Genomic DNA, 115,343 nt, shown 5'->3' on the forward strand with positions numbered 1-115,343 from the left:
AAGATGCTCGGTAAATCTGCTTTAGCACAACTAACTCCTCATGATTTTGGTGCTATTATCTTTTTATCTTATTTAGCTTTTCAAGCCATACCAGTCTCTGGTGCTTTGCAAGCTTTTCTCGGTATGGTCGTTATTACATGTTTGCATTTAATCCTTACAAAATTAAGCCTATTCAACAAACTAAATCGTTTTATTCTTGGACACCCTATCATTTTAATTAAACATGGTGACATTATTTTTGAGAACCTACAAAAAAGTAGATATCCCATTGCTGAACTACTTTCTAACCTTCGCGTTGCAGGATACCCGAGTGTTCACGAAATTGAATATGCTATTTTAGAAGCAAATGGAGCCATTAGTATTTTGCCAAAGCGTGAACTTGTACCATTAACTCCAAAAGATTTGAACATAGATGTTAAATATGCTGGATTACCAATTGCCCTTATCGTTGATTCACAAATTCAATACGATAACTTAAAGTTAATTCATAAGGACAAACAGTGGTTATATAAAGAGTTAAAAGAAAAAGGAATTACAAATATTAAAAACGTTGCCTTTGCTTCTGTTCAAGAAATAGATGGATCTTTTGCAATTAGTTTAAAAGAATAGGAAATCCCCTTAATTGCTTAAGGGGATTTTCTTCATTATATTACTTCCTTCTCTCCCGCCATGTTTAATGGAACAGGATGTTTCATACGATTCATCGTAAATAGAATAATCGCTGTTATTACTTCCGCTACTGGCATAACGAGCCAAATTCCGTTTATCCCAAATACCTTTGGCATAATCCATAACAATGGAATAACAAATAGTAACCCTCGGCTCATTATAATAAGCGCGGATTTTTTCGTTTGTCGCACTGATTGGAAGTACTCTCCATACACAATGTTATAGCCTAAAAATACGTATTGGATAAAGAACAAACTAATACCTGTTAATGTTAACTCCAATAATTCTGGAGATTGGACATCAAATAGACCAATGATATATTTCCCGAAGAATAATCCGACAATTATCGCAACGCCCCCAAGTACAACTGCAATTTTCACAGCAAACTGTAATCCTTCACGCAATCTTTCTGATAAATTTGCACCGTAATGGAAACTAGCAATTGGTTGCAATGCAGCACCTACACCGAAGAATAATAGTAATGTCATCGCATGAATGCTATTGACCATCGCATAGGAAGCTACTCCTACTTCTCCTGCATATTGGACGAATGCTATATTAAAACCAATCGTTACGATTGCCACCGTACTTTCTGTTATAAAGCTTGGAAAACCTATTATCATAATTTGTTTAATCGTATCCCATTCAAAATGGAATTTCGTCCACTTTAAAATACTACTTTTTCTAAAGAAATGAGTTAATAATACAAGGAAACCGATCGCTGCCGAAAGAATGGTTGCTGAAGCAGCACCTGTTACGCCCCATCCAAAAATAAAAATAAAGATATAGTCAAACATTATGTTTAATACAGCCGTTACAACAAGACCTGCCATTGCTAAATTAGGATTTCCATCATTTCGTATAAATGTACTTAAAATATTTTCTAAAACGTATATCATCCCAAATGTTAATAACACGTGTAAATAGTCTAACGCATACGGTAAAATCACTTCATTCGCACCGAATAAGTATGCTAAATCTTCTATTCTCCATAAACAAATCGCTGCTAAAATACCTACGATAATGACTGCTACCGTCATAGATTGAGTAAAAATAGACCTTGCTCTTTCTATTTTATTTTCACCTAGTGCAATAGAATATAACGTTGCCCCGCCCATTCCAATCCATAATGAAATAGAGAAGAAAATTGAAAACGCTGGAATAGCCACGTTTACTCCTGCTAAACCGTTTGCTCCAACTCCCCTACTAATCATAACCGCGTCAATTACAATATTAACTGACATTAATACCATCCCGAGAACAGCTGGTATTAAATAAGAAATAAATAAACTTTTAATTGGTTTTTCTCTTAATTTTTCTGTTACTTCCATACTGTTATGCTCCTTTTTTCAACGCTCTGTTCACAGTTTAAACCTTCAAGTAACTTGAAGGTCAAGAGAGAATTAAAAAATAGGTAACTTAATTATCGTGTTCAATGCCAATTTGTAATTAGTTCAAAGGTTTTCACCTTATTTTTTCATTATAGGAATTTGAATTTCTGTTACTTGCTCATCTGGATTTTCTGTTACAGACCAATCAATTAATGCAATCTCAATCGCATCTCCACTTACTTCGTATCCTTCTTGATCAATGTATGCAAGTAATTCCTTGTACGTTGCATCTGTTTCTTCATAAGGTCCATGATGATAAGAACAAGCATATAAACCTTCCTTAATCTCATCTGAATTATGCACTTCATACGGCATGTAATCCAAAAGAATAAAAACGCTACTATATGCCTGAAACTCATTTTGCATTAATCCTTTTTTTGCAACGGTTACACCGATATCTCCAGAAAATAAGCTATCATCCATTTGCCTCATATTTTTTTGCAACGAATGAATATAGTACTCAAACATATCATCCGTCGTATTTGGGGCAACTGCGATTGCTGTGATTTTTCGCTGCGGTATCTCTTTAATTACCATTTGTTCAGCTTTTGCTTTTGTTGCTTCCTTAATTAAATAAATTCTATGCTCCATTTTCGCCAAAGCATACTCAATCTCTCTTTGTTTTTTTAACATCATTTCTTGTTGTTTTTCCAGTAAATTGAGTGCGTATGCTGGGTTTCTTTCATCAATATATTTCTTAATTTCCTTTAACGGAATATTTAATTGACGTAAAAATTTAATCGTATCTAATAGTGAGAACTGATCGATTGTGTAATAGCGATAATTCGTTTGCGGGTCCACAATGGACGGATGAAAAATTCCTTTTTCATCATAATAACGTAAAGTAGATTCCGCTATATTATGCATTTTTGCCATTTCTCCAATTGTAAAACGTTTATTTAATAACATCTTTTATTCCCTTCCAATTTCTATTTCTTTCATTATATGTCCATTTTGTCTTCAAAACAAAAAAGAATTCCCATACGAGAATTCTTTTTATTCATTATTAAACCTCTATTATTATAGGAAGAATCATCGGCTTTCTTTTCGTATTCGTATATATATACTTCCCTAAAGCTTCTCTTACTTCTCTTTTTAAAATACCCCAGCTATTCACTTTCTCTTTCTTTAAATTATTAATCGTACTAACAGCTAATTTATTTAATTCCTTCAAAAATTCTTCTGAATCACGAACATATACAAATCCACGAGAAATAATATCAGGACCTGAAATTATTTCTCCATCCACTTTATTAAAAGTAATAACTATTACGAGCATTCCATCTTCTGAAAGTTGTTTACGATCACGTAATAAGGCATTTCCAACATCACCAATTCCTAATCCATCTACATATATATTTCCTGCCTGTATTTTTCTAGATTGAATTGCCACTTCATTACTTATATCTACAACATCCCCATTACGAACGATAAATATATTTTCTTTTTCAACACCAATTGATTCTGCTAATAAACTATGGTGATGTAGCATTCTGAACTCTCCATGAATGGGAATAAAATATTTCGGCTTCATTAATGTGAGCATTAATTTCAGTTCTTCTTGATACGCATGACCAGATACATGGACTCCAGTAGAACTACCGGATCCATAAATCACTTTGGCTCCTAAAGCAAATAGATTATCAATAATTCTCGAAACGTTACGTTCATTTCCTGGAATAGGAGTCGCGGCTATAATAACCGTATCTTCTGGTAATACATCAACTTGTCTATAATTTCCACTTGCTAAACGCGCTAAAGCTGCCATTGGTTCTCCTTGGCTTCCTGTACAAAGTATTGCGACCTGCATTGGATCTAAACGATTTACCTCACTCGCTTCAATTAACATACCGTCTGGAATATGTAAATACCCTTTCTCTAGAGCAACTTCTACTACATTTACCATACTTCTACCGAGCAAAGCCAGTTTTCGATTTGTTCTTATACAAGCTTCAACTATTTGCTGAACGCGATTCACATTAGAAGCAAATGTAGAAATAATTACTTTTCGATTTGCTTTCATAAATATTTCCTCTATCCGTTCCCCTACCGATCTCTCTGATGGAGTAAAGCCTGGTCGTTCTGCATTTGTACTTTCAGATAGTAAAGCTAGTACACCTTCACTACCTATTTTAGCCATTTTATGAATATCAGGATGTTGATTATTTACTGGTGTTAAATCAAATTTAAAATCACCTGTATGTACTACAGTACCTTCTGGTGTATGGAAAGCAATACCGAGACAATCTGGAATACTATGATTCGTTTTAAAAAAAGTCGTCTTAATAGAACCAAAATCAATTTCTGATTCTGAATGAATAACGATTAATGCTGTATCATCTTGAAGATTATGTTCCTTTAATTTAATTCCAATTAAACCTAGCGTTAACTTCGTTGCATAGATTGGTACGTTTAGTTGTTTTAAAAAATATGGTATTCCGCCAATATGGTCCTCATGCCCATGTGTCACTACTAACCCGCGAATTTTTTCTTTATTCTCTTGCAAGTATGTGACGTCTGGAATTATTAAATCGATTCCTAATAAACTTTCATCTGGAAATTTAGATCCGCAATCAATAACGACAATATCATTTTCATATTGAATAGCATACATATTTTTCCCTATTTCATTTACTCCACCTAAAGCAACAATAGACAAGTTATTTTTTAATGACTTCAAATTATAAGTCCTCCCTTTCACAGTTATAATTCGTGAAATCGTATTTAGGCTTTATTATTTGTAATGGAAAAGAACTTCATACTATTTCATAAATATAAAATTCACACGCTACTCTTATACCTATATCCCCAATAGCACAGCTTCTTCCTCAAAAAGCTCCCATTTTTTCATTGATTTTTTGTAAAATCTATTATATATTAATTACAGGTTCAAATTACGAGTTCAAAAGAACTTGTAACAAGACCCTTTGTTTAATGGGTTTTACATATTTTCATTAGGCAAATTCCGAGAAATCGTATGATAAAAATAAAAATGATGAGGAGAGGATCCGATGGAATTCGAATTTTTCTTTCAAATTGCACTTATTTTATTAAGTACAAAGCTTGCTGGTGATCTTAGTGTTAGATTAGGTCAACCTTCTGTACTAGGTAAATTAATTGTCGGTATCGTTATCGGTCCAGCTGTATTAGGGTGGATTGAAAATTCAGAGCTTCTAACACAATTAAGTAATGTCGGTGTTATTCTTTTAATGTTTATGGCAGGACTTGAAACAGACTTAGAAGAATTAAACGCAAATCGTAATTCTTCTTTAGCTGTTGCACTTGGAGGTATTATTCTTCCATTCGTAGGTGGTTACGTTTCTGGTCTTGTTATGGGAATGGAACAAGGAAATGCTGTATTTTTAGGATTACTTCTATGTGCGACAAGTGTTAGTATTTCAGTTCAAACACTTCGCGATTTAGGCAAGATGAAAACACGTGAAAGTACAACGATGCTTGGCGCGGCTGTATTTGATGACATTCTTGTCGTTATTTTATTAGCATTTGCAATGAGCTTCTTAGGTACAGACGATGTTAACTTAACAATGGTTATCTTGAAGAAAGTTGTATTCTTCGCTTCTATTATTTTAATCGGATGGAAAGGTGTTCCTGCGATCATGCGCTGGTTATCACCACTACGCGTATCTGAGTCTATCGTGAGTGCGGCTCTTATCATCTGTTTCTCATTCGCATATTTCGGCGAACTATTAGGAATTGCTGGTATTATCGGTGCTTTCGCAGCTGGTATCGCTATTTCTCAAACGAACTACAAACATGAAGTAGAAAAGAAAGTAGAACCAATCGCTTACGCTATGTTCGTTCCCGTGTTCTTCGTAAGTATCGGTATGAATATTACATTTGACGGTATTGGCAATCAAATTTGGTTCATCTTAGCATTAACAATAATCGCTGTATTAACGAAACTAATTGGTTGTGGATTTGGTGCACGAATGACTGGATTTGACGCTAAGTCTTCTGCAATTATCGGTGCTGGAATGGTTTCTCGTGGTGAAGTTGCACTTATCATCGCAGGAACAGGACTTTCTTCAGGTCTACTAGCACAAGATTACTTTACAGCTATCGTTATTGTCGTTATTTTAACTACAATGATTACACCACCAATGTTAAAATACACTTTTGGTGCAAAAGATAAAGCAATGAAAGCAAGTAAATAAGTTTCATAAAATAAAAAGGAGATTGCTATCTTATAAGATAGCAATCTCCTTTTTATTTTATCTTTAAACAATCCCGTTCTTTTTTAACCAGTTTTCAAAAATAGTTCGTGCTTCTTCATCATCAATATCATTACGAAATGAATACACCATAATTCCATAATCATCTATATATTCACCTAGCTTCATTTCCTCCACTTTCTTATAAAAATAGTCTACCTCATAATACGGAATATAAGCATCCCAAACTGGTTCATGTATTCTTTTGTACGCTGTCAGTTCCAAATCATATCCATCTTCATAATATCCGATGTGATAATGTTGATTAGGATCATATTTTGTCATAAAATTCCCCTCCCTAAAAAGAATTATCATATTTCACATAATAAATAAAAGCGAGCTGTATATTACAGCTCGCTCGATTCATTAAATACGTTCCATCGCTGTCTTCAACGTTCCAACTACGAAAGCAATTTCTTCACTTGAAATAACAAGCGGTGGTGCTAATGTTAAAACGTTATTATATCCTGCTGTTGTCATACCGTTTCGTCCTATAATTAACCCTTTTTCTTTACAAGCATTTACAACACTTGCGATTTTGTCGTTATCAATTGGCTCTTTCGTCTCTTTATCGTTTACTAGTTCAATTCCAACTAGTAGACCTTTTCCTCTAATATCGCCAACAAGTCGATGCTCTCCAATTTCTTCTTTTAATTGCTCTAGTAAAAGCGAGCCCATTTGTGCAGATCGCCCAATTAAATTTTCATTTTCCATAATCTCTAAGTTTTTAAGTGCTAATGTACAAGCTGCTGGGTTCCCACCAAAAGTATTAATATGACGGAAAAATTCATATTCTCCCTTGCCTTTAAATGCTTCATATATTTCTTTTTTCACAGCTGTCGCTGATAACGGTAAATATGCGCTTGTAATCCCTTTTGCCATTGTAATAATATCTGGCTTCACATCATAATTCATAAATCCAAATGCTTTTCCTGTACGTCCAAAACCGCAAATCACTTCATCACTAATAAGTAGTGCGCCGTGTTTTTGACACGTTTCATGAACAGCTTTCATATAGTCTTGTGGGGGCATTAAAATGCCCCCGCCCGTAATAATTGGTTCCATAATAAAGGCTGCAATCGTTTCACTTAATTCCCATGTCATGACACGGTCTACTTCTTTTACACATTCTACATCATAAATGTTCTCTCTTTCTATTCCAGGCATACGATAACAATCTGGCGGCGTTACATGTAAAAATCCTGAAGCAAATGGCTCATATTGATATCTACGCTGTGCTTGTCCCGTCGCTGCCATCGTTGCCATTGTATTTCCATGATATCCGCGGTAACGTGACATAAATTTATAACGATGCGGTTCACCTTTTTGCGCATAGTATTGCCTTGCTATTTTAAAAGCTGTTTCGTTCGCTTCTGAACCACTATTAGAGAAGAAAATAACATACTCTCCTCCAAGCCACTCATTTAATTTTTCTGCAAGCTTTATAGCCGGTTCATGCGATTGTGACATCGGAAAGTATGATAATGTTTGTAATTGCTTATATGCCGCCTCTGCAAGTTCTTTTCTTCCATATCCACTATTCACACACCAAAGACCACTCATTCCATCTAAATATCTTTTCCCCTGTATATCTTCAACCCAGCACCCTTCTGCTTTTGCCCCTACCATTGTACTATTTGGACTAAAGGGACGCATTCCGTGCCAAACATATTGCTCGTCTTTTGCTAATAACTCATCAGTCTGTTTCGTTTTCATCATTTCTTCCACCTTCCATAACAACTTATTTTTCACAAAAGCTGCACTGGTGCCATGATGATTTAAATTTCTCCCTGCTTATTTTCATTCCACAAAATTAAGAAAAAATCCTACTAACAATACAGTAATATTTACAAGAAAAAGGAGCTTTTCTTATCTATCGAAAAGCTCCTCTTTTTTAATGCGAGGATGCATCGCTAATACCATGACCAGTATTAGATTTCACAAGAATTTCATCAAATTTCGCTGCATCTTCTTTCTTACTAGATAAAACGGTTCCTAAATATGCTGCCAGGAATCCGAGCGGGATCGAAATAATTCCAGGTGTCGTATATGGGAATATCGCTTCCCCAACAAATATAGCTTTTCCAGCTACAGGGTTCCAAACATTTGGACTTAACGCTACAAGAACAATAGCTGATACAAGACCAACAATCATACCAGAGATGGCACCTGTTGTATTGAAGCGTTTCCAATATATTGTGAATAATATAACTGGTAGATTTGCACTCGCTGCAACTGCAAATGCTAACGAAACTAAAAATGCTACATTTAATGTTTGGGCAAATAACGCTAGTATAATAGACAATACCGCTACTCCAATAGACGCATAACGAGCCATGGATACTTGCTCTTTTTCCGTTGATTTTCCTTTACGAAGAATTTCATTATAAAAATCATGTGCGAATGCTGATGCTGCTGTTAATACAAGTCCTGCCACTACAGCTAAAATTGTTGCAAAGGCAATGGCTGATACGAAAGCAAATAAGAAATCTCCACCTAACGCTTTAGCTAATAAAGGTGCTGCCATATTACCAGCAGGGTTTGCTTTAATAATCGCCTCATTTCCTACAAACGCCGCTGCTCCAAACCCTAAGAAAATTGTCATAATATAAAATGCACCAATTAACCACGTAGCGTATACAACAGATTGACGTGCTGTTTTTGCATCACGTACTGTAAAAAAGCGAACAAGAATATGTGGTAATCCTGCAGTACCAAGGACTAGTCCTAAATTTAAAGAAAGCGTATCAAGACCATCTTTATACTTTACTCCTGGATTTAAAAACGAATCTTTTAACGGCGTAGCTGTTTTCATTTGAGCGAACATTTCAGTCACACTGAAATTAAATTTGGAAAAAACAATAACAGAAATAATAAATGTACCAGCCATAAGTAGTACAGCCTTTACAATTTGAACCCAGCTCGTAGCTGTCATTCCTCCAAAAATAACATACACAGTCATAAGTGTGCCGACGATTAATACAGATGTTGTATATTCAATACCTAATAATAGTTTAATAAGTGCACCCGCACCAACTAATTGTGCAATCATATAAAAAATTGAAATCGTCATCGTATTAAGCGCTGCAACTCCACGAACTTTTTTCGCATCAAAACGTGCCGCAATCATATCCGCTAACGTGTACTTCCCTAAATTTCTAAGCGGTTCTGCGACAAGGTATAGAACAACTAAATAAGCAACTAAAAAGCCGATACTATAAAAGAATCCATCAAACCCAGTTAACGCTATCGCTCCAGCTATACCAAGAAATGACGCAGCAGACATATAATCTCCTGCAATGGCCAGCCCATTTTGCCAACCAGTTAACCCCCCTCCAGCTGTATAAAATTCGCTCGCATTTTTCGTTTTTTTCGATGCAAAATAGGTTATGACTAGCGTACCAAGGACAATAATTAAAAATAGTGCAAACGCAGTCGTATTCAAGTTCAGCCCCTCCCTTTTTGCATATCTTGTAGAATTTTTTGCGAGATTTCATCAAAGGATTCCGCCTTTTTGCTATAAATCATACATAAAGCCCACGTCATAATAAATTGCGCAAACGCAAATACCCACGCCCACGTAACATCACCAAATGCCGGTGTATTGAGCACCTTTGAATACGATGTTAAAATAGGTAACGCAATAAAAAAACTTAAGAAGAAAATACTCATCGGAACGATAAACTTCTTTTTCGTATTTAATAGGAATTGAAATTCTTCTGACTGAACAACTTCGGTATAATTCACCTCATTTTGTAACTTACGTGCTGAAGTATCATCTCGTTTCATTCTCCGATCCCCTCTCTTACTAGAAATACATTTCCCTCTTGTATACCTAAAGACTAAATTTTATAAATATTCAGAAACTTATTTTCATTTTAGACAATCCATACATTCCTGCAAAGATTTTTCGATAGACATTTTTCGGCAAATTCCCCTAAGTTTTTAATATACTATCTCAACATAAACTTTTTGGCTTTTCAATCCACACTAATCAAGCTTTTATTCTCGTTAAAACAAAAACAGAAGTAGAGCTTATTGCACCACTTCTGTTTTTTTCTCTTTTTCTAAATTACGAGCTGTTTCGCTTAATTCAACGTCTTTCCCATCTTTAAGCGTTCCAAATATGAAATCGAATACTGGATTCGAGACACCGAACCAAAACTTTTCATTTTTATAATGGTGTAATATGTGCTGTTTTTTGAGCCATCTTCCAAACTTAGTAACGGGACGAATCGGCTTATGTGCAATATAATGTTTCCATTCATAAACAAGAAGCATGATAATCATTCCGATTCCGAATGAAAGTGTAACAGTAACACTTTTTGTTATAGCGTATGATATAAGTAAATATACAGTAAAGCTAGGTATACTAAACCATACAGGCAAAAATAAAAGTTTTAAATCATCTGGATACACGTGATGATCATAATGTAATCTTCTTAACATTTTTAATAAAAATACGTTTTTAGGTGGCTTTAAGTGAAATAAAAACCGATGTGTCATATATTCGTTAAGCGTATAAAAAACAATCCCAAACAAACACGCTAACATACCGATCCATGTGAAAAATTGCATTTTTAAAATAATGATAAAAACAAATAGGATACTATACATAATAACGATATCATGTTGTAAAAAGAACTCTTTCCCCACTCTCTTCATCTTCCTTCCCCCTTTTCCAAAAAAACAGTCGCAACATATCGTTACGACTATTTCTTCTATTTTCTATTCTTATTCTATTCACTTTACAAATTTGCCTGTTGCTCTATTGTCGAGAAAAAATTATTCGATCCAAATATATTTTGCTTTGGAATAATATGTTCCACCGCAAACACTGTTACTTCTCCTCTTTGTACCTCTCCAATAATGAGCCCAAATACTTCATGATTTACCGCAAACGTTGGTTGCTTTGTTTGTAGTAATCTTGCCGCATTATAAAATACCGCTTCATATAGTGGATTCCTATTAGTAATTTCTTTTCGAATTTTTGGTGCTAACGTAATAATAATTTCTTTTCCGTTAATAGTGGTTCGATACATAAAAATCTCCCCTTCAATCTTATGTGAACAACTGTAAAGCTTTGTATGCAAAATGGATAGAATATCCTACTAAAATAATACCTGCTCCGGCTGTTATATAGCCGAGTGCTTTTTGCTTTAATAAAGTTCTGCCAAAATGGACAGAAAAAGCAATATTTAAATTCCACAAAATAATACCAACGATAATACAAAGACTGTACAAAAAGGCTTCTTGTTTCGTTACCTTCGTAAGCAATGAGCTAAGTGTACTTCCGTATATACCAAACCAAAAAACAAGATTCAATGGATTGGATATCGCAATTAAAAAACCTGCCATAAACGATTGTTTAAGACCACCTACCTCTTCCTTTTTATATTCCATATTCGAGTGGGAAATTCCTTGTTTTACACTTTGAAATCCTAAATGAAATAATAAGAAAAAACCTGTGCAATACATAAAAGCTTGTACATATGTATACATAAACACAGAAGATAAACCGAAGTAGATGAGAAGCATAAACAAAATGTCTGCAGTCATGCCACCAATTCCAACAATCCAGGCATGCCAAAAACCTCGTTCAATTCCTCGTTTTAACATTTCAATATTAATCGGACCGACTGGCGCCGCTAATGAAATACCTAATACAATTTGTTGTATAATCGCTCCAAACATCGTTCTATCCTTTCTACTTCCTTTACTATTAAGTAATGATGTAATGATTAAAAATAGACTAGCTTTCATCAAAATATTCACTACTAAAATACCCTTTTTTATCCAAAATATGCAAAAGAGCCATTCAGATGATGGCTCTTACTTTTCTATCTTATGAAGAAAAGGACATTTTCCTTTTATCGGCTCTACATCGTCTCCTATAAAGTATTGTTTCCATTCCCGATGTTCGTGATCACCATAATGACTAATGTTAGGATGTTTCGGCAGCTGATCCCACTTTTCAACTCGATCTCGGACCGTTTGTCTTGAATATGCTCCTTTAGGACGGTCGCCTTCTAATCCATCAAAAATGGTACGTGGCTGAAACCCAATAACAAGAGAATTTCCTAAATGCCTAGTTTTTCGTTGTTTATAAGCTGGCGCATTTCCAAATGCGAATATCGGTTCCCCGCCAAATGAAAATTCCCATAAGTAATGATCTGGGTCTTCAGGAATTTGCTTCGGCCATGTTTGATTATCGTTTTCATATAAATATTGTAGTACTTTCCAAAAGTAATCACGATAATATTCGATTGATTGTTCCTCACATTCCGGTTCCACAAAAAGAAAAAAGCCTCTTCTTACAATTGGGCGTTCTTTCATTAACTCTAAAAAAGATAACATTGTATGCGGCAAATGACTCCAATCATTATGAGAGAGAAAGGAATAACGAAGTTCATTCTTTTTCAAAGCAGTTAAACCAAAAAAACATGGAAAAGTTGGTTCTAATACGATGTTTGAAAAATTTTCAAATTCTTTCGCAACCCAATTCGGTATATCCGTTCTCATTCTCATTCCGTCATTATCTAATAAATAAGACTCATTCATTCTTTCACCCCATTATGTATAGCATTCAATTAAGGCTATTACATACTCGGCCTGTCCTATACCTATTTAAAATTCGGCTGAAAATTATTTAAAAATACAAAAAAATAAAATCGCTTACTTGACTAAATTCTCCCAATTCGTGTATATTTAAATTAATCATTTAGCAGAATATTCAAGATTATAGCATTTTTAGTTTATCTTATCTTTTCAAATGGATTTCACTAAATGAAAAAAGCAAATGTTTTTAGGAGGAATTGTAACATGCAAGGAAAAGTAAAATGGTTTAACAACGAAAAAGGTTTTGGATTTATCGAAATTGAAGGCGCTGACGATGTATTCGTACATTTCTCTGCTATTCAAGGAGACGGCTACAAAGCTTTAGAAGAAGGTCAAGAAGTATCTTTCGATATCACTGAAGGAAACCGTGGACCTCAAGCTGCTAACGTAGTAAAACTTTAATCCAACATTTGACAGGAGGTTACCTTACTTGGTAACCTCCTTTGTTATTCCTTTGTATATTTCCGTTTTACAGAGCAAAAACTATGTGAAATGCGCAATATACAAAGGAGGCAGTAAAAATGGGATCAGAAGTAAATGATTTTGAAGAAGTGAAATTCCGTGTAGAAACGGCACAAAAAATGGTGGGTTCAGCAACAATTTCAATGGATCCAGACACTTTAGAGCATGCCACAACTGCTGTAGAAGCAGCTCGCTCTCAGCTTGAAATTATGAAATCTGTTGCAGTAGATTTAGATGAGCCGTTTCTAATGAATGAGGAAAAAAAATTAAGCAAATGCGAGCAGCAATTAAACGAAGCAAAGCACTAAAAAAACATCCAGAGAATGTTCTCTGGATGTTTTTTCATGACAACTGTTCCCCATACTTTTTCAATGTTTCTCCAACTGTACATTGCCTAATACAAAATGAATGAGCATAATATTTACTATTTGTCTTTCGATTATGTTCTCGCAAAAAACACCCTTCACAATACGTTTCTAATAAGTCATTTACCTCTGTAATGAGTTGCTTTTTATCCACCGTTGCACCTCTCTATTCGGTTATTCCTTTATGACTATCAATGACTGTTCCTTCTAATGCTTGCGTTGCTAATTGATGTGCTTCTTTATTTTGTTTTCTAGATATTGGCTCGCATACAAGTTTTAATTTCATTTGCTTCGCTTTTTGTTCAATTTGGTCTAAATAATGATTTAAATGCTCATCATAGCAAGGCCATTCTCCAGCCAATTGTTGCAATACCACTTGAGAATCCCCGCGAAGTGTAACTGCTTCATACTTGATCCCTAATTCCTCGAGTATATTCATACCGTATAATAATGACGCATATTCGGCTTCATTATTATCATATATACCTTCTATATATGCATTGCGGCGAATTCGGTAGTTTTTATTTCCTTTTTTATAGTACACACATATACCTACTCCAGCTTCTTTCGTCTGCACATCATAACCACCATCAAAATAAACGAGTATTTCTTGGGGCTCATCCTCCACTTGCTTACTCAGTTTTTTCATCTCTTTTAATGACCATTCTGCATCCATTTCATCGTAAAATAATAATTCTTTTACTCTTCCTGTTTTCTCAAAATCCTCTGCAAATTGCAGTACATCTTCTATGTTCATATAATCTGTCGTTAATTCCGTCTGCAAACCGCGCTTTGTTTTATACAACCAATGAATTTTATATTTCATACTACATTCCCCTTATGTAAGACTTCTTATATGTATCCAGCTAATGAAAGCCTCACTTTATTTTATTATATTTTATCAAGAGTCTCTGAATTATATTCAATATTATCACATGCAAAAAGAGCTATCCCTTTTGGAATAGCTCTTTCATCTATTACATAAATCTTTCAAATTGTACTCGCTTATTAATCCAGTACATTACAGGCATACCAATGGCCATTACAACAAATTCACCGGCGGCACATGTTAACCAAGTCAACATAAATGGTAAATCAAATGCAAGATGAAGTTCAATTGCAATCATAAACATTGTAATTGTAAAGATAACTGTATTAAAAATCATACGAGCCCAAACACCTTTAATGAATCGCATAGAAATAATGGTTGCAACTAGTGCAAGAATAGATTGCCCTACTCCAAATACTAAATCGTAAGCGATCATAGGTGAGAAAAAGAGATTCGTTAAAAATACACCTAATACAATTCCGTAAATTGCTTTCTTATTAAATACAACGAGATGATTAAACATCTCTGAAATACGAAACTGTACACTCGTAAAGCCAAATGGCTGAATAAGCATAGAAACAGCAATATATAATGCCGCTAAAATACCATTACCGACTAATGTTCTAATATTCATGACAAAATCTCCTTAGTTTTTTTACGTGGGATGGTTTCGAACCACGTTATTCGTTTTTTAAGCAACAAGATTATATTTTACGCGGTAGCCCCCCTTTCGTCAATAGATTCCTATCATGAACTACCTTTTTTCTTTTAGACAACGTATAATGAAATATATGAAAGATTTAGGAGGTTTTACTTCATGACTGCAACAATTCAAAATGAAAACGTGATCGTTACCATCTCTGACAAAGGTGCAGAATTACAAAGCGTTCGCTTAAAAGCAGACAATACAGAATACTTATGGCAAGGTGATTCTACTTATTGGGGACGCCGTGCACCAATTTTATTCCCAATTGTCGGCCGATTAGTAGATAATACATACTACGTAGATGGTAAACCTTATTCTTTAACACAACACGGCTTCGCTCGTGATCTTACATTCTCTGTAAAAGAACAAAGTGAAACGAAAATCACTTATATCGTTACTAGTAATGAAGAAACATTAAAAAAATACCCATACGAATTTGAATTACTCGTGTCTTATGAACTAGAGGGACAAATCGTTCATGTAACATATGAAGTGAATAACCCCACTTCAAAAGAAATATTCTTCTCAATCGGAGCACATCCTGGTTTCAACTTCCCGTTATTAGAGGGCGAATCATTTACAGATTATTATTTATCATTTAATAGTTCTGAACGCTTAGAAACAAGTGTATTAGAAGGACCTTACCTTTCAAGTAAAAAGCAATTAATCGCTGAAAATACGAATGAATTACCACTTACATACGATTTATTTAAAAATGATGCGCTTATTTTTGAAAATATGAATACGGATGAAATCTCTATTCGTTCTCATAAACATAATAAATTTGTAAAAGTAGAATTTGACGGATTCCCATTTGTCGGCGTATGGACACCAGGCGAGAATGCACCTTTCCTATGTATCGAACCTTGGTACGGTATTGCTGATGAAGTAAATCCAGCAAAAGATTTCAAGGAAAAAAAAGGAATTCAATCTTTGCAAGCGAATGAAACATTTACATGTCGTTATAGCATTACAATTGGCTAATTACTCTATCCCCTACTTCAAAGAAATATATAAGTAGGGGATCATCTTATAATTTGGAGGTTTCTCATTTTGATTGAAGTATATATTGATGGTGCATCAAAAGGAAATCCTGGTCCTTCTGGTGCAGGAGTATTTATTAAAGGGGTTCAACCAGCTGTACAATTATCATTACCCCTCGGGACAATGTCCAATCATGAAGCAGAATACCACGCTTTACTTGCGGCATTAAAATATTGCACGGAGCATAATTATAACATTGTCTCTTTTCGTACAGATTCGCAACTTGTCGAGCGAGCTGTTGAAAAAGAATACGCAAAAAATAAAATGTTTGCACCACTATTAGAGGAAGCACTGCAGTACATAAAAAGTTTCGATCTCTTTTTTATTAAGTGGATTCCAAGTAGTCAAAATAAAGTCGCTGATGAGTTAGCTAGAAAAGCTATCTTACAAAATTAACGGGGGTATGAGTGTGAAAAAAGATTGGATTGCTCCTCTTGCTTTATTATTTGTCTCTTTTATTTGGGGAGCTACATTTGTCGTCGTTCAAAATGCTATGTCTTTCGTTGGTCCATTTACTTTTAATGGTATTCGCTTTTTATTCGCCGGAATTATTTTATTATTCGTTCAAATGATTTTCTCAAAAAAAGCTTCAAAACACGATATAAAACAGAGTAGTCTCGCGGGATTAATCGTTGGATTCTTTTTATGCGTTGGCTATGTATTACAAACATTCGGCTTACTTTATACAACTTCTTCAAAAGCAGGTTTCTTAACAGGGCTTAGTATCGTTATGGTACCAATTTTGTCTTTTATCTTTTTAAAACAAAAAGCTACCATTTTTATCGTAATGGGCATTGCTGTAGCAACAGCAGGTTTATACTTATTAACGGCTGGTGATTCTTTTCAATTAAATATTGGAGATATACTCGTTCTCGGTTGTGCAGTTGCTTTCGCTGCTCATATTCTTGTTAACGGCTTCTTTTCTAAAAAAATATCACCTTTATTGTTAAGTACGTCGCAAGTATTAGCTGTCGGTATGTTTTCTTCTATTTGCGCCTTTCTGTTTGAAGATTGGGAAAAATTATTTTCAGTAGCACTATGGACGAATTCTTCCTTTTTATTTGCTCTATTCCTAACTTCCCTATTCGCGACATCCATTGCTTTTTTCATCCAAACATCAGCACAAAAACATACATCTCCAACGAGAGTAGCCATTATTTTCGCAATGGAGCCCGTTTTTGCTGCCTTAACAGGCGTTCTCGTTGCAAACGAACAACTGTCTATTTCTGCTATTATCGGATGCCTATGTATTTTCCTAGGCATGGTTTTTGTTGAATTACCTTCCAAAACAAAAAAAGAAGCGCAGGCTGCGTGAAGTTACGCTTGTAACTTCCGCATAAAAGCCTTAGCGCTTTTTTTATCTGTAATTTCTTCCTCTTTCAATCGTTCTAATAACGCAACAAAATAACTGCCATCAAACTGAAATTGATGTTTAATTGTCGCTTCTATCGCTGCGTTAACAATTCCATCAGATGCACCAGTATATCCTTGTCCGAACATAATAAACCCTTGTGCTTCCTCTGATAATTTAAATCCTTTCGTATGTAAGAATGAAAGATAATCTTCTACTGTTTGCATGATATTCCCACCTACTCAAAAATTCTCCACTTCTTATCATACATGTTTTTACACGCTATGAGAATGAAATTTATTTGACAACTTTGTAAATCAGTCTTTACTTCATTAATAATGGAGGATTTCCTTATAATATGGAGGAATATGTACAGTGGAACTTATTTCATATTAAAGGGGAGACACGATGAAACAAGCACTATTAATCATTGATGCTCAGCAAGAATTAATGGATGGAAATGAAAAAGAAAATGAAGTTTTTCGTAAAAAAGATCTATTATCTACAATAAATACAGCCGTACAGAAAGCACTAGATGCAAATGCCCTTGTTGTTTTCGTAAGAGATATCGATGTTGCTTCTGGTAGCGGAGAAGGATTTGAAGTACATAATCAAATTCAAGTGCCTCAGTCTGCAATCCTTATTAATAAAGCAGCAACAAATTCATTCTATGGTACTTCTTTACTTGAAACTTTAAAAGAAGAAAAAATTAACCATATCGTTATCGGTGGATGTAAAACAGAACATTGCATCGACACCGCTGTTAGGACCGCAACTGTACAAGGCTTTGACGTTACATTAATTAAAAACGGTCATTCCACAACTGATTCTAATGTGTTGACTGCAGAGCAAATTATTGGTCATCACAATAAAATTCTACACGGCCATTATAATGTTGACCATTTTTCTATGGTGAGAGATGTCGAGGAAGATCTCTTTCAGCCAACTCACAATCAGTATCGTGATTAACGAAAAAGAATCCTTCGTTCAGAAGGATTCTTTTTCATCCAAAAATTTGCGCTGCAATGCTATATAACTCATTATTCCTTTTTAATAATTGATTGCTATTTTTCATCATTATTGGTGGTGTATTTACCTTTTGAAAACCAGCAATCTCTAACTCTTTCAGAAAACCGTCCTTTCCTTTTGGTACATCCATTCTTAATCTCCCATCATGCCCTCTTGCTAAAGCATGTACTATTCTCATTGCCATTGCATCATTTTTAGCAACGATCGGTCCTATTATTTTATTTTCTGGCGTTTGTATACTTATACCGTATCCTACTACATTTTCTTTTGTATCCTTTACAACGACACACTGTTCACTTTGCATAATTCTTTGTTTTAAAAACTCGTTTCGACTTATTCCAAATGCGCCTTCATCTATTTTTATTATCCTTTCTAAATCCTCCTCTTTATAACCCATCATATATTCTTCATCTTCTGCACATTTATAATTTGTATTGTACGAGTTACATATGTATTTAGAAACATAACTTACTACCCTAAATCCTAATTTTTTATATAAAGGCTTTCCCTCATCTGTAGCAATCAGCATAATTGAAGTTTGAGCTGATACGCTATTCATGCAAGAACTCGTTATCGCCTTTCCAATCCCTCTTCCCTTATAATCCGGATGTACAATTACCATTCCTATTGACGCTAACGCCTCTCCGTATAATATAATTGCAGCGCTTGCAATAAGTTTTTTTCTCTCATTCCATACGCCATATACAATACCTGAGTTAAAAATCGTTTCAACTTCTTCTCTGTTATAATCCCAACCAATATAAGAAGATAACGCAACAATATCATTTATATCTTCTTTTCTAAGACGCTCCACTCTTATTTTCAATCCAATCATTCTCCAACCCCTTATCTAGACATTTAAATCATTATTACTAAATCAACTCGTACATGTTTCCCTTTATTTATCACATACATATCCTATTTTGACCAAGACTATATTGTAAATGAGGTGACAACATGCCCATTACGAATCGATTTTCTACCACCACAAACGGCGCACTCGCTATTACAGGAAATACTTTAGGCTTAAGTAAAATTAGTAATCAAAATCGTGCTGGTACAATCGGGGCAATTGGTGCATTCGCAACTACGAATACCGCTTTACAAGTACCTACTTTTCCTGCTGGGACAACGTTAAACTATACACAAAATAGTTCTACCGCTATTTTAAATATCCCTGCTGGTAGTACGATTCTTTACGCAGAACTCATTTGGGGTGGCAACTACTTATCTCGTGATCAAAACATTACGAATGTTTTAGGAAACCCTGTTTCTTTTACAACACCTGTTTCAACATACTCAATTACTCCTTCTGCTGTTACTGCTTCCAATCAAACATTCGTTTCCGGATCCGTCACATTTGGATTCTATACACGTTCTGCAGATGTAACATCTCTCGTTCAAGCTGGAGGATCTGGCTCTTATACAACCGGCTCTGTCCCTGGACTTGTAGACCCTATAGATGCTTCTAACGGAACAATTAATTCGGCTGGATGGACACTTATCGTCGCTTACCAAAATGGAACATTACCTGCAAGAAACTTAACGATTTATGTAGCAGGTAACCGTGTTTCTGCAGAAACTGGTAGTGCCGATGTATCTGTCTCAGGTTTTTTAACACCTTCAGGGGGACCTGTAAGCGGGAGATTATTTTTAAGTTCTACTGAAGGGGATGCTGATTTAACTGGAGATCAAGCTTTATTTGGACCAAATTTCAGTTCATTAAACGCTTTATCTGGGCCAAATAATGCTATAAATAATTTCTTCGGTTCTCAAGTTAATAATGCTGCTGGAAATTTAGATACAACTGGAACATTTGGAACGCGAAACCAAAGCGCTTCTACAAGTACAAATATATCCGCAGGAAGACAAGGCTGGGACATTACTTCCATTGATATTTCTCCTTATTTAACAAACTCCCAAGTGTCCGCCGCAATCCGTTTAACAACTAACGGAGATGCGTATATGTTAAATACAGTCGGTTTACAAATCAACATAAATTCACCTAATATACAAGCAACGAAAAGCGTAAATAAAAGTGTTGCGGCAATTGGAGACGTTCTCACTTATACAGTTACTATCCCTAACACCGGACTGCTTCCTGCCAATAACGTTATTTTTACAGACATTCTCCCTAACGGTACTTCCTTTATACCTGGCACTGTAACAGTAGATAATGTCCCGCAAACAAACGCAAATCCGGCCGCTGGTATATCTCTCGGAACCATTAATAATGGTGCTTCTCGTACAGTAACTTTCCAAGCAACTGTCGTTTCTCTTCCAAGTCAAAATCCTATCTCTAACACTGCTAATATTACATTTCAATATACACCAATCGCCGGAGGAACAACTTTTAATGGTCTTGCAACAAGCAACTCTGCTGGAACACAAGTTAACCTCGCAGATATTAATGGCACAAAATCAGTTAACAAACTTTTTACCGATATTGGTGAAACGTTAACTTATAGTATCGCCTTAGCTAATATAGGAAATATCGCTGCAACTAACGTTATATATACGGATCCGATTCCTAGCGGGACTACTTTCATTCCGGGGAGTGTAACTGTTAACGGAGTTACTCAGGCTGGAGCAAATCCCGCTACTGGTATATCAATTGGAGCTATTGCTGCTAATTCTACGACTACTGTTTCATTTCAAGTACTCGTTCCTTCTATTCCCCAAACAAATCCAATATTAAATAGTGGAACAACAACATATCAATACATTCCTGTACCAAATCAACCGGCAGTAAGTGGGACTGATACGACCAATATCGTATCTACTCAAGTGAATAACGCTACTGTAACTATGGCAAAAGCAGTAGATAAAAATTTCGCAGATATTGGTGATACACTAACCTACACCGTTTCCTTTACAAGTACAGGTAATACGAATGCGAACAACGTTATTTTTACAGATGCTATTCCTACCGGAACAACTTTTGTCCTTAACAGTTTAACAATAGATGGCACGACACAAGTGGGCGCAAATCCCGCTAACGGCGTGAACATTGGATCCATCCCAACTGGCACAACAAAAAATGTTTCATTTCAAGTAGTTGTAAATACATTACCCGCGCTAAATGTCGTATCTAATGGATCAAGCGCTTCTTATCAGTACACTGTCAATCCAAGCCAATCACCCGTTACAAAAAACATTTCTTCTAATCTCGTTTCCACTCAAATTAACAATGCGAATGTAGCATTAACAAAATCAACAAACAAACAATTTGCCACAATTGGTGAAACGATAAGTTATACAATTCTTATTACAAACAGCGGAAATACAGCTGCAACTAACGTGCAACTAACAGATCCACTGCCAAATGGAACGATTCTAACACCAGGTTCTGTAACACTCAATGGCGTTTTACAAAATGTAGACTCTCTCGTCGCTTTACCTATTGGCACAATTTCTGGTGGAGCTACTTTTACCCTTTCTTTCCAAGTAACAGTCATCAATATTACCGCCCAAAATCCTATCATTAATAATGCTTTCGCCTCTTATCTATATACTGTAAATCCAAGTCTGCCACCAACTTCAAAAACAGCAAATTCTAATTCTGTTACATCAACAATTAGACTAGCAAATCTTCATGCCAATAAATCTGTAAGTCAAACGTTTGCGGAAGTTGGGGATGTATTAACTTATACCTTTTCTCTTACAAACGATGGAAATGTTGCGGCGAACAATGTAGTACTATCTGATTCAATTGCGAATGGTACTGCCTTTGTACCAAACAGTGTTATGATTAACAATGTTACTCAACCAGACGTTACACCAGCTAGCATCAATATCGGTAGTATCACTGCGGGTACTACAATTACAGCTTCATTCGAAGTATTAATAACTAGTATTCCAAACCCAAATCCTATTTCAAATAGTGCTTCTATTTCCTATAACTTTATCGTTGATCCAAACGCTTCACCTGTAAGTAAGAACACAACTTCAACCACTACATTTACTCAAGTAAATGACGCAAATGTTATTTCAGCAAAAACAGTGGATCGAGCATTTGCTACTGTTGGGGATGTATTAACTTATACCATTCTTTTAACGAATGCAGGAAGTGTTACTGCTGATAACCCAACTTTCGTAGATACAAATCCAGATGGAACTACCTTTATTCCAAACACTTTCCTTATTAACGGTGTACTCCAAAATAATGCAGATCCGAACATTGGCGTTCCATTACCTTCCATTCCTGCTAACGGTGAAATTACTGTTTCTTATCAAGTAACTGTCACCTCTTTACCAGACCAAAACCCAACAATAAATTCATCTAGTACACAATATAGCTTTATTCTAAATCCAGGCGATCCACCAACTATAGAAACATCTTTAAGTAACACTGTAAGTACACAAATTAATGTAGCAAATGTAATTATTTTCAAAGATGTAGATTTAACTATCGCCGATGTTAGGCAACCAATCACATATACAATTGCCTTAGCTAACCCTGGAAATACTCCAGCAAATAATATTGTTGTTACTGATATACTCCCTCCCGGTACGACTCTCGTACCAAATAGTATTTTTATAGGTGGTGCTTTACAGCTAGGTGCGGATCCAAGTGTTGGTCTTCAAGTTGGTACGATTCCAGCAGGCGGAATTACAACAATTGTTTTCCAAATTAGTGCAAACAGTTTCCCTTCACCAAATCCAGTTCAAAACAGTGCTGCACTTCAATATAGCTTTATCGCTGATCCAAATTTACCTGCTGTTGTTAGGAACGCTATTAGCAATATCGTAGCTACACAAATTAATACTGCTAATATTGTCGCTACGAAACTAACAAGCACAAATTTTGCTGATGTTGGCGATGTCATAACTTATGCAACGATTTTAACGAATAATGGCAATATCCCTGCCTCTAATGTAACGTTTACAGATATCATTCCAGCTGGTACCATTTTCCTTCCTAATACTGTAACGATTAACGGTGTCCCTATAGCTAATGCAAATCCTGCTAACGGCATTTTAATTGGTACAATTGGAGTGAATTCATCACGTACTGTTGCATTCCAGGTTTTTGTACCAACTATTCCTAGTGCAAATCCGCTTACGAATCAATCGAACACTACATTCCAATACACGTACGATCCATCCAAACCAGTTGTAACGCAGATGGTGGCCTCTAACACTGTACAGACAACTATTAATAATGCAACGATTATCGCTGCAAAATCTGCAGATAAACAGTTTGCTAACGTAAATGATATTATTTCGTACACGACTACTTTAACGAATAATGGGAACACCCTTGCATCAAATATAGTATTTACAGATGCCATTCCAAGCGGGACGTCTTTTATTCCAAATAGTGTAACAGTAAATGGTACTACACTCTCTAATGCAAATCCAGCAAATGGCATAGCAATTGATCCGATAAATCCTAATACAAATACAACAATCTCATTTCAAGTAATCGTAAATTCCATTCCTAGTCCAAATCCAATCCCGAACCAAAGCAATACAACGTACCAATATGTCGTAAATCCTAACTTACCTCCAGCATCCGCCAATACGCTAAGTAACGTAATAACAACTCAAATTAATAACGCTACTATTATCGCTACGAAGTCAGTGAATACACCGACAGCTGCAATTGGAGATATCGTTACTTATACGATTGCCATTACGAACACAGGAAATATCCCTGCTAGTGCTACAGTTTTAACAGATGGACTTGGACCAGGTGCATCCTTCATACCGAATTCCGTTACGATAAATAACGTTTCCCAACCTGGATTAGATCCCTCATTAGGTATTCATTTAGACGATTTTTCACCAGGAGGCACTACTTTCATTACATTCCAAGTGAAAATCCTAGCTATTCCACCTAGTGGAACTTTAACGAATAATGCTCTTGTAAACTACGAATATGCAGTGAATCCAAACCAAACACCAGCTGTTGGTAGTACAATTACGAATACGACGGTTACTCCAATTATTGATGCTACTTTAGTTTTAAATAAAAATGCGAGTACAACTTTCGCTACGATTGGTGATACGATTACATTCACTTCATCTGTTACAAACACAGGAAATACTACTGCAAACAACATTGTTTTTACAGATACAATTCCAAACGGTACTGCCTTTGTCCCAAATAGCTTTAAGATAAATGGTGTAACCATCCCGAATGCAAATCCACAAAACGGTATCAATATTGGTAACTTGAATGCAAACGCATCAGTTACACTCAGCTTTCAAGTAAACATTACAACGCTTCCAAACCCTAATCCAATTCTTAACCAATCATCGCTTCAATATAGCTTTATTGTTGATATAAATGAACCGCCTGTTTCACAAACAGTTCAATCCAATAGAACTTTTACACAAGTAAATACCGCTTCCGTTATCGCAGCAAAAACTGCAAGCAGTGCATTTGCCGCCGTTGGCGATACAATTACGTATACAACTACTCTCACTAATGGCGGAAATACTACCGCAAACACACCTGTTTTTATCGATATATTACCACCTGAACTTTCATTCGTTCCTGATAGTGTACAAATTAATACCATCCCACAACTTGGATTTAGGCCCGATAACGGTGTTCCTTTAGACTCAATTCCAGTTGGAGGAACGACAACAATTAGCTTTCAAGCTATCGTTGGCTCAATACCAGCTACAAATCCAACATTGAACCAATCTAGCACAACATACTCTATCATTGTTGATCCTACCCAGCCGCCGGTGACAGAAACAGCTACAAGTAATCCAACTTTAGTTCAAATTAACGAAGCAATCATTCAAGCAACGAAAAGTGTGGACCGTATCTTTTCTGACGTCGCACCTGGAAATTCATTTTTAACGTATACTGTTTTATTAGAAAATATAGGGAACACGATTGCTACTAATATCATTTTTACAGATCCGATTCCAAATAATACAGTATTTATAGAGGATAGCGTTCGAGTAGGCGGAGTTTTATTACCTGGAGTAAATCCAGCGACCGGGATACCAATTGGGGATATTATTGCAGGAGATTTTATAAACGTTACCTTTCTTGTGCAAGTCGTTAGCATTCCAAATCCGATTTTTACAATCGGACCTGGAGGACCAAACTCACCAGTTGTAAACGACGCTTCTATTGATTATCAATTTATGACAGGACCTAATTTACCACTTGTTTCACGAAATACGACATCTAATTCTGTTTCGACACAAATAAATTCTGGGGAAATTGTGGCAATCAAATCTGTAGATAAAAATTTCGCAACGATTGGCGATACAATTTCTTATACAATTACATTAAGTAACCCGGGAAATGTCACTTCACAAAATATAATTTTCACAGATATTTTACCTGAAGGAACAACATTTATTTCCGGAACTTTGACAAATGATTCTGGTACACAGCAAATTGGAAATCCAGCTAACGGCATTCAGATTGAAAATATAAATCCAAGTGGAACGGCCGTTATTACTCTTAATGTACTTGTTACAAACATTCCAAGTATAAATCCGATTTCTAATTTTAGTTCTGTACAATTTGCACATGTGGTCGATCCTAGCCAACCTGTCGTAACACAAACGAATGTATCTAATACCGTTTCGACAACCATTAATAGCGCAATATTAAATACGACAAAAACTGTTGATAAATCTATCATTTCTGTTGGAGATACGATTACGTATACAACTACTATTACAAATACAGGAAATACAACGGCAACAAATATAACATTTACGAGCGCAATTCCAGCTAGCACTACCTTTATACCAAACTCAGTCACAATAAATGGAGTTCAACAATCTGGTGCACAACCAGCACTTGGAGTAAATATACCAAATATCGCTCCTGGTGAAACAGTAACCGTTACTTTCCAAGTAAATGCTCTTTCTGTTCCCCCTTCAAGCTCGATTATGGGTAACGATACGATTTTATATTCTTATACTGTCGATCCAAACGGAGCTCCTGCGACAACTTCTACTTCAACGAATATTGTTACCAACCCTGTATTAGATGCTATGATTACGATGATTAAATCAGTCGATCAAACGCTTGTAACACTAGGTGATACCATTACCTATACGACAATTTTAACGAATAGTGGTAATACAAACGCTACAGATATTACTTTCACTGACCTTATACCAGATGGAACAACATTTATTACTGATAGCGTTACAATAGATGGCATCACGCAAATTGGTCTTAATCCTAATACAGGTATAACGATTGGATTAATTGCTCCTAACAGCTCAATATCTATAGCATTTCAAGTTACCGCTACTTCGACTCCTGTTCAAAATCCTATCACAAACACTGCTACTGCTTCCTACACATTCATTGCCGATCCAAATGCACCTATTGTTTCAAGAACTGTTACTTCAAACACAGTGTTTACTACAATTAATACCGCTACCATTCTTTCATTAAAACAAGTCGATAAATCCTTTAGTCGTATTGGAGACACACTCACCTATACTGTCGCTTTAACAAACAATGGAAATTCATCCGCACAAAATGTTATATTCACCGATACTGTGCCGAGCGGAACTACATTTATTGCAAACACGTTTTCTATTAATGGAATTCTTCAAAGTGGTGCAAATCCTGTGAACGGTGTAAATATCGGATCTATAACAGCTGGGACTACAGTAAATGTTTCATTCCAAGTTACTGTAACGTCATTACCAACCGAAAACCCAATTGTAAATTTCTCATCGACATCATATCAATTAGTCTCACCACCTGATGCAGAAACTTCAATTAGTAATCCTGTTTCAACACAAATTAAAGAAGCAATACTATCCATGACAAAAAATGAAAGTATCTCTTTTGCAGATATCGGGCAAACTGCTTTTTACACTACTTCTATTTCAAATATAGGGAATACAGATGCAGCCAACATTGTATTCATAGATGTATTACCAAGTGGAATCATTTTTGTTCCTAACACATTAACGGTCGATGGTATTTTACAACCTGACGCGAATCCGAATACAGGTGTATTACTTGCAACACTTCCACCAAATGAAATATATAGTATCGTCTTTCAAGTTACAGTGAACAGCATTCCCCCTATTAATCCAGCACCGAATACAGCATCAACGACATATGAGTTTACTGTTGATCCTGTTAACCCTCCCGTATCAAGTGCGGCTACTTCCAACACTACGCTTCTTCAAATAAACAACGCAAATATTATAAGTACAAAAACAGCAAATCTTACTTTTGCGGATGTTGGTAATACAATAACATTTACACTTAACCTCCCGAATACAGGGAATGTGGCTGCAACTGATGTTGCCGTTATCGATATACTTGATAGCAATTTAACTTTTGTTCCAAACAGTTTCACAGTTAATGGGCAAACCATTCCAAATGCTGATTTATCTACTGGTGTAAATATCGGTTCAATTAACGGTGGTACTGCGGCAATTGTCACATTCCAAGCTACCGTTACAACCCTCCCAATCAACAACCCTATTTCTAATTCAGCTCTTACCACTTATCGTTATATTGTTGATCCAGACCAGCCACCTATTACAACTTCCAATCAATCTAATACAACGACAACACAAATTAATAGTGCTATTCTTACTGCACAAAAAAGCACAAATGTATCTACGGTAGATATCGGGCAAGATATTGTCTACTCCGTTACAATTACAAATAGCGGAAATGTTAGTGCAACGAATGTTATTTTTACCGACGTTATTCCAGCCGGAACTTCCTTTGAAACAAATAGCTTTACACTTAATGGAACTATTATCGAAAATGCAAACATCATTACAGGCGTCCCAATTGGTGATATCGCGCCAAACGAATCTGCCATTGTAGAATTTCATATTACTTCAAATGAAATCCCGGCTATTAATCCAATTACCAATCAAGCTAGCGTTAGCTTTCAACATATCGTCAATCCAGCTAATCCTCCTGTTTCAAAAAACATTACTTCTAATAGCGTTATAACAAAAATTGAAAGTGCTATTTTAAACACGATTAAAATAGGAGATAAAGCATTTGCAACGATTGGTGATACAATTACGTATACAACGACTATTACAAATACAGGAAATATTCCAGCTAACAACGTTGTTTTCTCAGATCCTTTACCATCATGGACACAATTTGTTGCAGGATCAGTTGTTGTTGATGGCACTCCGTTACTATCAGCTTCTATCATTGACGGTGTTGGTATAAATACAATTAGCCCAAATCAAACTGTAACAATCATATTCCAAGTTCAAATCGTAAGCAATCCAACAACATTCACTCCTGAACTCCAAAACTTAGGTTTTGTTAACTTCCAATATAACGTAGGCAATACATTACAGGCTCAACCTGGCAATGTGGAAACGAACGTCTTCGTTACTTCTATTAATTCAGCAATACTTTCAGCTGTAAAAACTGCTAGTACAGCCTTTGCGAATATTGGAGACACGATCACTTATACAGTTTTAATTCAAAATAGCGGCAATACGAACGCTACGAATGTAAATTTCTCAGACCTAATTCCAGCAGGAACGACCTTTATTGAAAATAGTTTTGCTGTAAATGGAAGTACCATTCCAGGTGCAAGTCCAAATAACGGAGTTAATATCGGAACCGTTAGTACGAACAGTACCTTAACCGTTACTTTCCAAGTCATAGTTACATCTACTCCGCCTTCAAACCCAATTACAAACGTTGCATCTATTCAATTCGCATTCATCGTTGATCCGGCAGCTCCTCCTGTTACAGGCACAGTAACTTCTAATAGTGCTTCTACACAAATTAATAACGCTACTGTTACAACGCTTTTAGAAGCAAATCGAACAATCGTATCTATTGGAGATATAATTACGTACACTGCAACATTAACAAACACTGGAAACTTCCCTGCAAACTCGGTATTACTCATTAACGGCGTTCCTGAAGGGGCATTATTTTTTCCAAATAGTGTCACGCTTAACGGGATTTCACTTCCAGATGCAAGTCCAACTCTCGGTATTCCAGTTGGTATTATCGCACCAGGTGATTCTGCTACGATTACGTTCCAATTTCTTGCAAGCTCTATTCCAACGCAAGGAGCAATTATAAATCAAGCACTTACAAGTTACACATATATTGTCGATCCAAGTCAACCTCCAGTTACAGCAACATCTTCATCTAATACAGTTACTACAGCTGTCGTTGATGCATCACTATCTGTAATTAAAAACACAGATTCCCTCGTACAATCTACAGACGGTACAATCACTTACACTGTAGTCGTTCAAAACAACGGTAATACAGCTGCAAATACAGTTACTTTAACAGATTTGGTCCCAGAAGGAACTGCATTTATTCCGAATAGCGTGACTATTAATAGCGTCTCAATTCCAGGCGCCGATCCAAACGTAGGAATACCCTTAAACTCCATCGCGCCGTCAGAAATCGTCACCGTCACATTCCAAGTTATCGTTCAATCTATTCCAAGCGTGAATCCAATTTCTAATATAGCCCGTATTGACTATACTTTTATCGCCGATCCAACTGCTCCTATCGTCTCTCGAACAATTACTTCGAATCCAGCTTTCACACAAATTTCAGATGCGAATGTTCTTTCTTTAAAAGCCATCAATACACAACAAGCAACAACTGGCGACATTTTAACCTACACGATAACACTAGAAAATACCGGAAATATTCCAGCTACAACTCTCATATTTTCAGATACTATTCCAGAAGGGACTACATTCGTAGAAAATAGTTTTACACTTAACGGAACAGCTATACTGGGTGCAAATCCAAATGTAGGTGTTACTTTGCCTAACCTAGCAGAAAACACTACTCACCTTATTGCGTTCCAAATTCTTATTAACGATCCATTCTCGCAAGAATCGATTACAAATCAATCTAATACAACATATACAATTCAACCAGACCCAGGGCAACCGCCTATTACGGAAACATCTACAAGTAATATTGTCATTACAAATTTCGTGCAAGCACAATTGACAATTACAAAAACGTCCAATCCAATAACTGTAAATATTGGTGGAACTATACTTTATATTTCTGAAGTGAAAAATAGCGGCAATGTTGACGCAATAAATATTATTTTTACAGATTCGATTCCAGCTGGGACTACATTCGTTCCCGACAGTGTCACAATTAACGGTGTACTTCAGCCTGATGCAAATCCAGAAAACGGAATACCAATTGGAACGATTCCATCAAACAGTTCCAAAACAATACTATTTCAAGTACAAACAAATAATCCACCTACTGAAACCGAAATTGTAAATCAATCTTCAGCAACTTACCAATATGTAAGTATTCCTACCGCTCCACCAGTGAATCGCTCTGCAAATTCTAACATTGTTACAACATCACTTCAAAATGCAAATATTATTTCTGCTAAAAGCGCAGATGTAACTTTCGTATCCATCGGACAATTTATTACCTACACAAATACACTACAAAATGTAGGAACTGTTCCAGCTAACAATACGGTGTTCATTGACAACATTCCAGAAGGGACTATATTCATTGAAGATAGCTTATCAATAAATAATGTCATTCAGCCTGGCGCGAATCCCGAAAACGGAGTAACTCTCGGCACGATACAACCAAATGAAACAGTCACTATTTCATTCCAAGTACAACTTATAAGTATACCTCCAGGTAATACAGTCATTAACATTTCAGACACTTCGTATGAATACCAAATTGACCCTAGTTCCCCTATTATTCAGCGTAGATCATTATCAAATGCAGTAAATATTGAAGTACGGACGGCAAATGTTAGTGCAATTAAATCTGCTAACAGATCTATTACACGCATCGGTCAAATCATCACATATACAGTCGCAGTTACAAATGCTGGTACAGTACCTATTACAGATACTCTCCTAATTGACGCAATCGCTGCTGGCACCACATTCGTTCCAAATAGCATTCTTGTAGATGGCATACCAAGACCTAACGAAAATCCAATTACCGGAATCACCCTAGATATTATCCTTCCAAACAATACGATTATCGTTACGTTCCAAGTAAATGTAGTCTCTACACCTTCTCAAAATAACATTAATAATATCGCCGTCATTCACTATGAGTATCAACCAGACCCAAGCTTACCACCAATTTCAGAAACGACCTCTTCCAATACTACAAATATACAATTTATTGATGTTATTCTTATCGCTACAAAATCCGCTAATACAGTATTAGCTAATATTGATGAAACCATTGAATATACAGTACTCATTCAAAATAACGGATCCACTACAACTAACTCCATCTTTTTTACAGATACGATAGAAGATGGAACAGTCTTTATTCCAGGAAGTGTAATAGTTAACAACACTGTACTTCCTGCAGCAGATCCAAATATCGGTTTTTCTATTCCTAATATTGCGTCAAGTCAAGCGACTACAATAACATTTCAAGTTTCCGTTACGAATTTACCTGCTGTCAATCCAACACCTAATACTGCAAACATCGTCTACGACTTTATTTTCAATCCTGACTTTGCACCAATTCAAAAATCTACTACTTCCAATACTACTTTCGTTCAAATTAATGATGCTGATATCGTTTCACTGAAAACTGTTGATTTGACTTCTGTAACAATCGGTGACATTTTAACTTATACAACAACTTTAACGAATACAGGGAATACTGATGCTACTGCTGTTGTATTTACAGACAATATCCCTGATGGAACAACCTTTATAGACGGTAGCGTTTTAGTAAATAACATTCCGCAGCTTAATGCCAATCCAAGTAATGGTATACTTGTAGGAACGATTGCTCCTAACGTTACGATCCCAGTCACATTTTCCGTTACTGTGGTAGCTCTTCCAGCTAGCGGCCATGTTCAAAATCAAGCAACTTCTCGTTATACAATAAATGATGAAGAACAAATATCAACTAGTAATATTACCTTCACTGAAGTTATTTCTGCAAATGTAATTGCAACAAAAACAACGCCTATCCAATATGCTGACCTACAAACTATCATCCCTTATACAATTTCCATCACAAACAATGGGAATATACAAGTGGAAAACATTATCGTTACAGATATCATCCCAGCAAATACGGGCTTTATAGAGAATAGTGTTATTGTGAATGGAAACGCTCGTCCAAATGACGATCCACTTAGCGGTATACCAATTGATAACATTCCGCCTAATACGACAGCCACTATTCTATTCCAAGTACGGGTTACTTTGATTCCGCAAACAAATCCAATCTCTAACACGAGCACAATTGAATACCAATACACGGTACCAGATCAACCACCTATTACCGAAACTATTATTTCATCAGCTGCTTTAACAGAAATTAATCATGCGAATTTGAATAGTAATAAAGCTGTTGACCTTGCATTTGCAACGGTCGGTGATACGTTAACGTATACGATTACACTTAATCAAACTGGTAATGTTGCAGCAAATGATGTAATCATTCAAGATATTATTCCTCAAGGTACTACGTTTATAGAAAATAGCGTTATTGTAAACGGAGAAACTCTTCCTGGAGTGAATCCAGTAAGCGGCATACCAATTGGTACTATAATTGTAGGTGGAGACGCTATCGCTTCATTCCAAGTAACTGTGACTTCTATTCCAATACAAAACGAACTCAACAACCAAGCAATCACTACTTTTAAATATATAGTCAACCCAAATAATGTACCTGTTACAAATACGACTACAACAAATACAGTCACAACAACCGTCCAAAATGATAATGTCATTGCCATAAAAGCTGTTGATTTCACGAGTGCCTTACCTGGTCAAACTTTAACGTACACCATTACTATTACTAATAGTGGTAATATCACTATTGAAGATCTTCTTCTAGTAGACACGGCACCTGTAGATACGACATTCGTTATTGGTAGTGTTACGATTAACGGAATCAATCAGCCTAATGCGAATCCTGAAAATGGTATTACGTTAGGAACTCTTGCTCCAAATGAATCTGTTATTATTACATTCCAAGTGACAATATCTTCTTCTACTCTTCAATCTACAATCAATAACGATGCTACTATTTCCTATACGCCTATTATCGGTCCAATCGAACCACCTATTACGATTACAAGACAAATAAATACCGTTACAAAGCAAACAAATACTGTTACAACGACAGTAGTTGATCCGATGGTTAGTATTGAAAAAACAGCCGATAAATCTATCATAGCGACAGGAGATACCATAACTTTCACATTAGAAGTGATAAATCATTCACCAATTCCTACAATCAGTACTTCCGTCCTAGATATAATTCCAGCTGGTACAACATTTATAGAAAATAGCGTAACAATTAACGGGACTCCGGTTCCAAATATCCGGCCAGACACTGGTATTAATATTGGCGCTTTACCTGCAGATACAGTAGCAACGATAACATTTAAAGTTCTCGTCACTTCTATTCCTTCAAACAGTACAATTATAAATTCTGCAACAGTTACTGCTGCTTTCCAATTGACACCACAGGATCCAATTATTACTTTTATTGTTAATTCAAATATTGTTCGTATACCAGTTCAATTTGTTACTGCAACAGTCACGAAAAACGCTTCTGTCAGCTCGGCTTATTTAAACCAATATTTTGATTATACAGTGCGTATTACGAATACTTCTGCTATTTCACTTTCAAATGTTTCTTTACAAGATACTATTCCAGCAGGCTTACAATTTATGAACGGCACTGTCTCCATTAATGGGGAACGTTCTCCACTAGCAAATCCAAATATCGGTTTCCTAGTCGCTACTAATTTGGAACCAAACGAAACTATTATTGTGTTATTCACAGTACAAGTGATAAGTCCACCTGTTAATAGTGAGTTTAAAAATACGACCAATATTTCGTTACAACTTCAAGTTTCACCTATTGACCCACCAATTACAGTAACCGTCACAAGTAACGAAAATATTGTCACCTTTGTTCCAGAAAATCCAGATGAAACACTTCCAAATTTTAATTGCTTCTTTGACGGTGAACGCTTCATACGCATTACTCCTGGAAATGTACGAAATTACCTTTGGACTTGGATTTGGTGGAGTTAAATGAAACAAAAAAGAGATTGTAGTTTGGTTTCAACCAAACTACAATCTCTTTTTCATTACCTTTATCGCACTACGTTGTAACTCGTCCAATGATATACAATTAAGCATCATCTCAAGTTATTTTCGTCGTAACAAGTTGGCCAGCCTCATTTATAGTGACTTTCCATTTCGCTCCACTAGCAGTCTTCATAACGATACCTTTACTTGCTTCTATTTCAATATCTCCAAACATTCTTCCGCCAGTTGTTGCTAACCAAGCATTCCCATTTTCCATAGAAGACCTTGCAAACATACGATTAATCCGAAAACGCTTATGGTCTTGAGAATAACCACTCAATGTAATTCTAACTTTATATAACTGACTCGCTTTCATATTCGATATAATTGTATCACCTACATTTAAAGGAACATCCGATGCAACAACCCAATTTCCAGTTGCACTTAATGCATATTCAATTTTGATTTTCTTCGGACTCTCTCCCCATCCAAAATACATTCCAAAACAATTCAACATTTTGATTGGATTCTTCGTAAAATCTAGTTCAATGACAACTGGATTACTATCAGGAACATCAATATAGTTTACACTTTGTTCATCTATTAAATTAAAACAATTTGCGAGGTTTCCCCCGTATGGTACTTTCCCACTTACTTGCTTAATCGTATACTTCTGCTGAGCATTTACTAAAATATCATCTTGATTCCCTATTAAATGTGGTTTATTTAACGTAATCGGTAACTGAATTCGAAGAGATTCTTCATAGGTAGACTTGCAAACATTGTATTGCCCTTTATCTACAATAGTTGTAGAAAGTAAATTTGAAAAAAGATAGTTACGATGCGAATTAGAAGAAAATTCAATGACAATCTGTTCACTACTCATCCGGTACGTATCCCAAATCATACAATCAAATGTATTATAGGCACCCGTACAACGAATGACTTTTTTCGTTTGCTGTCTACATTGCACTTGAATATCATGAAACGTATTGCCTGAACTTTCATTTGGTAAATCACTGTTTCCATCAACTTCTATCCCATACTGACATCCATCAATAAATATAGATTGAAATACATTTGCGTTAATCCAGCAAGGTGTATTTATATCATCTATATATTCTGTCTTCAAATGTATTGCAGTTTGAAAGTTTTTAATTTGAATAAAGTTAACTTGAAAGAAACTAATATAATCCCATGCTTTTTGACAATAAAAGTATATAGCCTTACCTTTATAGGACGACGTTGTATTTATTATATTTATATTAGATATAAGAGAGTGATTAGGAACTTCTATTTGTTGTGAACCGGAAACATAAATAACAGCAGATTGAAACACTGGATTTATAACTTGAACTGTACCACCTGTTATAGACGCATTTTGTTGCAGTTCAAACGCATTAAAATCCCCATCAATTTGCAGCGTAACAGTAGGATCTAACTCTAATCTTACGTTTGATTTAATAACAATCGGCTTTACAATTTTGTACGTATTTACCCCTGTAATTCTAACCGTCGAAATTCGATTCGCTACACAATAATTTATAGCTTGCTGAATTGCTAATGAACTATCATTTCCCGAGTTCGGAACTGCACCAAAACAATCAATATGAACACTATTTTCTGGTGCACAATCTCCTTGTGATAAAATATACTCTGACAAAACAAATTCACTCCTCATATTACCTTTTTCATATAATATGTGAGTTGTCCCTTAAAAGTTTCTATAATAAAAAAAACAAACGACTTCTACCGTCATTTGTTTAATTCATATATATCTTTCGTTTCTTCTATCATTTTAGTTAATGAGAAATACCTCTCTGCTTTCTCTCTTGCTTTCAACCTAATATCATTCACCTTTTCTTCATTCCCTTGTAGTTCCTCAAGCGCACTTGCAAATTCAGATTCGCAATATTCATGTATCAAAACACCTGATTTCCCATTTATTACCGCTTCATTTATCCCGCCAACATCTATTGAAACAATCGGTGTTCCTGTAGCCATTGCTTCAATTACTACCATTGGAAACACTTCACGAAAAGATAATAAAAGTAAGGCATCCATATTTCCTATAAATCCGTGCGGATCGGAAATATTCCCCAACATCTTTACACTTTGCTGCAATCCATATTTTTCTATTTCTTTCATAATAGATTCTTTCTCTGGTCCATCACCAGCAATATAAAACTTAAAATCATTTCTCTCTTTCAACACATTTGCAATTTTTACAAATAGTTGATGGTTTTTCTCTTTGGATAATCTAGCTAATATCCCTACATTATAAGTAGATTCTTTCTTTTTCTGCTGGAATAAAAACTTTTCTATATCCACACCATTATAAATTGTCTTTATTTTCTCTTCAGCTACATACATTGAAATTAAGTTATTTTTTTCAAACTCACTTACTGTAATAATATTGTTCACATATTTATTCATGAAATAACGAAAAAGAGTTGGCATTTTCTTTTCTAATATCGTTACATTATGTTTCGTATAAACGACTTTTATCTTTCTTCTCACAGACTTTTGAAGTAGAAAAGCATATAATACCATTCGCAAACTATTTGCATGAATAAGTTCTATCTTTCTTTTACAAATTTCTTTTCGTAAGTAATGAATATTTCTCAAATGATTCCATCGGCTAAGTAACATGAAATTTTCTTTTTTAGTAAGAGATTCATATAGTTCTCCATCACCTGCAGCTGTATAAACCGTAAAGTTCTCATAGCGTAAATTGCTTTCCAATTTACAGAAATAACTCTCGGCTCCACCAGTTATTAATTTATCTGTCATCAACAGTATATTCATATTTGCGTCTTCCCAACTACATTGATTTTATTTTTTCTATAGGCATGATAAGCATACTTACTAAAATAAAAAAAGGTTTGAAATGAATTAAGTGGTTTTTGTTTTCTTAATAAATTCCAATATCGGAAAGCCGCTCTTATTTTATTTCTCGAAACAGAATTTTCAACAATCCTATATTTTGCTAATACTTGTTGTATCCCCCTTGCTTCATATCCTTCACTTAACAAGTTCAACCATAATGCAGTATCTTCAGGTTGCATACTAGGCATTTCAATATAAGAAATTTTCTCCCTATCAAGCATTACTGTTAAACAGCCGATAATTGTATTTCCCGCTAAATAATGATAATCCATAAATTCTGGTACATTCACTTCTCGATTTAGTTCATTACTGTTTTCATCTATTAAACTATACGATGTATACGAAAAGTCCACATCCATTTCTTCCATAAATAACAACTGCGTCTTCAATTTATGTGGCAACCATATATCATCGCTATCTAAAAAAGCAATATACCTTCCTCTCGCCTCTTCAATCGCTAAATTCCGAGCTTTCGCAGCACCAACATTTTCTTTTAATGATAATATCCTAATACGCGAGTCCCCTTCTATTATCTCTTTAATTTTTGTAGCAGATTGGTCAGTTGAAGCGTCATCAACGATAATCATTTCCCAATTTTCATATGATTGATTCTGTACAGATAAAATCGTCTCACCTATAAATCGTATACTATTATAAGAAGGTGTTATTATGGAGACATGAGGCGTCTTATTATGCGCTAATAGACATTTTACCATCTATCTTTCCCCTTCCTTCATATATTGAAATGTACTTCATAACAATTGCTAAAAATAAAAAGAACGCTTCGTTAATAATGAGTGACAATGACATCATCTGAAATAAAAATGCAATCATAGTTAATAAAAGATACGGTTTTTCGCGGAACAAAGTATACTGCGTTAACTTGGACATTAATATGATTAAAAACGCGCTATATAAAAGAAAACCAATTGTACCTGATTCAGACAAAATTTCTAAAAATGTATTGTGCACATATAATTTTTCATTAAATTGAAACTCATAATAATTCGAAAAATTAAACGCACCGATTCCGATATATGGATTGGATACATAATATTTAAAAGCAGCTTCCCATAATGTAAATCTGCCACTTCCATTATCGTGCGAAAAATCAGAAATTCTTTTATTCAATATGTCATCCAATTGACCACCCATTACACTATTCGATAAACTAAAAATTACTACACTAAACAATAGTAAACTCACCATTATTTTTATTTTTTTTGCAAAACTAGATGTACATACATATACAAAAACGACAAGCACAAGTGCTAATATACCTCCTCTTGAAAAAGTTAATAAACTCGTCGTAACACATAAAATCAATCCTATAATGTTCGTCATATTATGTAAATTTGTCATATAATACATAAAAAATATTGTATTATAAAAAATAAAAATGTTAGGATCATCTAGCAATCCAATTAATCTTGGATATCCTCTATCAACTAATAGTCCAGCAAAAATTTCTCTCTCTTCTCCACCGTATAATCCAAAGTGCTGTAAACCGACTATATAAAGTATTAGGCTTACAATATTAAATAATAATCCAACATAGACAATAGATGATTCAAGTGTTGCTATTTCAACATTTCCTAATAAATTTCTCATTATAAAATAGCACCCTAAAACAAGTAGCACGCCAAAAATCATACGAATACTAGCATTTAAATATATAGAAAGAATTCCACTCAAACAATAGATGAAATAAAATAGTAAAAATACAACTTCATGAAAATATAGCTTTTGAATATGAAAGTTTTTAATTGTTAAACAAAAATATATGACTAAAAAAATCATATATATCTTCAACGAAAATCCAATATATATGTTGTATTTACTTAACATAACAAATAATATTAGAAGCATAATCCATTTCATCGATATTTTCATATTATTTTCCATAGGCTATATCCCCTGTTTCGTAATATAATCCTTTTTGCGTGTTTTTCTTATAAATGACAGAAGAAGTTTTTTCAGCTCATAATCATATAGGAATATACCAACTACTACGATTAACGTATTAAGAATGAGCGCAATTAAATGATATGTATGCAATATATATTGCACTCCAATAAAAGTTACGCCAAAATAAATTGTATAAGGTATGACAATTTGGAATACAATTTTTTTCTTCACTACACTTACCGCTATATACCCAACTAGAGCCACAATTTCAAATAAAACCATAGCATAAGCTGCTCCTATCACTCCACCAATACTACTAAAGCTATAAAGCATAACCCCACCTATCACTAACGCTATACATTGCACAACAGTTCTTTTATTTTGACGTCCACTCGTTGTTAAGCCGTCAGCTATAGCAATATTTAAACTTTGCAGCACAATGAGAAATGATAATATTTGGAGTGGCTCTACTGCATCACTCCACTCCTCATGAAAAAATATAGAAATAAAGTATGGCGCTAAATAATATAAACCTATCGTCATACATATTCCCACAATCCCCATTGCTTTTATTTGAAGTAAGTTTAATTTCGTATGCTCTTCTAAATTATTCTGGTTATAATGCTTAAAGAGCACTGGAAAAAATGCACCTGCAATCACCCCTGGTACTTGATATAAAGCTGCTGGCATCCGGTACGCCACTGCAAAAACACCGATCATACTTAATGGCAATGTATAGTTGAGCAAGATAGGCGCTAATTGTGGCGTACTCATTATTAAAAAACCGCTAATAATAAACGGAGTTAATTGCCAAAATAATGCTTTATGAATTACGACCTTCATATTCATACTCGTCTTTTTTCTCATGATATATATGCTGAATACACCACCAATCATATAACCAAAAGCATATAAACGAGCTGTTACATACACCGATAACTCTCCGAAAATACAAAAACATGTAATTATGATAACAACTGACGCTGATACAACTTTAATAAGTGCTATATACTTCATACGTTCCGTCAGTTGAAAATAGGCAATCCCTATATTTTGCCAAGTTAATCCTATTAACATAAAAAACATTACGTTTATCATCATATAAATTAAATTTCTATCCGCATACATATAATGAACAGCAATATAACCGATTATGGAAATGAAAATAAGTAGAATCATCCTTATTTTTATATACGACGATAAAATTGTCTCTAAGTCTACGCCATCTTTTGCTCCTTCTCGAAGAAACGTATTCGTAAGTCCTAAATCTGTAAAAAATAACATAACAAACGTCACTGCTATGGCAACACTAAACATTCCATAATGTTGTGCATTAAAAAAATTTGCTAAAGCAATTAAACTCACAGCCTGAAGCAGATTAGCTAAAATCGTGCTATAAAATAGATGAATAATATTATTTAGAATAGATCTACCCATACCAGTTCTCCTTTGCGAGCAACCTACTTACATATTATTTATCTTGCACCGTTACCGTTCAATACAATTAAAACAGTTTTACATAAAATACGAATGTCCATCCGAATCGTTTTCATTTCAATATACTCCATGTCCAATTTCAATTTTTCTTTCGGATCAAGATTATACCCTCCATTTATTTGTGCCCATCCTGTTAACCCTGGCTTCACGATTAAACGATCCTTGAATTCTGGAATATACGTATCAAATTGTTTATAAAAATACGCTCTCTCTGGTCTAGGTCCAACAAAGGACATATCACCTTTTAAAATATTTAAAAGTTGCGGTAACTCATCAATTCTCGTTTTTCTTATAAATGATCCAACTTTAGTAATTCTTGGATCATTTTCATTTGCCCATTGCGGTCCATTTATTTCAGCATCTTTTACCATCGATCTTAATTTAAATACATTAAATTTCCTCCCGTTTATCCCTAAACGTTCTTGAAAATAGATTGGAGCTCCTGCTGTTTCGAAAGCAATCATAATACAAAAGAACAACATAATTGGTATCGTTACTAGTAACAATATGAGTGAAAATATAATATCAAACAAGCGCTTTATACTTCGATTCAACATACTGGTCTTTGCTTGAGCTGGAATCGTATACAACTTGGCTTGGTTTGTTTCACGAATCATAGATCGTTACCCCCACATTCAAGAATATAAAACTATACCTATTAATTCACATTCTTTCCTCTTTATGTCCGCTATTACTTTTTGCACAGTACGCAGGGAATCTTTTCTCTTTTTAACTGCTAAGACCACTCCATCGCATTTCCCTGTAATAATGTGCGTGGCAGGAAGCTCAAATACTTCAGAGGAATACAAGAAAATGTAATCAAAATCTTCTTTCCACCTCTCAATTGCACGATCAAATTCATCCATAGCAACTAAAGTCGTTCCAGTGTGTACTGTTTTTTTTGCAGGAATACAATATAAGTATTTAGATAAATTACTAGAAAAGGATTCGTAACTACAGGTGGAATCGCTTATTATATCATTCACTGTTTTCGTATGATTGCTTTGTAATAGTAGATGTAGTTTAGGATCAGAAAAATTCACGTCGATAAGTAACACCTTTTTTTTCATTTCCGCAAATACTAGCCCCATATTTACTATAAGCGAAGCAACAACACCTCTATCCTTCGTTGAACTAACTGCGAACACTTGTTTTCCCGATTTTTTCAACTCGTGATACACAGTATAAAACTGCTCTTTCATTAGAGCATCATGCGGATTAAATGGCAGCTGTTTCTTTGTCTTAAACATCGACATGTTCACCTCGATATATAGATGATTGCGGATCAACTTCTGTAGATTTCTTTTTTCTTTTCGGTTTCATATTTATGTGACCAATAACAGAGACTTTTGTTATTTTCTCTAAATCCTGTTCCTCGTATATACGTTCATCAAAATAATCTCGAAATACCGCTAAACCTACCCCAACAAAAAAACTAACAATTAAAGAGATAGGAATGATAAGTTGAAATTTCGGAAACAACTTTTCAGCTTTTTCTTGTAACTCAGGATCAGTTAATATTTTTATCCCCTGTACATTCGTATACTGTTGAAAGCTTTTTTGAGATTGTTCTGCCAATGACTTTACAATTTCCTTCACGATTTTAGGGTCCGAATCTTTTACTGTAACAGTAACAATTTGTGAATTGTCCATATTCACCACTGAAATTTTTTGTGCTAACTCATAACTTGATTGCTCTAATTTCAAAGTTTTTTTGACTGTTGAAATAATAAGCGGACTTTTTAAAATATCAACATACGAAGTTACGAGCTGCTTATTTTCTTGTGTTTTATTCACTGCATTTTCCTTATTAAACCCATCTAAATTCCCAACAAGAATTTGCGTTGAATATTGATATGAAGGCTTTAATACATACATAGAGATCAAAATTAAAGAGATAGTTAAACAGCACATCGTCAAAATGATTGTTACTATCCTTCTTTTCAATAACTGTTGAAAATCTTTCATACTAATTTCTTGCTTCAATTATTTCACCGCCTTTGTTTGAATGGCATCCTGCAACTCACTTTCTACAGATAGTCCTTTCTTTTCTAAATTCGATTGCTTTGTTACATACTTTCCGATCCTGAATGCAAATTTTTCTACAAACAAATAAGAAATCATCGCAAGTATAAACGAAAGAATAAGCGAAAAAATTAAAACAAGAGATAACGGGAATATTTCATGGAGCATGTACATAAGGGAAAATAAAGATATGATATGGTATAAATAAAGACTGTAAGAAATCTTCCCCAAATATAACAAGTATTTATTACGCAGCAAGGATGACAAAGTTGATACTGACAAACTTAATATGACAAATAAACACGCACTTATCGCTACTACGTAGTCTCGAAATATAAAATTATTGAGCAATTTAATTTCTCCAATAAGCCCTTCATACATATAAAGTAAAATCGCAAATAAAAACCATGCAATTTTCTCATTTTTAGTACGATTACTATAAAAAACTATTAAATTATTTTTATACTTCGCAATTAGTGCTCCTAGTAAAAACAGCACCGTGTAATGTGGCGTTAATACATAGCTTGTTAATGTTAAACTCGAGCGAAATAAAAATAATATCACGACAGAGCATATACTAAAACTAAACAATGATAATAATGAACACATCAACGTTTTTCGTAAACAAACCATCAAAACTAACGGGAATATTATTGATATTCGCATTTCATGGACAAGTGACCAAATTACGCCGTTATATGCATCTGTATTATATTTCCCAACCAATAAAATATGTTGCGCTATTAGGCTTAAAGAACCTTCAATCGTCCATGAGCGATTAAACCATTCACTTAAATTAGAAATACCATATTTACTCATTGTAGTTTGGCATAAAATAGCTATAATTATTGCTACGATATATGGAATATATATTCTGCATATACGCTTTACAACAAATGACCTATAGCTATCGTAGTTTTTTTGAATGGATGTATACAAAACAAATCCACTCAAAACAAAAAAGATAATAACAGATTCGTTACCACTACTAAAAATTAGACGAGCAGGCGTTTCTTTTAATAGATAAATAACAAATGGTTTATTATCTTCATAGCTATAATTTTGAAATACTGAAAAAATCATTAAATGATGGCCAATCATTACTACCAATGAAGAAATCCCTCTAATTGAATCCAGTTCTTCATACCTATCCATCGCTTTACATCAACTCCTACTGAAATGATAATAATCATTTCGAAGCGACACCATTATTCATATTCCTCTCCTTTCTTTTCATTCCAATTTTCATTTTAAAGCGATTTTATAGCATAAATTTGAATGTATTGTAACATTTTTTGTAATATTATGAATAGCGAATCTTAAAAATTGGCATATACCAATTTCAACCTCGAAAAATGAGTAATATTGATAGAAAAACACTATAAAAATATCTTGCATATTTACATAAATCAAGAGAGGAATAACGTTTTTTCAATATAAAATAAAAAAGATAGCCTTGTAAGGCTATCTTTTTTATTTTATTTAATTACTGGCACCACTATATGCTACATGTCGTTTCTCAATTCGTTCCTCAATTTCTTTCATATTTTCTTTATTATTTAATAGTGATTGTTTATTTTCAATTAATAATTGTTTAAAAGACTTTCTCACTTTTTTTCTCATTTTCATTGTCCTCCTTGGGGGATGGTTTATATAAAAGATAAAGAATTATCTGGTTGTTCTTATAATAATTGATTGTTGTGAATTCTATTTGAACTTCATATGAAAATTCCACTTATTTTCTGACAACTTTGTGAACACGAAAAAAAGATCCTCCTACAATCATTTTGAAGTCGATTCATTTGATTATATAAATTGCTAACTTCATCATCTTATATCGATTTATCTTGTCGAAATATTTATATATTTCAAGCTAAGTCCCCTATACTTTCACTTACTAACATACTGTTTTCGAAACAAAAAAGAAGGTGTCACCTAGTCAACGTTCGACTCATGCAACATCCCTCTTACCAAACTATTTATAGCATATTGATTAATATTTCAGGTCTTCCCCAATTCATTTCTTCACATACGAATCGTAGTTTTTCTTCGTTCATTGTGTGTAATCCTTCTTCTAATGAACATGAAATAGGAACTTCACAATGAATTTGTGCTAATTGTAATGAAATATTTAAATTCTCTAAATCACTTTCAATCTTCGTACGCTGTGCTTTCGTTAACGATGATACATTTTCTAGTACGGTTGCTACTGTCCCATGCTCTTGAATAAGCTTGTACGCTGTTTTTTCACCAATACCTTTTACACCTGGATAATTATCACTCGTATCGCCCATGAAAGCTTTCGCATGCACGATTTGCCAAGGTTCTACACCTTTTTCTTCCATAATTTTCTCTGGTGTGTAATATTCGTAATTTCCAATTCCTTTGCGCAAAAGCATAACTGTAACGTTCTTATCGACAAGCTGAAGTAAATCCGTATCACCTGTTAAAATATAAACTTCCGCTTCATTACAATATTGTTTTGCAAGCGTACCGATACAATCATCCGCTTCATACCCTTTCATACCGATGACTGGAATTGATAATTTCGCAGTCATTTCTTGTACTAAATCAAATTGCGGAATTAATTCTTCAGGCGGCGCTGCACGATTCGCTTTATAATTTGAGAACGATTCTGTTCTAAATGTCGTACTTCCCATATCCCAGCATGTTACGATGTGTGTCGGTTCAATTGCTTGCATAGCTGTTAATAAATGTTTCATATAACCATGAATCCCGTTTGTAGGGGTACCATCTTGTCGTTTCATAAATTGTCCGTAGACACTTGTTGCATAAAAAGCACGAAATAATAGTGCCATACCATCAACTAATAATACTTTTTTCATAATCCCTCTCCTACTAAAAAAAAATAATAACCCCACGTCATCACGTAAGGTTATATAAATAGATTACCATTCTACGTTTTTTCAACTTTGTCTATTATACATTGTTTTTGTATATTTAGCATCATTTACACATTAAGACGTTCTACTACAACAAGTATGAAGAATTCCTGAATACGTATTTTTCCCAGTTGAAACAACTACAGCCTTTGCATTTCCACCAACAATATACGTCCCTTTGAAACATACGTTTTCAAGTTCAAGTGGATTATAATCTTTCATTCGTTTTAAAGGAATAAATCGTTTGCGCTCAAGATGATAGCAGCTTTCAAATTTTTCAATACTTACATCGTTTCCTGTTAGCACAGCTTCATTTACTAATAAATCATTCGCATAAATGATACGTACATCTGCTGGTACTGTATCACCTTCTGAAAGAAAAATCATATCGCCAGGAACAAGCTCTTGTACTGGCAAATTCATCATTTTCAATTCACCATTTAAACCTGTTATACTAGAACATTCTACTCGAGACACAGTAATTTTCTCACATTGTAATCCATCACGCACATGTTGTTTTGACAGACCTGGGATCATTCCAGTTAGCTTCATCATTACTTCCGCAATACGCGCTCTTTTTGAAGTTAATTCATTTCGGCCGTATAATTGAATACGTTTTTGTGCCTCTTTCATAGATAATCCGTCTCTTGTTGTTTTAAAATACGCAAATACAGATTTTACATCTCTCGTTGCGATTTCAATTAATAAATCTTTATTTTTTTGAAGCATTGTTTGTTCTTTCATTGATTTTTTACTTAATTTATATGACGTGTTACCCACAGTTTTGTTTGCATATAACATATTATCGTCTCCTCCATTACAACATAGGAAGAAACGCTTTGTTTCTCAATTTATCCACTTTACTGTGAAAGTGTCTAGCGCTTAAACATACATATAAACGCTACATGATGATAAATATAGAGGGAGGAACAAGTCGTTTCCTGCCTACATCATATATTTTTGATTTGAAGTATATGGGTAACGGAACCGAGTCAGAATTTGACATGCTCCTCACCTCCTCGTTTAATTTTATAGTTTATACTATGAAATTACTCATAGCTTGGTAACAAAAAGACCCTTACTCCGAAAAGAGTAAAGGCCATTACATACACAAATAAACGATTCCTAATACAATTAGAAATCTACGGACCTCTCCCTCGCCGAGTTTTAGCACTGTATAGCATAGGTACGTTACCAGCTACGTTAAGAAAAACCTTAATTCGATCATTCCTGTTGACCCATTGGCGTCTCTCGACATTTTTGGGCAGTAGCATTTCTCTATACAGGAGCCTCACCTAACAGAGACTTATTTTATTACATAGAAAATGTTACTCTTATTTAAAATAGATGTCAACACTTTGAATGGAATCTTTTCCTTATTAAAACAACTCCCTCTCATATACACACTATTTCTCTTTCTACTCATTAAATGAATCAAACACACATTTCAAAATTAGTAAAAATAAAAACCTTACGTTTAAACGTAAGGTTTTTAATAAGTTATACAACCAGCAATTACAATCCCAATTGAAAGCGATAAAAACATAAGAAAAAGACCGACTGCTTGATTATCTTCTTCGAGACTTTTATTTATATTAAAGCGTGGTGTAAGCAACTCAGCTAAATAAAAGACGATAATTTGAGCAAAAATCCCAACTGCTCCCCACGAAACCATATCAAGAAGTGAAATGGAATTTGCTGCTGTCGAATATAATACAATAGCTAACCCAAGTAATCGCCCTCCAAGTACATAGCTTACCGCCTTATTTCCTTGGGCCATTAGCTTAAATTCTTTTACTTTCGTTGTCACTTCCATTAGAAAAAGACCAATGCATAAAAGGCCAAGTGTTACTGCTAAATATAATAAAAAATTAATCATATACTTTCCTCCTTTTTTATACCTACTGGTAAATAGTACGATTCATTCCCCGTAATTTTTTCCCCTGCACGAATACCGATACTACTCGCTTTTCCGGCAATTAAAAACGAACCAAACACATACGACAGTTTCTCCATCCCTTTTTCTGTTTCCAAGGATACGACTGGCAGTATTGTATACTTTTGAAAAATCGGCAGTGACGCCTTATACGTTTGATATGCATTTTGAAGCATAATATGTTCGTCCTTATCACGAATGGTAATTGTGTCTCCTTCTCTACCAAATGAAGGCTTTTGAACGAAAGAATCTTTTCCTAAAAATAAATCTGGTTCTAAGTATGTAGGTAACATATATTCTTTAATCCACTGTTGTTCCTCATTTGTATAAAAGGCCTCTTCTTCTGCTAATCCCCAAATAAGACACTGAACTGATTTAGGCTGAAGTAAAAATGCTGACAATGGATTGATTATAAAAAGCTTTCCGGCTTTTACAAGTTCCAACAGTTCCACACCTACCAAATCTCCTGTTTCAGGATCTTGATCCTCAATTAAATCTTCTATCGGATATGTTTGGCGATATAACACATCAATCTGTACCCCATCCCTATCCACTAAAGCATCTTTTGTAATTCTAAGTTCTGACATTGGCACCACTTTATTTTCAACATGGCATAATTGACTCAAATACACAGTCGTATTCCAATCCTCAACATGTTCATGATGTGCTGTAAAAACAACATTTGGGTTGTCTATTCCCTTTGTCGCTTCCGTAACGGCTTTTGTAACACCAGAAGATAGTAGCCGTTCTTGATCCGAGTTTGGATCATCATAGCCTAGTTGCTCGCAAACTTTCCCATTCATTTGAAAGCATTCCATAATAAAAGTTGGTGTATCACTATTAAATTCGAGCATTTTAATTTGGTTACCATCTGTTAAAACGAAATCAAACCGCGAAATAACAGATTCAGGATATAATCCTTTCATTCTAATGAACGATAAGCTTGCAGGAGGAAACCCGAGTTCAATAAGCTGTTCGTCGCTTAAATTGCGCAGAAGTCTAGCAGTCTTAAAAAATATTTTCCCCATTCGTTCAGTTGCTAACTGTAATTGTTTCATAGTCTCATTTGTTATAGAGAAAACATGAAACAAACTATATTCACATTCATATAAATCCGACCAAAAATTCGGATATTTCGAATAAAATTCTTTTCGATCCCTTATGTATTGCGACATATTTTAGCCCCCAAATCCTCCCTTTGAACCGCTTCCAATTCCACCTTTAAATTCCGCAGACGATTGATAAGATTTAAACGCCGATGAATTTTTGAAAGTGGATTTATTTTGATAGTATCTTCCACCATAGAAGTAATGCCCACGATATCCTGAACTACTATCATCACACTGCCATACCCCAAGTTCATCATCCCAATCCCAATCTGAACAACTATTATCATTCGGTTTTGGGGGAAGATCTTGCGCGCAGCCAAATAAAGTGCCAGTCATTAAAGACGTTACGACACCACCTACTAGCCATTTCGTTTTTGTCACCTTCGCACTCCCCTTTTTAAATTCTATTCCTATTATATAGGATAGCATGATAAAGTAGAAGAAAAAGGAAGAAGAGGGATAAAATGCGCTTAGAATATCGACTTAATGATGAAACGAAAGAGTATCCTGCTTTATGGAACTACGCAAATATTTCTAATTCTGAAATCATCGCACGCATGACTTGTGAATATTTTATAAAAGATAAAAATACATATGTTGTTACTGCAACTTCTGTAGATCCAGACGGAACAGCAGTTATATATATTCAAAAAGAAGAGTTTGCAAATGACCCTTCAGACCCGACATACTCCCACATCGGTTTTGAAGTTAGAGAACTAAGTGAAACGAGTTCAAGCATAATAGATAGTAAAGATGTATGGAACTATGAAGAGATTTTGCCATCTCTTCATTCAGATATTATCTATATTCAGCGCGACGGCATGCATATGGAGTTTACTTTAGATTCAAGAGAGATTGATGAAGACAGAAAGTGCTATATTTATTATGGAAACTTTACAGGTGAATCGAGATAACATGAATATATGTATGCAACAAAAAAACCTTACGTATAAAACGTAAGGTTTTTATTTAGCCCCACATATGCCGTTCTCTCTAGATGTCCATAAACCTGCTCTCACAGGTGGATGCTCTCACAAATGTTTGTAACTTCCTTCTTAAAAAGATGGCATGTTAGCTACATTTAAATATCGAACTTCCATATTAAACTTATTGGTTTAAGACATGCATAAGCTACGTACACCGTAGGAATTTTATATAATGTTAGTTGAAATAAGACCCCCGCACGTGCCGCTCCTCGTAAATGTCCAAAAACCCGCTACTCGCAGGTGGATGCCCTCACAGTTACCGTACATCTTCCTCCACAAGGAAGGCTTGATGATGGTCGCTAAATATTGAGCTTCCGTATAACTAACATCGGTTTTAGACATAAATAAGTTACGTACACCGCAGGATGTATTATTTACTTGTCGTTATATTATCACATTGTTTCCAATGTGTAAAATACAAAGTTTTTCGAGCAATCTCTTGCTTGTGTCCTTATTTTAATACAAATTATTTTTGCATGCAAGTGATTAATCTTCTTCTTTTGCAATTTGATTTTCTGGATAAGAAATCCAATCACTCCAGCTACCTGCATACAATTTAACATTTTGAAATCCAGCTAATTTTAATGCAAGGATATTTGGACATGCCGTAACACCAGAACCACAATATACAATTGTTTCCTTATCTTTCGAAAGATTTTGGAATCGTTCTTGTTGCTGAGCTTCATTCTTAAATTGTCCTGATTGTACAATTCCATCCTTCCAAAAATAGTTTACAGCTGTCGGAATATGTCCTGCTTTTGGATCAACAAGTTCCTCTATACCAGCATAACGTTTTGGTTCTCTAGAATCAATTAACGTAACATCTGCACCTGCATGAATATTCTCTCTAACCGTTTCCATCGTTACAAGCATATGATCTTGTATATTGGCTTTGAATGTTTTTCGTATAGCAATCGGAATTTCCGTTGTTATCGGTAGTCCATTCTCTTTCCAAGCTGGAAATCCGCCATCTAATATATATACTTTCTCATGTCCTACATAGTTTAATAACCACCATACACGAGAAGCATTTGCACCCGCTTGACTGTCATATGCAATTACTGTCGTATGTTCATCAATACCAGCTTGCGAAAGCTTGTCTGCAAACTCCTTAATGTTTGGCAACGGATGACGACCACCATGTTCTGTTATTGGACTTGATAAATCTAAATTTAAATCTAAATATAACGCATGAGGAATATGTTCTTCCTCATACTTTTCTCTACCCCAATTAGGATTCGCTAAATCAAAACGACAATCGATTATACGGACATTCTCATCTTCTATATGCTCACGTAACCATTCGACTGTAACTATCATCTTTAACGACCTTCTTTCTCTTGCAAACGACTTACATACTCCATAACCATTTCTTCTGTAACATATTTACGCTGTAGTGTAACACCATTTTTTGCAAGATCATTAATTTGCTTTGTTACAACATTAATGACATCAACCGAAAATTCTTTCCCATTTGACGCAAGAGATACGGCTGCTTCAATAGCTGCTTCACGCTGCGCATCTAATTGTAAACATGCTTTTACACTTTCATTTTGTTTACGAGAATGTGCTGTAATTGCTTTATGTACTTCCATCTTCTCTTCCCCCTAAATAAGTTATACGTTCTAATTCAATTCCATTGCAAGTCGAATCATATCTCGGCATACAATCCCATTTTCAATAATCTCTTCTTCATAATGCTTCGAAAAGTAATCAAAATCAATAGAAAAAATACGAAATCCACATTTTTGATAGAAAGCAAGTTGTGAAACACTAGAATTGCCTGTACCAACTTCAAGTTGTGACATACCATGTTCCTTAGCTGTTTCTACCGCATGCTTTAATAATTTCTTTCCAATACCTTTTCCTTGCATATGCTCTGCAACCGCAATATTCATAATTTCCATCGTCTTCGGTCTTGTTTCCAAAAGAACATATACACCGATAACACTCTCCTCTTGCTTAGCTACATATGTTAACCCTCTTTGTACATATGTATCAATTTGCTGGTCGCTTGGATCAGCAAGCAATAATAAAGGCTTCGGTATTGCTTCTTTCGAAATATACTCTATTACTACACCCATAAAAATTCCCCCTTCTCTATTGTTCTAAACCCTCCTTGTCTACCATAAGTAATAGAAAGGAGGGATTCATCATGGACAACAATGAGAAAAAATGCAACGTCATCTCTATTGATGGAAAGAAGAAGAAAAGCGACACGTATTCCTATCCAAAATTAGTAGTAGAAAACAAAACATATGAATTTTCTTCATTCGTCTTATGCGGTGAAACACCAGACGGCAGACGACTCGTTCTTACTCATATGATTTCTACCGATGAATTTGCTGGGTTTGTCAAATCTTTAGATACGGTACTACAAAAGAAAATTGAACGAATCTTTTTCTCATAACGACTATATCACATAAATTTCTTTTTCAATCTCTACTAACTGCTTTTGCAATTGTTCTTTACTTTGTTCATATAGTGATACATCAATTGTTTCAGCCAATGCAAATAATACACTTTCATAATAGTTCATCACATCTTGCTGCATCACTTTTTGGAATAGGTTCCATTTCAAATCCCACTCTTGCTTATAATGATGAACAAATAAATCTTTTTCATCAGCTACATAGTTTGATACGAATGGTTCTAATACAGCTTTAGCCTCTTCTTGCATGAAAGCTTTATCATTTTTTTCAAAAAAGCTTTTTTCATTTTTAAAATGTGCCAGTGCTTTTTTGAAATCTTTTATTTCAACTGAAGGGAACGGTTCTTTATGTGTAATATCTTTATATTCATAATCCACTGTTCCACTCATAGAAATTGATTCATTTTCTACTTTACAGTTCACCACAATTTCATTCTTTGCACGCTTCATCGCTTCATCTATCCATTTTTCAAGGCGTAACGACGTCGCACGCATTTCTTGTAATAAATCATGCTGAATAAATGCTACTAATTCCATAACGCACTGCTGCAACTGCACTTTCACATTTCCATCCGTTCGAAGCGATGCTGGATTAATAAATTCAGTAAACACATCGTTATAGCGTAGGAATAGACGTTGGTGTACATAATAAAGCAATTCTTTCACTTCATTTTGCATCGCCTGTTCTTCAGCAAGCACACTATATGATGAAATAATATGAAGTAGTTGATCACGCTCTGCTTCATATTTTTTCGTTTGCTTCTCTTTCTCTTCATTCCCCTGCTTTGCACCATTTATCATATTTACTAAAAGCTGATCTGCTCCCTGCAACGCACCATATAAAGCATGAACAGATACGAGCATTAAATCTCTCATCATAAAGGATGTAAATGATTCCTCAAACTTAGCAATCCCAGAGTTTTGTAAAATACCGTACTTCTCTTTTTCAATATTCTTTCCTTGTTTCTCTTCAAGCGCACATAAACTTGAAATTGCAAATAAACGCGGATTTCTAATACCGTATTGCAGTAGCTGGTCTGCGATATAACCTTTTACCATTTCAAGCTCATCTTCAGACTCTGCTAAATCGGCCGCATTAATTAAGAAGAACATTTTATCAAGAGCAAAAGTATCCTTTACACGACCAAGCTGAATTAAAAATTCACGGTCAGCACGAGAGAACACATGGTTATAATACGTTACAAATAAAATAGCATCTGCGTTTTTAATATACTGGAATGCAACGTCTGTATGGCGGGCGTTAATAGAATCTGCTCCAGGTGTATCTACAAGCGCTACTCCTTGCCTTGTTAAAGCACAATCATAATAAAGCTCCATATACTCAACAAAACACGATTTTTCTTCATTCGCTACATAATCAGAAAACTCTTCTAATGTAACTTGTACTTGCTTCCCTAAATATGCAGAAACCGTATCATACCCTTTTTGTACCGCTCGTAAAAAGCTAAATGTTGTTTTTTGCTTCCCAGTTGGTGAAGGATATTTCATAACTTTATCAATTTGTGCTAACGCTTCATCTAACGTCGTAATCTCATAATGAAACAGCTTGTAAACAGCTTTCATATCCTCTAATAGAGCTTGCTTTGATTTAAATTGAACCATTACTGTTCCATGTGGTTTTTCCTCTGTAACAGGCAAAATTTGATTAATCGTTGCCGTCGTCGGATTTGGTGATACTGGAAGTACCTTCTCACCAAGCAATGCATTGGCAAATGATGATTTCCCAGCACTAAAAGCTCCGAATAACGCTACTGTAAATTGTTTCGTTTCCACACGACGCCTTTTCTCTATTACCTCTTGCTGTACATGTTTCAGTGTAGACAATGGTTCTAATATCGTTTCAGCTTTCTTCACTTTCTCTAATATACGCTGAATATTTAAAGCTGCCGTTCCTTTTATCTCTTCTTCATGAGCTACTACGTTATCATTTACAATTTCCTGCTCTTGTAATGTGAATTTTTCACTAACAATTTGTTTTTCACTTTGCAATATGTCCTCTATTTGCAATCCTTCTGGCGTAGCAACACGCTCGTGCCAAATATTTTGCAAATAACTTTCATATGTCTCCAAATTGTTACTGTATTGTAATTTCGTTTCTTTTGCCGTTTGCAACATCGTATATGTTTCAATCTCTTCTTCAATACGAGCAACTGCTTCTTTCACCTTTTGCTTTAAAACGACCGCACTTTTATCAAAAATTTGCTGTGCTTTTATAAAATAACGCTTCTTTAGTTCATTCGCTACATCCGCTGTATAAAGAAGTAAGTAATCACCAGTAAAACCTGCGCCTTGTTTAATTACTTCAACCAACATTTCTGGTCCGAAAGCAATTTCTAAAGCATATATGTCTTTCCCAATTTCCTCTGTGAACAATCCTTCTTCTTTTAAGAAGGCAACAATAAATTCTTTCACATGAAAATCAAGTTGCGTTTCAACAGTCTTTTGTAAAGCAGAATAAAAAGCATCAACACGTCTCTGTTTTTCTTGCTCCGTCTTTCCTTTCGCAAATAGCAAACCGACCTTAAATTTTGTTAATTTCGTTTCTAAATACGCATTTGCCAATTCTCTCATTTCAAATGGCATTAAATACGCGTTATCTAATATAGCTTGTAAGCCTTTTATAAATTCATTTCTCACATGAGATTCTTTATCGGCCTCACGATTTTTATTTTCCGTTAGCTCTTCTTTTTTTTCAACTACTTCTGCAATGGAAAGTGGTGATGCCAACTCTTCCTCATATTTCAAAAGAGCTTTTTCATTTTCAGAAAGAATAAACGAGAAATGTTCCCCCATTAAATATTCTGTTTCTCTTTCCATTCCATCTCTTACATACTGCTCTTTTTCTTTCATAATAGAAGTAATTAATGTTTCTAAGCTTTCAATTTCATTATGTGGATGGTTCATCATTCGTAACGACGTATAATAAACGCCATCTACTTCAATATCCCAGTTAGAGAACGATTGTTGTACACTATCTTTATAATCCTCAAACGATAATTCATTTTCTTTATGTTTATCTATTTGATTTACAACGAGATAAACCGTTTTATTACGTTGTTTCAATTCTTTAACGAATTGCAAATTCACTTCCGATTGAACGTGATTGTAATCCATCATATAAAAAATCACATCTGCTAGATGCAGCGTTGATTCTGTCGCTAGTTGATGGGCATCATCTGTTGAATCAATCCCTGGTGTATCAACTAACATAACACCCTCAGGAATTGGCGCATCATTCCGATAAATATGAACACCAATTACCTCATCGCCATCTTTACAAATTTGCTTTAATTCTTCTGCTGAATATGCACCGTCATATTCGTACTGCTCTCCAGATTTAACTGTTACAACAACACGATCCATTCCTTTTTCAATTTTAACGACGTTAGCGCTTGTCGGAATTGGACTTGTCGGTAACAACTGCGCTTTATATAGATGATTCATCATCGTTGATTTTCCTGCAGAGAAGTGACCGCAGAACGCTATCATAAGCTGCTCTCGTTTATATTTTTGAATCACTTCAAACAACTTTAAGCTATTTTCTGCATCGCCGTGTTTTTGCCACTCTTCATAAAAACAAACAAGTTTTTTCATACCGTTTGTCTGTACTATGTTTGTCATCCCCTTGTTCCCCTTTATCCAAGATGTATATACTTTTCCCCGCTATTTGCGAGCTCATAATCAGTGAGAGATACACCTACCCATTGATTACAGTTTCACTTTACTATCATACTAAATTTTCAGCATATTCTCATTAAAAATAAAAAATCCCTTTCATTCTTTTTACAAATGAAAGGGATTTTATGTCATATTACTCATTTTGCTGTTCCTACTCCATTTAAAACATACTTTGCAATAACTGTATATACAGCAACTGTACCTGCTACTAATGCATATACCATACTCATACACCAACCTTTTTTGATAATGATTATCACTTTTGAATACATTTTATCATTAAAGAGAATCATTATCAACAATTTTCATAAAGAAAGCCCCTTATAAGAAGGAGCTTCACTGCCTGTTTTGAAGAAGGTTAAAACTTGTTGTGCATTCTTATTATATCTCATCTTACATAACTTAATAGTTAAAAAAAATGGAAATCCACCCTATCCCCCCCATCTTACATTTTGTATAATAAAAGGGAATTACTTAACAAGGAGGAAAATAATGACACAAAATATTTCACAAGGCGAGAGGATACACTCCATCGATATTATTAGAGGAATAGCGGTACTTGGTATTTTTCTTGTTAACTGGCCTGTTATCGCCGGGATTGACTCACGTGATCTTTCAGGAGTTTATGAGGGGCTAGATAGCTATATCCGTCTATTCTACGATATGTTTATTCAAACAAAGTTTTATACTATCTTTTCGTTTTTATTCGGTCTAGGCTTTTACATTTTTATGACTCGTGCTGAAGCGAAAACAGATCGACCAAAAACTTTATTTGTTCGTCGCTTACTTATTTTATTATTATTTGGTTTCTTACATTACGTTCTTTTATGGGACGGAGACATTTTACATAGTTATGCAATCGCTGGATTTTTCTTATTTTTATTTTATAAGAGAGAACCTCGTACCATTTTAATATGGGCCATCGTTTTATTAAGTATTTTTCAATTTCTTATGCTAATTGCTAGCATTGGTATTGCCTTTATGCCAAAGGAGGAACTTGGGTTATCCTTACCAATCATGCCACTTGAAGACTGGGTTTCACAAATACAAAATCGTTTCCATGCATTTTATGCTAATGGAATAGGGCTAAATATTTCAATGCTACCAGAAACACTCGGATTATTTTTACTCGGTTTATATGCTGGTAAAAAAGACATTTTCCGTCGTACGAAAGAGTTAGACCCAAAACTAAAAAAATGGCAAATCATTATGTTCGTTTTAACATTACCGTTTTGGTTTTTTATGGTTCGTTATTTCTTATCAACATCGTCATATGAACCACTTTATATGCAAGGACTTGCAATGTTTAGCGGGAAAACATTATTCATATTCTACATTTTCACGCTCATGCGTTTATTACGAAAAGAAAGATGGCAAACATTATTACGTCCATTCCAGTACGTTGGTCGAATGGCGTTAACAAATTACATCTCGCATACAATTGTTACATTACTTGTATTCGGACTACTGTTTAAAAATTATTATCCTGCTCCATTATGGGTAGGACCACTATTCTGCATCGGTTTCTACACGTTACAAATCTTTATTAGCCGCTGGTGGCTGTCACGTTATCAATACGGGCCACTTGAATATATATGGCGCCTTGGTACGTATGGAAAAATGATGCCACTTAAAAAGAAAAGCAAGGTCTCGTAACGAGACCTTGCTTTTTTATGCTTCTCTTACCGCACTTTGTATCGAGTGTTCTAGTTGCAACATTTGAAGTAGCACTAACTAAACTGTTTTATTTGATGTAAGGGGGCAAAATGTAACTGTGGAAATATTAAAAGAGACTAGAGAAGAAATAACATGATAGATTATTACAAATAAAAAAAGAACTTTATTCAAGTTCTTTTAATCTACGATACAGGGCGGCTTAACTCAAACCTGTAATTTGGCATATCTCTTCAATGGAAATCCTCTCTTTTCTTTTAATCCATTAAAGCATGTAGCTATAGGCATACCGTCAACATTTTAATGAAATTATATGCTAAGCAAGATTTGACATGAGAGAACATCACTTTAAATTCTATTCCTACAAGAAATCACAATGTACGATCCAATCATTTGTTTTACTATTTTTAGCAAAATAAATTCCGCCGCCATGAATAATCTTTAAATGTGCTTTTGGATCGTCTGTTATTTGAAAAATAAATTCATAATCCGCGGGCCATTGGATACCTGATTGGGCAAAGCAAGCATAGCCTCCTAATTTGTGTATGTAATGATTTTCTTCAAAAATGTCCTCGTAGTAGTCAATCTCAATTGTATTTTCAAGTTCAATAATTTTATCTTGCACGTTGTGGGGGAAATCTTCCGTATCCCATTGTGGAAACTCATCAGCTACTAACTTTGGTATTAAGGGGAAAGGTTTTAGACTTGGAAACGTAAGTGACATTTCATTCGGTACTAGTTCTTCTAAAGAATCATATTCCCTAACACAAAAATTCCCTGATAAGTTGGACAAATCTTTAACAAAGTTTGGAGAAAGAAATACTGCGATTGCTTTCATATCTTTTACTGCTTCTGGAACAAAAGGTATTTGAGTTAAATTAAGCATCATAATCGCATACATTTTATCTTGATAGCGATCGATTGGGTAAGTTTCATTTGGTAATGAATAGGGAATCTTTCCAATCCAACTTTCATTTATAGATAAATCAGGTCTTTTTCCGCCTGTTTGAAAGATAGTTGCTCTTTTTCTTAAGATATTCTTTATTTGATCTATTTCCAAAATATTTCTCCTCTTAAATATATATTTTTGTTTCTCTTTATTTTAACGGGTAATTATATTGTAACAATAATGTATGTTATTTTATAACGATTCTTTTGAAAAGTATTGTTAAGCAGCAATTTCACTTCTCTTCTTGTGGTTTTACTGTCGATCTAAAACAAATTTGTACTGTTTATAAAAAATCGTACCGTTGTGAGTAAAGTTTAACCCTTTGTACAAAAGTTGCACCATTTTTCATCATCGGGTAAAACTCCTGAAGTAATGAAGCTTTAGAATTAAAAGGAACTCTAGAAATCGAGACATTATAAATTTATTAAACTAGCTCAATAATAAAAACGATGAGTTCAATTTGACTGGTGTTTTAAAAATAACCACAAATTAAAAACCTATCTCAAATGAGATAGGCCTAATTACATACAATTCATATCGTATCCTAATTGCTTTTTACGCTTCTCTTACCGCACTTTGTATCGGAACTGGTTCATCCTTTACTTTCACTTTACGCTGCGGCGCCATATTAAATACGATATTTAATAGTACTGCTGACGCACTTCCAAGTACGATTCCGTTATCTGTTAAAATACGAATACTTTCTGGAAGTTGTGAGAATAATGTAGGAACGACAGTAACTCCTAGTCCGATTCCAACAGAACATGCAACGATTAATAAGTTTTCTTGTTTTCCAAAATCAACACTGCTTAACATTTTAATACCATAAGCCATAACCATACCGAACATCGCTAGCATTGCACCGCCAAGTACTGATTTCGGAATGATTGTTGTAATAGCTGCGATTTTAGGAATGAATCCAAGAACGATTAACATACCACCACAAGTGTAAATAATAACGCGATTTCTTACTCCAGTTAATTGAACAAGTCCTACGTTTTGAGAGTATGTTGTATATGGAAATGCGTTAAAAATACCACCTAACACCATCGCCAATCCTTCTGCGCGATAGCCTTTTGTTAATTCTTTTTCACCGATCTTTTTATTGCAAATATCAGATAACGCAAAGTATACACCCGTTGCTTCTACAATCCCTACGCAAGCAACAAGAACCATCGTAATAATTGGCGTTAATTCAAATGTTGGTGTACCGAAGTAAAACGGCTGAATACCGTGGAACCAATCCGCTTCTCCAACTGCTTGCAAGCTTACTTTCCCCATAAATGCTGCAACGATTGTACCGAACAATAGACCTAGTAAAATAGAGATTGAACGAATAAATCCGTCAAAGAAACGATACATAATGATGATAAATAGTAACACACCAAATGCTAATGCTAAATTTTCAAGACTACCGAAATCCTTACTTCCTACTCCACCAGCCATATCATTAATAGCGGCAGGAACAAGTGTAACTCCAATTACTGTAACGACAGATCCTGTTACAACAGGTGGAAACAGCTTTACAAGCTTTCCAAATAATTTCGCAAAAATAACAACGAATAACCCCGCAGCAATAATTGCCCCATAAATAGAAGACACGCCGTATTGTTTCCCGATTGCAATCATCGGTCCAACTGCTGTAAATGTACAACCAAGTACAACTGGAAGCCCAATACCGAAAAAGCGATTTGATAATGCTTGTAAAATTGTCGCAACGCCGCACATTAATAAATCAATTGAGACTAAATACGTTAACTCTTTTTGATTTAAACCAAGTCCACCGCCCACAATAAGCGGAACGATAATTGCACCAGCATACATAGCAAGCATATGCTGCATACCAAGCGATGCAATTTTAAATGGATGTTGCTTCATCGTTTACTTCACCTCCGCAGTTTCTTGCTGTACAAATGTAACTGTGCCGTTATCAAGTGATGCAATTTCTGCTAGTGATTCAACACGAACGCCTTGTTCACGAAGCTTCTTTCCTCCATCTTGAAATGCTTTTTCAATAACAATACCAATTCCTGCAATGCTTGCTCCAGCTTGCTCGACTAAACTCATTAAACCTAAAGCAGCCTGACCGTTTGCTAAAAAGTCATCGATAATTAAAACGCGATCACTTTCATCGATATGATTTCGAGATAATGAAATTTCATTCGTTTCTTGTTTTGTAAATGAATATACGTTTGCAACGTACATATTATCTTGTAACGTTAACGATTTACGTTTTCTTGCAAAGATTACTTTTACACCAAGCTCTAATGCAGCCATAACTGCTGGTGCAATGCCTGAAGATTCAATCGTCACGATTTTTGTAATGTTCTCTTCTTTAAAACGTTTAGCAAATTCTTTTCCGATTTCTTGCATAAGTACTGGATCAATTTGATGATTTAAAAAAGCATCTACCTTTAATACGTCACCAGATAAAACCTTTCCTTCGTTCAAAATCTTTTCTTGTAATACTTTCATGTTTGTTCCCCCTCTTATGCAATAAAAAAACTCCAAAAGCCGCCATCACTCGTTACAAGTGAGAGACGCGCTTTTGGAGTTTCGCAAAAAAAGAATGCTAAACAAGCAAATATATTCGTCCTCACTCATAGTCAAAGTATTTACGGTACTTCGGTAGAAACTTGCAGGCCATATCCCCGCGATTATATGAGTGTAGCTAACTATTTATTTTATAGATGGATTATAACGCATTTTTTATACTTTGAAAAGTATTTATTAACAAAACACGTACAAATTTTATAAAATCATTATTTTCGTTCGATTTTTGTAAACTCTTTCATTCCCAATTATAACTTCGTTAAAATGATTGGTCCATCTTTTGTAATCGCAATTGTATGCTCATATTGAGCTGATAATTTCCCGTCCATCGTTCTCGCGGTCCATCCATTTAAATCTACTTTCGAATATCGCATACCTACATTGACAATCGGCTCAATCGTAATTACCATTCCTTCTTGTAACTCAGGCCCTTGTCCTTGCTTCCCAAAATGAAAAACTGCTGGTTCTTCATGAATCTCTTTACCGATTCCATGTCCCGTAAAGTCTCTTGCGACAGAAAAACCTTCATTTGCTACATAACTTTCAATTGCATAGCCAACATCTCCTACATGATTACCGATTATCGCCTGATCAATCCCTTTATACAAAGCATTCTCAGCTACTAACAACAACTTTTCTGCTTCATCAGAAACTTTTCCAATTCTATACGACCAAGCAGAATCCGAAAGACCACCATTTAAGTTTACTACCATATCAATTGTTACAATATCACCCTCAGTTAAAGGAATATCGGCCGGAAACCCATGACACATTTCATCGTTTACAGATGCACATATCGCATATGGATACCCGTTGTAACCTTTCTGCTCAGATGTTGCACCATGCTGTTCTAAATATGCTTCAACAAACGTATTAATTTCTTTTGTCGTAATACCCGGTTTCATTATTTTCGCAATTTCTCTATGACATGAAGCAAGTAATTTTCCAGATTCATGCATCAAATCTATTTCATTTTTCGTTTTAATTGTAATCATACTACCTCTACCTTTCCTTGCTAAAACTGCTATTTGCTACTAAATTTCTATCATACACATACTCTTCCAAAATTTCAAAACTTCTAATTACAAAAAGTATTATTTATTTCTGCATCAAAATAAAAAACAAAAGGAAATCCTTCTGTTTCTTAATCATTTTTACATAAATAACTCATTTTCAAAAACTCAAAACAACTACCATTTGTTTTCTGTATAAACGTCCCAACTGCTTCAAATCCTGCTCTTTTATACACTTTAATCGCTCTCTCATTAAATGTCGCTACTGATAATGTTATATAATTGCAACCATATTTTTCTTTACTAAAATCTATTCCAGCATTTACAAACTGTAAACCAAATCCACTTCCAGTTATATCAGGTCTCATTCCAAGCCCTATATCAACCGTTTGATTATTTACGTTACTAAAACTTAAGAAACCAATGAGAGTGCCATTTTCCTTTACAGAAAAAGTATGATTTCCTCTACTCTCCTCATGTAAAAACTCAGCTAAATCTTCTTCATCTGCTTCTATATCGTAAAAGGAATATTCCCCTTCATAATGCCAGTTATATGCAATTTCCTCCGCTTCTTTTTGCGTCATTACTGTATATGTATAAATCATTCTTCTACCCCCTATAAAAAAGAGCTGCAAGTAAGCAGCTCTTTTTTATAACTCATAGATTTCTTTATACTTCGCTTCTAAATAATCTGCTAAGTAGTTTGCATTTAATCCTTCGCCTGTCACATCTTCTAAAATTTCAAGTGGCTTTTTCGTTTTACCGTATTGGTGAATATTTTGTGTTAACCATTCACGAATTGGTGTTACGTTTCCTTCTTCTAACAATGCATCAAAGTTCGGAATGTCTTTTAACATTCTTTCCTTAAATTGCGCTGCATACATATAACCAAGCGCATAAGATGGGAAGTATCCAAATGAACCTCCAGCCCAGTGAACATCTTGCAATACACCTTGTGCATCGTTTGCCGGACGAATTCCTAAATATGCTTCCATCTTATCATTCCAAGCCGCTGGCAAATCCTTCACTTGTAATGTACCATCAAATAATTCTTTCTCAAGTTCATAACGAACCATGACGTGAAGCGGATATGTAAGCTCATCTGCTTCTATACGAATGAACGATGGCTTCGATTCGTTAATCGCATCATAAAACTCATCTACTGATATATCATTGAATTGACCATCGCTATACTCTTTTAATACATCATAATTTTTCTTCCAGAATGATTTATTACGACCGATAAAGTTCTCAAAGAATAATGATTGTGACTCATGAATACCCATAGATGTTCCACTACATAGCGGTGTACCTTCAAATTTTTCTGCAATATTTTGTTCATATACAGCATGACCACATTCATGTATTGTTCCAAACACAGCCATACGGAAATCTTTTTCATCATAGCGTGTCGTAATACGAACATCCCCTCTATTTAATGTAATCTCGAATGGATGTACCGTTTCATCAAGACGACCTGCTTCAAAGTCATAATTCAATTGCTTTAATAGCTCTAATGTAAAGTTCTTTTGTTTTTCTTTTGAAAAATGTTCTGATAAAGCACTTGTCTTTAATCTCTTTTGCGACTCCGATATTTCTTTTACAAGCGGAACGATACGTTCACGAAGTTGACCAAATACGTGATCTAACACTTCTACTGTAATACCCGGCTCATACATATCTAATAATGTATTATATTTATATGTTTCGTAACCCCAATATGTAATAAATTTCTTTTTAAATTCAACAATTTTTTCTAAATACGGACGGAACATTTCGAAATCAGATTTTTCGCGAGCTTCTTCCCACACACTTTCCGCTTTCGCTTCTAATTTCACATACGCTTCATATTCCGCTTGTGGAATTTTCTTATTTCTATCATATTCTTTACGACACTCTTCAACCATTTTCTTCGTCGTTTCAGAAAGTTTGTCTTCACGTATTAAATTTTCAAGTTCTGTTAAATAATTTCCCATCTCATCTGAAGTCGACATGGCAAACACTTCTGATGAAAGCATACCAATTACTTCTGAACGCTGGTCTACACCTTTTTTAGGCGCACCTGTTCTCAAGTCCCAAAACATTAAGCTTAATGCTTCCCCATAATTCTGTATCTTCTTCACATATGTTAAAAATTGTTTTTCTACTTCATATGTAGCTACTGTCATTGTATAAAAACCTCCTTTTTCTACCTCAAACTTAATTCGACATAGAAATCTAAATTCCTTTTATAATAAAAAAAAGCTTGGCAAGCGCCAAGCTTTTTCCTTACAATTCTTTACCTTCTACTGGTAGTACGTTTTTCACCGCTTCTACCACTTTCTCATCTTCTGTATCAGATAAGAAGATTGATATAGCACCTTTATCGTCGCTCGTACGAATTAAACGTCCAATCCCTTGACGAAGACGTAAAATCATATATGGTACATCTACATCCCAGAATGGATCATTTACATGTTTACGCTTCGCTTCAAACACAGGATCGTTTGGAGGGAATGGTAATGACCAAATAATAACATGTGATAATGATGAACCAGGAATATCTAAACCTTCCCATAAGTGAACGGCACAAAGCACAGTCTCTTCTTCATTTTGGAAACGAGAAACTAACTGACTAATTTCTTGATCTCCTTCATATAGGAACGGAACTGACATTTGTTCTTTACTTACATATTCTTTAAACGCTGCAAGCTCTTGTGTTGTACGGAATAATACAAGTGTACGTCCATTTGTCTTTTGTATATTTTCAAGTGTATATTGACACTTTCTTTCCCATTCATTTTCTTTCGTATGCGATAGTAGGTTTACTGCCATTTGCTCCTCATAATCAAACGGTGAGGCAACTGAGAATGATAAGTAATCTTTTACCCCTAGACTATTTGCCGTAAATGCGAATGAATCGTTGTTAGATAGTGTAGCAGAAGAGAAAATATATGGAATCTTCTTCGAGAATACTTTCTCTTGTAATACTTCTTCAACAGCACGTGGCATAATCACTAACGTGAAGGCTCCATCACCTTCTTCACCCCATGTAATTACATTTTTCTCGTGCATAAACAGACGAAGTGAATGTTCTAATACATCTAAATGTTCATCAACAATATTTAAATCATACGTGTTTACTGTATGCATTTCACTTTCAAATACTAATGCGTCTCCGACTTCACCGATTTTTGCATAAAGTCGCTTCGCTTCAGCAGTTACTTTTTCTGTCACAGTAATTTCTAAGCGATCAGAACCGGCGATTTCCTTTTTATTCTCTTGTAACACATCAAAAAATCGCTCTGTTTGCCAAATTGTTTCTTCTACTAAATGTGCAAACTCCTCGCGAATATCGTTTTGCAACAATCTCGTTAAAAGTTGCTCCATCATCGTTTGCTTTAAACGATATGTTAAAGCTTTTTGAGCTGCATATTCTACAAGATGTCCTTCATCGAATACAACGCAGCTACTTTCTGGTAATAACGGAATTTGTCCTTCACGCTTACGAGCATCGTACGTCCAAATATGATCCATATAGAAATCTTGAGAACAAATAATTAAATCTGCTGCTTTACGATAATGCTCACGAGAAAGAGTCTGCCCACAACGGTGACGTGAATCACAAGTGAAGCAATCTTGGAAGTAATCCCAATTTACTTTTGACCATTCTTCGTCATTTAAAAGTGGAAATTCTTTTCTGTCACCATAGTGAGTAAAGTTTTGCATCGTACCATGATCGAATACAAACTGTGGTAATTCGTAATATACGTCTTCAATTACTTCTGGAGCTCGTCCACTCATAACATCTTCAAGTTTACGTAAGCATAAATAATTATCCATTGATTTTGCAAGCCTTACATCAACAGATAGCCCTAACGCTTCAGATAACTTAGCAATGTCCCCTTCTTCTTTTACAAGCTGCTCAATTAACGTTTCATCTGCACAAGCGATAATAGCTGGTTTTCCAGTATAACGCGCATAGCAAATTGCATATAGAAGATATACAATTGTTTTCCCTGTTCCTACACCCGCTTCCGCGAACATTACTTTCTTTTCTTGGAAAGCACGCTCTAATTGAAACGCCATAAAAATTTGTTCATCACGCTCTTCAAAGCCTTTTTCCGGAAGGATGTCGTAAAATACATCTCCAATCCACTCATTCAACTTATCATAAAAATTTTCTTGTTTTCCTACTTCAAATGGTAATCTCTTCTCAGTAAACATCCTTAGCCTCCAACCAAAAAGTTTTTCTATAAAAAGATATAGCAACTGCTACTCATATGTGTGCAGCCACTTTCCCCTGTTGCCATACATAGAAATACACGAAAAAAAATTTTCCTTTCGAAAAAGGAAAATTTTCTTCTATATTAATGACTTTAAATACCGTTTATCAATCGCTGTTTCATGTGAAAGAGCTGACAAATATTCTTCTTGTGCTTTTTGTATTTCATCTACAATCACACTTTGACTATCCACTTCTTTTCCGAGCTCATCATACGTACGGTGAATAGCCTTTTGAATCATTGATAATTGGAAACTATCCATATTAGTTCCTCCTTTACGCATTACATAATAGCCAGTATATGCGTGCTGGAGGAGTTTTATACTATGAATTACGCGGTGGACGTTTTCCAAAGTACTGGTAGTAATCTGTACGGATAAATCCATTAAACAGCTTACGTTTCTTCGAAGCATCTTTTCCATAGCACTTCTCAAATGCTTCGTAACTTGTTAATACATATGCTGACCATGTATCTAATGGGCGGAATACTTGTCCCATTTCTTTATACAATTGTTCAACAAGTGCTTTTTCACTTAAACGTTCTCCGTATGGAGGATTCGTTACAACGTAGCCATAATCCTCTTTTGTTGTGAAATCTTTTACTTGCATTTGTTTAAATGTAATTAAATCACCTAAACCTACTTCTTCTGCGTTATCTTGAGCAACTCGAATCATACGATGATCAATATCTGATCCGATGATTTGCAGTGGTTGATTATAGTTCGCTAAATCTTCAGCTTCTTGACGAGCTTCACGCCAGTTTTGTTTACCTACCCAGCCCCACTCATCTGATGCGAAGCCACGGTTAAATCCTGGTGCGATATTTTGTCCAATTAATGCTGCTTCAATCGGAATTGTACCTGATCCACAGAAAGGATCCACGAAAGGACGATCTGGCTTCCAGTTTGTTAATTTAATTAAAGACGCAGCTAATGTTTCTTTTAAAGGAGCTTCCCCTTGATCCATACGGTATCCACGTTTATGAAGTCCAACACCGCTTGCATCAATTGTTAATGTTGCAATATCCTTAAGCATTGCAATCTCAATACGGAATAACGGACCATCTTCTTCAAACCAAGTTGTACGTTTATATGTTGTTTTTAATTTTTCAACGACAGCCTTTTTAACGATACGTTGGCAATCCGAAACACTGAATAATTCAGATTTTAAAGATTTACCGATAACAGGGAACTCACCGTTCTCTGGAATATAATCTCCCCAGTTTAATGCTTTCGTTTTCTCAAACAGCTCATCAAATGTTGTCGCTTTAAATTCGCCAACTTTAATTTTCACACGGTCCGCAGTACGTAACCATAAATTCGTGCGACAAATCGCCTTTTCATCTGCTTCAAATGTTACTTTGCTGTTTTCTACTTGGCACTCATAACCAAGATCACGAACTTCTCGAGCAACTAACGCTTCAATACCCATTGCCGCTGTTGCGATTAAAGTAACTTTTCCCATTTGCATTCACCTCTTATGTATAGTCAAACAATAATTAATAACAATTTCCCTTATTAATTATTACATTTTACGAAAAATTTTCTCATTAACCATTTTAACTCATAATTTATAACTTCATACAAATAAAAAGCCCTCCTCTAACAAAGGAGAGCTGAGTTATTTCATAGTTGGTTCATAACGTTCTGTAAGCCATGTTCTGTTCCTTTGTACTGCAAACGGCCCACGCCTCGTACTCCGGTGGCAATCATCTATCTACAGGTTATACAACCTGTCCTTTCCCATCGTTCATTTCCTTGGAAAAGATTCCCCTACCATTATTTGGGTTTCTCGCTCGTGGGGTTTACCTCGTTCCACTCCTATCATTTCTTCAAGGACTTCGTCACTGTGGCACTTTAAAGGTAGTCAAACCATATCCGAAAGGACTTAGGTTTTTTCCCTGCCGTTAAACCAGCCTTACAGCCAGAATACCCTAGCTTATGAATTGGCTAGGCACGAACACTACAGCCATCTCAGGCCGTGCGAGCATGGACTTTCCTCTACAACGTTGGCGTTGCAGCGATTACCCAAACGTTATGACATCCATTAGTATAGTGGAAACAAAAAGATTTTGCAATGTTTTTTTCTATGTAAAATGCTTTTACCTTTTTATCACCAAAAATTATTCGTATAACTTACTTCCAAATACAGCTTTTTCTAAATTAGATAGACGTTTTAAAATGTCCGTATTCGTGTTGTTATATACTGGTTGTGCAACTGGTGTTTGTACAGGTTGTTGTGGAGCTTGCGTTGCTACTAGTTTTTGTTCTTCTAGTTCACGCTTTAAACGAGCATTTTGTTGCTTTAATTGATCAAACTCCTTGTGGAAAGCCTCATAGTCTTTAATGATCATATCAAGAAACTTGTCTACTTCTTCTTGTTGATAACCTCTCATACCTGTTTTAAATTCTTTTTCTAAAATATCTTTTGCTGTTAATTTAATTTTATCCGAAATCATTTTCTTCACCTCAAATTTTTGCCAAAACTTTCATTAACTAAATTTTTTCAGAAACAATGCTTTTTGTCAATCATATATACGAGTACTATATTACATATTACTCAGCATTATTCCATTGTTCCTCTTCTATTATATCTTGTAAATCGGAAAAAAGAATAAAATAACTGTGATAATTTTCTATTTCTCCTTTTTTCTTTGCTGCTTCTACAATATATTTAGGACTCCCTGGTTTTTCTTCATCATATACAGCTAAAAGAGCATCACTTTTTTCAATAAAAAATTGATTTTTTAATTTAAATTGCTCTGGGCTTTCATACTTCCGTTTCGTAATACTATCAATATGATCTGCTTGAGAGAGAATAAATTCGTAATACTCACGGTTATCTTCCTTCCAGTTTTCTTCTTGTTCTAAAAACGGAGTGAATACCGCTAATTTTAAATTTGGGTATTCTACTTGTATTTCAAAAACAACCTCAGCAGCCCATAATTCTACACCTAACTGGCCGCTTATTATAACCCACTCTAAACCATCTTCTACAAAAGCAGTTAATTTACGACGCAGCGCCTTTTTTATACATTCTACTCCTGGATGATCATTTTTAAATATGCCAAGTTCAAATGGCTTATATCCTGTTACTGCAATAACTTTCATATCAACACTCCAATTACAAAAAAGAACTAGCATTTCGCTAGTTCTAACATATCATTTACTTTTTAAATATTCCACCAACGTTTGGTCCGATATTTGGACCTACTGGTGATACGTTGTTTGGTCCAAATGGTGATACATTCGGTCCTGGTCCAAATGGCGATACATTCGGTCCTGGTCCAAACGGTGATACATTCGGTCCTGGTCCGAATGGAGATATTTGATGGCCGTGGTGATGATGACCATGGCCACATGGTCCACATCCGCCACCAAATCCTGGATCAATTGGGTCTACAACATTTACATTCGAGTTTGTTTGCGGGAAGAAGTTTTGGTTTTTAATTTGTTGATGATGTACATGTGTTGTATGTGTTGGGAAAATGTGTGGCACCACCGTTGTTGAAAAAGAGTGTGTTACGCATTGTTTCGTCGGATGAACGACAGGAGCAGTTGTACAAATAGGTCCTACAGGCTTATGCCCTCCAAAACAAGGATGACAATGATGCATAGTTTTTTCTCTCCTCTCTCGTTAAAAAAATCTGATTACACTTTACAGTATGAGAAAAGAGGGAAAGCCGCTTGTTATATATACCCATTTACTCCAAGGAAATTTGTCTAGCCCCTACTTCATATAAGATACTTTTTTATAGACAACTCTCCAAAATTACTTACCAAAAAATCCTCCAACTTGCTTTACAATACCTGTCACTTGATTCATCGCATTCATCATTTGTCCAGCTGTATTCATCATTTTATTTACATCATAGTTACCATCTGACGTTTTAAATTGGGAAACAAAACTAGAAAATTGGCTTGGTTGCTGTTGTTGCTTTTGTTTATTCTGCGTCGGGTACGGTTGTTTTGGTGGATAAAACATCGCTTGTTGATTTCCATAGGGAGATGGTGGTGGCATATGGTATTGGGAATTCATATAAGGTTGCTGTTGTTGATCCATATAATGCTGCTGTTGATTCATGTAGGGTTGCTGCTGTTGTTGCGGTTGATTCATAAACGACACTTCAAATGGTTGGTAATAATTTTGATTTCCATAATGAGGCTCGAAAGGATACATATTATACCGTAAATATGTATCCGTATTATATTGGTACATATTTTGCTGTGCATATGGATTCGTTTGCTGATATACGTTAGGTTGTTGAAACATGCATTCTCTCCTCCTTCACATAAGTTTCTACATATATAATATGTACCTGCAAAATAATTTGTGTGACGAAGTATCTGTCTATTTTTGTCGGAAGTTTAAATTTTTAAAAAATTAAAAAAGAAAACCCTTCCATGCTATGATAATGAAGAAGAAGATTCTCATGGGGGAGGAATCAACATGGTATTAGGGGATTTAAAACAAGCATTTTCTCAAAAAAAGGGGTATTACACAGAGAATGTAAATGAATTGTTAGACTTTGCGAGACATTGGTATCTCGAAGGAAAAATATGCATTTCAGATTACCGAACGTTAATAAAAGAATTAGAAATAAACGGTGCAACAAAACCTACAACAATGACAGAAGCATAAAAAAAACAAGAGGGTTTCCCCTCTTGTTACTTACATTGCTCAATTATATTTTGCAAAGTATACGAAATGGCTTGATGTGTTTCAAAGAATCGCTTACCTTTTCCTTTATTTACAAAACATTGCAACACATTTGTTTGTAAATTATCGTACACTTGATCAATTTGCTGTACATGTATATACTTCGGTTTTTCTTCCTTAATCCATTTATACGCTAATTCTTTCCACACTTTTAATTCCTCATCTACCATATCTACAAATGGTTTCATATCCTTATAAAAATCATATTCAATCATTTCTCTTTTTTTCACATTCGCTTCATTATTATGCTGCATAAGTTTTTCCGAAGACTGTATTAATGCTTCATACTTCATTTTATTCCCACCTTATTATGCACTCACTACGACGTTTTGAAATGCCTTCACCCAATTCCCTTTTTCTTCGTGATGCACTAATTTATTTTCCATATGCTCAATATGCATTTCTGTTATTTCTATCTTGTTGCATATTTTTTCACTCTTATCCTTCAATGCATGATTCATTCTAATCCCTATATTCATTTCCAGCAAATCGAGAGAACTTAACATTTGATCCATCGTTTTCATTACATCTTCCTTCTGAACCATCGCCATATACAAAACGCCCCCTTCTTTGCTTTTCCTTTGTCATGTAATTTCGCCGAATGATTTCCCACTCCTGCCCACATGACAAAACTAGTTGTTATTCGTCAAAGAAATCATTTTGTATGTCATTTATAGAAATGGTAACAATACAAAAAGGAGGTGTATGAAGATGACAAAGAACAAAAATGAAAAAAAGAAAAAACAAAACAAACAAAATAAACCCGAAACTGGCAATCCAAAGTTAGATGGTCCAAACTTCCCTGCTACATAAAGTAAAATTTTAATCAGTGGGGTCTGTTCATCCCCGACTGATTATCAACCCTCACCAATCGGGCTTTTACAAAAAGCTAATTTCTGAAGCATCCTTAATCTCTTATATTGATTAAGTTTTGAGATTAAATTTTTAGCACAAATGGCAGGATTACTTCACATTAAGAAGTCCCGTCTTCATAAATGAAGACGGGACTTCTTTTTTATTATATCACGAACTCTTCCATCCTTTTAACAAAACGATTTACAATAGAAGCAACATAGATTTGCCCTCTCTTTCTTTTATACCATTCTGTTATATCAACTTCACCCTTATACTCTTCTGGTAAAAATAGCTCATTTATTTCTGTATCTCTACAAAACCAATCTCTCATACTTATCCCCTTATGTGCAACAACAGGATAAACCTCTCTAAGGACTGGCGTACAAGATTTTCTAGCTACTCTTACATAATATTCATAATCTGCTCTTGACCCTGTGTGTGTAGTTTGCAATGCAAACCTATGGAATAACCTTTTATAATCTGGATGAAACAGTAACTCCGCTAATTTCTTCCCTAGTTCTATACGCTTTTGTAACGTTTCAAATTGATAAACTGAAAAACCATACATATTCCCTTCAACGGTTGGAAAAATAACGGCACTAATATGAAGTATTTCTTGCAATTTAAAAAGTGCTGTATGGAATACATGTTTTTTAAAATATGCATTCTCAATAACTGGTTTTTGAATTTTATTTTGCTCATTTATAATAAGCGCAGTCATGAGCCTGTTTATATCTTTTTTCTCCCAAAAATATATCCATTCTTTTTCCATAAAAATTGATACGTTGAAATATTGTAACAAATAGAATAGTGGCACCTGCCTCCTCTTACTTTCTTCGTATAACAACAGCTGAGGAAATGCATCTAAAAAAATAATCCAATTCGCTTCTTCATACGTCAGAAACAAATGTTTTTTTACTTTTTGAGGTAAAACAGTAGCATAATACCTCCCTTCTAAATCAGTCATATTCCATCCCGCATTTCTCGAGACCATACTCGCTAAGAAGGCCCACCTGATTTCACTATTTCTTACATAATATTCTTGATAAGACTGTGTTCGAGAAATGTTGTCCATATTAGCTATTTCTATTTCCCTCTTAATGTTGTAAACGATTGTTTTTTCTTCTTCTGTACAGGCGATATTTTTACGATATTGTTTAATTTTTTCATAATCATTCCATGTAAACATGAATAAGTCATCATACCTTTCTTCAAAAAGGTCACATCTTTTTTCATTTTTTGTTATAATCACCTTTGTAAGTAATTCTTAACAAGTTGGGAGTGGACACAATATGACCATTCGTTACCCAAATGGAAAACGGTTCAATCAAGCTTCACAACCTCATAAAACACCAATTAAAAAACATACTTATAGTAATAGAGGTATGTCCCTTGAAGAGGAATTGAATGAAACAAATGAATATTACTTAACCCATAATATTGCATGTGTACATAAAAAACCTACACCTCTTCAAATTGTAAAAGTAGATTACCCCGCTCGAAGTGCTGCAGTGGTAAAAGAAGCGTATTTTAAACAACCTTCTACAACAGATTACAACGGTGTATATAAAGGGAAATACATCGATTTTGAAGCGAAAGAAACAAAAAATAAAACCAGTTTTCCACTTCAAAACTTCCACCTTCATCAAATTGAACATATGAAGCAAGTAATAGCTCATAATGGAATTGCATTTGTTATTATTAAATTTACACTTTTTGATGAATTTTATTTATTAGATGCAAAACATATTATTGCGTTTTGGAATCGTCAAAATACTGGTGGACGGAAATCGATTACGAAAGAAGAAATAGAAGAGCATGGATCTTTATTATCATGCGGTTATCACCCTCGGATTGATTATATCCGTGTACTAGACACGGTTTATTTTTCGTGATAGAGTCATCACTAAGGCTCTTTTTTCGACTTTTGGGGAGAGAATGAAAGGTAGGAGAAAGTATAATGTCAGATAATTATCGTTCTCGTACAGAACGAAATCATGTAAAAAATCAAAATCAACAGCAAGAAACAAATAAAGAAAAAAAACCAAAGAAAAAAGGCTCCTTTTTTAAAAAATTCCTTATAGGTTGTCTACTTCTTGGTATCGTTGGTCTTGTTGCTGGCGTTTCCGCTTTCTTTGTTATGGTGAAGGACGCTCCAAAATTAGACAAATCAAAACTTGTCAATCCTTTATCAACAAAGTTTCTTGATAAAGATGGGAACTTTTTCTATGAATACGGTGCTGAAAAACGAACCCACGTTACGTATGATCAAATTCCAAAAGTAGTTGAAAATGCATTCCTTGCAACTGAGGATTCACGTTTCTATGACCATAATGGAATTGATTTTAAACGAACTACAAAAGCAGTTATGGAAAACGTCACTGGAGGTTTCGGATCTCAAGGTGGTAGTACGATTACACAACAAGTAGTCAAAAACTATTTTCTAACGATGGACAAAACTGCAAAGAGAAAAGTGCAAGAATGGTACCTATCTTACAAATTAGAGCAACAATACTCTAAACATGAAATCTTAGAAATGTACTTAAATAAGATTAACTTAGGTAACCGTTCGTACGGTATTTCAACAGCAGCAAAAAAATATTATAACAAAGATTTAAAAGACTTACAGTTACATGAAGCTGCGATGCTCGCTGGTTTACCCCAAGGTCCTAATATTTATGATCCAACAAAAAAAGACAACGTTGAACGAGCTACACAACGTCGTAACGTCGTATTATCATTAATGAATCGACATGGTTATATAACAAAAGACGAAATGAATAACGCAATAAAAATCCCTGTAACTGAAGGTCTTCAACCGTCTTCAGAAGTAACCGAGATGAAGTATCAAGCATTTTTAGATGCTGTTGTAACAGAAATTGAAAAAGAATATCCTGATATAAATATTGGTTCAGATGGTTTAACAATTCATACAACACTTGATCAAGATGCTCAAGAGTACGCTGAAAAAATTATGGATGGCAACCTTATTAAGTATCCCAGCGACCAATTCCAAGGATCATTCGTATTTATGGATACAAAGTCTGGAGAAGTTCGAGCAATTGGGGCTGGGCGCAAAGACAGTAAGTCTACTTTCAAAGGTCATAATATGGCAACTGATTTAAAACGCCAAGTTGGTTCAACAATGAAACCAATTTTCGACTATGGTCCAGCATTCGAGAATTTACAATGGTCTACATACCATCAATTAAACGACTCAGAGTATACGTATTCCAATGGAAAGAAAATACGAAATGCCACAAAGAGTTACAAAGGTGACGTTTCACTACGTGAAGCTTTGAAAAAATCATTAAACATCCCAGCTTTAAAGACAGCTCAAGCGGTTGGACTACCGAAGTCACAAGCGTTTGCTGAAGGCTTAGGTATGACCTTTAAAGACGGCAAAGTATATGAATCAACAGCAATCGGTAGTAACGATAGTTCTCCATTACAATTAGCAGGTGCATATGCAGCCTTTGGTAATGATGGTAACTATAATAAACCGCACTTCGTAAAAGAAGTCATCTTCCCCGACGGGACAAAGAAAAGTTTTAAACCGAAAGAACAACGAGTGATGCAAGACTACACAGCTTACATGGTTACTGACGTTCTTCGTGACGTAGTAAAACCTGGTTCTGGTGGTACAGGTCCAACAGCATACGTTTCTGGTTTTGACGTAGCTGGTAAAACAGGGACACAAAACTTTGATGAAGACGTTCTTAAAAAATATGATATTCCAGCTGATGCAAACAGAGATAGCTGGTTCGCTGGATATACACCGCAGTATACAATGGCAGTATGGACTGGTTACGAAAAGGATGGTCCAGAAAATTACATTGGCGATCGCTCTACTAGAATTGCACAACAAATGTTCCAAGTAATGATGAGCAAATTCGCTACAGATAACTCCCGTTTTGAGCGTCCTTCTTCTGTACAAGAAATAAACGGAGAGTTATATGTAAAAGGTGCGAAAAAAGATGCAATTAAACAAATTAAAGTAGATGCACCTAGTGGTCTTAATGTCAATTTCGATGGTGCTAGCACAGTTACACTAAACTGGTCTGGACCAGCAGAGGTTGATGCATATGCAGCAAGCTATAAAGCGACAGACGGTTCAAGTGGTAGTTTATCAATAAAAGGTACAACAGCTACTCTTGGCGGTATTAAACCAGGCGTTACTTACAGCTTCTCTGTAGTAGCGAAAAAAGGTACTGGAACAAGCCCTGCAGTTGGTGCATCCTTCACTGCGCCTGGAGGAACTCCAGACGCGAAGAAAGCTGACGAAGAGGCTAAGAAGAAGGCTGACGAAGAAGCTAAGAAAAAAGCTGATGAGGAAGCACAGAAAAAAGCTAATGAAGATAAACTAAAACAAGACGAGGCTAAGAAAATAGCTGATGAAGAAGCTAAGAAAAAGGCTGACGAAGAGGCTAGAAAAAAGGCTGACGAAGAGGCTAGAAAAAAGGCTGACGAAGAGGCTAGAAAAAAGGCTGATGAAGAAGCTAAGAAAAAGGCTGATGAAGAAGCTAAGCAGAAAGCTGACGAAGAGGCTAGAAAAAAGGCTGATGAAGAAGCTAAGAAAAAGGCTGATGAGGAACGCAAACAACAAGAACAGCAACAACAGCAACAACAGGATACTGGAGGAGATACTACTCCTCACGCAGACGGAAATGTTGTTACAACAGAGTCTTAATAACAAAAAAGAAGTCCTTTCTCTTAACGAGAAAAGGACTTCTTTTTTGTTATCATTTTCTTTACATATAGCTTTTCTATTTCAATATACAACTGTGCTAACTGAATATAAGAATGATAATTATTTGGTTTCTTTATAATGAACGAATACCGCTCCATAAAATTAACTGGTTGTACTTCCAATTTACTCGTGTAATCTTCCATTTCATCCAAACTATGAACAGGTTGCTCATTTAACCAATATACAATTGATAACAAATGCGCTGCAAAAAGAATCATCGGACCTTCAGCTTCTTGTTTCTTTCTGTTTCGAAATAATGCGGCAATGTCTTCATGCTTATTTTTCCATACATTCAACATTACCGGAATACTATTTTCAATTTCATTCCACGGCTCATATTGTCTTTCAATATCAAATATAAAGTAAGTACATTGTATGATTTCTTCAAAAGACTGTTCTGTATGATACTCAATTGAATTTATACTTTCTTTAAAAAATGGTAAGTACCGAAATTCTCTCGGTACTTCTATAACTCGCTCCATCCTTTATTTCCCCTTCATTCGCTTCTTTCCTTCTCGACACACTTCTAGCAATCGACACTCTTCACACTGTGGTCGCTGTGCTTTACAGTGATAACGTCCAAAGAAAATCAAACGGTGATGTGTAACGCCCCATTCATCCATCGGAATTTTCTTCATTAATGTTTTTTCGACTTCTAATACAGAGTCTTTCCATCTACAAATCGCTAATCGTTTGCTCACCCGCTCTACATGCGTATCGACAGCAATTGCCGGTATTCCAAAAGCTACCGATACTACAACATTCGCTGTCTTCCGTCCTACACCTGGTAACTTCGTAAGCTCATCTCGATCTTTCGGCACTTCCCCATTGTAATCATCTAATAACATTCGGCACAATTTTTGAATGTTTTTCGCTTTATTTCTATACAATCCAATAGAACGTATATCTTGTTGTAACTCTTCTAGAGAAACACTTAAATAATCTTCTGGTGTTTTATATTTTCGAAATAAATTTTTCGTCACTTTATTTACAAGTGCATCTGTACATTGTGCAGATAATGCTACCGCTATTACTAGTTCAAACGGATTATCATGAATTAATTCACAATGTGCTTCTGGGTACATGTCCGCCATTGTGTCTAAACAATAGCGGATTTGCGTTTTATTTAACATATACTTCCTCCTACATTACTGCTCCAACCAATTATAAAAAGGCACTTTTCCAGTAAATTTCGTCTCTTGTTTTGTCGTTTGCTGTGTTCGTTGTTGATTTGCTCTAAATTTTCGTCCTTGATTTTGGGCTTGATCTACTGTTTTAATACCATTCTTTTTCCACTCAAATAAAATGCGATCAATATATCGGAAATTAAGCTTACCACTCATTACAGCTTCCCTGAGGGCCGCTTGAATTAAATTCGGATGATGTTGATCTTGATCTTCCCACATCCCCAACGTTTCACATTCAAATGGAGAAAGTGGTCTTCCAAATTCTTTTTCAAATACTGTATATAAATTTACTTGCAGTTGTTTTATTTCTTTTTGTTCTTCCTCTATTGATTCATTCATTAAGAAATGCAATATTTTTTCCCATAGTGGTTGTAAAGAATAACTTTCACACATCATCGCTTCTGATCTTTGTCCACCTTCTAGTGATAAAAAACCTTTTTGAATCAATGTCTGAATCACTTCCATACATTTCATTTCAGTAATCGTCATCCGTTCTGAAATCTCTGACGGAGTCGGAAACGAATTGCCCGATTCTAAAAACGTGTGTACATGAAGTACAACCATAAATTCCGTTTCATTTAACCCTAATTTTTTATAATGCATCATAAGTAATTTTGGAATTGCAATGCTTCCCTGTTCAAACCACTGTAACATCATTTTCTTTTTCATCACCAAACACCTCGCTCTCTAGTATAACACACCTTTCACTAATTCTTTTTGCCACAATTCGTCAAAAAAAACCTCCCTATCATGTAGGAAGGTTTTTTGTATTGCGTTAATAAAATATACAATTAAGCTTGCACTTTACTTTTCATAAACGTATGAATGCGTTCTAATGCTTTCTCTACTTGTTCAAGAGATGTCGCATATGATAAACGAACGTTGTTTGGAGCACCAAATCCTGTACCTGGTACAAGAGCCACTTTTTCCTCTTCTAATAGAGCTTTTGCCCAATCATCAACAGTTTCATATCCTGATAAAGCTACCGCTTCTTTTACATTAGGGAATAAGTAAAATGCACCTTGTGGTTTAATGCAAGTAAAGCCAGGAATTTGAATTAATTTATCATAAATAATGTTTAATCTCTCTTCGAATGCTTGACGCATTGTTTCTACAGGTTCTTGTGAGCCTGCATATGCCGCGATTGCGCCGTATTGAGCGATTGAAGTAGGGTTTGACGTACTATGACTTGCTAAGTTCGTCATCGCTTTAATAAGCTGCTTATTTCCTGCTGCATATCCAATACGCCATCCCGTCATAGAATGAGATTTAGATACACCATTAATAATAAGTGTTTGTTCTTTTAATGCATTAGAAAGCTGGGCAATTGAAGTATATTCTGCTCCACCATAAATTAATTTTTCATAAATTTCATCTGAAACGATTAAAATATCATGTTCTAAACATACTTCTCCAAGCTGTTGTAATTCTTCTTTGCTGTAAATCATTCCTGTTGGATTGCTCGGTGAATTAATAATAACTGCTTTCGTTTTCTCTGTAATTGCCTCACGCAGCTGCTTTGCTGTAATCTTGTACTCATTGTCTTCCATGCCTTCTACATAAACTGGCTTACCTCCAGCGAGTTTTACTTGTTCAGGATAACTTACCCAGTAAGGCGTTGGGATGATAACTTCATCTCCTTCATCAAGTAACACTTGGAATAATGTATATAATGCATGCTTTGCGCCGTTACATACAATAATTTCAGACGGATCATACGCAATTCCTTGATCGCGAGTAAACTTCTTCACAATTTCTTGTTTTAACGCTTGTAATCCACCTGTTGGTGTATACTTCGTATGTCCTTCTAACATCGCTTTATGTGCGGCATCCATAATATGTTCTGGCGTATTAAAATCAGGTTCTCCTGCCCCTAATCCAATTACATCATGACCTTCTGCTTTTAATGCTTGTGCCTTTGCTGTAATTTCTAAAGTTGCAGATGGTGTTAAAGCAGCTACTCGCTTTGCTAATTTCATTTGTAGTTCCCCCTACATCTATTTTTCAATGCTATATCGTTTTAAAAACTGACCATCTTGAAATGCAAGATTGTAGTAACTATAACGATTGTCATCATCAATATATGTAACTTCCCATAGTGGTATATTGTTTTCAACGCCTAATTTTACTTTTAAAATTTCTTTAGGCTTACTTTTGGGCTCTTTACTGTCATCTCCGACTTGTTCAATCGTTCTTTGTAAAGCCTCTTTTTCAGAAATACCTTCACTCTTTTTCCTTACTATTGTTTCCCCTTTTTTCTCAGGCACCCAAACGATAAGTTGTTCTCCTTTTTCATCTGTACCTTGTACGACTGTATATGAAGATTCTCCGTTATAATAATCAACAGATTTTACTTTTGTAAGCTTTGCCTTTTCTTTCGCAATTTCTACAGATTTTGCCTCTTTGGGAAGTTTCTTTTCCATTGCTTTATTATAAACATACGCCCCATACATTCCGCTAGCAACGATTACGATAATGATTGTAAAGATCCACTTTTTCATTTTATCACTACGTTCTGTAAATCGTAAATACAGCTGTTTCTTTATCATTTTCGTCTAATGCTAATCCGAACATGAGGTCCTGCTCTTTTAACGTACGATTCAAGCTATCAACAATTTTATACAAGTCAGACGAATATTTAATACGCGTCGTTGATAGGACTTCGATTTTCTTATCCATGAAAAAACTCCTCCGTTACACAAAAATTTCTAATTATAGAAGAACGCAATGCGGTTACAATAAGAGTACATTCTTTACAACCCCTGCTTCATCACCCATCTATTATAGCAGGACATGTACAGCAAAAAAAGGTTTCAAGTCGAAAACCAATACATTTTGTATACAAGAAGTAAGAAAAATAAAATTCCTCCTACCCACATTTTTTACGCCTGAAGATTAAATGTACTTCAGGCGTATTTTTCTTCCAATTTTATTCAGTTGGCCGTTCCTTTAATTGTTCTAACAATTCTTCTAAAGAGCCTTCATAGAGCGGGACAGTTGGAATTGATTGCAAAAAATGTTTCCCATAGGAAGAGCTTGTCAAACGACGATCTAATACAAATACTGTTCCAGTATCTGTACTCGTTCTAATGAGACGACCAAACCCTTGTTTGAAACGCAGTATCGCTTGCGGGAGTGCTAACTTAGCGAATACGTCCTCTCCTTGATTTTTTAACCATTCTCCTTTTGCTTCTATCATCGGTTGATGAGGAGGCGTAAAGGGAAGCCGGACAATTACAAGACAACTAAGGGCATCTCCAGGTATATCGATCCCTTCCCAAAAACTACTTGTTCCTAACAAAATTGATTTGTCGAACTCTTGAAACTTACGAATGAGACGACTTCGGCTCTTATTATTCACACTTTGCGTTAATAATAAATACCCTTCTAACTCCTCGTCATTTTTCAAATTCGTATACGCTTCTTTCAACATCTCATACGAGGTGAATAAAACGAGCATTCTACCTTTTGTAGCTTTCGCTATTTTTGTAATATGTGCTGACACAGATTCAATATATTCTTCATTACTTGCTTTCTTAATAAAAGGCACATCAGTTGAAACCATTAATTTCATTTGTTCTTCAAAACGGAATGGTGACGGAACCTGTAATGTATTAGGAGCAAAATCATGTAAACCTAGCTCTTCTTTTATATAGGCAAATGAATCGTTTACTGTTAACGTTGCTGATGTGAAAATAACACTCTTTTTCTGTGTTAAAAATTCATCAGCAAACCTTTCAGCAATATGAACAGGTTGCCCATATAAAACAGTTGAATGAATAGTTCCCTTCGTTTCAGTCTCCATCCATGTCACATATGAATTTTTTTCTAAAATGAGTAATTGTAAAGCTTGTGCCATCTTTCTCAACAACTCAATTAAATGCATAAATTCACCAGTAACAACATGCATTTCCCATTCTATTTTACTTTGCAATATATCAACTTGCTTCTCAAGTGTAGTCAATAATTTTCTTATATCATATACAAAACGATTTGTTAACTCGGTAATGCTATCCCATAACTTACCTTTCTCTACTTCTGTGTTATATCGATAAATAAGTGGCATATTGCTTATCCCTTGTTCCTGCTTTGTTTGTTTAAAGATGAACGCACGTAACATTTGGAATAGCTCATCCGCATCAAATTTCAATTCCTTCAAACTATGACTCACCATCCGGAAAGTCGAACGAGAGGCTTGTTCTGATTTTTTCATCATTTTATATACTTTAGAAAGTACATCATCTGTTTCTAGCGTACCAAGACGAGATAAAACTAGCTGGAAATACATACAGGAGAACTGTTCACCTAATGTTCTACTTGCCGCTTCCTCAATATGATGAGCTTCATCAAAAATAATATGTTCGCATGAAGCAAACAATGGTTCTTCACTTGAAAAATCTTGAAATAATAACGTATGATTTGTAATAACGATATCTGCAAATAACGCTTTATTCTTTGCTCGTTGATAAAAACAACGACTAAACCAGTTGCTTTGCATCCCGCCTGGACTATGTACATCACTACAAATACGGTTCCAAAGTAACTTTCCGCCCTCAGGAATATTTAATTCATCCCGATCGCCAGTTTCCGTTTGCAATAACCATACTAAAATTTTTGCCTTTGTGAGCGCCATATCATAATTTTTCTCTTCCTCTTGCAAAGCATATTCAAATTTATGTAGGCAAAGATAATGCTTTCTTCCTTTCAAAAGAGCTACTTCAAATGAAAATGGCATTATTTTCTGTAATAATGGAATTTCTTTTTCTAGTATTTGTTGTTGCAGTTGTACGGTTTGGGTACTTATGATGACAGGTTCTTCTTTTTTCTTTGCAAAATAAATACTTGGAAGTAAATATGCAAGAGTCTTCCCTGTTCCTGTTCCTGCTTCAATTAGGGAAAACCTAGAATCTCTTAGTGCTGTATATATTTCCTTCATCATAATTTGTTGGCTTTCTCTTTTTTCAAACTTTGGCATATTCAATGCAAGTTTATCGATTGTCTTATGCAAAAAAGCATCAAATTTAGATGAACATGTTTCACTGAGATTTAAAGAATAATTCCGTTTTCGAAGCGCAATATTTCGATACACTTCATACCCCTCTGCCGCTTTTTTACCATGCATCATTTTCTTTAAAATATTTTCAGAAAGTACATCCGCAATATCACTTTGAAAAACATCGCTCAATTCATAAAGCGATTGCAAGGTGACAAGTGGTAACTTTTCAATTTCATTTAAAAATTGTAAAAATAATTCCGCTGTAGCAAGAGCATCACTATCCGCACGATGCGGTTGATCGTGCTCTAGTTCATGTTGTTTAGCTAAATCACGTAATTTATAACTATCAGCCGTCGGCAATAGAATTTGTGCCAACTCAACTGTATCAACTTTTGGACAATGTACTTCTGTATATCCAGCCTGCCTTAATTCTTCCGTTAAAAAATTCCAATCAAAGTGAACGTTATGTGCAACGAAAGCTGCACCTTGTAATAGCTCAACAACCATCGGGGCTACATCTTGAAATAACGGGGCTTGCTTAACCATACCCTCATCAATCCCTGTTAGTTCTGTAATAAATGGTGGAATCTCTCTCTTCGGATTAATAAAAGATGAAAAAATCTCCAATATCTCTCCATCTTCCACTACAACAGCTGCAATTTGGGTAATTTTATCCTTCCCATCCTTCCAGGAGTTCCCTGTCGTCTCTAAATCCACAACGACATAACGCTTACTCATATATGTAACACCTCAATTTCTTACCTATCAAACACAAAATTATATAATGTTACTATACCACGTTTTATCTCATCTTAATGAAAAGATGCACAAAAAAGCTATCTCTGTAATAGAGATAGCCTTCCTACTTATAATATCGTACCCGCTTTTTCAGCACCTAACATTTCAATAATTTGATTATCATCGTCTAATACTGCAATTTTCGGCTCTTGTTTATGAATATTTTCTTCTGCCACTAAACCGTAGCAAATAATAATAACTTTATCCCCTGGCTGTACCAGCCTTGCAGCTGCACCATTTAAACAAACAACACCGCTACCGCGTTCTCCTTTAATAACATATGTCTCTAAGCGAGCACCATTATTGTTATTTACAATTTGTACTTTTTCATTTTCTACAATATTTACTGCATCCATTAAATCTTCATCAATTGTAATACTACCTACATAATTTAAATTTGCTTCTGTTACTGTTGCGCGATGTAACTTCGCTCTCATCATTGTGCGAAACATAGATGCTCCCCCTTAGTTCACCTTTAATGTTATATTGTCAATTAATCGTACATTATCAAATTTGACTGCAATTGCTAAAATAATTCGTCCTTCAATTTTATCCATTACTTGTAATGAAGGATAGGCATATAAATCAGCATAATCTACGGTGCCTTTCGTATACGTCTCAATATACTCTTTCACAAGAGTTGTAATGATTTCTGAATTACGTTCGCCTACCTCAATTCTTTCTTTCGCTATACATAGACTGCGGTATAAATGAGGAGCCTCTTCACGCTCCTCTTGTGATAAATACACGTTACGAGAACTTTTCGCTAATCCATCTTCTTCCCTTACAATATCAACTGGTACAATAGTAACCGGAATATTAAAATCAGCGACAAATCCTTCAATGACAGCAACTTGCTGTGCATCTTTCATACCGAAATAAGCGCGTGTTGGTAATGTAATATTAAATAGTTTCATTAGTACAGTCGCAACACCAGCGAAATGACCTGGTCTTTGTTTACCGCATAATACATCAGTACGCTTCACAACTTCTACCGTTGTCGTTTGTTCTACTGGATACATTTCTTCTACGCTCGGATAAAATAAATAATCTACACCGTTTTCTTTTGCTACATTTTCATCTCTATCAATATCACGAGGGTATCGATCTAAATCTTCATTCGGCCCAAACTGTAGCGGATTGACAAACACGCTTAAAACTACAATTTCATTTTCTTCTCTTGCCTTACGTAATAAAGTCGCATGCCCTTCATGTAAATAACCCATCGTTGGAACAAAACCAATACTTTTTCCACTTGCATGCAGTTCGTTTGTAATTCGCTGCATCTCTTGTACTGTCGTTACGATTTTCATTATTGTTTTCCTCCGTATAACGCTAAGCATTCTTCCTCTTTCATTGTGAACGAATGTTTTTCTTCAGGAAATTGCCTTGTCTTTACTTCAGCAACATATTGAGAAATCCCACGTACAATTACTTCTTGAACAGACGTATATTGCTTCACAAATTTCGGAACACGATTTACCCCATATGAGATAAGATCATGATAAACAAGCACTTGCCCATCTACTTTTTGTCCTGCGCCAATCCCGATTGTTGGAATTGTTAATTGCTCTGAAATAAGTTCTGCTAACTGCATTGGCACACACTCTAACACGAGTGCAATCGCACCAGCTTCCTCACATTTCTTCGCATCTTCTATTAATTTTTTTGCACTTTCAGCGTCTTTTCCTTGTACTTTATATCCACCTAGCACTCCTACAGATTGAGGAGTTAAACCTAAGTGCGCCACGACAGGAATTCCCGCATTCGTCAAATAGTGAATAGTCGATATCACTTCTCCCGCACCTTCTACCTTCAGTGCATGGGCACCACTCTCTTGAACGATGCGGCGTGCATTCACCATCGTATCTTGTAACGACACATGATACGACATAAATGGCATATCAGTTACAATAAACGTCTCTTTTGCTCCGCGGCGTACAGCTTTCGTATGATGAATCATATCCTCTACTGTTACAGGTACTGTTGAATCGTAGCCAAGTACAACCATCCCGAGAGAATCTCCAACTAGAATCATATCAACTTCAGCTTCTTCTGCTAATTTTGCAGATGGATAATCATACGCCGTTAGCATTGTAATCGGCTCACCTTGCTCTTTCATTTTCAAAAAATCTGTTTTTGTTTTCAAAAACTACTCCTCCTTTATGCAGGAGAGAGGAGATGGCCGAAATCATATAAAAAACCCCTCTGGCCATAAAAGGGCAGAAGGGTTGTGTGTTAGTCGGCATTATTCATCCCTCTGTCCCAGTCCGTTATTGGATCAAGGCAGAATCCAAGTTATTATTTTTCGTATTGCTTCGAATCATGGTGCAGTTCGCTCTGATACTGCCCACATTCGAACTAATTATAGCAAACTCCGAAAAGAAATTACTACATTTTTTTGAAAAAATAATTTTTATCCTCATTACGATATGTGAAATTTTAAACATAAATCAACCACAGAACGATAAACAACTTTTTAAATGCATAGTATAACTCTTAAAATAATGATGCAGGTTAATTGAGGAAACATACTTACAAAAGGAGAATTGCGAATGTCTATAAACAAATGGTTATTTCGATTCATCGGTTTGCTTGTGATGAGTGTAGGGATGATAACTTTTAGCTCCTTCCATGCATATGCCTCAGTTAACGCCGTAACACAACCTATCGATTCAACGAAAGTAATTGAGGTCGAACTAAACGATGATTACTTTCGTCCAAACGTCATCACGATTCCAATTAAAGAGTCAACAACATTGTTATTAAAAAACAAAGGTAAGAATGAACATACCTTTACAGTAAAAAAACTCGATATTGATGTCGTAGTCGAGTCGGGAAAAGAAAAAAGCATTACTGTAAAACCTAAAAGTACCGGTACATATGAATTAATATGTCGGTACCATCTCCTGAAAGGAATGGAGGGCAAAGTAATCGTCAAATAACAAGTATAGGCAACCAGACGATATTCAAAAATTGATTATTGTATTACAAACTCAGCTCAAAAATATTGTAATAAAAAAAGAAGTTCCAAAAGAGGAACTTCTTTTACTTAATTTCGATATCCGCAGAATGAATGTGATGTACTTTTCCTTCATGGTCCTCTAGAAGTAATACACCCTCTTCTGTAATTCCTTTTGCTAGCCCTGTAATCGACTGTCGCATCGTTCGAGCGGTAATTTCTTTCCCTATGCTCACAGCGTAGCTTTCCCAAAGGATTTTAATGACAGAGAAACCATTTTGTAAATACTCTTCATATAATTTTTCTAGTTGTAAAAAGATTTGTTGCATAAGCTCTGCACGAACAATTGGCTTACCTGCTTCAATCGCCAAAGAAGTAGCAATATGCTGAATTTCCTCATCAAAATGTTCTTGTTTTTGATTCGCATTAATACCAATGCCCATAATAACAGCATTGATTTTATCAGGATCCGCCTGCATTTCTGTTAATATACCTACAGCCTTTTTCCCTTGAATTAAAATATCATTTGGCCATTTTATTCCTACGTTTACACCTGTGCACTTTTCAATTGCTTGCGTAACGCTAACAGCCGCTAACAAAGTAAGTTGTGGTGCATGATGAACTGGGATTGACGGACGTAAAATAATACTCATCCAAATTCCTGTCCCTTTTGGTGAATGCCATTTTCTACTTAAACGACCTCTACCCGCTGTTTGTTCTTCTGCCACAACAATTGTTCCTTCTTCTACACCTTCATAAGCAAGTTTTGCTGCAATATGCTGCGTAGATTCAACAGACTCTTCAAAATACACTGTTCTACCAATATGTTTCGTTTGTAATCCTAACTGAATTTCATTCGCAGTCACTTTGTCCGGCTTACTCGCAATTCGATAGCCTAATCGACGTACAGCTTCAAGTTCGTAGCCCTCATTACGAAGGTCCTCCATATGTTTCCACACAGCGGTTCTCGAGCAACCAAGTTTATCACTAATCGTTTGGCCAGATACAAACTCGCCATCCGCTTCAGAAAAAACTTGCAATAACTGCTTTCTTATAGTAGATTGCATTCTTGCAGCCACTCCCTTATACACTCTTTCTCATTAACTACGTTTCCTTGTACGATTGCTTCTTCAATCTTTTGAATCATTTCAGCAACCCACGGACCAGGCTTTTTATTTGCCCAGCTTAATAAATCATTCCCAGTCACATTCATTTCTTGACGACTCTTTATTGGCAATGATTGAAACAATGTTTGTACTCGTTTAACAGATGTACGGTCATAACTTTCAATCATCGCTTCATATACTCTTTCAGCCATTTCAGCGATATGAATTCCCGTTTTATAGAGAAGGACCGTATCCCACTCCTTCTCTTTTCTCGTACGGATTGCCAATAAAACTGCAACAATATCTTTTATTTTTTTATTCGAAAACTTCCATTGACGTAAAAATACCGATGGATGCTCTTCTCCGATACAATATAAGAAAAATGACCATGCCTCGATATCCGTCTCAAAAGAATCCCATTCATACTGCGTAGCTTTTAACAGTCTCTCCTCTGACATTTGTAAATATGGTAGATGAGAAAATAGCTTCGTTTCTACTAATTCCTGTAAGCCCTTCACGCAATATGTACCCGTTAACAGTTTCTCAAACTCCACTGTAATTCGTTCAATCGCTATATGTTCTAGTAAATGTCCATATGTTTCAATTGCTTGCTTCGTTTTTGTTTCTAAAGAAAATCCTAACGTACTTACAAACCGAATACCACGCATCATTCGTAAGGCATCTTCTTGAAAACGATCAGCAGCATTTCCAACTGTCACAATTTCTCTCTTTTGAATCGCTTCCTGTCCGGCAAATAAGTCCACCATTTCGCCTTCTTCTGTCATAGCAATTGCATTCATTGTAAAATCACGACGTTTTAAATCCTCTTCTAATGCACGAACAAATTGAACACTACTAGGTCTTCGAAAATCTTCATATTCGCTTTCTGTTCGAAAAGTGGTTACCTCATAAGGCTCACCATTTTCTACAACAATTACAGTTCCATGCTCAAGACCGACAGGCACATGTCTTGGAAATATAGCCATCACTTCTTCTGGTAAAGCAGATGTCGCAATATCAATATCTCCAATTGGCCTATCGATAATGAGATCTCTTACACTCCCACCAACAAAGTAAGCCTCATGTCCTTGTTGCTTTAATGTCTCAATAATAGAACTAGCTTTTTTAAATCTTTCCATTTTTGTCATCCCTTAGCACATCATAGTAAATCGTTTCATATTGTGAGACGATTTTTTCCGAGCGGAACTGCTCGTAAACACTTTCTCTTGCTCGTTCTCCCATATTACGGTGAAGTTCCTCATTCTTTAATAGCTGAATGGCTTGGTTGGCCACTCCCGTTGCATCGCCAAATTCACATACATACCCTGTTTCACCATGTTGAATGACTTCTGGAATACCTCCAACCCTTGTTCCAATACAAGGTACACCACACGCCATCGCTTCTAATAAAACAAGACCAAAACTTTCCTTCTCCGATAGAAGCAACATTAAATCACTCATCGCAAGTAGTTCTGCAACATTATCTTGCTTTCCTAGGAATAAGACGCGATCTTCAATATGTAAATTCTTCACTAACTGTAAAATCGTACAAAACTCTGGTCCATCCCCAACAAGAAGCAACTTCGCATCTACTTCTTGAACAATTTTAGCGAATGCATGAACAACATCCTGTACACGTTTCACCTTCCGGAAATTTGAAATGTGAATAATTATCTTTTCACTCTCACTAATACCGTATTCTTTCTTTAATTGAGACATATCACGCTTGAAATATACACGTTCGTCTATAAAGTTATATACAGTTTGAATTTCTTTATTTGGTTTTACAAGCTCATGCGTTTCGTTAATTAATGAATGCGAGACAGCAGTAACAACATCAGACTGCTCAATACCAAAACGAATCAAATTATTTAACGAAGGGTCGGAACCTAACACAGTAATATCTGTTCCATGCAAGGTTGTAACAATTTTAATACGCTCTCCAATCATTTGTTTCGCTAAATAAGCACAAATTGCATGCGGGATTGCGTAATGCACATGTAAAATATCAAGGTTTTCTCGTTGTGCAACCTCTGCCATTTTACTTGCTAACGCTAAATCGTACGGTGGATATTGAAATACAGAGTATTGATTTACCGTCACTTCATGAAAATAAATGTTTGGATACACTTTATTTAACCGGAATGGTAAACCCGATGTAATAAAATGAATTTCATGCCCGCGTTCCGCCAATTGCTTTCCTAATTCTGTTCCAACAACTCCAGAACCACCTACAGAAGGATAACATGTAATACCTATTTTTAATTTCATTTACATCCCCCTATTAAATCAGCATGTAATAAAACCGGTTTCTTACTCATAAACCCTTCGGCATACAAGGCCCCAACTTCTTTCCCAAACATCTTCTCACGAGCAACCACAGTTTCAACATAACCTTCTGTTAATGGCGTTTTCACACCATCACTCCCTGTTGAAAACTGACTTTCATACGCTTCTAATGCTTCCACTTTGATAGAAAGGTACTCACTAATATCTATACAAAAATTCGGCTTATGAAAACCATTAATCATATAATTATAAAAAGACTCCACACGATGTGGTGGAAGTTCTGGCATATATTTACGAATCCCAGCTGAAAAAATAGCCTCTTCCACAAGCTTTGCACAATTGGCATGGTCTGGATGACGATCTTCATAATACGGCGCAAAAACTAGTTTTGGTTTATATGTACGGATCACCTTTACAATTTCACGTATATATTCTTCTCTCATATACAAACCACGGTCTGGCATCGCTAAATTCAGTCTCGTTTTTACTCCCATTATACGAGCAGCGACCTTTGCTTCTTCTTTTCTCAACTCTATCGTTCCATTAGAAGAAAGATCAGCTTCTGTTAAATCACAAATACCTACTTCATACCCTTGCTTCGTATATTTAGCAATGGTACCAGCCATGCCGATTTCAACATCATCGGCATGGGCACCAAACGCTAATATATGTAATCCACTCATAATTGTTCCCCTCATTTTCTAAACTTGCGGTAATCTAAATCTCCTCGCTCTAATGCATGCATTAACATTTCAGCACTTGCCATATTCGTTGCAAGTGGAATCGCATATACATCACATAAACGAAGTAATGCATTTACATCTGGCTCATGCGGCTGAGCAGTTAGTGGATCTCGGAAGAAAATCACCATGTCCATATCGTTTTTTGCAATCATGGCACCGATTTCTTGATCGCCACCAAGAGGACCCGATTGATATCTTGTTACAACTAAGCCAGTTGCCTCCATAATACGAAGTCCTGTCGTTCCTGTTGCAAATAATTCATGCTGTTCAAAAATCGGTTTATATGCATACGCAAACGAAACCATATCATTTTTCTTTTTGTCATGTGCGATTAAGGCAATTTTCATCCGTTGTCTCCCCTTTAGTCGATAATATTTTCTAAACCGTACACAAGATGATCTAGATTCATTACTGTATCAATTGATAGTTTTACACCTGACATAAATGATGCACGATTGAATGAATCATGGCGAACTGTTAACATTTGTCCGTCTCCACCAAACATTACTTCTTGATGTGCAATAAGTCCTGGTAATCGCACGCTATGAATGTGAATACCATCTACATTTGCACCACGAGCACCTTCTAGTTGCTCTACTTCGTTTGGATGACCTTGCTGCTTTGATTCACGATTTTGACGGATTAATTCTACTGTTTTTACTGCTGTACCAGATGGTGCATCTAATTTTTGATCATGATGCAATTCAATTACTTCAACATCTTGGAAGTACTTCGCTGCCATTTGTGAGAATTTCATCATAAGAACTCCACCAATTGCAAAGTTTGGAGCGATAATTGTTCCTACTGCCTTTTCTTTTGCATTCTCTGTTAATTGCTTTAGTTCTTCTTCTGTAAATCCAGTTGTACCAATAACAGAACGAAGTCCACGCTCAACTGCAAGTGTAACGTGTTGTTTCCCAACTTCTGGCGTTGTTAAATCTAACAACACATCTGCTTCTACTTCATCTAAACAAGTATGTAAATCAGCGTAAATAGGTGCATCCAGCGCTGGCATGCCAGGTAAATCAGAGATTTTCTCTCCACCATGCTTATAATCCACTGCTGCTACTAAATTAAAATGTTCCGTTCTTTCCATAAGAAGGACTGCTTCATGTCCCATACGTCCTCTTGGTCCAGCGATAATTACTTTAATTTCTTTCATTATTCTTTCTCTCCCTCATCAATACGTGTCCAGCGATCTTTATCACGTGTATTAAATTTATTCATTACAATGTTATGTGCTGTTTCTAAATCAATATTTAAACTATTTGCCATACAAATCATAACAAATAATACATCTCCAAGCTCTTCTTCAATACTACGTTCTTTTTCAGTTGTTTTCTTCGGTTTCTCACCATAATAATGATTAACCTCTCTTGCAAGCTCCCCCATTTCTTCCGTTAAACGAGCCATCATTGCAAGTGGACTGAAATAACCTTCTTTAAACTGACCAATATATGCATCTACTTCTTTCTGCATATCCTTCATCGTTTTCGCTTCCATACAATTCACCTCTAATCCTTCCTCTTTCATGTTAGCCAATTCATCGCGATTTGACAAATATTATTCCCCGCCAAACACCTATTTGCGACCCTTTTTTGGATAGACTATAATAAAGTGAAACTTCTTTTGCATGCTTTTCGCAAAAGATCAGCCCGAACCAATCGGGTTCCTACGGCTTGTTTGTACTTCTTCAGAGCTTTATCTCCTACCAGCCGTTGGAACGGGGTAAAGTGAAACTTTCTTTTGCGATTTTACAACCTTCACTATTTTTACTAACAACTAGAAATTACTTATCATTATGTTTTACCGTTTCAGCGGAGCAATGCCATTTACATAATTAGGGGGATTTCTATATGACATCAAATTTGAAGATTCGAAATATCATTTTTATTTTAATCGGTTCCGCTATTTTTTCTTTCGGTATTGTGAATATCAATATTGAAAATCACCTTGCAGAAGGTGGATTTACCGGTATTACACTATTATTGTATTTTCTATTTAAGTTTGATCCTTCTTACTCAAACTTAATTTTAAATATCCCTATATTTATTATTGGTTGGAAGTTACTTGGAAGAACGACATTTTTATATACACTAATCGGCACCTTTAGCGTATCTTTATTTCTATGGATTTTTCAGCGTTACGAAGTTCTCAACTTACATTTAAACTTACAAAATGATATGACACTCGCGGCTTTATTCGCCGGGGCATTTATAGGTATCGGGCTTGGGATCATATTTAAATATGGCGGGACTACTGGCGGTGTAGATATTATTGCGAGACTCGCTCATAAATATGTTGGCTGGAGTATGGGGAAAACGATGTTTATGTTTGATGCTATCGTCATTATCGTCTCTATTCTTACCTATTTATCATACCGCGAGGGCATGTATACATTAGTTGCTGTTTTTATTGGGGCGAAAGTCATTGATTTTATGCAAGAAGGAGCCTATGCGGCGAAAGGAGCAACTATTATATCAGATAAAAACGATGAAATTGCTGCCAAAATTTTATCTGATATGGAACGTGGAGCAACCTTTTTAAAAGCTGTTGGCTCATATACAAAAGTGGAACGGAACGTATTGTATTGCGTTGTTGCTAAAAATGAAATCGTGAAATTAAAAAATATTATTACCTCTGTAGATCCTCATGCATTTGTTGCTGTTAGTGATGTACATGATGTAGTTGGTGAAGGTTTTACATTAGATGAAAATAAAAATCCGTTACATAAATAAATGCAACTAGAAAAGCTCTTTAGCTTTTCTAGTTTTTTATTACATATTTTTTAAGACTCTCTAAATCCTCATAAATAAGTTCCAATAAACTCCGGTTATAAAAAATTGAAGCAGGATGAAAAGTCGGAAAAATATGATATTCTTTCTCTGACCATGTAAACTCTGCACTTTTCATATCCTTTAATTTTTGAATGGGCTGTTTTAATAATTGTCCATGCACATCTGTAATTTTTTTATTTTTTCCTGTTAAACGTTGAAGGCCGATATTTCCAAGCGTGACGATAAGCTTCGGGTTTATTTTCTCTAATTCATAATCTAACAAAGGTGCATGAGCAAGTATTTCTCCTTGATTTGGCGTTCTATTATACTTTTTCTGTATGATTTCACCATTTCGTTCTTTTTTCTCTCGCCACTTATATGGTCTACTTCGAACAGCGCTCGTAATATATACTTCTTCCCTTGTAACATCAATCCGTTCTAAAAAACCCATTAATTGTTTTCCCGCTCTCCCGCTAAAAGGAATACCATTATGAATTTCTGTTTCACCAGGCGCTTCTCCTAACAACATAAATTTCGGATTTTCAGGACCTTGTCCACTTAAAAAACCTTCTAGCTGATAAGAAGCACTCTGTTCTTTCACTTGTTTTACTAGATGACTTGGATATTTCATTTCCCCCACCGCCTTTCCGCATTACTTCTATTATTCCTATTTGCAATACATTATATAATTCAATCCACAAAACAAAAAAGACTATCAAAATTGATAGTCTTTAGTCGTCGCTACGCTGCATACCAGTGTACATTAATACGAGACGTAATAATTCAAATACCGCTACAGCTGCAGCTGCTACATATGTTAATGCTGCCGCATTTAATACTTTACGAGCTTGGCCATATTCATCTGTTGATACAATTCCTAACGCTTCAATTTGTTGCATCGCACGCTTTGATGCATCAAACTCAACTGGTAATGTAACAAGTTGGAACACAACACCTGCTGCCATTAAGATAATACCTAATAACAATAAGTTAGACATGGATGCAAAGGCACCAATCATAATAAATATCCAAGAAATATTCGAGCCAAAGTTTGCAACTGGCACTAACGAATGACGAATACGCATAAAGTTATAATCTTTTGCATCTTGAATTGCGTGTCCTACTTCGTGTGCTGCAACTGCTGTACCGGCAACTGAATGACCGTAATAGTTATCTGTTGATAAGCGAACTGTTTTTGCAGTTGGATCATAATGGTCTGATAAATGACCTGGTGTTTCTTCTACAGCTACGTTGTATAATCCATTTTCATCCAAAATTTTCCGAGCCACTTCTGCTCCTGTCATACCTGATGTTGAATAAACTTGTGAATACTTGCTATAGGCACTACGTACTTTTGACTGTGCATACAACGGTATGATCAAAATGATCGCGAAGTAAATTAAATAAAACATCATGAATCTCTGAACCTCCATTGAAGTTTTAATTATAGTACTTCTCATTCTATTTTCTTCTGCCATCATTGTCAATGAATAAACCTTACAATCCGCATCTTTGTTTATTACATTATCTATTCTTAGAATGGACATTACTTTTTCTCTTTTCTCTCTCTCCTTTATACTTTCTCCATCCAACATAAGTTAATGTGAATAAAATAAGACCTCCAGTAATTGTCATAAACCAAATGAGAGAGGGGGCAATTTCATCTTTTTTTACTGTGTGAAATATTTTTTGCAAATCCCCTTTAATGATTCCTAATTGCATTTGCCCGCCTTTCGTTTTTAACATAACGTTACGAAATTCATCCAAATAAGATAAATGGGCATTTACACGTTGCACTTCGTTTTCTGGCAAGGCGATCATTAGGCTTGGATAAATAATATTAAATTCATGTAAAAATGTGTTTAACGTTTGTTGAAACTGTCCTGTATCTTCTTTTTTCATCGCTTTTTCCATTTGAGAAAAGGCATCCATTACTTTTCTTTCTCTTTCCATCCAAAGTGGTTGATACTTCGATACTTGCGCATCAATAGCGAGCTGCAAGGCTAACACATTATCAATTTTAACTTGTTTACTTACATCTTCTTCCGCGAGAGCTTGTTTCGCCTTGTCGTAAGCTAAAGAAATAACTCTAACTTGATCTGGCGTTACTTCTTGCTTTTTTTCATTCCCCTCTATTACAAACTGCTCCGAGAAATGTTGTAATACTTGTACTGCTTTTTCATCTTCATTACGCTTCACTAATTGTAATGAGTCATCTAACAACCCTGTTAGTTCACTCCACTCTTCAGCATATATACGTAACGGAAACATTATAATTAGAAATGCAATCAGTCCAATTAATGTTCTCTTCATCACGGTCCCCCCTATAACTACTAGTACAAAATATGTTAATGTGGACAAGAATAGAACAGAACTGGACCGAAAAATATATTATCGTTTTACAAACAAAAAAAATTCTCTTTAAGCAGAGAATTTTTTATTTGACATCCTTTTCTTTTTTACAAAGTATCTATACAAACTGTAACAAAGTATGCTACCAAATAAAATGAATAATAAAATAGCACACGCAGCATGCATAAAGAATTCTTCTGGTAACATTAATATAATTGGATCCGTTTCAATATCAAACATCCAATAATCATTACTGAATAAAAGCTTGTGGAATATCACAAAACTCTTTTCAAAATTAATAGCAATCGGCAACATGAGCGCTATCGGAAAGATAATTGTTAAAATCGATCCGTGCAGTAAAAACTTTTCATTTTTCTTTTTTAATAAATACATGCCGCCTATCATTGCAATCATAATTGTCGCATACATTACATATTGAATCTTTACTAAAATATTTTTCACATCTACAAAATGAATACGGCCATTTGTAGACATATCTAGTGTTGGCAACTGCAATGATCCATCAAAAAATGGCGATAAATATGTGATAAGCACATCATAATTTCTTTTAATATCATCTTTCGTCATATCCGCTAAATCTGGAATGTTTAAAAAATCAATTTCAAAATAATATAGCCATTTTCCGTATACAACCGCCGTTGTTGCGAGTGCAAATATAGAAAATGCTATGCTATATGAAACAACTATCATAATTAATCGATCCAATATTTTTATACCACTCTTATTTTTCTTCATTTTCTCCCCCTAAATGTCCTAACTATCATAAAGAAAACTGTTTTCGGTTCTCACGTAAGCAATAATAATATGTAATACATAGCACAACAATACTTAGCCAGAACGTAAAATAACCAATTTCTCCTACGAACAAATGCATAATTCCATATCTCGGCATTTGCCAAAATAAATAATCAATTGCATCATTATGCAATGTCCATATAGCTGCTACCGCAAAATGCCATTTTTTTATACGGTAAAACGGTGCATATAACAATCCCTGTACTGCCATCGCAAAATGCGAAAGCATTAGCATATACCCGATAAGACCAATAGGACCTTTTACATAGATCATAACCCCATTTACAACAACAGCCCATATTCCATATTTTATTAAAGTAACAATCGCTAGTGCCTCTATTAATCCCCAATTTCTCTTTATTAAAAAAGCAATTAAAACAAAGACAAAAAAGAGACTCGCCATAGGGCTATCAGGTACAAACGGCCAAAATATAGGGGAAGTTTCTTTTAATTGATTTCCATACCATATAAATCCGTAAATTGTACCTAATATGTTAACAACTAATAAAAGTAATAATACGGAGCGTTGTCTTAACATTGCATACAAGTAAACCAAGCTGTATGTCCAACACCTTTCTTTCATCAAACTCTACTCTATTATATAGTAAACTTTCTTTCATCAAAATAAAAAGCTGACTACAAATTTTGTAGTCAGCTTTTTATTATTTTTTATTATACTTTGCAACAAATTCCGAAAGCTTCTTCAGCTCCTCATCCGTACCTTTAAATATACCTTTTGGCATTGAACCTTTTCCATCTTTCGCAATTTTAGCAATTTCTTCTGGCTTTAAAGTTAAGTTTTGCAGTGCTGGTGCTGCTGCCCCGCCCTGCAAATTGTCACCGTGACATGTTAAACAAGTGTTCTTTTGCATTAATTTATAGCCATCATCATTTTTATCGACTGGTGCTGTCTTTACAATTGCTCCTTGTTTTTTTGCAGCTTCCCAATCGTGATGCGCTACAGATTCCCAAGTTAAAAAGATAATCGATGCAATCGATAAAAGCATAAATCCAGTTGCTACTGGACGCTTCAATGGGCGTCTTTCTGGGCCACGATCAAGAAATGGAGCTAAAAGTAATGCACCAAACGCAATCCCAGGCATAATAAACGCTCCAATTACAGTAAATGAACCGGAAGCATAAGAGTACTTTAATAACTGATACAAGAATAAGAAATACCAATCTGGAAGTGGTATATACCCAGCATCAGTTGGATCCGCCATTCTCTCAAGCGGTGACGGATGCGCCACTGTTAAACATAAATAACCGATTAAAAAAACTGCACCTACCATCCATTCTTTTAACAAGAAGTTCGGCCAAAACGCTTCTGTTTTTCCCGGGTATTCAGAATAGTCTTTTGGAATATTTGGTTTCCGAGCTACCGGTACCCGAGAATCTCCTACAAACTTCATCCCTTTGCCGCGATGCATAATCTCCCTCCTTTAGTTCTTTCCCCTTTAATTTAGCAATCTCTTATAGCGGACCGGAAATACCTTGTTTGCGAATCATGATGAAGTGGAAGGCCATTAAACCTAGAAGTGCTGCTGGTAAGAAGAAGACGTGAATAGCAAAGAAGCGAGTTAATGTTTGAGCGCCAACAATTTCGGAATGACCAGCGAGTAATGTTTTAATATAAGGACCAATGAGCGGCGTTTGCTCTGCAATTTGAATCCCTACTTTCGTAGCAAATAACGCTTTCATATCCCACGGTAATAAATATCCGGTAAAACCAAGACCTAACATAACAAAGAAAATAAGAACACCAACAATCCAGTTTAACTCACGAGGTTTTTTATACGCACCCTGGAAGAAAACTCTAAGTGTATGTAAAAACATCATTACAATGACGAGACTAGCACCCCAGTGGTGCATACCACGAACAATTTGTCCGTACGCAACTTCATTTTGTAAATAATAAACCGATTCCCAAGCATTTTTAATATCAGGCACATAATACATTGTCAAAAACATTCCAGATAAAATTTGAATTACAGTAACAAAAAAGGTAAGCCCTCCAAAGCAATAAACGAATGCAGAGAAGTGATGTGCCGGGTTTACATGTTCAGGTACTTCATGATCAGCGATATCACGCCATATTGGTGTAATATCTAACCTTTCATCTACCCAATCATAAATTTTATTTAGCATCTACTTCGCACCCCCTTTTGGCTTCGCTTTTCCTAAATACAGCGTTCCATCTTTCACTTTAGATTCGTATACATCCAGTGGAGCAAGGGGCGGTGTGCCTTTAATGTTCATCCCGTCCTTTGTATAACGGCCCCCGTGACATGGACAAAAGAATTGATTCGGATGTGCTTTGTCCGAATTCCAGTTAACTGTACATCCTAAATGTTTACATACTGGAGAGAACGCAACAATGTCTCCGCTTTCATCTTTATGAACCCAAGCTGATTTTGGCTCTTCAGACTTGTACCAACCATCAACCTGCTTCACCTTAAAGTCGAAACGTTTCGGCTCTGTTGTAATATCCTTTACTTGTGCAACAGCAACCATATCCGTTCCCGCTTCTTTTCTTAACACCGGATCAAGCGCAAATCGCGTCATCGGCATTAAAATACCCGCTGCCATAAAGCCTCCCACCCCTGTAAGGGTGTAATTTAAAAACTGTCTTCTTGACACACGATGTTCGTTCTCGCTCACGAAAATTTCCCCCCTCTATCAGAAATTGTCCCCTCGTGATAAATTATATAAAAAATAAAAACTAGGACACTATCATGATATAATACGCTCATGCACAGGTCAATATCATACTACTCATAATAATAAGAACTTTCTGTTTATTATCACTTTCCCCATTTTTCTTCTAACATCACCATTATATTTTTTATATGTGCATGAATAACTTCTCTTTTCGCTTGATCACTAAATTGCTCTAAAGCTAACGAAGGAAACCAAAATAAATCTCCCTGTAATTCTTGCATATCTTCTTTCCATGAAAAATCACTTGTAACATAAGCAATATGCTTAAAACCTTGCTTTTGTAAATGATTTGTCCATTCTTGCAAACGACCTTTTTCATTTTTTTGACTTTCTACTAAATACGTAAATGCAGGTAGTAAAAGCACCCTTCCTTTATATTCTCTTTCCAACTCCATACTCAACAATTCGATAAATTCACCTTGTTCTACTACCATTTTCATTTCTTTCGCTGCCGAAATTGATAAAAGTGGTATAACACCTGTATCTACATATTCTCTTGCTTGCTCAAACTGTTCCACATCTTTTACAATCCATTTCAAATTTCTTCCCTCCCTCATCTACAAATGACAGAACTTTCACTTTATATATATTAAACCATACTAAAAGAGGTAAAAAAAGAAAAACTACCTATATTAAGGTAGTTTTTCTTAAAAAGTCTGAAATTTGTAAAATTTTATGAATCCAAATGAATTCTATAACATCTTTAACTCCGCTGTTAACCTATGAAACGCTTCCTTATCTTGCTTATCCAGCGCTTCATCAATTTGTTTCAAAAGACGTTCTCTTCTAAAAGAAAATACACTTTCTTCTAAAAATCTTTCTGCAAGTAAACGATCTTTTTCATTTACTTCAATATGCTTTGGTAAATACGGGTTTTCTTCTAATACAGCTACATAATTAGCATTTTGAAATGATGATTTAAAATTGAGTTGAATATAAATGTCCTCATCTCGATTTAAACGAATATCATGAAACGATTTTTCAGCATCTGTTGTCATAACATTTTGTTTAAAAAAGTGAAACGGTGTATCTTTTACACAATTCGCGGACATCACTAAGCCACGCGGACAATATTTTGCATGCTCTACGAAGTGGACTTTATGCATCAATTGGTCGTGACTCATTAAATAATTCAAAATCCATACACATTCACGCTGTTTCAGTTGGTAATTATTCAAAAACCATTTTACAAAATCCTTCTTCTCGTTTACAGAAACAGGGGTATTCATAGCAATTAAGTCCCTCCTCTGTCTTTCTCTTTTCTTTTTAGATTCAAGAAGCGGCATTCAGTTTCCTTCCAACTTATGAAAAATCCTCTAAATTATATAACAATTCTTCAATATGAATTTGTGTCGGGTCTAGTTGTATTAACTGAGTAAATACTTCTTTCGCCTCTTTTCGCATACCTTCTTCCAATAAGAAATAACCGTACTCTTCCAAGAAGTCTGGATGATTCTTAAAAGAAGTATATGCACTTTCATAGTGTTTTAATGCATCAGAATACATTTCTAATTGTTTTTTTGCAAACGCAAGATCCCAAAGTAGTTGTGTATCTGGTTCTCCGCTATCGATAGCCCGCTCTACAACTGCGATTAGCTCTTCATACTTTTCTTGTTCCTTTAAGATATACGCATATTTTAATGTTGCACCTAAATGTCCTGGATCTAACTCAAGCGCTTTTTGAAGCACTTCCTCTGCTTCCGCTATTTTTCCTAATTTCGCCGCAATGTTCGCTAATTCTACATAAAATGGTACAGAAAGCTCATCTACTTTAATTCCTTCTTGAAGTGTTTCATAGCTTTCTTGAAGCATTCCTTCTTTTTCATAGCTTTTCGCTAAATACATGTAAAGCGATGCATATTCAGGATCTAATTCTTTTAGTTCTTGCCAAGCACCAATTGCTCTTTGGTATTCTTCACCTTGGTATAATGTGAAGGCATATCCAAATAATGAATGGATATCTTTTTGTTCCTCTAAACCTGCTTCGTAGTAAGAGATCGCTTCTTCCCAATTTCCAATCGCACTTAGCGTTTCTGCGAGACGAAGTGCAATGACAACACCACCCATTACTTTATGTTCCGCTAATAGCGACTCATAATGAGTGATTGCCTTTTGTTCTTCACCTTTACTACTATATAACTCTGCTAATCCAAACGTAATAACAGGCTCGTCAGGCATCATTTCTTTCGCCTTTAATAGTTTTTGTTCTGCTACATCATCGAAACCTTGCATTTGGAATAAATCCGCAACAAGTAATAACGATTGAACATATAAATCATCATTTTCTGGAATATCATGAAGCACTTCAATCGCTTCATCTTCTTTGTCTAGATCAATATATAATTCTGCTAAAAATACAGTGAATTCACTTTCTTCTGGATACAATAAACGCAAGTCTTCTGTAATAGCTAACGCTTCATCTGTAAATCCAAGTGTATGATAATAACGAGCAATATCATACTTCTCTTCATCATTCGCAATTTTTAATTGCTCTGTTAATAATTGTAATCCCTTTTCGGCTTCACCATTTTCAATATATGAAACAGCTTGTTCAAACTTTTGCATAAACGTCTCCTTTAATTCTAAAAAATATTCTTTTCTGTTCATTTATCACTCTATTTGCCGGGCAGTAAGACCCCCACCTCAAATTTCAGCGAAGGCAAAGAAGTTAGATGGGGATCGGGCTACCCGTAAAAGCCCGATTGGTGTGGACTGATAATCAGTGGGAGATGAACATCCCCACTGATTAAAGTTTCACTTTATCATAAGCAACTAGGTGTAAGAACGCAACCTTAAGAAGAAGTATGCTTCTTCTTGTACTTGCACTTATCGCGGTTCGAATATGACACCGATACCGCATTACTACTTTCTATTGTACCGTTTTCTTTCGTTACCGTGCAAATAACTTCCCTTATTAATTATTGCCCCGCACGGATTAAGATTTACTGACCTTCTTAACCTCAATCTTTATTTAAATAAAAAAGGCCCCTATAATAGGAGCCTTCACAAACTCTTAAGAGTATGTTTCTTCTTTCTTTACTTGCTCTTTTACAAGCTCTTTCAATAATTCTATAATTTCATCATTCTCTTCTTTCAAACCAACAGTAATACGAATACCATCATGTATACCAAATGCAGCACCAGAACGAACAATATATCCTTTCTTCATTAATCGTTCGAAAGCCTCATTACCAGGAATACCGAGTTTTAAGAAAATGAAATTTGTTTGAGATGGATAATAGAATACGTTATACTCCTTACAAAATGTGTAATATTGATATAATCCTTCTTCATTCTTTTTCACACAGTCTTGTAAAAATGCTTGATCTTCTAATGCAGCAAGTGCTACAGATTGCGCTACAGTCGATGTATTAAATGGTAACCTTGCTACTTCTAGCTGCCCGATTAACTCCGCATTACCAACCGCATATCCGATACGGAAAGCAGCTAAACCATATGCTTTTGAAAATGTACGTAATACCATAAGATTTTCATACTTTTCAAGAAGTGGTAATGTTTGCGGATAGTCTTCTGCTCCCGCATATTCATAATATGCTTCGTCCATAATAACAAGCGCTGACTTAGGAACTGATTCTAAAAATGAAAGTAATTTTTGTTTTTCTACATATGTACCTGTTGGATTATTCGGGTTACAGATCCATACAATCTTCGTTTTATCATCTACTTGCTGTAACATCGCATCTAGATCGTGAATGCCATCTTTAAGTGGTACTTCACGAACTTCTGCTCCTTCAATAACAGCATGGTGATGGTATTGCGAGAATGTTGGATTCGCCATTACAACATTTGTTCCTTCGTGTAGTAATGCACGACTAATCATTTGAATGACTTCATCTAATCCACTACCAAATAACAGTTGTTCCGCTTTAACACCTAAATGTTTTGCTACTTGTGTCCGAAGTTCAAAGGCATATCCATCTGGATAAAGAGCGTATTGACTCGCTAAAGAAGTTAATGCTTCTGTTACGCGCGCTGAGCAACCGAATGGATTTTCGTTCGATGCTAATTTCACAATTTTTGATAACCCATATTCCCTTTTTACTTCTTCAATATTTTTCCCAGGTACATATGCTCTCAAAGTTAACAATTGCTCTTTCACTCTCATTTTTCTTCCCCCAGTCATTTTATTCAATTCGATTACAATACAGTTATAATTCCTCATTGTAATCGTTTATCATTACCGTCACTATTACGAGAACACCTCTAAACAAGCACTTCGCACTTCTTAAACCATATCCTTTTGAAATGCCTCTAACGCAATATGAACAGTCTCATCTGGAATAGATACGACATTCACTACCCCATATTCCTGCATTAACACCATATGAATTGCTCCAGCATTTGCTTTCTTATCTTGTTTCATCAATTGAACGAGACGCTCTACATTCAAATCACTTGGCATTTTTGGATAGCCGTACTTTAAGAACCACTGCTTCATCTCTTCATAAAAAAGATCAACCTTATACACTTGCTCACTTAAAAACAAGGCAAATAACATTCCAACCGCTACTCCGTCACCGTGAGTAATGTTTCCATATCCTAGTTCTTTTTCAAGAGCATGGCCTAACGTATGCCCAAAGTTCAAATGAGCACGTACACCTTTTTCTGTTTCATCTTGTGCTACAATGTTTGCCTTTACAGGAATCGCCTTCGTTAATATATGGATTAATTTCTCATCACGAAGATCTGCTAATGTTTGCACTTCCTCTTTTAGCCAATGATACAGCTTTACATCACCAATAAGAGCATGTTTGATCACTTCTGCATAACCTGAACGCCACTCTTTCTCAGGAAGAGACTGTAAAAACGGCGTATGATATACAACCGCTTCAGGTTGATGGAATGCCCCTATCATATTTTTACCTAACGGATGATTAATCGCTACTTTTCCACCTACTGCACTATCGTGAGCTAATAAAGTCGTTGGAACTTGAATAAAGCGGATTCCACGCATAAACGACGCGGCAACAAAACCAGCTAAATCTCCAATCATCCCGCCGCCAAGTGCAATAATTAAAGAATTTCTATCTAATTTATTTTCAAGAGCTGACGTATGAGCCGCATAGAAATTTTCAAAAGACTTCTCTTTCTCGCCACTCGGTACAACGAATGAAAATACTTTTTGCTCTATTTGCAACGCATCTACAACTGTCTGTAAATGTAAAGATGCAACAGCTTCATCTGAAATGATCATAATGTTTGATACAGATGGCTGTATGTTTTGAATAATTGTTGTCAAATGTGACAACGATTCTTTTCCTACATGCACATCATATTCTTTTGATTTCGTTTGAATATGTATGTTTCCCATTAAAATCCCCTCGCATATTCATTATGTTTCTCAATATTTTCACGAATAAGGTCCATACGATCTAATCCGAATTGTTCTATTAAAGCTGTAGCTAATTCCCAAGCTACAACCGCTTCTGCAACGACACTAGCTGCTGGAACAGCACAACTATCTGAACGTTCAATACTTGCTGTAAAAGGCTCTTTCGTATCAATATCGACACTTTGAAGAGGTTTATATAGTGTAGGTATCGGTTTCATCACACCGCGCACAACAATTGGCATACCAGTCGTCATACCGCCTTCTAATCCACCTGCATTATTTGTTCTTCGTGTATATCCACGCTCTTCATTCCAAAGAATTTCATCATGAACTTCGCTACCCGGTCTATGTGCTGCTTCAAAACCAATTCCAATCTCAACACCTTTAAAGGCATTAATGCTCATAATTGCGGCTGCTAATTTTGCATCCAGTTTTCGATCATAATGCACATAGCTCCCTACTCCAATTGGCATGCCTTCCACAATTACTTCAACAATGCCACCGATTGAATCACCATTTGCTTTCGCATCATCAATTGCTTTAATCATTTGATTACCAGCTTCTTCATCTAAACAACGTACAGGTGATACTTCTGTAATGCTTTTTACTTCTTCAATTGAACGATACGTAGTCTCCTTAGCCTGTACACCGCCAATTTCAATTACATGGCCCGCTACTGTAATACCAAGTTCCGCTAACACTTTTTTTGCAACCGCACCAGCAGCAACACGTACTGTCGTTTCACGAGCTGAAGAGCGTTCCAGTACATTTCTCATATCTCTATGCCCATATTTAATCGCACCATTTAAATCAGCATGTCCAGGTCTTGGTTTTGTTACTTTCCTTTTCATTTCTTTTTCTTCTTGTTCCGTTAACGGCTCTGCACCCATAATTTTTGTCCAATGTGCAAAATCACGGTTTTCAACAACAAGTGCAATTGGAGAACCTAATGTCTCTCCATGTCTAACACCACTTACAATTTGCGCTTGATCCGTTTCAATTTGCATGCGTCTACCACGCCCATATCCCTTTTGCCTTCTAGCTAACTCTTCATTTATATCATCCGCTACTAAAGGTAGTCCTGCTGGTACACCTTCTATAATCGTTGTAAGTTGTGGACCATGAGATTCACCAGCTGTAATATATCGCATACGTTATTCCTCTTTTCGTATATGTATTTATCTCGCTATATTAAGCAATGATATTATCTTTCATTACTCTAAAAATATGAAAGAAACTATATAATTGATCAGCCATTCGCTTATTCTCCGATAGGCCTTTTACTTTACATATCAATATATCATAACGGCTCTAACTTCGTAACTAATTGAAATAAAAAAAGCGCAAGAAGAATACCCCTATTCTTCTTGCGCTTTTTACTATTATCACAGTGATTAAAGCGTTTACAAATTATTTCAAAATAATTAGTAAATCCATTCATTCATTAATTTTGAGTAGTCAACTAATTCTTCTTCTTTAAAGAAAATAGCAATCTCGCGCTCTGCACTTTCTAACGAATCAGAACCATGGATAATGTTTTTCGCAACAGTTACACCGAAATCTCCACGAATTGTTCCAGGAGCTGCTTCATGTGGTCTTGTTTTACCCATCATGTTACGAGCTGTATCTACTACACCTTCACCTTGCCATACCATTGCAAATACAGGGCCTGATGTAATAAAGTCTACTAATTCACCAAAGAAAGGTTTTTCTGTGTGCTCAGCATAGTGTTGTCCAGCAATTTCCGGAGTAACTTGCATTAATTTTGCACCAACTAATTGAAAGCCCTTCTTCTCAAAACGAGCTACAATTTCCCCAATGAAGGCACGTTGTACACCGTCTGGTTTAACCATTAGAAATGTTTTTTCCATAAAAAATCTCTCCACTTCTGAATTATGTATGTAATTGTATATCCCCACACACATATTAACACCCTTATCACAATTGTGCAATAGTTTTGAAATAGAGAGATTATTTTATTTTTTAGAAAAAACACTAAAATTTTCGTTTTCCAATATACTTTGCTACATTTTGTAATGCATACTTCGCTTGTCCACGCGGGAGTGGTTTTATAATTTCTAATGCTTTATGTAAATAACGTTCACTAAACGCAAATGCTTTATCAATAGCATCACTATTCTTTACAGCCTCAATAATTTCTTTCATTTCATCTGCTTGTGTATTTTCGTGTACAGATCTGATTTTCTTACGAAGCACTGGATCTTCCATAGCGTATAGGGCAGGAAGCGTAATATTTCCTTGCAACAAATCTCCGCCAGCAGGTTTCCCAAGCTTCTCTTCTGTGGAAACGAAATCTAGAATGTCATCAATAATTTGGTACGACATTCCTACAAAATACCCATACCAAAATAGTCGATTTACCGTATCACGACTAGCGCCAGCTGCAATTGCTCCTAATTGACAACTCGCAGCAATTAATAACGCTGTTTTTCGCTTTATCCTTCTTAAATACGTTCTTAAGTTTTGATCATAGTTATATTTATCTTTAATTTGTTCTATTTCACCTTTACAAACTTCTAAAATGGTATGCGATAGCGCCTGATGCGCCTCCGGAATTTCGATATTTGTTATACATTCAAGAGACTTAGCGAATAGATAATCGCCTGTATACATTGCAATACGATCTCCCCATTTCGCATTCACAGTTGCGCTACCACGTCGTAAAAATGCAGCATCAATAACATCATCGTGAACAAGAGAAGCCATATGAATAAGTTCTAACGCAACAGCTACATGCTTAATTGCATCTAACTTATAATCTCCAAATTTCCCCGCAAGCAACACAAATACAGGACGAATTCGCTTCCCACCAGCTTCAATAAGTTGTAATGCCGCCTCTTCTACTAATGGCTGTTCAGAAGCAACTGTTCTTTTTAATTCTTTTTCTATCACATTAATATCCGATCGTAAAAAAGAGTACATAAGTTGTAACTTCATATTGTTCACCTTAACCTAAAACTTCTTTTTTCTTTTTTCTATTTTGATTCTGGTTTCATACCTAAATGCATCGCTGCTACCCCAAAAGTAAACGGCTTCACTTGTACACGTTCAAGTCCAGCTTTTTCGAACATCTTAGCCAATTCTTTCATACCAGGGAATGTACTAGCAGATTCTTGTAGCCATGAATATTCTTTATAACTTTTCGCAAATAACTTTCCAAATAACGGCATGATATATTTAAAGTATAAAGTATACCCTTGTCGAAAACCAATCATTGTTGGTTGAGATGTTTCCAAACAAATTACTTTTCCACCTGGTTTTACTACACGTGTCATTTCTTTTAATACGTGCATATAATCCGGTACGTTACGTAAACCAAACCCAATCGTTACATAATCAAATGTGTTATCTTCAAATGGAAGTTCCATTGCATTCCCATGTAGAAGTTCTACTTGTTTTAATTGTAACGTTTCTACCTTTTGCTTACCGACAGATAACATATTTTCACTGAAGTCTAAACCAACAACCTTGCCCTGCTCACCTACCGCTCCAGCTAGCGCAATTGTCCAGTCCGCTGTCCCGCAGCATACATCAAGCGCTTTACTACCTGGTTTTACATCCATAATACGCATCGTCTCTTTACGCCACGCTTTATGTCTTTGAAAACTAATTACAGAATTCATTACATCATATTTATCAGAGATTTTCTCAAATACATCATGTACTCTTTCTTCTTTTGATTGTTGCATGCTCGTACCTTCTTCCAATGTAAAATTGCTTATGTCTTCGATTTATCTCTTAACACAGAGTTTATTTCGCTTATATCTGTGTGATTTTCTAAAAATTGATTTTCTTTCTTTCTCAATTCCAACTTCCATCCATTAATAACTGTTTCTGCATCCGCTTTATCGTTCGAAATCCCTTGAACTGCTTGAAAAACAGGTGAATGTTGTTTATCAGCATGTAGTTCACATTCTTTTTGAAGACGATTTTTTCCTAGTACATACGTTATAAACGGCTTCCAATGCGATAAATGAAAATGATCACATGTTTTTTGCAAGAGTGCAGACTCAATTGTTACTACACTTTCCATTATGTCATCCATCGTTTTATGCGCTTTTTGATATAACATTATTTTGTGTTCATTAATTTCTTTAATTCCTTCAGCAAGCGCACGAATTAAAACAATATCACGATTCATAGAAAATAAGTAATAATATAACCCGCTATAGTAATCACCAGCAAGTACTGTTAGCTGACGACGTTTATGCGATTCATTTGCTTCTTCTCCTGCTTTATTTGATACTCTTTCATGTGTATCAAGCGCAATTTGCACAAGCATAATCGTTACTACATAATGCTCAATTTGTTCTATATGTAAATTTGCACTTTTTAAAGCACCGTATAACAATGCTATTTTTTCTTCATCAATAAATGGTTCTTCAATATAGTTTATAAAATAAGGATGGCGTAATTTCTCCATCAATTTCTCTCTTATACCCGCATACCCTCCGTAGATGTCACACACAAAAATCACCCTTGTTTTCTAATTCATAAAACTTATTATAACACATACATTCTATTTTCTATAACCAAAACTTGGCTACTCTTTCCAAACTTCCACCGAACTAAATAACATCTTCTATTCTTTTAAGTAGTCTTTCTATTCTCACTCTGCCTTACTAAAACTATATCATTTATTTACATAAAAAAAAAAGAAAAGCAGTTTCCCACTTTTCTTTACTTCGTTTTAATAAAAGATAAAATTTCACTACGTGCTGCAGCATCATTTTCTAGCACACCACGTACTGCTGTTGTTACTGTTTTCGCACCTGGCTTTTTCACACCACGCATCGTCATACACATATGTTCCGCTTCTACTACTACCATTACACCATGCGGCTCTAGTACTTCCATAATAGAGTTCGCTACTGTTGATGTAATACGTTCTTGCAGTTGTGGACGACGTGCAATTGTATCTACAGTACGAGCTAATTTACTTAACCCTGTCACTTTTCCGCCTTGCGGAATATATGCAACGTGAGCAACTCCATAGAATGGAACTAAATGATGCTCACACATCGAATAAAACGGTATATCTTTTACTAATACAAGCTCCTCGTGATCTTCTCCGAACACTTTATGCAAATGTTCTTTCGGATCTTCGTGCATACCCGCGAACACTTCTGCGTACATTTTTGCAACACGCTTTGGTGTATCAAGTACTCCCTCACGATTTGGATCATCTCCGATTGCCTCTAAAATAAGGCGTACTGCATGTTCAATTTGTTCTAAATTAACTTTTGCCATCCGCTAGCCCTCCCGAAAACCTAAAAGTGATACGAACACATTCTAGCATATTTATGTTTTTAAAAGCAAAAAGAAGAGTTCCCAAAAAGGAAACTCTTCTTCCCTGTTAATATGTAAGGATTATTTAACCGCATCTTTTAACGCTTTACCAGGTTTGAATGCAGGTACTTTACTTGCAGCGATTTCAATCTCCTCACCTGTTTGTGGGTTACGACCTTTACGAGCCGCACGCTCACGAACTTCGAAGTTACCGAATCCGATCAGTTGTACTTTATCACCTTGTTTTAAAGCTTCTAAGATAGAATCAAAAACAGCGTCTACTGCTTTTGTTGCGTCCTTTTTAGAAAGGGAACTTGCTTCTGCAACAGCATTGATTAAATCTGTCTTGTTCATGCCATTCACCTCCTCCCAAAGATAAGACTGTATAATGATCATAAAATGAGTCTTACTTTCATTTGTAGGCAATTTTTGCAAATTCTATACTACAAAGATGTAGATAAATCATTATCAACGCCTATATTATACGATTCTCCTTTATAATTCAATATTTTTAAGGAAATTGTTACTCTTAAAATGTGAAAATCTGATGAAACTTGACAATTTACAACAATATATTAGATAATGACTGTTTATTTCTCTATTCTATACGCGAAAATCAAAAAAATCCCTCTACGATGAGAGGGATTTTTTTCTTATAATATAATCGCAATTAATCCGCCAGATCCTTCATTAATAATTCTTTCTAGCGTTTCTTTTAATTTATATCTCGCATTTTCTGGCATTAAAGATAGTTTCGCTTGAATACCTTCTCGAACAATAGAGCTAAGCGAACGTCCAAATATATCAGAATTCCAAATTGATAATGGGTCATCTTCAAAATCTTGCATTAAGTAACGAACTAGTTCTTCACTTTGCTTTTCCGTACCAATGATTGGCTCAAACGTAGACTCCACATCTACTTTAATCATATGAATAGACGGAGCTACAGCTTTTAATTTCACACCAAACCTTGAACCGTGACGAATAATTTCTGGCTCATCTAAGCTCATATCAGCTAACGCAGGCGCCGCTACACCATATCCTGTTTGCTTTACCATACGCAGGGCATCCGCCACTTGATCGTATTCTACTTTCGCATGAGACAAATCGAGCATAAGTTTCAATAAATGATCTTTCCCTCGAATTTCTACCCCTACTACTTCTTTTAAAATTTGATCATATAATTCATCTGGTGCATATAAATCAATCTCCGCTACACCTTGCCCCATATCAATGCCAGCTAGGCTCGCTCGATCAATAAATTCATACTGACTAAACTGCCAAACAACACGGTCCACATCACGAAGACGTTTTATATCCTTGACAGTCTCCTGAACAGCTTCTTGATAACTTTGGCGTAACCAATGCCCTTCATTTAGCACCATTACCCAGCTCGGAAGATTAACATTCACTTCTAAAACAGGGAATTCAAATAACGCCTCTCGAAGCACATTGTACACGTCTGTTTCTCTTAAACTTTCAACACTCATTGCAATGACTGGGATATCATATTCTTCAGATAAACTTTGGCGCAATTGCTCTGTATCTGGATGATACGGCTGTACAGTATTAATGATCATAATGAAAGGTTTTCCTACCTCTTTTAACTCATTTACTACGCGTTCTTCTGCCTCTATATAATCTCTTCTTGGAATTTCACCAATCGTTCCATCTGTTGTAATCACAACACCAATTGTTGAATGTTCCTGAATTACTTTACGTGTTCCGATTTCTGCAGCTTCATGGAACGGAATAGGTTCTTCATACCAAGGAGTATTAATCATGCGAGGGCCATTCTCATCTTCATAGCCTTTTGCTCCCGGAACCGTATATCCGACGCAATCTACCAATCGAATATTCACTTCAAGACCTTCATCTACTTCGATAGAAACCGCTTGGTTTGGAACAAACTTCGGTTCCGTCGTCATGATTGTACGTCCAGCAGCACTTTGAGGCAGTTCATCCTGCGCCCTTTGACGGTCAGACTCATTCTCAATATTAGGAATAACTACAAGTTCCATAAATTTTTTAATGAATGTTGATTTTCCTGTTCGAACAGCTCCTACAACTCCAAAATAAATATCACCGCCTGTGCGTTCCGCAATATCTTTAAAAATATCTACCTTTTCCAAGTGATTCCCTCCCTCAAAATTTTTGGGAATAATTCCACGTTTATAGTCAACTAATACCTTCTCTAACGTTGCCTATAATATCTGATATAATATAATGGTATTCTAGAAGTTCGGACAATATATCATATAATTTTGTCCAATTTCATATGACTATTTAAAAATATCGTTTGTTTGCATCACAAGTTGTATAACATAAAAAACCTTTCTTCTAGAACTTATTCGCTAAAAGAAAGGTTCATGACTTATGATTTAAAAAAAATTGGTTCTCCGTCTTTTACCGTATACGGTAGAGAATAGGCAGGAACAAATGGAGAATCTTTCGATAGTATATTCCGGATATCTTCTCCCTCCTTAAATTGGCCTTCATTTTGTTTTAATGCTTCATATAGATCCATTCTATAGTCAACAAAAACTTCCCCTTTTTCATTGATTACTAAAGGCAACCCTTTACCAGAATACGGACTTGTTACTTGTGGTATATCTTTATATCCTAGTTTTTTGAAATCTAATTCATAGACACCATCTGAAATTACTTTTTTAAAAGGTGGATATTGATGGTCATCACGGTACATTTTAAGTTTCAATGTTAATTCCTGAATTTGCTCAGCCATCCTTACATCAATTAACTTTACAGTTGGATTCGTTTCAACATCTATTAATACGTACTGATATACTCCACCACTTTCATATGCATTCCCCGGTGCTTCTTGTATGTAACGCGGAGCAATCTTTTGAAAATCGATTGGATACTTTTGATAAATAGGCGTACTCATATCCCGCGTCTTAATTGGCAATATCCCCTCATTTTGTTCTTTAAATGTCGCAACAGCTTTTTGAACGACTTGTAGCTGATCTTCATAAGGAACAGCATTTTGTTTCATATTTTCTTTCGGATACAAACACCCTGTTAAAAGGCTCATACAACAAAATATTAAAATAATATGGACTTTTTTCACTAGCAATCACCTTTTCATACTAATATAGCTTGCTTCGTATGTAGCATTTTCGGACCATCCTCTTTACTGCTGTACAGGTCCACTAAATACAACAAGAAAAATAACAATTCCTGAAACAATCATAAGGGTGTACGCTACTAACGCTGTAATCCCTTTCAAAAATTTATTCTTTATTTTATATCTGCTTAGTAAAATAAAACTTACTGCAAAAAACATAAATCCAATTGCCCCTAAAGCAAACCACATTTTTATAAGCCCTTCCGACATATACACACCCCTTTTCATTATCTATTTTTATACTATTTTAACAAATTAAAATCTTTAAACAAATAAAAAAAGAACATTTTACTACGAATTTGCTAATATGTAACTTTAATCAACAGGATTTCCACATTTTCCATTAATGTATATAAAAATAAAAACCGAAACGAGTGTATCCCTCGCTTCGGTTGACCAAATATGCCCAAAACAGCTCTATTCCCATACTTTCATGGCTATCATATGCAATCTACAAACTCTTTGTTTCTCATAATTTATTTTTTAAACATTTTGCTTAACGAACCAAAATCTGCCGGCATATTATTGTTAATAATCGCTTTTACAATTTGATCCTCTTGTTCTTTCGGCACTTCACGTCCTGCCATAAGAGCCACTTGATGAATCAATTGACGAAGTACAGTCTCATCACGTAAATTCGCATTTTGTACAGATGATGCTAATTTAAAAATATCTTCTTTATTCACTTTCGCTTCTTTTTCAATGTTATTAAAAATGTTATTATCCATTCTTTTCACCCTCTCCTCAAGTTACTCTTCATCCTATGCAAAAATAAAAAAATGGTGAAAAGACCCAAAAAAATAAAAAGCGCCAGAAGTACAATTGTACTTCTGGCGCTCTTCTTTAAAGTAAGTCAGGTATAGCTTCCACTTCATGTTTTCGAACACGTCCCATTAATGAGCCTACCGCATCTTTTACGTTATTCCCATTGAACAGTACGTCATATAAAGCAGCTGTAATCGGCATTTCAACTTCCATTTTCTCTGCTAATTCATGAGCAGCTTTCGTTGTTCTTACACCTTCTACAACCATACCCATACTTTCTAACACTTCTTCTAAAGAGTGTCCTTTTCCAAGCATATTTCCAGCGCGCCAATTGCGGCTATGAACACTTGTACACGTTACAATTAAGTCTCCCATTCCAGTTAGACCAGCAAACGTTAACGGATTTCCGCCCATTTTTCTTCCTAAACGAGCAATCTCCGTTAAACCGCGTGTCATTAATGCTGCTTTTGCATTATCACCTAATCCAAGTCCATCAGTTATTCCAGCAGCTAATGCGATAATATTTTTTAACGCACCGCCAAGCTCAACTCCAACGATATCTGGATTTGTGTATACACGGAAGTAGCTATTCATAAACAAGTCTTGTACTTCCTCAGCCGCTTCCATACGCTTTGCTGCAGACGTAACAGTTGTCTCTTGGCGTAAGCCGACTTCTTCAGCATGACTCGGTCCAGACAGTACAACAACATCTTTAATTAAGTTCTCTGGAATTTCTTCCTCAATCACTTCCGAAATACGTTTTGACGTACCAGGTTCAATTCCTTTACTTGCATGAATCCAAGTAGTCGGACCTGCTACATATTTCTTCATATCTTGTAGCACTTCTCTATACGCTTTTGTTGGTACTACAAGAAGTACTACATTTACATCTACTAATGCTTCTTCTAAAGAAGAGTAGGCTACGATTGTGCTTGGCAATGTAATGCCTGGGAGATATCGACTGTTCTCATGTTTCGTATTAATCTCATCCATAAGTTCAGTACGATGTCCCCAAATACGTACATCATGTCCATTGTCAGCTAATACCATCGCTAACGCTGTTCCCCAACTACCTGCTCCTACTACTGTGATTTTTGTCATAAAATCACATCCTCTCCATTAGTCTCTTGCTCTAGCGATAATGTGAATCGGCGTTCCT

Annotated in this window: 112 protein-coding genes, 3 other RNA genes and 3 riboswitches (2 of these 118 cut by a window edge); of the genes, 18 read left to right on the forward strand and 97 right to left on the reverse strand. The window is 35.5% G+C overall.

Going from position 1 to position 115,343, the window contains the following annotated elements; genetic code table 11:
• On the forward strand, positions 1 to 609 hold the 3' portion of the coding sequence (locus V7S50_RS03970; RefSeq protein WP_063224094.1) for a DUF421 domain-containing protein. The gene continues 57 nt to the left of window position 1, outside the view; only the last 609 of its 666 coding nucleotides appear in the window; the start codon falls outside the window, past its left edge; it ends in the stop codon at positions 607 to 609.
• Positions 610 to 644: 35 nt separating this feature from the next.
• On the opposite strand, the gene V7S50_RS03975 is transcribed toward V7S50_RS03970, so the two are convergent.
• The 3 genes from V7S50_RS03975 to V7S50_RS03985 form a co-directional block, all read right to left on the reverse strand.
• Positions 645 to 2,000, reverse strand: coding sequence for an MATE family efflux transporter (locus V7S50_RS03975; protein ID WP_242251259.1), 1,356 nt, complete (start codon positions 1,998 to 2,000; stop codon positions 645 to 647).
• A gap of 138 nt (positions 2,001 to 2,138) precedes the next feature.
• Positions 2,139 to 2,969 (reverse strand): MerR family transcriptional regulator, encoded by an 831-nt coding sequence (locus tag V7S50_RS03980; protein ID WP_242251257.1) that lies wholly within the window; start codon positions 2,967 to 2,969, stop codon positions 2,139 to 2,141.
• 97 nt (positions 2,970 to 3,066) lie between these two features.
• Positions 3,067 to 4,740: a ribonuclease J gene (locus V7S50_RS03985; RefSeq protein WP_242251256.1), complete on the reverse strand. Its 1,674-nt coding sequence runs from the start codon at positions 4,738 to 4,740 to the stop codon at positions 3,067 to 3,069.
• 331 nt (positions 4,741 to 5,071) lie between these two features.
• Between V7S50_RS03985 and V7S50_RS03990 the strand changes: the two genes are divergently transcribed.
• Positions 5,072 to 6,235 (forward strand): cation:proton antiporter, encoded by a 1,164-nt coding sequence (locus V7S50_RS03990; RefSeq protein ID WP_060630255.1) that lies wholly within the window; start codon positions 5,072 to 5,074, stop codon positions 6,233 to 6,235.
• 63 nt (positions 6,236 to 6,298) lie between these two features.
• On the opposite strand, the gene V7S50_RS03995 is transcribed toward V7S50_RS03990, so the two are convergent.
• The 8 genes from V7S50_RS03995 to V7S50_RS04030 form a co-directional block, all read right to left on the reverse strand.
• Positions 6,299 to 6,577: a DUF3986 family protein gene (locus V7S50_RS03995; protein WP_242251255.1), complete on the reverse strand. Its 279-nt coding sequence runs from the start codon at positions 6,575 to 6,577 to the stop codon at positions 6,299 to 6,301.
• Positions 6,578 to 6,658: 81 nt separating this feature from the next.
• Complete coding sequence (locus tag V7S50_RS04000; protein WP_242251254.1) at positions 6,659 to 8,008, reverse strand: aspartate aminotransferase family protein; 1,350 nt, start codon at positions 8,006 to 8,008, stop codon at positions 6,659 to 6,661.
• Positions 8,009 to 8,186: 178 nt separating this feature from the next.
• Positions 8,187 to 9,737: a solute symporter family protein gene (locus V7S50_RS04005; RefSeq protein WP_217994233.1), complete on the reverse strand. Its 1,551-nt coding sequence runs from the start codon at positions 9,735 to 9,737 to the stop codon at positions 8,187 to 8,189.
• 2 nt (positions 9,738 to 9,739) lie between these two features.
• Positions 9,740 to 10,081, reverse strand: coding sequence for a DUF485 domain-containing protein (locus V7S50_RS04010; RefSeq protein ID WP_242251253.1), 342 nt, complete (start codon positions 10,079 to 10,081; stop codon positions 9,740 to 9,742).
• A gap of 246 nt (positions 10,082 to 10,327) precedes the next feature.
• Positions 10,328 to 10,957, reverse strand: coding sequence for a sterol desaturase family protein (locus V7S50_RS04015; protein WP_242251252.1), 630 nt, complete (start codon positions 10,955 to 10,957; stop codon positions 10,328 to 10,330).
• Positions 10,958 to 11,040: 83 nt separating this feature from the next.
• Positions 11,041 to 11,334 (reverse strand): hypothetical protein, encoded by a 294-nt coding sequence (locus V7S50_RS04020; RefSeq protein WP_063224103.1) that lies wholly within the window; start codon positions 11,332 to 11,334, stop codon positions 11,041 to 11,043.
• Positions 11,335 to 11,353: 19 nt separating this feature from the next.
• Positions 11,354 to 11,986, reverse strand: a complete 633-nt coding sequence (locus V7S50_RS04025; protein ID WP_137051569.1) for a LysE family transporter — start codon at positions 11,984 to 11,986, stop codon at positions 11,354 to 11,356.
• A gap of 138 nt (positions 11,987 to 12,124) precedes the next feature.
• A complete protein-coding gene (locus V7S50_RS04030) occupies positions 12,125 to 12,853 on the reverse strand; it encodes a YqcI/YcgG family protein (RefSeq protein ID WP_242251251.1) in 729 nt (242 codons plus the stop codon).
• Positions 12,854 to 13,114: 261 nt separating this feature from the next.
• On the opposite strand from V7S50_RS04030, the gene cspB reads away from it, so the two are divergent.
• Both cspB and V7S50_RS04040 read left to right on the forward strand, forming a co-directional pair.
• Positions 13,115 to 13,312, forward strand: coding sequence for a cold shock-like protein CspB (gene cspB, locus V7S50_RS04035; protein WP_001161725.1), 198 nt, complete (start codon positions 13,115 to 13,117; stop codon positions 13,310 to 13,312).
• Positions 13,313 to 13,431: 119 nt separating this feature from the next.
• Positions 13,432 to 13,680, forward strand: a complete 249-nt coding sequence (locus tag V7S50_RS04040; protein WP_000534400.1) for a DUF2564 family protein — start codon at positions 13,432 to 13,434, stop codon at positions 13,678 to 13,680.
• A gap of 34 nt (positions 13,681 to 13,714) precedes the next feature.
• Here the strand turns inward: V7S50_RS04040 and V7S50_RS04045 are convergent, their stop codons facing one another.
• The 3 genes from V7S50_RS04045 to V7S50_RS04055 all read right to left on the reverse strand — a co-directional run bounded on the left by V7S50_RS04045 (position 13,715) and on the right by V7S50_RS04055 (position 15,200).
• Positions 13,715 to 13,891: a zinc-finger domain-containing protein gene (locus V7S50_RS04045; protein WP_000358801.1), complete on the reverse strand. Its 177-nt coding sequence runs from the start codon at positions 13,889 to 13,891 to the stop codon at positions 13,715 to 13,717.
• Between the two features lie 12 nt (positions 13,892 to 13,903).
• Entirely contained in the window at positions 13,904 to 14,563 is a 660-nt protein-coding gene (locus tag V7S50_RS04050; protein ID WP_242251250.1) for a ribonuclease H family protein, read from the reverse strand.
• Between the two features lie 151 nt (positions 14,564 to 14,714).
• Positions 14,715 to 15,200, reverse strand: a complete 486-nt coding sequence (locus V7S50_RS04055; RefSeq protein ID WP_063224105.1) for a QueT transporter family protein — start codon at positions 15,198 to 15,200, stop codon at positions 14,715 to 14,717.
• Positions 15,201 to 15,206: 6 nt separating this feature from the next.
• A riboswitch (PreQ1 riboswitch) is annotated at positions 15,207 to 15,251 on the reverse strand.
• Between the two features lie 132 nt (positions 15,252 to 15,383).
• On the opposite strand from V7S50_RS04055, the gene V7S50_RS04060 reads away from it, so the two are divergent.
• The 3 genes from V7S50_RS04060 to V7S50_RS04070 all read left to right on the forward strand — a co-directional run bounded on the left by V7S50_RS04060 (position 15,384) and on the right by V7S50_RS04070 (position 17,631).
• Positions 15,384 to 16,256, forward strand: a complete 873-nt coding sequence (locus V7S50_RS04060) for an aldose 1-epimerase family protein (protein ID WP_242251249.1) — start codon at positions 15,384 to 15,386, stop codon at positions 16,254 to 16,256.
• A gap of 69 nt (positions 16,257 to 16,325) precedes the next feature.
• On the forward strand, positions 16,326 to 16,712 hold the full coding sequence (locus tag V7S50_RS04065; RefSeq protein ID WP_000573873.1) for a reverse transcriptase-like protein: 387 nt from the start codon (positions 16,326 to 16,328) through the stop codon (positions 16,710 to 16,712).
• Between the two features lie 13 nt (positions 16,713 to 16,725).
• Positions 16,726 to 17,631, forward strand: coding sequence for a DMT family transporter (locus tag V7S50_RS04070; protein WP_063224107.1), 906 nt, complete (start codon positions 16,726 to 16,728; stop codon positions 17,629 to 17,631).
• Positions 17,632 to 17,633: 2 nt separating this feature from the next.
• Here V7S50_RS04070 and V7S50_RS04075 read toward each other — a convergent pair whose 3' ends face one another.
• Positions 17,634 to 17,894: a DUF6123 family protein gene (locus V7S50_RS04075; RefSeq protein ID WP_063224108.1), complete on the reverse strand. Its 261-nt coding sequence runs from the start codon at positions 17,892 to 17,894 to the stop codon at positions 17,634 to 17,636.
• 181 nt (positions 17,895 to 18,075) lie between these two features.
• On the opposite strand from V7S50_RS04075, the gene V7S50_RS04080 reads away from it, so the two are divergent.
• Positions 18,076 to 18,636 carry a cysteine hydrolase family protein gene (locus V7S50_RS04080; RefSeq protein ID WP_242251248.1) on the forward strand — a complete coding sequence of 187 codons (561 nt, stop codon included), beginning with the start codon at positions 18,076 to 18,078 and terminating at the stop codon, positions 18,634 to 18,636.
• 34 nt (positions 18,637 to 18,670) lie between these two features.
• On the opposite strand, the gene V7S50_RS04085 is transcribed toward V7S50_RS04080, so the two are convergent.
• Positions 18,671 to 19,531 (reverse strand): GNAT family N-acetyltransferase, encoded by an 861-nt coding sequence (locus V7S50_RS04085; protein WP_242251247.1) that lies wholly within the window; start codon positions 19,529 to 19,531, stop codon positions 18,671 to 18,673.
• Positions 19,532 to 19,653: 122 nt separating this feature from the next.
• Between V7S50_RS04085 and V7S50_RS04090 the strand changes: the two genes are divergently transcribed.
• The gene (locus V7S50_RS04090) at positions 19,654 to 34,707 is read left to right on the forward strand and encodes a DUF11 domain-containing protein (protein WP_242251246.1); all 15,054 of its coding nucleotides are present in this window, start codon (positions 19,654 to 19,656) and stop codon (positions 34,705 to 34,707) included.
• Positions 34,708 to 34,819: 112 nt separating this feature from the next.
• On the opposite strand, the gene V7S50_RS04095 is transcribed toward V7S50_RS04090, so the two are convergent.
• The 15 genes from V7S50_RS04095 to V7S50_RS04165 all read right to left on the reverse strand — a co-directional run bounded on the left by V7S50_RS04095 (position 34,820) and on the right by V7S50_RS04165 (position 49,352).
• Complete coding sequence (locus tag V7S50_RS04095; RefSeq protein ID WP_142332834.1) at positions 34,820 to 36,367, reverse strand: hypothetical protein; 1,548 nt, start codon at positions 36,365 to 36,367, stop codon at positions 34,820 to 34,822.
• Positions 36,368 to 36,459: 92 nt separating this feature from the next.
• Positions 36,460 to 37,512 (reverse strand): glycosyltransferase family 4 protein, encoded by a 1,053-nt coding sequence (locus V7S50_RS04100; protein WP_242251245.1) that lies wholly within the window; start codon positions 37,510 to 37,512, stop codon positions 36,460 to 36,462.
• Positions 37,509 to 38,309 (reverse strand): glycosyltransferase family 2 protein, encoded by an 801-nt coding sequence (locus V7S50_RS04105; RefSeq protein ID WP_242251244.1) that lies wholly within the window; start codon positions 38,307 to 38,309, stop codon positions 37,509 to 37,511. The genes V7S50_RS04100 and V7S50_RS04105 overlap by 4 nt, the downstream gene beginning before the upstream one ends.
• Positions 38,284 to 39,498, reverse strand: a complete 1,215-nt coding sequence (locus tag V7S50_RS04110) for an O-antigen ligase family protein (protein ID WP_242251242.1) — start codon at positions 39,496 to 39,498, stop codon at positions 38,284 to 38,286. Before V7S50_RS04110 ends, V7S50_RS04105 begins: the two co-directional genes overlap by 26 nt.
• A gap of 3 nt (positions 39,499 to 39,501) precedes the next feature.
• Positions 39,502 to 40,938, reverse strand: coding sequence for an oligosaccharide flippase family protein (locus V7S50_RS04115; protein ID WP_242251240.1), 1,437 nt, complete (start codon positions 40,936 to 40,938; stop codon positions 39,502 to 39,504).
• A 38-nt stretch (positions 40,939 to 40,976) separates the two neighbouring features.
• Entirely contained in the window at positions 40,977 to 41,615 is a 639-nt protein-coding gene (locus tag V7S50_RS04120) for a sugar transferase (RefSeq protein WP_098556792.1), read from the reverse strand.
• A gap of 18 nt (positions 41,616 to 41,633) precedes the next feature.
• Entirely contained in the window at positions 41,634 to 42,254 is a 621-nt protein-coding gene (locus V7S50_RS04125; RefSeq protein WP_242251239.1) for a CpsD/CapB family tyrosine-protein kinase, read from the reverse strand.
• The gene (locus tag V7S50_RS04130; protein ID WP_242251238.1) at positions 42,241 to 42,984 is read right to left on the reverse strand and encodes a YveK family protein; all 744 of its coding nucleotides are present in this window, start codon (positions 42,982 to 42,984) and stop codon (positions 42,241 to 42,243) included. Before V7S50_RS04130 ends, V7S50_RS04125 begins: the two co-directional genes overlap by 14 nt.
• Entirely contained in the window at positions 42,985 to 44,178 is a 1,194-nt protein-coding gene (locus tag V7S50_RS04135) for an acyltransferase family protein (RefSeq protein WP_242251237.1), read from the reverse strand.
• A gap of 327 nt (positions 44,179 to 44,505) precedes the next feature.
• Positions 44,506 to 44,646 carry an FbpB family small basic protein gene (locus V7S50_RS04140; protein ID WP_001228048.1) on the reverse strand — a complete coding sequence of 47 codons (141 nt, stop codon included), beginning with the start codon at positions 44,644 to 44,646 and terminating at the stop codon, positions 44,506 to 44,508.
• A gap of 356 nt (positions 44,647 to 45,002) precedes the next feature.
• The gene (locus V7S50_RS04145) at positions 45,003 to 45,869 is read right to left on the reverse strand and encodes a 5'-3' exonuclease (RefSeq protein WP_060630229.1); all 867 of its coding nucleotides are present in this window, start codon (positions 45,867 to 45,869) and stop codon (positions 45,003 to 45,005) included.
• 132 nt (positions 45,870 to 46,001) lie between these two features.
• On the reverse strand, positions 46,002 to 46,727 hold the full coding sequence (locus V7S50_RS04150) for a P-type ATPase (RefSeq protein ID WP_098555657.1): 726 nt from the start codon (positions 46,725 to 46,727) through the stop codon (positions 46,002 to 46,004).
• Positions 46,728 to 47,070: 343 nt separating this feature from the next.
• Positions 47,071 to 47,236: riboswitch (M-box (ykoK) riboswitch) on the reverse strand.
• Between the two features lie 182 nt (positions 47,237 to 47,418).
• Positions 47,419 to 47,805, reverse strand: a complete 387-nt coding sequence (locus V7S50_RS04155; protein WP_242251236.1) for a DUF350 domain-containing protein — start codon at positions 47,803 to 47,805, stop codon at positions 47,419 to 47,421.
• Positions 47,802 to 49,037 (reverse strand): glutathionylspermidine synthase family protein, encoded by a 1,236-nt coding sequence (locus V7S50_RS04160; RefSeq protein WP_242251235.1) that lies wholly within the window; start codon positions 49,035 to 49,037, stop codon positions 47,802 to 47,804. The genes V7S50_RS04155 and V7S50_RS04160 overlap by 4 nt, the downstream gene beginning before the upstream one ends.
• 3 nt (positions 49,038 to 49,040) lie before the next feature.
• Entirely contained in the window at positions 49,041 to 49,352 is a 312-nt protein-coding gene (locus tag V7S50_RS04165; protein WP_000169030.1) for a hypothetical protein, read from the reverse strand.
• 83 nt (positions 49,353 to 49,435) lie between these two features.
• Between V7S50_RS04165 and V7S50_RS04170 the strand changes: the two genes are divergently transcribed.
• Positions 49,436 to 49,885, forward strand: coding sequence for a hypothetical protein (locus tag V7S50_RS04170; RefSeq protein ID WP_242251234.1), 450 nt, complete (start codon positions 49,436 to 49,438; stop codon positions 49,883 to 49,885).
• 54 nt (positions 49,886 to 49,939) lie between these two features.
• Here the strand turns inward: V7S50_RS04170 and ssrS (V7S50_RS04175) are convergent.
• The 5 genes from ssrS (V7S50_RS04175) to V7S50_RS04195 all read right to left on the reverse strand — a co-directional run bounded on the left by ssrS (V7S50_RS04175) (position 49,940) and on the right by V7S50_RS04195 (position 52,041).
• A non-coding RNA gene (gene ssrS, locus V7S50_RS04175) (6S RNA) lies at positions 49,940 to 50,123 on the reverse strand.
• 21 nt (positions 50,124 to 50,144) lie between these two features.
• A non-coding RNA gene (gene ssrS / locus V7S50_RS04180) (6S RNA) lies at positions 50,145 to 50,327 on the reverse strand.
• A 116-nt stretch (positions 50,328 to 50,443) separates the two neighbouring features.
• Entirely contained in the window at positions 50,444 to 51,277 is an 834-nt protein-coding gene (locus tag V7S50_RS04185) for a sulfurtransferase (RefSeq protein ID WP_336375971.1), read from the reverse strand.
• A gap of 2 nt (positions 51,278 to 51,279) precedes the next feature.
• A complete protein-coding gene (locus V7S50_RS04190) occupies positions 51,280 to 51,552 on the reverse strand; it encodes a YpbS family protein (RefSeq protein WP_000451820.1) in 273 nt (90 codons plus the stop codon).
• A gap of 30 nt (positions 51,553 to 51,582) precedes the next feature.
• Positions 51,583 to 52,041, reverse strand: coding sequence for a GNAT family N-acetyltransferase (locus V7S50_RS04195; RefSeq protein WP_242251232.1), 459 nt, complete (start codon positions 52,039 to 52,041; stop codon positions 51,583 to 51,585).
• Positions 52,042 to 52,112: 71 nt separating this feature from the next.
• Here V7S50_RS04195 and V7S50_RS04200 point away from each other — a divergent pair, with 71 nt between their 5' ends.
• Positions 52,113 to 52,367 carry a DUF3931 domain-containing protein gene (locus V7S50_RS04200; RefSeq protein WP_000369740.1) on the forward strand — a complete coding sequence of 85 codons (255 nt, stop codon included), beginning with the start codon at positions 52,113 to 52,115 and terminating at the stop codon, positions 52,365 to 52,367.
• A 3-nt stretch (positions 52,368 to 52,370) separates the two neighbouring features.
• Here V7S50_RS04200 and V7S50_RS04205 read toward each other — a convergent pair whose 3' ends face one another.
• The gene (locus V7S50_RS04205; RefSeq protein WP_336375972.1) at positions 52,371 to 56,030 is read right to left on the reverse strand and encodes a dynamin family protein; all 3,660 of its coding nucleotides are present in this window, start codon (positions 56,028 to 56,030) and stop codon (positions 52,371 to 52,373) included.
• 549 nt (positions 56,031 to 56,579) lie between these two features.
• On the opposite strand from V7S50_RS04205, the gene V7S50_RS04210 reads away from it, so the two are divergent.
• The gene (locus V7S50_RS04210; protein WP_242251229.1) at positions 56,580 to 57,743 is read left to right on the forward strand and encodes a DUF418 domain-containing protein; all 1,164 of its coding nucleotides are present in this window, start codon (positions 56,580 to 56,582) and stop codon (positions 57,741 to 57,743) included.
• A gap of 379 nt (positions 57,744 to 58,122) precedes the next feature.
• Here V7S50_RS04210 and V7S50_RS04215 read toward each other — a convergent pair whose 3' ends face one another.
• The 14 genes from V7S50_RS04215 to V7S50_RS04280 all read right to left on the reverse strand — a co-directional run bounded on the left by V7S50_RS04215 (position 58,123) and on the right by V7S50_RS04280 (position 70,812).
• On the reverse strand, positions 58,123 to 58,821 hold the full coding sequence (locus tag V7S50_RS04215) for a DUF1963 domain-containing protein (protein ID WP_242251228.1): 699 nt from the start codon (positions 58,819 to 58,821) through the stop codon (positions 58,123 to 58,125).
• Positions 58,822 to 59,265: 444 nt separating this feature from the next.
• Positions 59,266 to 60,588 carry a xanthine permease PbuX gene (gene pbuX / locus V7S50_RS04220; RefSeq protein ID WP_242251227.1) on the reverse strand — a complete coding sequence of 441 codons (1,323 nt, stop codon included), beginning with the start codon at positions 60,586 to 60,588 and terminating at the stop codon, positions 59,266 to 59,268.
• 3 nt (positions 60,589 to 60,591) lie between these two features.
• A complete protein-coding gene (locus V7S50_RS04225; protein WP_044584263.1) occupies positions 60,592 to 61,185 on the reverse strand; it encodes a xanthine phosphoribosyltransferase in 594 nt (197 codons plus the stop codon).
• A 108-nt stretch (positions 61,186 to 61,293) separates the two neighbouring features.
• Positions 61,294 to 61,395: riboswitch (purine riboswitch) on the reverse strand.
• A 116-nt stretch (positions 61,396 to 61,511) separates the two neighbouring features.
• Positions 61,512 to 62,258, reverse strand: coding sequence for a type I methionyl aminopeptidase (locus tag V7S50_RS04230; RefSeq protein WP_242251226.1), 747 nt, complete (start codon positions 62,256 to 62,258; stop codon positions 61,512 to 61,514).
• 149 nt (positions 62,259 to 62,407) lie between these two features.
• Positions 62,408 to 62,881: a GNAT family N-acetyltransferase gene (locus V7S50_RS04235; protein WP_242251225.1), complete on the reverse strand. Its 474-nt coding sequence runs from the start codon at positions 62,879 to 62,881 to the stop codon at positions 62,408 to 62,410.
• A 45-nt stretch (positions 62,882 to 62,926) separates the two neighbouring features.
• Complete coding sequence (ypwA, locus tag V7S50_RS04240; RefSeq protein ID WP_242251224.1) at positions 62,927 to 64,444, reverse strand: carboxypeptidase M32; 1,518 nt, start codon at positions 64,442 to 64,444, stop codon at positions 62,927 to 62,929.
• 100 nt (positions 64,445 to 64,544) lie between these two features.
• The gene (locus tag V7S50_RS04245) at positions 64,545 to 66,482 is read right to left on the reverse strand and encodes an ATP-dependent DNA helicase (RefSeq protein WP_242251222.1); all 1,938 of its coding nucleotides are present in this window, start codon (positions 66,480 to 66,482) and stop codon (positions 64,545 to 64,547) included.
• 138 nt (positions 66,483 to 66,620) lie between these two features.
• The gene (locus V7S50_RS04250; protein ID WP_098555647.1) at positions 66,621 to 66,803 is read right to left on the reverse strand and encodes a DUF3921 family protein; all 183 of its coding nucleotides are present in this window, start codon (positions 66,801 to 66,803) and stop codon (positions 66,621 to 66,623) included.
• Between the two features lie 61 nt (positions 66,804 to 66,864).
• Positions 66,865 to 68,004 carry a THUMP domain-containing class I SAM-dependent RNA methyltransferase gene (locus V7S50_RS04255; protein WP_000521229.1) on the reverse strand — a complete coding sequence of 380 codons (1,140 nt, stop codon included), beginning with the start codon at positions 68,002 to 68,004 and terminating at the stop codon, positions 66,865 to 66,867.
• A gap of 180 nt (positions 68,005 to 68,184) precedes the next feature.
• Positions 68,185 to 68,575: RNase P RNA component class B (rnpB, locus tag V7S50_RS04260), an RNA gene on the reverse strand.
• A gap of 87 nt (positions 68,576 to 68,662) precedes the next feature.
• Positions 68,663 to 68,998 carry a cell division regulator GpsB gene (gene gpsB / locus V7S50_RS04265; RefSeq protein WP_063224127.1) on the reverse strand — a complete coding sequence of 112 codons (336 nt, stop codon included), beginning with the start codon at positions 68,996 to 68,998 and terminating at the stop codon, positions 68,663 to 68,665.
• 97 nt (positions 68,999 to 69,095) lie between these two features.
• Positions 69,096 to 69,650, reverse strand: a complete 555-nt coding sequence (locus tag V7S50_RS04270) for a DUF1273 domain-containing protein (RefSeq protein WP_063224128.1) — start codon at positions 69,648 to 69,650, stop codon at positions 69,096 to 69,098.
• 55 nt (positions 69,651 to 69,705) lie between these two features.
• Positions 69,706 to 70,155 carry a CotD family spore coat protein gene (locus V7S50_RS04275; RefSeq protein ID WP_242251221.1) on the reverse strand — a complete coding sequence of 150 codons (450 nt, stop codon included), beginning with the start codon at positions 70,153 to 70,155 and terminating at the stop codon, positions 69,706 to 69,708.
• Between the two features lie 156 nt (positions 70,156 to 70,311).
• The gene (locus V7S50_RS04280) at positions 70,312 to 70,812 is read right to left on the reverse strand and encodes a YppG family protein (RefSeq protein ID WP_242251220.1); all 501 of its coding nucleotides are present in this window, start codon (positions 70,810 to 70,812) and stop codon (positions 70,312 to 70,314) included.
• A gap of 177 nt (positions 70,813 to 70,989) precedes the next feature.
• Here V7S50_RS04280 and V7S50_RS04285 point away from each other — a divergent pair, with 177 nt between their 5' ends.
• The gene (locus V7S50_RS04285) at positions 70,990 to 71,181 is read left to right on the forward strand and encodes a YppF family protein (protein WP_000242661.1); all 192 of its coding nucleotides are present in this window, start codon (positions 70,990 to 70,992) and stop codon (positions 71,179 to 71,181) included.
• Between the two features lie 26 nt (positions 71,182 to 71,207).
• On the opposite strand, the gene V7S50_RS04290 is transcribed toward V7S50_RS04285, so the two are convergent.
• The gene (locus V7S50_RS04290) at positions 71,208 to 71,552 is read right to left on the reverse strand and encodes a YppE family protein (protein ID WP_097949079.1); all 345 of its coding nucleotides are present in this window, start codon (positions 71,550 to 71,552) and stop codon (positions 71,208 to 71,210) included.
• A gap of 15 nt (positions 71,553 to 71,567) precedes the next feature.
• Positions 71,568 to 71,810 carry a hypothetical protein gene (locus V7S50_RS04295; protein WP_001252039.1) on the reverse strand — a complete coding sequence of 81 codons (243 nt, stop codon included), beginning with the start codon at positions 71,808 to 71,810 and terminating at the stop codon, positions 71,568 to 71,570.
• Positions 71,811 to 71,895: 85 nt separating this feature from the next.
• On the opposite strand from V7S50_RS04295, the gene V7S50_RS04300 reads away from it, so the two are divergent.
• Positions 71,896 to 72,072, forward strand: a complete 177-nt coding sequence (locus V7S50_RS04300) for a hypothetical protein (RefSeq protein ID WP_002020884.1) — start codon at positions 71,896 to 71,898, stop codon at positions 72,070 to 72,072.
• A 205-nt stretch (positions 72,073 to 72,277) separates the two neighbouring features.
• Here V7S50_RS04300 and V7S50_RS04305 read toward each other — a convergent pair whose 3' ends face one another.
• A complete protein-coding gene (locus V7S50_RS04305; protein ID WP_242251219.1) occupies positions 72,278 to 73,303 on the reverse strand; it encodes a DUF2515 domain-containing protein in 1,026 nt (341 codons plus the stop codon).
• 103 nt (positions 73,304 to 73,406) lie between these two features.
• On the opposite strand from V7S50_RS04305, the gene recU reads away from it, so the two are divergent.
• Positions 73,407 to 74,009: a Holliday junction resolvase RecU gene (gene recU, locus V7S50_RS04310; RefSeq protein ID WP_242251218.1), complete on the forward strand. Its 603-nt coding sequence runs from the start codon at positions 73,407 to 73,409 to the stop codon at positions 74,007 to 74,009.
• A gap of 65 nt (positions 74,010 to 74,074) precedes the next feature.
• On the forward strand, positions 74,075 to 76,804 hold the full coding sequence (locus tag V7S50_RS04315; RefSeq protein ID WP_242251217.1) for a PBP1A family penicillin-binding protein: 2,730 nt from the start codon (positions 74,075 to 74,077) through the stop codon (positions 76,802 to 76,804).
• Between the two features lie 23 nt (positions 76,805 to 76,827).
• Here the strand turns inward: V7S50_RS04315 and V7S50_RS04320 are convergent, their stop codons facing one another.
• The 10 genes from V7S50_RS04320 to panB form a co-directional block, all read right to left on the reverse strand.
• Positions 76,828 to 77,346, reverse strand: coding sequence for a YpoC family protein (locus V7S50_RS04320; protein ID WP_063224134.1), 519 nt, complete (start codon positions 77,344 to 77,346; stop codon positions 76,828 to 76,830).
• Positions 77,347 to 77,349: 3 nt separating this feature from the next.
• Positions 77,350 to 77,997 carry an endonuclease III gene (gene nth, locus V7S50_RS04325; RefSeq protein ID WP_063224135.1) on the reverse strand — a complete coding sequence of 216 codons (648 nt, stop codon included), beginning with the start codon at positions 77,995 to 77,997 and terminating at the stop codon, positions 77,350 to 77,352.
• A gap of 15 nt (positions 77,998 to 78,012) precedes the next feature.
• Complete coding sequence (dnaD, locus tag V7S50_RS04330; RefSeq protein ID WP_060630206.1) at positions 78,013 to 78,720, reverse strand: DNA replication protein DnaD; 708 nt, start codon at positions 78,718 to 78,720, stop codon at positions 78,013 to 78,015.
• 122 nt (positions 78,721 to 78,842) lie between these two features.
• On the reverse strand, positions 78,843 to 80,030 hold the full coding sequence (aspB, locus tag V7S50_RS04335) for an aspartate transaminase AspB (protein WP_242251216.1): 1,188 nt from the start codon (positions 80,028 to 80,030) through the stop codon (positions 78,843 to 78,845).
• A gap of 18 nt (positions 80,031 to 80,048) precedes the next feature.
• Positions 80,049 to 80,552, reverse strand: a complete 504-nt coding sequence (locus V7S50_RS04340) for a cell wall elongation regulator TseB-like domain-containing protein (protein WP_242251907.1) — start codon at positions 80,550 to 80,552, stop codon at positions 80,049 to 80,051.
• A 7-nt stretch (positions 80,553 to 80,559) separates the two neighbouring features.
• A complete protein-coding gene (locus V7S50_RS04345; RefSeq protein ID WP_242251215.1) occupies positions 80,560 to 80,730 on the reverse strand; it encodes a YpmA family protein in 171 nt (56 codons plus the stop codon).
• A gap of 250 nt (positions 80,731 to 80,980) precedes the next feature.
• Positions 80,981 to 83,785, reverse strand: coding sequence for an ATP-dependent DNA helicase DinG (dinG, locus tag V7S50_RS04350; RefSeq protein WP_242251214.1), 2,805 nt, complete (start codon positions 83,783 to 83,785; stop codon positions 80,981 to 80,983).
• 128 nt (positions 83,786 to 83,913) lie between these two features.
• Positions 83,914 to 84,297, reverse strand: a complete 384-nt coding sequence (panD, locus tag V7S50_RS04355) for an aspartate 1-decarboxylase (protein ID WP_000490176.1) — start codon at positions 84,295 to 84,297, stop codon at positions 83,914 to 83,916.
• 12 nt (positions 84,298 to 84,309) lie between these two features.
• Positions 84,310 to 85,158, reverse strand: coding sequence for a pantoate--beta-alanine ligase (gene panC, locus V7S50_RS04360; protein ID WP_242251212.1), 849 nt, complete (start codon positions 85,156 to 85,158; stop codon positions 84,310 to 84,312).
• The gene (panB, locus tag V7S50_RS04365) at positions 85,158 to 85,994 is read right to left on the reverse strand and encodes a 3-methyl-2-oxobutanoate hydroxymethyltransferase (protein ID WP_242251211.1); all 837 of its coding nucleotides are present in this window, start codon (positions 85,992 to 85,994) and stop codon (positions 85,158 to 85,160) included. Before panB ends, panC begins: the two co-directional genes overlap by 1 nt.
• 406 nt (positions 85,995 to 86,400) lie before the next feature.
• Between panB and V7S50_RS04370 the strand changes: the two genes are divergently transcribed.
• On the forward strand, positions 86,401 to 86,790 hold the full coding sequence (locus tag V7S50_RS04370) for a cupredoxin domain-containing protein (protein ID WP_242251905.1): 390 nt from the start codon (positions 86,401 to 86,403) through the stop codon (positions 86,788 to 86,790).
• A gap of 103 nt (positions 86,791 to 86,893) precedes the next feature.
• On the opposite strand, the gene V7S50_RS04375 is transcribed toward V7S50_RS04370, so the two are convergent.
• The 7 genes from V7S50_RS04375 to V7S50_RS04405 are packed head-to-tail and all read right to left on the reverse strand — an operon-like array spanning position 86,894 to position 92,448.
• Entirely contained in the window at positions 86,894 to 87,874 is a 981-nt protein-coding gene (locus V7S50_RS04375; protein ID WP_242251210.1) for a biotin--[acetyl-CoA-carboxylase] ligase, read from the reverse strand.
• Positions 87,859 to 89,052 (reverse strand): CCA tRNA nucleotidyltransferase, encoded by a 1,194-nt coding sequence (locus V7S50_RS04380; protein ID WP_242251209.1) that lies wholly within the window; start codon positions 89,050 to 89,052, stop codon positions 87,859 to 87,861. The genes V7S50_RS04375 and V7S50_RS04380 overlap by 16 nt, the downstream gene beginning before the upstream one ends.
• Complete coding sequence (bshA, locus tag V7S50_RS04385; RefSeq protein ID WP_336375973.1) at positions 89,039 to 90,184, reverse strand: N-acetyl-alpha-D-glucosaminyl L-malate synthase BshA; 1,146 nt, start codon at positions 90,182 to 90,184, stop codon at positions 89,039 to 89,041. The genes V7S50_RS04380 and bshA overlap by 14 nt, the downstream gene beginning before the upstream one ends.
• Complete coding sequence (bshB1, locus tag V7S50_RS04390; RefSeq protein ID WP_063224146.1) at positions 90,181 to 90,885, reverse strand: bacillithiol biosynthesis deacetylase BshB1; 705 nt, start codon at positions 90,883 to 90,885, stop codon at positions 90,181 to 90,183. Before bshB1 ends, bshA begins: the two co-directional genes overlap by 4 nt.
• 11 nt (positions 90,886 to 90,896) lie before the next feature.
• Positions 90,897 to 91,292: a methylglyoxal synthase gene (gene mgsA, locus V7S50_RS04395; protein ID WP_000684766.1), complete on the reverse strand. Its 396-nt coding sequence runs from the start codon at positions 91,290 to 91,292 to the stop codon at positions 90,897 to 90,899.
• Between the two features lie 14 nt (positions 91,293 to 91,306).
• Positions 91,307 to 92,107: a dihydrodipicolinate reductase gene (gene dapB, locus V7S50_RS04400; protein ID WP_336375974.1), complete on the reverse strand. Its 801-nt coding sequence runs from the start codon at positions 92,105 to 92,107 to the stop codon at positions 91,307 to 91,309.
• Positions 92,107 to 92,448 (reverse strand): nucleotide pyrophosphohydrolase, encoded by a 342-nt coding sequence (locus V7S50_RS04405; RefSeq protein WP_002108639.1) that lies wholly within the window; start codon positions 92,446 to 92,448, stop codon positions 92,107 to 92,109. Before V7S50_RS04405 ends, dapB begins: the two co-directional genes overlap by 1 nt.
• Positions 92,449 to 92,801: 353 nt before the next feature.
• On the opposite strand from V7S50_RS04405, the gene V7S50_RS04410 reads away from it, so the two are divergent.
• Positions 92,802 to 93,683, forward strand: coding sequence for a YitT family protein (locus tag V7S50_RS04410; protein WP_063224148.1), 882 nt, complete (start codon positions 92,802 to 92,804; stop codon positions 93,681 to 93,683).
• A gap of 28 nt (positions 93,684 to 93,711) precedes the next feature.
• Here the strand turns inward: V7S50_RS04410 and V7S50_RS04415 are convergent, their stop codons facing one another.
• The 26 genes from V7S50_RS04415 to der all read right to left on the reverse strand — a co-directional run.
• Positions 93,712 to 94,353: a uracil-DNA glycosylase gene (locus V7S50_RS04415; RefSeq protein WP_242251207.1), complete on the reverse strand. Its 642-nt coding sequence runs from the start codon at positions 94,351 to 94,353 to the stop codon at positions 93,712 to 93,714.
• A 100-nt stretch (positions 94,354 to 94,453) separates the two neighbouring features.
• Positions 94,454 to 95,134, reverse strand: coding sequence for a zinc metallopeptidase (locus tag V7S50_RS04420; protein WP_033659816.1), 681 nt, complete (start codon positions 95,132 to 95,134; stop codon positions 94,454 to 94,456).
• A 112-nt stretch (positions 95,135 to 95,246) separates the two neighbouring features.
• On the reverse strand, positions 95,247 to 96,035 hold the full coding sequence (gene ypjB, locus V7S50_RS04425; RefSeq protein WP_242251206.1) for a sporulation protein YpjB: 789 nt from the start codon (positions 96,033 to 96,035) through the stop codon (positions 95,247 to 95,249).
• 108 nt (positions 96,036 to 96,143) lie between these two features.
• Positions 96,144 to 96,830: a lipoprotein intramolecular transacylase Lit gene (gene lit / locus V7S50_RS04430; RefSeq protein ID WP_242251205.1), complete on the reverse strand. Its 687-nt coding sequence runs from the start codon at positions 96,828 to 96,830 to the stop codon at positions 96,144 to 96,146.
• Between the two features lie 25 nt (positions 96,831 to 96,855).
• Positions 96,856 to 97,446, reverse strand: a complete 591-nt coding sequence (locus V7S50_RS04435) for a DUF1405 domain-containing protein (RefSeq protein ID WP_242251203.1) — start codon at positions 97,444 to 97,446, stop codon at positions 96,856 to 96,858.
• Between the two features lie 106 nt (positions 97,447 to 97,552).
• Positions 97,553 to 98,320 carry a menaquinol-cytochrome c reductase cytochrome b/c subunit gene (qcrC, locus tag V7S50_RS04440; protein ID WP_242251201.1) on the reverse strand — a complete coding sequence of 256 codons (768 nt, stop codon included), beginning with the start codon at positions 98,318 to 98,320 and terminating at the stop codon, positions 97,553 to 97,555.
• A gap of 43 nt (positions 98,321 to 98,363) precedes the next feature.
• Positions 98,364 to 99,038, reverse strand: a complete 675-nt coding sequence (qcrB, locus tag V7S50_RS04445; protein ID WP_000932700.1) for a menaquinol-cytochrome c reductase cytochrome b subunit — start codon at positions 99,036 to 99,038, stop codon at positions 98,364 to 98,366.
• A complete protein-coding gene (gene qcrA / locus V7S50_RS04450; RefSeq protein ID WP_063224154.1) occupies positions 99,039 to 99,551 on the reverse strand; it encodes a menaquinol-cytochrome c reductase iron-sulfur subunit in 513 nt (170 codons plus the stop codon). It lies immediately after the preceding gene.
• A 143-nt stretch (positions 99,552 to 99,694) separates the two neighbouring features.
• The gene (locus V7S50_RS04455) at positions 99,695 to 100,168 is read right to left on the reverse strand and encodes a YpiF family protein (RefSeq protein ID WP_142332904.1); all 474 of its coding nucleotides are present in this window, start codon (positions 100,166 to 100,168) and stop codon (positions 99,695 to 99,697) included.
• A 135-nt stretch (positions 100,169 to 100,303) separates the two neighbouring features.
• Complete coding sequence (locus V7S50_RS04460) at positions 100,304 to 100,840, reverse strand: ReoY family proteolytic degradation factor (protein ID WP_001095923.1); 537 nt, start codon at positions 100,838 to 100,840, stop codon at positions 100,304 to 100,306.
• A gap of 73 nt (positions 100,841 to 100,913) precedes the next feature.
• Positions 100,914 to 102,176 carry a tetratricopeptide repeat protein gene (locus tag V7S50_RS04465; protein WP_242251199.1) on the reverse strand — a complete coding sequence of 421 codons (1,263 nt, stop codon included), beginning with the start codon at positions 102,174 to 102,176 and terminating at the stop codon, positions 100,914 to 100,916.
• Between the two features lie 448 nt (positions 102,177 to 102,624).
• The gene (gene hisC, locus V7S50_RS04470) at positions 102,625 to 103,737 is read right to left on the reverse strand and encodes a histidinol-phosphate transaminase (RefSeq protein ID WP_242251197.1); all 1,113 of its coding nucleotides are present in this window, start codon (positions 103,735 to 103,737) and stop codon (positions 102,625 to 102,627) included.
• Between the two features lie 120 nt (positions 103,738 to 103,857).
• Entirely contained in the window at positions 103,858 to 104,943 is a 1,086-nt protein-coding gene (aroB, locus tag V7S50_RS04475) for a 3-dehydroquinate synthase (RefSeq protein WP_242251195.1), read from the reverse strand.
• A complete protein-coding gene (gene aroC, locus V7S50_RS04480; RefSeq protein WP_336375975.1) occupies positions 104,943 to 106,115 on the reverse strand; it encodes a chorismate synthase in 1,173 nt (390 codons plus the stop codon). The genes aroB and aroC overlap by 1 nt, the downstream gene beginning before the upstream one ends.
• Before the next feature lie 273 nt (positions 106,116 to 106,388).
• Positions 106,389 to 106,835, reverse strand: coding sequence for a nucleoside-diphosphate kinase (ndk, locus tag V7S50_RS04485; RefSeq protein ID WP_000415885.1), 447 nt, complete (start codon positions 106,833 to 106,835; stop codon positions 106,389 to 106,391).
• Between the two features lie 124 nt (positions 106,836 to 106,959).
• Positions 106,960 to 107,922, reverse strand: a complete 963-nt coding sequence (gene hepT, locus V7S50_RS04490; protein WP_242251191.1) for a heptaprenyl diphosphate synthase component II — start codon at positions 107,920 to 107,922, stop codon at positions 106,960 to 106,962.
• 38 nt (positions 107,923 to 107,960) lie between these two features.
• On the reverse strand, positions 107,961 to 108,674 hold the full coding sequence (menG, locus tag V7S50_RS04495; protein ID WP_098557342.1) for a 2-heptaprenyl-1,4-naphthoquinone methyltransferase: 714 nt from the start codon (positions 108,672 to 108,674) through the stop codon (positions 107,961 to 107,963).
• A gap of 29 nt (positions 108,675 to 108,703) precedes the next feature.
• Positions 108,704 to 109,453, reverse strand: a complete 750-nt coding sequence (locus V7S50_RS04500) for a heptaprenyl diphosphate synthase component 1 (protein WP_242251190.1) — start codon at positions 109,451 to 109,453, stop codon at positions 108,704 to 108,706.
• A gap of 212 nt (positions 109,454 to 109,665) precedes the next feature.
• Positions 109,666 to 110,235: a GTP cyclohydrolase I FolE gene (gene folE, locus V7S50_RS04505; protein ID WP_001151478.1), complete on the reverse strand. Its 570-nt coding sequence runs from the start codon at positions 110,233 to 110,235 to the stop codon at positions 109,666 to 109,668.
• Between the two features lie 120 nt (positions 110,236 to 110,355).
• Positions 110,356 to 110,628, reverse strand: coding sequence for an HU family DNA-binding protein (locus tag V7S50_RS04510; RefSeq protein ID WP_001043860.1), 273 nt, complete (start codon positions 110,626 to 110,628; stop codon positions 110,356 to 110,358).
• Positions 110,629 to 110,927: 299 nt separating this feature from the next.
• Positions 110,928 to 112,406: a stage IV sporulation protein A gene (gene spoIVA / locus V7S50_RS04515; RefSeq protein WP_000416522.1), complete on the reverse strand. Its 1,479-nt coding sequence runs from the start codon at positions 112,404 to 112,406 to the stop codon at positions 110,928 to 110,930.
• Between the two features lie 242 nt (positions 112,407 to 112,648).
• Entirely contained in the window at positions 112,649 to 113,362 is a 714-nt protein-coding gene (locus V7S50_RS04520) for a hypothetical protein (protein ID WP_242251186.1), read from the reverse strand.
• 63 nt (positions 113,363 to 113,425) lie between these two features.
• Positions 113,426 to 113,629: a DUF2768 domain-containing protein gene (locus V7S50_RS04525; protein WP_001288995.1), complete on the reverse strand. Its 204-nt coding sequence runs from the start codon at positions 113,627 to 113,629 to the stop codon at positions 113,426 to 113,428.
• Between the two features lie 266 nt (positions 113,630 to 113,895).
• Positions 113,896 to 114,147 (reverse strand): stage VI sporulation protein F, encoded by a 252-nt coding sequence (locus V7S50_RS04530; RefSeq protein WP_000369753.1) that lies wholly within the window; start codon positions 114,145 to 114,147, stop codon positions 113,896 to 113,898.
• Positions 114,148 to 114,262: 115 nt separating this feature from the next.
• Positions 114,263 to 115,285: an NAD(P)H-dependent glycerol-3-phosphate dehydrogenase gene (locus V7S50_RS04535; RefSeq protein WP_063224163.1), complete on the reverse strand. Its 1,023-nt coding sequence runs from the start codon at positions 115,283 to 115,285 to the stop codon at positions 114,263 to 114,265.
• A gap of 18 nt (positions 115,286 to 115,303) precedes the next feature.
• Positions 115,304 to 115,343, reverse strand: the 3' portion of a protein-coding gene (der, locus tag V7S50_RS04540; RefSeq protein WP_060630177.1) for a ribosome biogenesis GTPase Der. Its footprint extends 1,271 nt past the window's final position; only the last 40 of its 1,311 coding nucleotides appear in the window; its start codon lies off the right edge, out of view — the gene reads right to left on this strand; its stop codon occupies positions 115,304 to 115,306.

The sequence above is a fragment of the Bacillus sp. CCNWLW194 genome, from assembly GCF_037120585.1.
GTDB classification, from domain to species: Bacteria; Bacillota; Bacilli; order Bacillales; family Bacillaceae_G; genus Bacillus_A; species Bacillus_A basilensis.

What these genes read in the sequence shown, in the direction of transcription:
- V7S50_RS04030 (WP_242251251.1), bottom strand. Translation starts at nt 12,853, where the DNA reads ATGAATGAGTCTTATTTATTAGATAATGACGGAATGAGAATGAGAACG.
- V7S50_RS04340 (WP_242251907.1), bottom strand. Translation starts at nt 80,552, where the DNA reads ATGAAAAAGTGGATCTTTACAATCATTATCGTAATCGTTGCTAGCGGA.
- lit (WP_242251205.1), bottom strand. Translation starts at nt 96,830, where the DNA reads ATGAAGAAAAATAAGAGTGGTATAAAAATATTGGATCGATTAATTATG.
- V7S50_RS04235 (WP_242251225.1), bottom strand. Translation starts at nt 62,881, where the DNA reads ATGATTTATACATATACAGTAATGACGCAAAAAGAAGCGGAGGAAATT.
- V7S50_RS04010 (WP_242251253.1), bottom strand. Translation starts at nt 10,081, where the DNA reads ATGAAACGAGATGATACTTCAGCACGTAAGTTACAAAATGAGGTGAAT.
- V7S50_RS04000 (WP_242251254.1), bottom strand. Translation starts at nt 8,008, where the DNA reads ATGAAAACGAAACAGACTGATGAGTTATTAGCAAAAGACGAGCAATAT.
- V7S50_RS04245 (WP_242251222.1), bottom strand. Translation starts at nt 66,482, where the DNA reads ATGTTTACTGAGAAGAGATTACCATTTGAAGTAGGAAAACAAGAAAAT.
- cspB (WP_001161725.1), top strand. Translation starts at nt 13,115, where the DNA reads ATGCAAGGAAAAGTAAAATGGTTTAACAACGAAAAAGGTTTTGGATTT.
- qcrB (WP_000932700.1), bottom strand. Translation starts at nt 99,038, where the DNA reads ATGCTAAATAAAATTTATGATTGGGTAGATGAAAGGTTAGATATTACA.
- V7S50_RS04415 (WP_242251207.1), bottom strand. Translation starts at nt 94,353, where the DNA reads ATGAAATATCCAAGTCATCTAGTAAAACAAGTGAAAGAACAGAGTGCT.
- pbuX (WP_242251227.1), bottom strand. Translation starts at nt 60,588, where the DNA reads ATGAAGCAACATCCATTTAAAATTGCATCGCTTGGTATGCAGCATATG.
- V7S50_RS04080 (WP_242251248.1), top strand. Translation starts at nt 18,076, where the DNA reads ATGAAACAAGCACTATTAATCATTGATGCTCAGCAAGAATTAATGGAT.
- V7S50_RS04170 (WP_242251234.1), top strand. Translation starts at nt 49,436, where the DNA reads ATGCGCTTAGAATATCGACTTAATGATGAAACGAAAGAGTATCCTGCT.
- bshA (WP_336375973.1), bottom strand. Translation starts at nt 90,184, where the DNA reads ATGAAATTAAAAATAGGTATTACATGTTATCCTTCTGTAGGTGGTTCT.
- V7S50_RS04020 (WP_063224103.1), bottom strand. Translation starts at nt 11,334, where the DNA reads ATGTATCGAACCACTATTAACGGAAAAGAAATTATTATTACGTTAGCA.
- aroB (WP_242251195.1), bottom strand. Translation starts at nt 104,943, where the DNA reads ATGGGAAACATACATATTCAAACGAAATCAAAAGAATATGATGTGCAT.
- hepT (WP_242251191.1), bottom strand. Translation starts at nt 107,922, where the DNA reads ATGAAGTTACAACTTATGTACTCTTTTTTACGATCGGATATTAATGTG.
- V7S50_RS04110 (WP_242251242.1), bottom strand. Translation starts at nt 39,498, where the DNA reads ATGGAAAATAATATGAAAATATCGATGAAATGGATTATGCTTCTAATA.
- V7S50_RS04290 (WP_097949079.1), bottom strand. Translation starts at nt 71,552, where the DNA reads ATGAAGTATGAAGCATTAATACAGTCTTCGGAAAAACTTATGCAGCAT.
- V7S50_RS04465 (WP_242251199.1), bottom strand. Translation starts at nt 102,176, where the DNA reads ATGCAAAAGTTTGAACAAGCTGTTTCATATATTGAAAATGGTGAAGCC.
- V7S50_RS04200 (WP_000369740.1), top strand. Translation starts at nt 52,113, where the DNA reads ATGGACAACAATGAGAAAAAATGCAACGTCATCTCTATTGATGGAAAG.
- hisC (WP_242251197.1), bottom strand. Translation starts at nt 103,737, where the DNA reads ATGAGAGTGAAAGAGCAATTGTTAACTTTGAGAGCATATGTACCTGGG.
- V7S50_RS04075 (WP_063224108.1), bottom strand. Translation starts at nt 17,894, where the DNA reads ATGCAAACAGTAGAAGATTATCTTTCATTCTTACATACGAAAGGATTT.
- mgsA (WP_000684766.1), bottom strand. Translation starts at nt 91,292, where the DNA reads ATGAAAATTGCCTTAATCGCACATGACAAAAAGAAAAATGATATGGTT.
- V7S50_RS04250 (WP_098555647.1), bottom strand. Translation starts at nt 66,803, where the DNA reads ATGGATAGTTTCCAATTATCAATGATTCAAAAGGCTATTCACCGTACG.
- V7S50_RS04055 (WP_063224105.1), bottom strand. Translation starts at nt 15,200, where the DNA reads ATGAATATTAGAACATTAGTCGGTAATGGTATTTTAGCGGCATTATAT.
- dnaD (WP_060630206.1), bottom strand. Translation starts at nt 78,720, where the DNA reads ATGAAAAAGAAAATGATGTTACAGTGGTTTGAACAGGGAAGCATTGCA.
- recU (WP_242251218.1), top strand. Translation starts at nt 73,407, where the DNA reads ATGACCATTCGTTACCCAAATGGAAAACGGTTCAATCAAGCTTCACAA.
- V7S50_RS04275 (WP_242251221.1), bottom strand. Translation starts at nt 70,155, where the DNA reads ATGCATCATTGTCATCCTTGTTTTGGAGGGCATAAGCCTGTAGGACCT.
- panC (WP_242251212.1), bottom strand. Translation starts at nt 85,158, where the DNA reads ATGAAAATCGTAACGACAGTACAAGAGATGCAGCGAATTACAAACGAA.
- V7S50_RS03995 (WP_242251255.1), bottom strand. Translation starts at nt 6,577, where the DNA reads ATGACAAAATATGATCCTAATCAACATTATCACATCGGATATTATGAA.
- V7S50_RS04190 (WP_000451820.1), bottom strand. Translation starts at nt 51,552, where the DNA reads ATGGAAGTACATAAAGCAATTACAGCACATTCTCGTAAACAAAATGAA.
- V7S50_RS04230 (WP_242251226.1), bottom strand. Translation starts at nt 62,258, where the DNA reads ATGATTACAATTAAAACGAAAAATGAAATAGATTTGATGCATGAATCT.
- V7S50_RS04535 (WP_063224163.1), bottom strand. Translation starts at nt 115,285, where the DNA reads ATGACAAAAATCACAGTAGTAGGAGCAGGTAGTTGGGGAACAGCGTTA.
- V7S50_RS04160 (WP_242251235.1), bottom strand. Translation starts at nt 49,037, where the DNA reads ATGTCGCAATACATAAGGGATCGAAAAGAATTTTATTCGAAATATCCG.
- V7S50_RS04410 (WP_063224148.1), top strand. Translation starts at nt 92,802, where the DNA reads ATGACATCAAATTTGAAGATTCGAAATATCATTTTTATTTTAATCGGT.
- V7S50_RS04050 (WP_242251250.1), bottom strand. Translation starts at nt 14,563, where the DNA reads ATGAAATATAAAATTCATTGGTTGTATAAAACAAAGCGCGGTTTGCAG.
- V7S50_RS04510 (WP_001043860.1), bottom strand. Translation starts at nt 110,628, where the DNA reads ATGAACAAGACAGATTTAATCAATGCTGTTGCAGAAGCAAGTTCCCTT.
- V7S50_RS04040 (WP_000534400.1), top strand. Translation starts at nt 13,432, where the DNA reads ATGGGATCAGAAGTAAATGATTTTGAAGAAGTGAAATTCCGTGTAGAA.
- V7S50_RS04460 (WP_001095923.1), bottom strand. Translation starts at nt 100,840, where the DNA reads ATGAATACCCCTGTTTCTGTAAACGAGAAGAAGGATTTTGTAAAATGG.
- V7S50_RS03990 (WP_060630255.1), top strand. Translation starts at nt 5,072, where the DNA reads ATGGAATTCGAATTTTTCTTTCAAATTGCACTTATTTTATTAAGTACA.
- V7S50_RS04370 (WP_242251905.1), top strand. Translation starts at nt 86,401, where the DNA reads ATGTCTATAAACAAATGGTTATTTCGATTCATCGGTTTGCTTGTGATG.
- V7S50_RS04375 (WP_242251210.1), bottom strand. Translation starts at nt 87,874, where the DNA reads ATGCAATCTACTATAAGAAAGCAGTTATTGCAAGTTTTTTCTGAAGCG.
- V7S50_RS04320 (WP_063224134.1), bottom strand. Translation starts at nt 77,346, where the DNA reads ATGGAGCGAGTTATAGAAGTACCGAGAGAATTTCGGTACTTACCATTT.
- V7S50_RS04305 (WP_242251219.1), bottom strand. Translation starts at nt 73,303, where the DNA reads ATGTTTACATGGAATGATTATGAAAAAATTAAACAATATCGTAAAAAT.
- V7S50_RS04060 (WP_242251249.1), top strand. Translation starts at nt 15,384, where the DNA reads ATGACTGCAACAATTCAAAATGAAAACGTGATCGTTACCATCTCTGAC.
- V7S50_RS04380 (WP_242251209.1), bottom strand. Translation starts at nt 89,052, where the DNA reads ATGGAAAGATTTAAAAAAGCTAGTTCTATTATTGAGACATTAAAGCAA.
- V7S50_RS04255 (WP_000521229.1), bottom strand. Translation starts at nt 68,004, where the DNA reads ATGGGAAAAGTTACTTTAATCGCAACAGCGGCAATGGGTATTGAAGCG.
- V7S50_RS04315 (WP_242251217.1), top strand. Translation starts at nt 74,075, where the DNA reads ATGTCAGATAATTATCGTTCTCGTACAGAACGAAATCATGTAAAAAAT.
- V7S50_RS04015 (WP_242251252.1), bottom strand. Translation starts at nt 10,957, where the DNA reads ATGAAGAGAGTGGGGAAAGAGTTCTTTTTACAACATGATATCGTTATT.
- V7S50_RS04085 (WP_242251247.1), bottom strand. Translation starts at nt 19,531, where the DNA reads ATGATTGGATTGAAAATAAGAGTGGAGCGTCTTAGAAAAGAAGATATA.
- V7S50_RS04455 (WP_142332904.1), bottom strand. Translation starts at nt 100,168, where the DNA reads ATGAGGGAGGGAAGAAATTTGAAATGGATTGTAAAAGATGTGGAACAG.
- V7S50_RS04185 (WP_336375971.1), bottom strand. Translation starts at nt 51,277, where the DNA reads ATGATAGTTACAGTCGAATGGTTACGTGAGCATATAGAAGATGAGAAT.
- aspB (WP_242251216.1), bottom strand. Translation starts at nt 80,030, where the DNA reads ATGAAATTAGCAAAGCGAGTAGCTGCTTTAACACCATCTGCAACTTTA.
- V7S50_RS04125 (WP_242251239.1), bottom strand. Translation starts at nt 42,254, where the DNA reads ATGTCGATGTTTAAGACAAAGAAACAGCTGCCATTTAATCCGCATGAT.
- V7S50_RS04135 (WP_242251237.1), bottom strand. Translation starts at nt 44,178, where the DNA reads ATGGATAGGTATGAAGAACTGGATTCAATTAGAGGGATTTCTTCATTG.
- V7S50_RS04285 (WP_000242661.1), top strand. Translation starts at nt 70,990, where the DNA reads ATGGTATTAGGGGATTTAAAACAAGCATTTTCTCAAAAAAAGGGGTAT.
- menG (WP_098557342.1), bottom strand. Translation starts at nt 108,674, where the DNA reads ATGCAACAATCAAAAGAAGAAAGAGTACATGATGTATTTGAGAAAATC.
- V7S50_RS04525 (WP_001288995.1), bottom strand. Translation starts at nt 113,629, where the DNA reads ATGTCGGAAGGGCTTATAAAAATGTGGTTTGCTTTAGGGGCAATTGGA.
- V7S50_RS04225 (WP_044584263.1), bottom strand. Translation starts at nt 61,185, where the DNA reads ATGAAAGTATTACAAGAAAAGATTTTGAACGAAGGAAAGGTTTTATCT.
- nth (WP_063224135.1), bottom strand. Translation starts at nt 77,997, where the DNA reads ATGTTAAATAAAACGCAAATCCGCTATTGTTTAGACACAATGGCGGAC.
- V7S50_RS03980 (WP_242251257.1), bottom strand. Translation starts at nt 2,969, where the DNA reads ATGTTATTAAATAAACGTTTTACAATTGGAGAAATGGCAAAAATGCAT.
- ypjB (WP_242251206.1), bottom strand. Translation starts at nt 96,035, where the DNA reads ATGAAGAGAACATTAATTGGACTGATTGCATTTCTAATTATAATGTTT.
- bshB1 (WP_063224146.1), bottom strand. Translation starts at nt 90,885, where the DNA reads ATGAGTGGATTACATATATTAGCGTTTGGTGCCCATGCCGATGATGTT.
- V7S50_RS04150 (WP_098555657.1), bottom strand. Translation starts at nt 46,727, where the DNA reads ATGTTATATGCAAACAAAACTGTGGGTAACACGTCATATAAATTAAGT.
- V7S50_RS04270 (WP_063224128.1), bottom strand. Translation starts at nt 69,650, where the DNA reads ATGAAAGTTATTGCAGTAACAGGATATAAGCCATTTGAACTTGGCATA.
- V7S50_RS04405 (WP_002108639.1), bottom strand. Translation starts at nt 92,448, where the DNA reads ATGGAAGCGAAAACGATGAAGGATATGCAGAAAGAAGTAGATGCATAT.
- dapB (WP_336375974.1), bottom strand. Translation starts at nt 92,107, where the DNA reads ATGAAAGAAATTAAAGTAATTATCGCTGGACCAAGAGGACGTATGGGA.
- V7S50_RS04295 (WP_001252039.1), bottom strand. Translation starts at nt 71,810, where the DNA reads ATGGCGATGGTTCAGAAGGAAGATGTAATGAAAACGATGGATCAAATG.
- V7S50_RS04205 (WP_336375972.1), bottom strand. Translation starts at nt 56,030, where the DNA reads ATGACAAACATAGTACAGACAAACGGTATGAAAAAACTTGTTTGTTTT.
- V7S50_RS04195 (WP_242251232.1), bottom strand. Translation starts at nt 52,041, where the DNA reads ATGGGTGTAGTAATAGAGTATATTTCGAAAGAAGCAATACCGAAGCCT.
- qcrC (WP_242251201.1), bottom strand. Translation starts at nt 98,320, where the DNA reads ATGCATCGCGGCAAAGGGATGAAGTTTGTAGGAGATTCTCGGGTACCG.
- V7S50_RS04105 (WP_242251244.1), bottom strand. Translation starts at nt 38,309, where the DNA reads ATGGTAAAATGTCTATTAGCGCATAATAAGACGCCTCATGTCTCCATA.
- V7S50_RS04280 (WP_242251220.1), bottom strand. Translation starts at nt 70,812, where the DNA reads ATGTTTCAACAACCTAACGTATATCAGCAAACGAATCCATATGCACAG.
- V7S50_RS03975 (WP_242251259.1), bottom strand. Translation starts at nt 2,000, where the DNA reads ATGGAAGTAACAGAAAAATTAAGAGAAAAACCAATTAAAAGTTTATTT.
- ypwA (WP_242251224.1), bottom strand. Translation starts at nt 64,444, where the DNA reads ATGACAGTAGCTACATATGAAGTAGAAAAACAATTTTTAACATATGTG.
- dinG (WP_242251214.1), bottom strand. Translation starts at nt 83,785, where the DNA reads ATGAGTAAGCGTTATGTCGTTGTGGATTTAGAGACGACAGGGAACTCC.
- gpsB (WP_063224127.1), bottom strand. Translation starts at nt 68,998, where the DNA reads ATGATTTCGGATAAAATTAAATTAACAGCAAAAGATATTTTAGAAAAA.
- V7S50_RS04115 (WP_242251240.1), bottom strand. Translation starts at nt 40,938, where the DNA reads ATGGGTAGATCTATTCTAAATAATATTATTCATCTATTTTATAGCACG.
- V7S50_RS04155 (WP_242251236.1), bottom strand. Translation starts at nt 47,805, where the DNA reads ATGATTAATTTTTTATTATATTTAGCAGTAACACTTGGCCTTTTATGC.
- ndk (WP_000415885.1), bottom strand. Translation starts at nt 106,835, where the DNA reads ATGGAAAAAACATTTCTAATGGTTAAACCAGACGGTGTACAACGTGCC.
- V7S50_RS04345 (WP_242251215.1), bottom strand. Translation starts at nt 80,730, where the DNA reads ATGGATAAGAAAATCGAAGTCCTATCAACGACGCGTATTAAATATTCG.
- aroC (WP_336375975.1), bottom strand. Translation starts at nt 106,115, where the DNA reads ATGCGATATATTACAGCTGGTGAATCTCATGGTCCACAACTTACAACG.
- V7S50_RS04120 (WP_098556792.1), bottom strand. Translation starts at nt 41,615, where the DNA reads ATGATTCGTGAAACAAACCAAGCCAAGTTGTATACGATTCCAGCTCAA.
- V7S50_RS04145 (WP_060630229.1), bottom strand. Translation starts at nt 45,869, where the DNA reads ATGAAAAAAGTATTATTAGTTGATGGTATGGCACTATTATTTCGTGCT.
- V7S50_RS04140 (WP_001228048.1), bottom strand. Translation starts at nt 44,646, where the DNA reads ATGAGAAAAAAAGTGAGAAAGTCTTTTAAACAATTATTAATTGAAAAT.
- V7S50_RS04100 (WP_242251245.1), bottom strand. Translation starts at nt 37,512, where the DNA reads ATGAATATACTGTTGATGACAGATAAATTAATAACTGGTGGAGCCGAG.
- V7S50_RS04090 (WP_242251246.1), top strand. Translation starts at nt 19,654, where the DNA reads ATGCCCATTACGAATCGATTTTCTACCACCACAAACGGCGCACTCGCT.
- panD (WP_000490176.1), bottom strand. Translation starts at nt 84,297, where the DNA reads ATGTTTCGCACAATGATGAGAGCGAAGTTACATCGCGCAACAGTAACA.
- folE (WP_001151478.1), bottom strand. Translation starts at nt 110,235, where the DNA reads ATGGCAAAAGTTAATTTAGAACAAATTGAACATGCAGTACGCCTTATT.
- V7S50_RS04210 (WP_242251229.1), top strand. Translation starts at nt 56,580, where the DNA reads ATGACACAAAATATTTCACAAGGCGAGAGGATACACTCCATCGATATT.
- V7S50_RS04025 (WP_137051569.1), bottom strand. Translation starts at nt 11,986, where the DNA reads ATGTTTGGAGCGATTATACAACAAATTGTATTAGGTATTTCATTAGCG.
- V7S50_RS04420 (WP_033659816.1), bottom strand. Translation starts at nt 95,134, where the DNA reads ATGTTTTATTTAATTTACTTCGCGATCATTTTGATCATACCGTTGTAT.
- V7S50_RS04530 (WP_000369753.1), bottom strand. Translation starts at nt 114,147, where the DNA reads ATGGATAATAACATTTTTAATAACATTGAAAAAGAAGCGAAAGTGAAT.